Source organism: Streptococcus mitis, assembly GCA_001560895.1.
Taxonomy (GTDB): Bacteria; Bacillota; Bacilli; order Lactobacillales; family Streptococcaceae; genus Streptococcus; species Streptococcus mitis_Q.
Map to the genome: position 1 here is coordinate 490,687 of CP014326.1, position 115,343 is coordinate 606,029.

Annotated in this window: 112 protein-coding genes, 1 tRNA gene and 1 pseudogene (2 of these 114 only partly in view); 87 read left to right on the forward strand and 27 right to left on the reverse strand. The window is 40.9% G+C overall.

What is annotated here, in order from left to right:
* Together AXK38_02675 and AXK38_02680 are read right to left on the reverse strand one after the other, a co-directional pair.
* Positions 1–128, reverse strand: partial view of a DUF4649 domain-containing protein gene (locus tag AXK38_02675; protein AMH88222.1) — the 5' portion only. It extends 94 nt beyond the left edge of the window; only the first 128 of its 222 coding nucleotides appear in the window; the start codon lies at positions 126–128; its stop codon lies beyond the left edge, outside the window.
* 98 nt (positions 129–226) lie between these two features.
* A complete protein-coding gene (locus AXK38_02680) occupies positions 227–607 on the reverse strand; it encodes a MarR family transcriptional regulator (GenBank protein AMH88223.1) in 381 nt (126 codons plus the stop codon).
* Between the two features lie 283 nt (positions 608–890).
* On the opposite strand from AXK38_02680, the gene AXK38_02685 reads away from it, so the two are divergent.
* Together AXK38_02685 and AXK38_02690 are read left to right on the forward strand one after the other, a co-directional pair.
* Positions 891–1,265 (forward strand): murein hydrolase regulator LrgA, encoded by a 375-nt coding sequence (locus tag AXK38_02685; GenBank protein ID AMH89608.1) that lies wholly within the window; start codon positions 891–893, stop codon positions 1,263–1,265.
* Positions 1,262–1,957, forward strand: coding sequence for a hypothetical protein (locus tag AXK38_02690; GenBank protein AMH88224.1), 696 nt, complete (start codon positions 1,262–1,264; stop codon positions 1,955–1,957). The genes AXK38_02685 and AXK38_02690 overlap by 4 nt, the downstream gene beginning before the upstream one ends.
* Before the next feature lie 31 nt (positions 1,958–1,988).
* Here the strand turns inward: AXK38_02690 and AXK38_02695 are convergent, their stop codons facing one another.
* The 3 genes from AXK38_02695 to AXK38_02705 are packed head-to-tail and all read right to left on the reverse strand — an operon-like array spanning position 1,989 to position 3,834.
* Entirely contained in the window at positions 1,989–2,753 is a 765-nt protein-coding gene (locus AXK38_02695; GenBank protein ID AMH88225.1) for a hypothetical protein, read from the reverse strand.
* Between the two features lie 15 nt (positions 2,754–2,768).
* The gene (locus AXK38_02700) at positions 2,769–3,464 is read right to left on the reverse strand and encodes a multidrug ABC transporter ATP-binding protein (GenBank protein AMH88226.1); all 696 of its coding nucleotides are present in this window, start codon (positions 3,462–3,464) and stop codon (positions 2,769–2,771) included.
* Positions 3,465–3,468: 4 nt separating this feature from the next.
* Complete coding sequence (locus AXK38_02705) at positions 3,469–3,834, reverse strand: GntR family transcriptional regulator (GenBank protein ID AMH88227.1); 366 nt, start codon at positions 3,832–3,834, stop codon at positions 3,469–3,471.
* A 139-nt stretch (positions 3,835–3,973) separates the two neighbouring features.
* Between AXK38_02705 and AXK38_02710 the strand changes: the two genes are divergently transcribed.
* The 26 genes from AXK38_02710 (at position 3,974) to AXK38_02835 (ending at position 32,718) form a co-directional block, all read left to right on the forward strand.
* A complete protein-coding gene (locus AXK38_02710) occupies positions 3,974–4,447 on the forward strand; it encodes an NrdR family transcriptional regulator (GenBank protein AMH88228.1) in 474 nt (157 codons plus the stop codon).
* Positions 4,448–5,617 carry a DNA helicase gene (locus AXK38_02715; protein ID AMH88229.1) on the forward strand — a complete coding sequence of 390 codons (1,170 nt, stop codon included), beginning with the start codon at positions 4,448–4,450 and terminating at the stop codon, positions 5,615–5,617. It begins immediately after the preceding gene.
* On the forward strand, positions 5,618–6,514 hold the full coding sequence (locus AXK38_02720; protein AMH88230.1) for a primosomal protein DnaI: 897 nt from the start codon (positions 5,618–5,620) through the stop codon (positions 6,512–6,514).
* Entirely contained in the window at positions 6,511–7,224 is a 714-nt protein-coding gene (locus AXK38_02725; GenBank protein AMH88231.1) for an NADPH-dependent oxidoreductase, read from the forward strand. Before AXK38_02720 ends, AXK38_02725 begins: the two co-directional genes overlap by 4 nt.
* Before the next feature lie 13 nt (positions 7,225–7,237).
* On the forward strand, positions 7,238–8,548 hold the full coding sequence (gene engA, locus AXK38_02730) for a ribosome biogenesis GTPase Der (GenBank protein AMH88232.1): 1,311 nt from the start codon (positions 7,238–7,240) through the stop codon (positions 8,546–8,548).
* A gap of 83 nt (positions 8,549–8,631) precedes the next feature.
* Complete coding sequence (locus AXK38_02735; protein AMH89609.1) at positions 8,632–8,967, forward strand: preprotein translocase subunit SecA; 336 nt, start codon at positions 8,632–8,634, stop codon at positions 8,965–8,967.
* Between the two features lie 32 nt (positions 8,968–8,999).
* Complete coding sequence (locus AXK38_02740) at positions 9,000–9,287, forward strand: hypothetical protein (protein AMH88233.1); 288 nt, start codon at positions 9,000–9,002, stop codon at positions 9,285–9,287.
* 145 nt (positions 9,288–9,432) lie between these two features.
* Positions 9,433–11,946 (forward strand): preprotein translocase subunit SecA, encoded by a 2,514-nt coding sequence (locus AXK38_02745; protein AMH88234.1) that lies wholly within the window; start codon positions 9,433–9,435, stop codon positions 11,944–11,946.
* Positions 11,947–12,026: 80 nt separating this feature from the next.
* Positions 12,027–13,058: a phospho-2-dehydro-3-deoxyheptonate aldolase gene (locus tag AXK38_02750; protein ID AMH88235.1), complete on the forward strand. Its 1,032-nt coding sequence runs from the start codon at positions 12,027–12,029 to the stop codon at positions 13,056–13,058.
* 1 nt (position 13,059) lies between these two features.
* Positions 13,060–14,091 carry a phospho-2-dehydro-3-deoxyheptonate aldolase gene (locus AXK38_02755; GenBank protein AMH88236.1) on the forward strand — a complete coding sequence of 344 codons (1,032 nt, stop codon included), beginning with the start codon at positions 13,060–13,062 and terminating at the stop codon, positions 14,089–14,091.
* Positions 14,092–14,135: 44 nt separating this feature from the next.
* The gene (locus AXK38_02760) at positions 14,136–14,498 is read left to right on the forward strand and encodes a 4'-phosphopantetheinyl transferase (GenBank protein ID AMH88237.1); all 363 of its coding nucleotides are present in this window, start codon (positions 14,136–14,138) and stop codon (positions 14,496–14,498) included.
* Positions 14,488–15,591: an alanine racemase gene (locus tag AXK38_02765; protein ID AMH88238.1), complete on the forward strand. Its 1,104-nt coding sequence runs from the start codon at positions 14,488–14,490 to the stop codon at positions 15,589–15,591. The genes AXK38_02760 and AXK38_02765 overlap by 11 nt, the downstream gene beginning before the upstream one ends.
* An 18-nt stretch (positions 15,592–15,609) precedes the next feature.
* Entirely contained in the window at positions 15,610–17,625 is a 2,016-nt protein-coding gene (locus tag AXK38_02770) for an ATP-dependent DNA helicase RecG (GenBank protein ID AMH88239.1), read from the forward strand.
* Positions 17,626–18,041: 416 nt separating this feature from the next.
* A complete protein-coding gene (locus tag AXK38_02775; protein AMH88240.1) occupies positions 18,042–18,524 on the forward strand; it encodes a thioesterase in 483 nt (160 codons plus the stop codon).
* 296 nt (positions 18,525–18,820) lie between these two features.
* Positions 18,821–19,801 carry an acetylxylan esterase gene (locus AXK38_02780; protein ID AMH88241.1) on the forward strand — a complete coding sequence of 327 codons (981 nt, stop codon included), beginning with the start codon at positions 18,821–18,823 and terminating at the stop codon, positions 19,799–19,801.
* Positions 19,802–20,365: 564 nt separating this feature from the next.
* A complete protein-coding gene (locus tag AXK38_02785) occupies positions 20,366–24,187 on the forward strand; it encodes a neuraminidase (GenBank protein AMH88242.1) in 3,822 nt (1,273 codons plus the stop codon).
* A gap of 290 nt (positions 24,188–24,477) precedes the next feature.
* Positions 24,478–25,176: an N-acetylmannosamine-6-phosphate 2-epimerase gene (locus tag AXK38_02790; protein AMH88243.1), complete on the forward strand. Its 699-nt coding sequence runs from the start codon at positions 24,478–24,480 to the stop codon at positions 25,174–25,176.
* 113 nt (positions 25,177–25,289) lie between these two features.
* On the forward strand, positions 25,290–26,618 hold the full coding sequence (locus AXK38_02795; protein ID AMH88244.1) for a sugar ABC transporter substrate-binding protein: 1,329 nt from the start codon (positions 25,290–25,292) through the stop codon (positions 26,616–26,618).
* Between the two features lie 135 nt (positions 26,619–26,753).
* Entirely contained in the window at positions 26,754–27,641 is an 888-nt protein-coding gene (locus AXK38_02800; protein ID AMH89610.1) for an acetylneuraminate ABC transporter permease, read from the forward strand.
* A gap of 15 nt (positions 27,642–27,656) precedes the next feature.
* Positions 27,657–28,496, forward strand: a complete 840-nt coding sequence (locus AXK38_02805; GenBank protein AMH88245.1) for a sugar ABC transporter permease — start codon at positions 27,657–27,659, stop codon at positions 28,494–28,496.
* 125 nt (positions 28,497–28,621) lie between these two features.
* A complete protein-coding gene (locus AXK38_02810; protein ID AMH88246.1) occupies positions 28,622–29,074 on the forward strand; it encodes a beta-galactosidase in 453 nt (150 codons plus the stop codon).
* Between the two features lie 282 nt (positions 29,075–29,356).
* A complete protein-coding gene (locus AXK38_02815; protein AMH88247.1) occupies positions 29,357–30,001 on the forward strand; it encodes a hypothetical protein in 645 nt (214 codons plus the stop codon).
* 173 nt (positions 30,002–30,174) lie between these two features.
* The gene (locus AXK38_02820) at positions 30,175–31,092 is read left to right on the forward strand and encodes an N-acetylneuraminate lyase (GenBank protein ID AMH88248.1); all 918 of its coding nucleotides are present in this window, start codon (positions 30,175–30,177) and stop codon (positions 31,090–31,092) included.
* A 17-nt stretch (positions 31,093–31,109) separates the two neighbouring features.
* Positions 31,110–31,994: a hypothetical protein gene (locus AXK38_02825; GenBank protein ID AMH88249.1), complete on the forward strand. Its 885-nt coding sequence runs from the start codon at positions 31,110–31,112 to the stop codon at positions 31,992–31,994.
* A gap of 96 nt (positions 31,995–32,090) precedes the next feature.
* A complete protein-coding gene (locus tag AXK38_02830; protein ID AMH88250.1) occupies positions 32,091–32,378 on the forward strand; it encodes an XRE family transcriptional regulator in 288 nt (95 codons plus the stop codon).
* On the forward strand, positions 32,368–32,718 hold the full coding sequence (locus AXK38_02835) for an addiction module toxin RelE (protein ID AMH88251.1): 351 nt from the start codon (positions 32,368–32,370) through the stop codon (positions 32,716–32,718). The genes AXK38_02830 and AXK38_02835 overlap by 11 nt, the downstream gene beginning before the upstream one ends.
* A 61-nt stretch (positions 32,719–32,779) precedes the next feature.
* On the opposite strand, the gene AXK38_02840 is transcribed toward AXK38_02835, so the two are convergent.
* Positions 32,780–33,631: an RpiR family transcriptional regulator gene (locus tag AXK38_02840; GenBank protein ID AMH88252.1), complete on the reverse strand. Its 852-nt coding sequence runs from the start codon at positions 33,629–33,631 to the stop codon at positions 32,780–32,782.
* A gap of 208 nt (positions 33,632–33,839) precedes the next feature.
* On the opposite strand from AXK38_02840, the gene AXK38_02845 reads away from it, so the two are divergent.
* From AXK38_02845 to ileS, 15 genes are all read left to right on the forward strand, one after another.
* Positions 33,840–35,882 (forward strand): penicillin-binding protein, encoded by a 2,043-nt coding sequence (locus AXK38_02845; protein AMH88253.1) that lies wholly within the window; start codon positions 33,840–33,842, stop codon positions 35,880–35,882.
* Positions 35,883–35,892: 10 nt separating this feature from the next.
* Entirely contained in the window at positions 35,893–36,489 is a 597-nt protein-coding gene (locus tag AXK38_02850) for a recombination protein RecR (GenBank protein ID AMH88254.1), read from the forward strand.
* A 175-nt stretch (positions 36,490–36,664) separates the two neighbouring features.
* Positions 36,665–37,708: a D-alanine--D-alanine ligase gene (locus AXK38_02855; GenBank protein ID AMH88255.1), complete on the forward strand. Its 1,044-nt coding sequence runs from the start codon at positions 36,665–36,667 to the stop codon at positions 37,706–37,708.
* Positions 37,709–37,792: 84 nt separating this feature from the next.
* A complete protein-coding gene (locus tag AXK38_02860; GenBank protein AMH88256.1) occupies positions 37,793–39,166 on the forward strand; it encodes a UDP-N-acetylmuramoyl-tripeptide--D-alanyl-D-alanine ligase in 1,374 nt (457 codons plus the stop codon).
* Positions 39,153–39,764: an NUDIX hydrolase gene (locus tag AXK38_02865; protein AMH88257.1), complete on the forward strand. Its 612-nt coding sequence runs from the start codon at positions 39,153–39,155 to the stop codon at positions 39,762–39,764. The genes AXK38_02860 and AXK38_02865 overlap by 14 nt, the downstream gene beginning before the upstream one ends.
* A gap of 90 nt (positions 39,765–39,854) precedes the next feature.
* Positions 39,855–40,559, forward strand: coding sequence for a hypothetical protein (locus tag AXK38_02870; GenBank protein ID AMH88258.1), 705 nt, complete (start codon positions 39,855–39,857; stop codon positions 40,557–40,559).
* A gap of 219 nt (positions 40,560–40,778) precedes the next feature.
* Entirely contained in the window at positions 40,779–42,152 is a 1,374-nt protein-coding gene (locus tag AXK38_02875; protein AMH88259.1) for a cell division protein FtsA, read from the forward strand.
* Positions 42,153–42,168: 16 nt separating this feature from the next.
* Positions 42,169–43,428: a cell division protein FtsZ gene (locus AXK38_02880; GenBank protein ID AMH88260.1), complete on the forward strand. Its 1,260-nt coding sequence runs from the start codon at positions 42,169–42,171 to the stop codon at positions 43,426–43,428.
* 4 nt (positions 43,429–43,432) lie between these two features.
* A complete protein-coding gene (locus AXK38_02885) occupies positions 43,433–44,104 on the forward strand; it encodes a cell division protein (GenBank protein ID AMH88261.1) in 672 nt (223 codons plus the stop codon).
* A gap of 9 nt (positions 44,105–44,113) precedes the next feature.
* Positions 44,114–44,653, forward strand: a complete 540-nt coding sequence (locus AXK38_02890; GenBank protein ID AMH88262.1) for a cell division protein SepF — start codon at positions 44,114–44,116, stop codon at positions 44,651–44,653.
* Entirely contained in the window at positions 44,653–44,916 is a 264-nt protein-coding gene (locus tag AXK38_02895; protein AMH88263.1) for a hypothetical protein, read from the forward strand. The genes AXK38_02890 and AXK38_02895 overlap by 1 nt, the downstream gene beginning before the upstream one ends.
* On the forward strand, positions 44,913–45,698 hold the full coding sequence (locus AXK38_02900) for an RNA-binding protein (protein AMH88264.1): 786 nt from the start codon (positions 44,913–44,915) through the stop codon (positions 45,696–45,698). Before AXK38_02895 ends, AXK38_02900 begins: the two co-directional genes overlap by 4 nt.
* Before the next feature lie 8 nt (positions 45,699–45,706).
* Positions 45,707–46,576, forward strand: a complete 870-nt coding sequence (locus tag AXK38_02905; protein ID AMH88265.1) for a cell division protein DivIVA — start codon at positions 45,707–45,709, stop codon at positions 46,574–46,576.
* Positions 46,524–46,685 carry a hypothetical protein gene (locus AXK38_02910; GenBank protein ID AMH88266.1) on the forward strand — a complete coding sequence of 54 codons (162 nt, stop codon included), beginning with the start codon at positions 46,524–46,526 and terminating at the stop codon, positions 46,683–46,685. The genes AXK38_02905 and AXK38_02910 overlap by 53 nt, the downstream gene beginning before the upstream one ends.
* 142 nt (positions 46,686–46,827) lie before the next feature.
* On the forward strand, positions 46,828–49,620 hold the full coding sequence (ileS, locus tag AXK38_02915; GenBank protein ID AMH88267.1) for an isoleucine--tRNA ligase: 2,793 nt from the start codon (positions 46,828–46,830) through the stop codon (positions 49,618–49,620).
* A 235-nt stretch (positions 49,621–49,855) separates the two neighbouring features.
* Here ileS and AXK38_02920 read toward each other — a convergent pair whose 3' ends face one another.
* The gene (locus tag AXK38_02920) at positions 49,856–50,647 is read right to left on the reverse strand and encodes a nucleotidyltransferase (GenBank protein AMH88268.1); all 792 of its coding nucleotides are present in this window, start codon (positions 50,645–50,647) and stop codon (positions 49,856–49,858) included.
* A 229-nt stretch (positions 50,648–50,876) separates the two neighbouring features.
* On the opposite strand from AXK38_02920, the gene AXK38_02925 reads away from it, so the two are divergent.
* The 4 genes from AXK38_02925 to AXK38_02940 all read left to right on the forward strand — a co-directional run bounded on the left by AXK38_02925 (position 50,877) and on the right by AXK38_02940 (position 55,185).
* The gene (locus AXK38_02925) at positions 50,877–51,569 is read left to right on the forward strand and encodes a phosphoglycerate mutase (GenBank protein AMH88269.1); all 693 of its coding nucleotides are present in this window, start codon (positions 50,877–50,879) and stop codon (positions 51,567–51,569) included.
* Positions 51,570–51,687: 118 nt separating this feature from the next.
* Positions 51,688–52,389, forward strand: a complete 702-nt coding sequence (locus tag AXK38_02930) for a macrolide ABC transporter ATP-binding protein (GenBank protein AMH88270.1) — start codon at positions 51,688–51,690, stop codon at positions 52,387–52,389.
* Between the two features lies 1 nt (position 52,390).
* A complete protein-coding gene (locus AXK38_02935) occupies positions 52,391–55,099 on the forward strand; it encodes a peptide ABC transporter permease (GenBank protein ID AMH88271.1) in 2,709 nt (902 codons plus the stop codon).
* Positions 55,087–55,185, forward strand: coding sequence for a DNA alkylation repair protein (locus tag AXK38_02940; protein AMH89611.1), 99 nt, complete (start codon positions 55,087–55,089; stop codon positions 55,183–55,185). Before AXK38_02935 ends, AXK38_02940 begins: the two co-directional genes overlap by 13 nt.
* Before the next feature lie 123 nt (positions 55,186–55,308).
* Here the strand turns inward: AXK38_02940 and AXK38_02945 are convergent, their stop codons facing one another.
* The 4 genes from AXK38_02945 to AXK38_02960 form a co-directional block, all read right to left on the reverse strand.
* Complete coding sequence (locus tag AXK38_02945; protein AMH88272.1) at positions 55,309–55,800, reverse strand: lipid hydroperoxide peroxidase; 492 nt, start codon at positions 55,798–55,800, stop codon at positions 55,309–55,311.
* Positions 55,801–55,921: 121 nt separating this feature from the next.
* Positions 55,922–56,851: a manganese ABC transporter substrate-binding protein gene (locus AXK38_02950; protein AMH88273.1), complete on the reverse strand. Its 930-nt coding sequence runs from the start codon at positions 56,849–56,851 to the stop codon at positions 55,922–55,924.
* Between the two features lie 31 nt (positions 56,852–56,882).
* On the reverse strand, positions 56,883–57,731 hold the full coding sequence (locus AXK38_02955; GenBank protein ID AMH88274.1) for a manganese ABC transporter substrate-binding protein: 849 nt from the start codon (positions 57,729–57,731) through the stop codon (positions 56,883–56,885).
* Positions 57,728–58,450 (reverse strand): manganese ABC transporter ATP-binding protein, encoded by a 723-nt coding sequence (locus tag AXK38_02960; protein ID AMH88275.1) that lies wholly within the window; start codon positions 58,448–58,450, stop codon positions 57,728–57,730. The genes AXK38_02955 and AXK38_02960 overlap by 4 nt, the downstream gene beginning before the upstream one ends.
* A 185-nt stretch (positions 58,451–58,635) precedes the next feature.
* On the opposite strand from AXK38_02960, the gene AXK38_02965 reads away from it, so the two are divergent.
* Positions 58,636–60,528 (forward strand): endopeptidase, encoded by a 1,893-nt coding sequence (locus AXK38_02965; GenBank protein AMH88276.1) that lies wholly within the window; start codon positions 58,636–58,638, stop codon positions 60,526–60,528.
* A gap of 126 nt (positions 60,529–60,654) precedes the next feature.
* Here the strand turns inward: AXK38_02965 and AXK38_02970 are convergent, their stop codons facing one another.
* Positions 60,655–61,284, reverse strand: coding sequence for a hydrolase (locus tag AXK38_02970; GenBank protein ID AMH88277.1), 630 nt, complete (start codon positions 61,282–61,284; stop codon positions 60,655–60,657).
* 157 nt (positions 61,285–61,441) lie between these two features.
* A complete protein-coding gene (locus AXK38_02975) occupies positions 61,442–62,875 on the reverse strand; it encodes an N-acetylmuramoyl-L-alanine amidase (protein ID AMH88278.1) in 1,434 nt (477 codons plus the stop codon).
* Positions 62,876–63,201: 326 nt separating this feature from the next.
* Between AXK38_02975 and AXK38_02980 the strand changes: the two genes are divergently transcribed.
* Together AXK38_02980 and AXK38_02985 are read left to right on the forward strand one after the other, a co-directional pair.
* On the forward strand, positions 63,202–65,424 hold the full coding sequence (locus AXK38_02980) for a GTP pyrophosphokinase (GenBank protein ID AMH88279.1): 2,223 nt from the start codon (positions 63,202–63,204) through the stop codon (positions 65,422–65,424).
* A 29-nt stretch (positions 65,425–65,453) separates the two neighbouring features.
* Entirely contained in the window at positions 65,454–65,897 is a 444-nt protein-coding gene (locus AXK38_02985) for a D-tyrosyl-tRNA(Tyr) deacylase (protein AMH88280.1), read from the forward strand.
* A gap of 269 nt (positions 65,898–66,166) precedes the next feature.
* Here AXK38_02985 and AXK38_02990 read toward each other — a convergent pair.
* From AXK38_02990 to AXK38_03010, 5 genes and pseudogenes are all read right to left on the reverse strand, one after another.
* A pseudogene (locus AXK38_02990) lies at positions 66,167–66,349 on the reverse strand (hypothetical protein).
* A gap of 18 nt (positions 66,350–66,367) precedes the next feature.
* The gene (locus AXK38_02995) at positions 66,368–66,781 is read right to left on the reverse strand and encodes a hypothetical protein (protein AMH88281.1); all 414 of its coding nucleotides are present in this window, start codon (positions 66,779–66,781) and stop codon (positions 66,368–66,370) included.
* 119 nt (positions 66,782–66,900) lie between these two features.
* On the reverse strand, positions 66,901–67,551 hold the full coding sequence (locus AXK38_03000) for a hypothetical protein (GenBank protein ID AMH89612.1): 651 nt from the start codon (positions 67,549–67,551) through the stop codon (positions 66,901–66,903).
* Between the two features lie 16 nt (positions 67,552–67,567).
* A complete protein-coding gene (locus tag AXK38_03005; protein ID AMH88282.1) occupies positions 67,568–67,765 on the reverse strand; it encodes a hypothetical protein in 198 nt (65 codons plus the stop codon).
* The gene (locus tag AXK38_03010; GenBank protein AMH88283.1) at positions 67,731–68,381 is read right to left on the reverse strand and encodes a MarR family transcriptional regulator; all 651 of its coding nucleotides are present in this window, start codon (positions 68,379–68,381) and stop codon (positions 67,731–67,733) included. The genes AXK38_03005 and AXK38_03010 overlap by 35 nt, the downstream gene beginning before the upstream one ends.
* A gap of 111 nt (positions 68,382–68,492) precedes the next feature.
* On the opposite strand from AXK38_03010, the gene AXK38_03015 reads away from it, so the two are divergent.
* The 3 genes from AXK38_03015 (at position 68,493) to AXK38_03025 (ending at position 70,936) form a co-directional block, all read left to right on the forward strand.
* Complete coding sequence (locus AXK38_03015; protein ID AMH88284.1) at positions 68,493–69,335, forward strand: serine/threonine protein phosphatase; 843 nt, start codon at positions 68,493–68,495, stop codon at positions 69,333–69,335.
* A gap of 75 nt (positions 69,336–69,410) precedes the next feature.
* Positions 69,411–69,848, forward strand: a complete 438-nt coding sequence (locus tag AXK38_03020; protein AMH88285.1) for an Rrf2 family transcriptional regulator — start codon at positions 69,411–69,413, stop codon at positions 69,846–69,848.
* A gap of 68 nt (positions 69,849–69,916) precedes the next feature.
* Positions 69,917–70,936, forward strand: coding sequence for a hypothetical protein (locus tag AXK38_03025; GenBank protein ID AMH88286.1), 1,020 nt, complete (start codon positions 69,917–69,919; stop codon positions 70,934–70,936).
* Between the two features lie 202 nt (positions 70,937–71,138).
* Here AXK38_03025 and AXK38_03030 read toward each other — a convergent pair whose 3' ends face one another.
* The 3 genes from AXK38_03030 to AXK38_03040 all read right to left on the reverse strand — a co-directional run bounded on the left by AXK38_03030 (position 71,139) and on the right by AXK38_03040 (position 73,764).
* A complete protein-coding gene (locus tag AXK38_03030; GenBank protein AMH88287.1) occupies positions 71,139–72,212 on the reverse strand; it encodes an alpha/beta hydrolase in 1,074 nt (357 codons plus the stop codon).
* Positions 72,213–72,335: 123 nt separating this feature from the next.
* Positions 72,336–73,112 carry a ferredoxin reductase gene (locus tag AXK38_03035; GenBank protein AMH88288.1) on the reverse strand — a complete coding sequence of 259 codons (777 nt, stop codon included), beginning with the start codon at positions 73,110–73,112 and terminating at the stop codon, positions 72,336–72,338.
* A gap of 88 nt (positions 73,113–73,200) precedes the next feature.
* Positions 73,201–73,764: a TetR family transcriptional regulator gene (locus AXK38_03040; protein AMH88289.1), complete on the reverse strand. Its 564-nt coding sequence runs from the start codon at positions 73,762–73,764 to the stop codon at positions 73,201–73,203.
* A 414-nt stretch (positions 73,765–74,178) separates the two neighbouring features.
* On the opposite strand from AXK38_03040, the gene AXK38_03045 reads away from it, so the two are divergent.
* From AXK38_03045 to AXK38_03075, 7 genes are all read left to right on the forward strand, one after another.
* Positions 74,179–74,856, forward strand: a complete 678-nt coding sequence (locus tag AXK38_03045) for a two-component system response regulator (GenBank protein AMH88290.1) — start codon at positions 74,179–74,181, stop codon at positions 74,854–74,856.
* Positions 74,849–75,823 carry a histidine kinase gene (locus tag AXK38_03050; GenBank protein AMH88291.1) on the forward strand — a complete coding sequence of 325 codons (975 nt, stop codon included), beginning with the start codon at positions 74,849–74,851 and terminating at the stop codon, positions 75,821–75,823. The genes AXK38_03045 and AXK38_03050 overlap by 8 nt, the downstream gene beginning before the upstream one ends.
* Positions 75,824–76,260: 437 nt before the next feature.
* Complete coding sequence (locus AXK38_03055; protein ID AMH88292.1) at positions 76,261–77,772, forward strand: multidrug ABC transporter; 1,512 nt, start codon at positions 76,261–76,263, stop codon at positions 77,770–77,772.
* Between the two features lie 290 nt (positions 77,773–78,062).
* Positions 78,063–79,112: a hypothetical protein gene (locus AXK38_03060; GenBank protein ID AMH88293.1), complete on the forward strand. Its 1,050-nt coding sequence runs from the start codon at positions 78,063–78,065 to the stop codon at positions 79,110–79,112.
* Between the two features lie 540 nt (positions 79,113–79,652).
* Entirely contained in the window at positions 79,653–79,994 is a 342-nt protein-coding gene (locus AXK38_03065; protein AMH88294.1) for a hypothetical protein, read from the forward strand.
* A gap of 13 nt (positions 79,995–80,007) precedes the next feature.
* Positions 80,008–80,331, forward strand: coding sequence for an Ion channel (locus tag AXK38_03070; protein AMH88295.1), 324 nt, complete (start codon positions 80,008–80,010; stop codon positions 80,329–80,331).
* A complete protein-coding gene (locus tag AXK38_03075; GenBank protein AMH88296.1) occupies positions 80,328–81,386 on the forward strand; it encodes a hypothetical protein in 1,059 nt (352 codons plus the stop codon). Before AXK38_03070 ends, AXK38_03075 begins: the two co-directional genes overlap by 4 nt.
* Positions 81,387–81,537: 151 nt before the next feature.
* Here AXK38_03075 and AXK38_03080 read toward each other — a convergent pair whose 3' ends face one another.
* Positions 81,538–83,481, reverse strand: a complete 1,944-nt coding sequence (locus tag AXK38_03080; protein ID AMH88297.1) for a threonine--tRNA ligase — start codon at positions 83,479–83,481, stop codon at positions 81,538–81,540.
* A gap of 562 nt (positions 83,482–84,043) precedes the next feature.
* Here AXK38_03080 and AXK38_03085 point away from each other — a divergent pair.
* The 6 genes from AXK38_03085 to AXK38_03110 all read left to right on the forward strand — a co-directional run bounded on the left by AXK38_03085 (position 84,044) and on the right by AXK38_03110 (position 89,730).
* The gene (locus tag AXK38_03085; protein ID AMH88298.1) at positions 84,044–84,313 is read left to right on the forward strand and encodes a 30S ribosomal protein S15; all 270 of its coding nucleotides are present in this window, start codon (positions 84,044–84,046) and stop codon (positions 84,311–84,313) included.
* Positions 84,314–85,372: 1,059 nt separating this feature from the next.
* Entirely contained in the window at positions 85,373–85,987 is a 615-nt protein-coding gene (locus AXK38_03090; GenBank protein AMH88299.1) for a cadmium resistance protein CadD, read from the forward strand.
* 236 nt (positions 85,988–86,223) lie between these two features.
* Positions 86,224–87,270: a Fe3+-siderophore ABC transporter permease gene (locus AXK38_03095; GenBank protein ID AMH88300.1), complete on the forward strand. Its 1,047-nt coding sequence runs from the start codon at positions 86,224–86,226 to the stop codon at positions 87,268–87,270.
* Between the two features lies 1 nt (position 87,271).
* Positions 87,272–88,027, forward strand: coding sequence for an ABC transporter (locus tag AXK38_03100; protein ID AMH88301.1), 756 nt, complete (start codon positions 87,272–87,274; stop codon positions 88,025–88,027).
* A gap of 19 nt (positions 88,028–88,046) precedes the next feature.
* Positions 88,047–89,057 carry a metal ABC transporter substrate-binding protein gene (locus tag AXK38_03105; protein AMH88302.1) on the forward strand — a complete coding sequence of 337 codons (1,011 nt, stop codon included), beginning with the start codon at positions 88,047–88,049 and terminating at the stop codon, positions 89,055–89,057.
* Positions 89,038–89,730, forward strand: coding sequence for an alpha/beta hydrolase (locus AXK38_03110; GenBank protein AMH88303.1), 693 nt, complete (start codon positions 89,038–89,040; stop codon positions 89,728–89,730). The genes AXK38_03105 and AXK38_03110 overlap by 20 nt, the downstream gene beginning before the upstream one ends.
* A 43-nt stretch (positions 89,731–89,773) precedes the next feature.
* On the opposite strand, the gene AXK38_03115 is transcribed toward AXK38_03110, so the two are convergent.
* Positions 89,774–90,523, reverse strand: coding sequence for an acyl-phosphate glycerol 3-phosphate acyltransferase (locus tag AXK38_03115; GenBank protein AMH88304.1), 750 nt, complete (start codon positions 90,521–90,523; stop codon positions 89,774–89,776).
* Between the two features lie 132 nt (positions 90,524–90,655).
* Between AXK38_03115 and AXK38_03120 the strand changes: the two genes are divergently transcribed.
* The 14 genes from AXK38_03120 to AXK38_03185 all read left to right on the forward strand — a co-directional run bounded on the left by AXK38_03120 (position 90,656) and on the right by AXK38_03185 (position 103,652).
* Complete coding sequence (locus AXK38_03120) at positions 90,656–92,992, forward strand: ATPase (GenBank protein AMH89613.1); 2,337 nt, start codon at positions 90,656–90,658, stop codon at positions 92,990–92,992.
* Between the two features lie 100 nt (positions 92,993–93,092).
* The gene (locus tag AXK38_03125) at positions 93,093–93,770 is read left to right on the forward strand and encodes an SAM-dependent methyltransferase (protein AMH88305.1); all 678 of its coding nucleotides are present in this window, start codon (positions 93,093–93,095) and stop codon (positions 93,768–93,770) included.
* Positions 93,757–94,554, forward strand: a complete 798-nt coding sequence (locus AXK38_03130) for a Nif3-like dinuclear metal center hexameric protein (GenBank protein ID AMH88306.1) — start codon at positions 93,757–93,759, stop codon at positions 94,552–94,554. The genes AXK38_03125 and AXK38_03130 overlap by 14 nt, the downstream gene beginning before the upstream one ends.
* 16 nt (positions 94,555–94,570) lie before the next feature.
* Positions 94,571–95,674 carry an FAD-dependent oxidoreductase gene (locus AXK38_03135; protein ID AMH88307.1) on the forward strand — a complete coding sequence of 368 codons (1,104 nt, stop codon included), beginning with the start codon at positions 94,571–94,573 and terminating at the stop codon, positions 95,672–95,674.
* Positions 95,675–95,775: 101 nt separating this feature from the next.
* Positions 95,776–96,795 carry a UDP-glucose 4-epimerase gene (locus AXK38_03140; protein AMH88308.1) on the forward strand — a complete coding sequence of 340 codons (1,020 nt, stop codon included), beginning with the start codon at positions 95,776–95,778 and terminating at the stop codon, positions 96,793–96,795.
* Between the two features lies 1 nt (position 96,796).
* Positions 96,797–97,762: a bactoprenol glucosyl transferase gene (locus tag AXK38_03145; GenBank protein AMH89614.1), complete on the forward strand. Its 966-nt coding sequence runs from the start codon at positions 96,797–96,799 to the stop codon at positions 97,760–97,762.
* 302 nt (positions 97,763–98,064) lie between these two features.
* The gene (locus AXK38_03150) at positions 98,065–98,550 is read left to right on the forward strand and encodes a 30S ribosomal protein S15 (GenBank protein ID AMH88309.1); all 486 of its coding nucleotides are present in this window, start codon (positions 98,065–98,067) and stop codon (positions 98,548–98,550) included.
* 8 nt (positions 98,551–98,558) lie between these two features.
* Positions 98,559–99,230 (forward strand): cytidylate kinase, encoded by a 672-nt coding sequence (locus AXK38_03155; protein AMH88310.1) that lies wholly within the window; start codon positions 98,559–98,561, stop codon positions 99,228–99,230.
* Positions 99,231–99,360: 130 nt separating this feature from the next.
* On the forward strand, positions 99,361–99,699 hold the full coding sequence (locus tag AXK38_03160) for a protein PhnA (protein AMH88311.1): 339 nt from the start codon (positions 99,361–99,363) through the stop codon (positions 99,697–99,699).
* A 2-nt stretch (positions 99,700–99,701) separates the two neighbouring features.
* Complete coding sequence (locus AXK38_03165; GenBank protein ID AMH88312.1) at positions 99,702–100,331, forward strand: hypothetical protein; 630 nt, start codon at positions 99,702–99,704, stop codon at positions 100,329–100,331.
* A gap of 118 nt (positions 100,332–100,449) precedes the next feature.
* The gene (locus AXK38_03170; protein AMH89615.1) at positions 100,450–101,601 is read left to right on the forward strand and encodes an MFS transporter; all 1,152 of its coding nucleotides are present in this window, start codon (positions 100,450–100,452) and stop codon (positions 101,599–101,601) included.
* A 99-nt stretch (positions 101,602–101,700) separates the two neighbouring features.
* A complete protein-coding gene (locus tag AXK38_03175; GenBank protein AMH89616.1) occupies positions 101,701–102,450 on the forward strand; it encodes a pseudouridine synthase in 750 nt (249 codons plus the stop codon).
* Entirely contained in the window at positions 102,440–103,213 is a 774-nt protein-coding gene (locus tag AXK38_03180; protein ID AMH88313.1) for a hydroxymethylpyrimidine/phosphomethylpyrimidine kinase, read from the forward strand. Before AXK38_03175 ends, AXK38_03180 begins: the two co-directional genes overlap by 11 nt.
* Positions 103,191–103,652 (forward strand): hypothetical protein, encoded by a 462-nt coding sequence (locus tag AXK38_03185; protein ID AMH88314.1) that lies wholly within the window; start codon positions 103,191–103,193, stop codon positions 103,650–103,652. Before AXK38_03180 ends, AXK38_03185 begins: the two co-directional genes overlap by 23 nt.
* A 246-nt stretch (positions 103,653–103,898) precedes the next feature.
* Here the strand turns inward: AXK38_03185 and AXK38_03190 are convergent, their stop codons facing one another.
* From AXK38_03190 to AXK38_03205, 4 genes are all read right to left on the reverse strand, one after another.
* Positions 103,899–104,981, reverse strand: coding sequence for a dipeptidase (locus AXK38_03190; protein AMH88315.1), 1,083 nt, complete (start codon positions 104,979–104,981; stop codon positions 103,899–103,901).
* A 127-nt stretch (positions 104,982–105,108) separates the two neighbouring features.
* Complete coding sequence (locus AXK38_03195) at positions 105,109–105,891, reverse strand: glutamine amidotransferase (protein ID AMH88316.1); 783 nt, start codon at positions 105,889–105,891, stop codon at positions 105,109–105,111.
* Positions 105,891–107,234 (reverse strand): UDP-N-acetylmuramyl peptide synthase, encoded by a 1,344-nt coding sequence (locus tag AXK38_03200; protein ID AMH88317.1) that lies wholly within the window; start codon positions 107,232–107,234, stop codon positions 105,891–105,893. The genes AXK38_03195 and AXK38_03200 overlap by 1 nt, the downstream gene beginning before the upstream one ends.
* A 98-nt stretch (positions 107,235–107,332) precedes the next feature.
* Entirely contained in the window at positions 107,333–108,649 is a 1,317-nt protein-coding gene (locus tag AXK38_03205; GenBank protein AMH88318.1) for a pyridine nucleotide-disulfide oxidoreductase, read from the reverse strand.
* A 329-nt stretch (positions 108,650–108,978) separates the two neighbouring features.
* Here AXK38_03205 and AXK38_03210 point away from each other — a divergent pair, with 329 nt between their 5' ends.
* The 7 genes from AXK38_03210 to AXK38_03240 form a co-directional block, all read left to right on the forward strand.
* Entirely contained in the window at positions 108,979–110,544 is a 1,566-nt protein-coding gene (locus tag AXK38_03210) for an RNA helicase (protein ID AMH88319.1), read from the forward strand.
* Between the two features lie 278 nt (positions 110,545–110,822).
* On the forward strand, positions 110,823–111,611 hold the full coding sequence (locus AXK38_03215; GenBank protein AMH88320.1) for a transcriptional repressor CodY: 789 nt from the start codon (positions 110,823–110,825) through the stop codon (positions 111,609–111,611).
* Positions 111,611–112,186, forward strand: coding sequence for an isochorismatase (locus tag AXK38_03220; protein AMH88321.1), 576 nt, complete (start codon positions 111,611–111,613; stop codon positions 112,184–112,186). Before AXK38_03215 ends, AXK38_03220 begins: the two co-directional genes overlap by 1 nt.
* A gap of 80 nt (positions 112,187–112,266) precedes the next feature.
* A tRNA-Leu gene (locus AXK38_03225) sits at positions 112,267–112,352 on the forward strand.
* A gap of 141 nt (positions 112,353–112,493) precedes the next feature.
* On the forward strand, positions 112,494–113,771 hold the full coding sequence (locus AXK38_03230) for a peptide ABC transporter permease (protein AMH88322.1): 1,278 nt from the start codon (positions 112,494–112,496) through the stop codon (positions 113,769–113,771).
* Between the two features lie 118 nt (positions 113,772–113,889).
* Positions 113,890–114,537 carry a multidrug ABC transporter ATP-binding protein gene (locus AXK38_03235; GenBank protein AMH88323.1) on the forward strand — a complete coding sequence of 216 codons (648 nt, stop codon included), beginning with the start codon at positions 113,890–113,892 and terminating at the stop codon, positions 114,535–114,537.
* 55 nt (positions 114,538–114,592) lie between these two features.
* Positions 114,593–115,343, forward strand: partial view of a peptide ABC transporter permease gene (locus AXK38_03240; protein ID AMH88324.1) — the 5' portion only. 629 nt of this gene lie beyond the right edge of the window; the window shows 751 of its 1,380 coding nt (coding positions 1–751); it begins with the start codon at positions 114,593–114,595; its stop codon lies off the right edge, out of view.

The window sequence follows — 115,343 nt, forward strand, 5'->3', positions numbered from 1 at the left end:
TTTTGGACTGGGTAGTAGTCTGCGACGCCGATAAGGCAAGCTTGTTGTGAACGATCAAAATCTTCATAAGACTCGAAAGTCACAGTTCTTTCGTTCTTGCTGGCATCTAGATAGGTAATTTCAATCATTTTTAAAACTCCTTTGTTTAATGATGACTTTATTTTACTCCTTGTAAAAGAGAATGTCAAGAAAAATGATTGCGCACGCAACTTTTTCTAAAATCATCTTAAATCAAGAAATCCAAACCAGTTTCCAAGCTTTCTTCGACAGCCTTTTGTAGAGAGGCCAGTGTATTTTGTCCATCACTTGTCAGGCAGATAAAGCTAGAGCGTCTATCTTGATCACAACACATGCGACTAAGCAGACCGCAATTTTTAGCTTCTAAGCGAGCTACCATCCGAGAAACAGCGCTCGGGCTCAGATGAAGCTTATCTGGCAGGTCAATCTGTCGTAGAGATTTTTCTTGAGCCAAGTCCAGATAGTAGAGCAGGTAAAACTCTTTCAAGGTCAGACTTTGGTCACTCTGTTGGGCAATGGTCTCTTCCAAGAGACCTTCAATTTCTTTTTGCCGACGATTGAAGTCAAACCATTTTTCCAAATAAGTCATAGTATCTCCTTTCTTTTTAGAGTCATAAATAGAAGAAAGTCCATTTACGGACAATCTCTGTATCACAAGATGATTGCGCATGCAATAATTATACTACTTTTCAAGAAGGCTGGCAAGAAGGACGCTAGAATCTTTTTATCTTAAATTACGCCTGTTTTCACTAGTCTATAATTGTCTGTATCCCCTTTCTTCTCAAACTTTCATCAACTCTTGTGTATTTCCTTGAAATTTTCTGAAAAAAGAGTAAACTGGTATGCAAGAAGTCTATTTCGTGGAGTTTAGAATGAAATTATATGTTCAATTAATGATTCTCTTTGTGATTTCTCTAATCGGAGAGGGGATTTCCAGTTTCTTTCATTTGCCCATCCCAGGCAGTATTATCGGTCTGATTATTCTCTTTCTAGCCCTACAGTTCAAGTGGCTGAGAACCAGACATGTCAACATGGTGGGAAATTTCTTGCTGGCCAATATGACCATTCTCTTTTTGCCGCCAGCAGTGGGAATCATGGAAAAGTTTGATGTGATTGCTCCCTACCTTTTGCCCATCGTTTTGATTGTCTTTTTTGCAGCTGTTATCAATATTATTCTTATTGCCTTGGTGGTTCAGTTTATCAAACGACGGTTTGAGGGAGATTATGAGAAAGGAGATGCCAAATGAGTGAATTTGTTTCCAATCCCCTGTTTGGGCTGGCCCTGTCTATCCTAGCCTATCTAGTGGGAATGCTGATTTACAGACGTTTTCCCCATCCATTGACAACGCCCTTGCTTTTGTCAGCTGTTTTCATTATTATTTTTCTAAAGGCGACGGGTATTTCTTACCAAGATTACTACCAAGGTGGGGTTTATCTGAATAACTTGATTGTCCCATCGACAGTGGCTTTAGGGATTCCGCTTTATAAGAGTTTTCACCTGATGAAGCACCATGCTCGCAGTATTCTCTTTGGTAGTCTGCTAGCGGTAGTGGTCAATACCTCTTTCACAGCCCTTGTGGCCAAAATCTTTGGCATGGACTTTTTCCTAGCCATTTCTCTCTTTCCCAAGTCAGTGACAACCGCAATGGCAGTGGGAATCACAGAAAAATTGCAAGGCTTGACCACCGTGACCTTGGTTGTCGTAGTGGCGACTGGGATTTTAACCAGTGTGATCGGCCCAACACTTTTGAAGTGGTTGAAAATTGATGATCAAGTAGCGGTCGGTCTTTCCCTCGGAGGAACAGGGCATGCAGTCGGAACAGGAACAGCCTTTCGATACGGCTCTGTAGCAGGAGCTATGGGTGGCTTGGCTATCGGTGTCACTGGTATTCTCTACGTATTTGTCAGCCCTATTGTAGCCAGTTTGATATTGAGTTAAATCAAAACCCAGCTTTTTAGCTGGGCATTTTTTATTGCAAATTAACCTTGTTTCTCAAGATGTGATAAGTTCCTAGATAGTAGATGGCTATAAGAATAACTTCTTCCAGAATAGTCATGATAATGCCCATCTGGAATTGATCAGCTCCTCCAGAGGTTGATGGGAAGTAGAAACCAGGGTTAGAACGATAGAAGAGTTCAATAAAGCCAACGACGATTTGGATACCAATGTAGGCTACAATTGACAGTGCAGTACGGTATTCATTGAAAAGCTGTCCAATGGAAATAGCCAAGTAGATGCAGAGGATTCCAGAAATGGTATTTAGTAGGAAGGATACCCCCATAAGAGAGAGTTGAGGAAGGTGTGTTTCTATAAATGGAATCAAGTCAGAAGTTGCAAACCAATCGGGAGCTGTTAGAGTCAGAACAATAAAAGCACTTAGAGCTAGTACAGCAGTGCTAATCACAGACCAGATAAAGGCACCAACTAGTTTGGCTGTGATGATATGGTGTTCAGAAACTGGCAAGGTTAAAGTCAGATAGCCTTGTCGGTCATAGACACTTCCTTTGAATCGTTTAATAATCAAGAAGATAGTTGAAATCGCAAGTGTAATCATCAAACCACCAAAGACAGTAGCTAGAAAAACAAGTAGAACAGATAGATTTTTTTCAGGTAGTTTGATTAAGGATTGTGCTTGTATCCCGATAAGGGCAGAAAGGATGAGCACGGCAGCGTAAAGGGCTAAATACCACTTGTTAACATTTTTAAATTCGTAGCGAACTAAATTCCAAAACATAATAATCTCCTTTGCTTAGGCCTTAAATTCCTGACGGAAGAGTTGGTCAATGGATTCACCTGACTCATAGCGAATGTCATCTACATTTCCTTGACGAACTACTTTTCCATCTTTGAGGAAGACAATTTCATCCAAGATTGGCTCGATATCAGAAATCAAGTGGGTAGAAATCAAAACGGTAGAAGTTGGTGAGTAGTTATTGATAATGGTATTGAGGATATAATCACGGGCTGCTGGATCCACCCCACCAATGGGTTCGTCTAGAACGTAGAGACGAGCATCACGGCTCATAACCAAAATCAATTGAACCTTTTCTTTGTTTCCTTTTGATAATTTCTTGAGACGACTATTTTCATCAATGCCAAGGTCTGCAAGCAGATGATGGGCACGTTCCAGATTGAAATCTTTATAGAAGGTCTTGAAGTAGGTTAGGGCTTCTTTGACCTTCATTTGTTCATTGAGATAGGTCGTATCCGGCAAATAAGCTACGATAGCCTTGGTTGCTGGGCTTGGGTCCATGTCGTTGATAAGGACGCGTCCTTGATCTGGTTGTAAGAGGCCATTGATTAGTTTAATCAGGGTTGTTTTTCCTGAGCCGTTTGGGCCAAGGAGACCAACAATTTTTCCAGCTGGGATGTCAAGAGAAACATTTTCAAGGGCTGGGGTTGCTCCATAAGATTTGGATACATTTTCAAATGCTAGTAATGACATAGGCTTAAACTCCTTTAATATAATCGCCGACTACGCCTGGTAGTTCTTCTTTTTCATAACCAAAATGGGTCATGGAGGAAACGAAGTGTTCCAATTCTTCTTCTGATAGTTGTTTGCGTGATTGGGCGATCAGCTCCTTATCCTCAGTCACAAATCGTCCAGTTGTGCGCTTGCTGTAGACAAATCCTTCTCGTTCAAGGTCTGACAGGGCTCTTTGGATGGTGTTTGGATTGACACCAGCCTCGCTCGCCAGCTCTCTTACTGTTGGAAGTTGTTGATTGGGTTCCAGTGTATGGGAAACAATCTGAAGCTTGATTTTCTCCATAATCTGTAAATAGATGGGTTTTTTGTTGTCAAATGTCCAGGACATCTTGGTCTCCTTTCTTTTATCCTTTTGTCTTAATTAAATAATACAACAAAACAAAAAACTTGTCAAGCAAAAAGAAGAATTGTTTTGGGAATCGTTTAAAAAATGGTATAATGAAAAGAAAACGATAAGGAGGGAAAGGATGCGTTGTCCAAAATGTGGGGCTACCAAGTCAAGTGTTATTGATAGTCGCCAAGCAGAAGAAGGGAACACTATTCGTAGAAGACGTGAGTGCGACGAATGCCAACACCGTTTTACAACCTACGAACGGGTAGAAGAAAGAACCTTAGTGGTTGTTAAAAAAGATGGCACACGGGAACAATTCTCTAGAGATAAAATCTTTAATGGGATTATCCGCTCAGCCCAGAAACGTCCTGTGTCAAGTGATGAAATCAACATGGTAGTCAATCGTATCGAACAGAAACTCCGTGGTCGAAATGAAAATGAAATTCAAAGTGAGGACATTGGTTCACTCGTCATGGAGGAGTTGGCTGAATTGGATGAGATTACCTACGTACGTTTTGCTAGTGTCTATCGTAGTTTTAAGGATGTGAGTGAGTTAGAGAGCCTGCTCCAACAAATTACCCAGTCCTCTAAAAAGAAAAAGGAAAGATAAATGAAGCCAATTGACCGTTTTTCTTATCTAAAGAATAATCGGGTGTCGCAAGATACCTCATCTCTGGTACAGTGCTACCTCCCGATTATCGGTCAGGAGGCACTGAGCCTTTATCTTTATACGATTAGTTTTTGGGATAATGGTAGAAAGGAATATCTTTTTTCAAGCATTCTTAACCATCTCAACTTTGGGATGGATAGACTGATAAAATCCCTAAAAATCCTATCTGCTTTCAATCTCTTGACCCTCTATCAAAAGGGTGATGTTTATCAGCTAGCTCTCCATGCTCCTCTTTCGAGTCAGAACTTCTTGGAACATCCTGTTTATCGCAGACTTTTAGAGAAAAAGATTGGCGATGCAGCTGTGGAGGATTTGAAAGTTGAGAGTGCTGAGGGAGAAGAAATACCTGTCTCACTCAATCAAGTCTTTCCAGACTTGGCAGAACTGGGAAGTCAAGAAGACCTTGGTCTCAAGAAGAAAGTGGCCAACGATTTTGACTTGGACCATTTTCGTCAGCTTATGTCTCGAGATGGGCTTCGTTTTGCGGATGAGCAGTCCGATGTCTTAAACCTCTTTGCCATTGCCGAGGAGAAGAAATGGACTTGGTTTGAAACTTATCAATTGGCCAAGTCAACAGCTGTTTCCCAGGTTATTTCAACCAAACGCATGCGGGAAAAAATCGCTCAAAAACCTGTTTCCTCTGACTTTAGTCCTAAGGAAGCAACCATTATCAAAGAGGCCAAAAGTAAAACTACCCTGCAGTTCTTGGCAGAAATCAAGCAAACACGCAAGGGGACCATTACCCAGACAGAAAGAGACCTCTTGCAACAGATGGCTGGCTTGGGCTTGCTGGACGAAGTCATTAATATCATTCTCTTATTGACCTTTAATAAGGTGGATTCTGCAAATATCAATGAGAAATATGCCATGAAGGTAGCCAATGACTATGCCTATCAAAAGATTCATTCGGCAGAAGAGGCAGTTCTACGTATTCGTGAGCGAGGACAGAAGAGTCAGGCTCAAAAAAGCAGTAAACCCAGTCCTACCAAGTCCAATGTACCCAAGTGGAGCAATCCAGATTATAAGAATGAAACCAGCGAGGAAACTCGTCTGGAACTAGAACGTAAGAAACAAGAACTATTAGCTCGGTTAGAAAAAGGAGGAGATTAGATGGAAAGTGTCGGAGACGTACTCAAGCGTCAACCCAGCCGTTTTCATTATCAAGATTTGGTCCAGAAAATCATGAAGGACCCTGATGTTGCGGCCTTTATCCAGCAAGAATCCCTCAGCCCAGAGGAATTGAATCGCAGTATCTCCAAGTTTAATCAATATATCACTGAGCGCGACAAGTTTCTTCGTGGGGATATGGATTATATTGCTAAAGGCTACAAGCCTATTTTGGTTATGAATCATGGCTATGCGGATGTTTCTTATGAAGAAACTCCGGAATTAATCGCAGCGGAAAAAGAAGCGGCTATTAAGAATCGTCTCAAGTTAATTAATCTGCCAGCCAGTCTCAAGAAAGCTAGTTTGGCTCAAGTTGACATGGATGATTTGGGGCGCTTGCCAGTTTTTGAAAAGCTGTTAGCCTTCGTGGAGCAATATCCAGCTATTCGAAAAGGTCTTTACTTATATGGAGACTTTGGTGTGGGTAAAAGTTTCATGGTGGCTGCCTTAGCCCATGATTTATCAGAAAAACGTGGTGTTTCATCAACCCTTCTCCACTATCCTAGCTTTGTCATTGATGCCAAAAATGCCATTAGTGATGGCAATGTCAAGACCTTGGTGGATGAGATTAAGCTTTCTGAAGTCCTGATTTTAGATGATATTGGTGCCGAGCAATCAACAGCTTGGGTGCGGGATGAAATCCTACAAGTCATTCTCCAATATCGGATGCAGGAAAATTTACCGACCTTTTTCACTTCCAACTTCAACTTTGAAGAATTGGAGCTGCATTTCGCTAAAGGGAAGCATGGAAATGACGAAACCTGGGAAGCCAGACGCGTCATGGAACGCATCCGTTATTTGGCTGAGGAGACTCGTTTAGAAGGAGTGAACCGTCGATGACAGAAACGATTAAACTGATGAAAGCTCATAAGTCTGTTCGAAGATTTAAGGAGCAAGCCCTTCCTCAGGAAGACTTGACTGAAATCCTGACAGCAGCCCAAATGGCCTCGTCTTGGAAGAATTTTCAATCCTACTCTGTGATTGTAGTGCGAAGTCAAGAAAAGAAAGATGCTTTGTATGAATTGGTGCCTCAAGAAGCCATTCGCCAGTCAGCTGTTTTCCTTCTCTTTGTCGGAGATTTGAACCGAGCGGAAAAGGGAGCCCAGCTTCATACTGATACATTCCAACCCCAAGGTGTGGAAGGCCTCTTGATTAGTTCGGTCGATGCGGCTCTTGCTGGACAAAATGCCCTGCTGGCAGCTGAAAGTTTGGGCTATGGAGGTGTCATCATTGGCTTGGTTCGTTACAAGTCAGAAGAAGTGGCAGAGCTTTTTAACCTGCCTGACTACACCTATCCTGTTTTTGGGATGGCATTGGGTCTTCCAAATGAAGAACATGAAGTCAAACCTCGTTTGCCATTGAATCAAGTGGTATTTGAGGAAGAATACCGAGAACAGTCAACTGAGATAATCGAAGCTTATGACCGTATACAGGCTGACTATGCTGGGGCGCGTGCAACTACAAGCTGGAGTCAGCGCCTAGCAGAACAGTTTGGTCAAGCTGAACCAAGTTCAACTAGAAAAAATCTTGAACAGAAAAAGTTATTGTAGAAAGTGAGAAATTATGGCCCTACCAACTATTGCCATTGTAGGACGTCCCAATGTTGGGAAATCAACCCTATTTAATCGGATCGCTGGTGAGCGAATCTCCATTGTAGAAGATGTCGAAGGAGTGACACGTGACCGTATCTATGCAACGGGTGAGTGGCTTAATCGCTCTTTTAGCATGATTGATACAGGAGGAATCGATGATGTCGATGCTCCTTTCATGGAACAAATCAAGCACCAGGCAGAAATTGCTATGGAAGAAGCAGATGTTATCGTTTTTGTCGTGTCTGGTAAGGAAGGGATTACCGATGCGGACGAATACGTAGCCCGTAAGCTTTATAAGACCCACAAACCAGTTATCCTTGCAGTTAACAAGGTGGACAACCCTGAGATGCGAAATGATATCTATGATTTCTATGCTCTCGGTTTGGGTGAACCACTGCCAATTTCATCTGTCCATGGTATCGGTACAGGGGATGTGCTAGATGCTATTGTAGAAAACCTTCCAAATGAATACGAAGAAGAAAATCCAGATGTCATTAAGTTTAGCCTGATCGGTCGTCCTAACGTCGGAAAATCAAGCTTGATTAATGCTATCTTGGGAGAAGACCGTGTCATTGCCAGTCCAGTTGCTGGAACAACGCGTGACGCCATTGATACCCACTTTACAGATACAGATGGTCAAGAATTTACCATGATTGATACGGCTGGTATGCGTAAATCTGGTAAGGTCTATGAAAATACTGAGAAATACTCTGTCATGCGTGCTATGCGTGCGATTGACCGCTCAGATGTGGTCTTGATGGTTATCAATGCAGAAGAAGGCATCCGTGAATACGACAAGCGTATCGCAGGATTTGCCCATGAAGCTGGTAAAGGGATGATTATCGTGGTCAACAAGTGGGATACGCTTGAAAAAGACAATCACACCATGAAAAACTGGGAAGAAGATATCCGTGAGCAGTTCCAATACTTGCCTTACGCACCTATTATCTTTGTATCAGCCTTGACCAAGCAACGTCTCCACAAACTGCCTGAGATGATCAAGCAAATCAGTGAAAGTCAAAACACACGTATTCCATCAGCTGTCTTGAACGATGTGATTATGGATGCTATTGCCATCAATCCAACGCCGACAGACAAAGGAAAACGCCTCAAGATTTTCTATGCGACTCAAGTGGCAACCAAACCACCAACCTTTGTTATCTTTGTGAATGAAGAAGAACTCATGCACTTCTCTTACTTGCGTTTCTTGGAAAATCAAATCCGCAAGGCCTTTGTCTTTGAAGGAACACCAATCCATCTCATCGCAAGAAAACGTAAATAACAAAGCAGAATCTGGAATGACATTTCCAGATTTTTTTGATAGAATGAAAGTGAAGAAAACGCTATCAAAGAGAGGTGTCGATGATGGAACATTTGTTTAAATTCTTACTTTTAGCACCTTACTTTTATTTTGATAACTGGATTGAAAAGGCCAACAGAAATAGTAAATTTTTCCCAATTTTTTACTATTTTTACTGGGTTTACATCCCCCTCTATTCTCTTTTTAGCCTTGCTTGGACAGTTGTTTCAGTTCTGTTTTTCAATATTGTCTTGAGAAATGTGACAGATATCAAGTTTTGGGGCATTTGGTTTCTTTTTATTCTGCTAGCTATTAGTATGAATTGGTTAACTTATTCCTATTTCAAAAAAATGTTTCGCTTGAGACGGGAACTAGGGAAGTCTAAAGCAGGGAGACATTGATTTATATGGCTTTTATTGATAGGAGGTAGCTTATGGAACATCTAAAATCATTTATTACACGCTATTCTAAGGTCTATATTGGTTTAGTTCTGTTGATCTGGCTGGCTTTCTTCTTTGTTCCTTGGGATAAACCAGTTCTGGGAATATCTATCAATCTCTTAATAATGCAGAAAGTTTTACTAGTTTTTGGAATTCTGTCCATTTTGATGGCCTTGCTATCCAAGAAAGTTAGTCTCTTTGTTTTTGGACTTATCTGCTGTCTTTCTCTTTGGATTAACCTATTTATCCTATTTGCTCTTTTGCCGATTTTTGGCAATTAAAGTATCATAAAAGTCAGAGAGGTTAGCTTGGAAACTAGCCTCTTTTTCCTTTTCAAAATGGGGATTCTTCCTTGAAAATAATCAGTAATTGTGCTAAAATTAAAAGAACATTCTAAAATATTCGGAATTTAAAGTAAGGAAAAACATGGCTAATATTTTAAAAACAATTATCGAAAATGATAAAGGAGAAATCCGTCGTCTGGAAAAGATGGCCGATAAGGTTTTCAAATACGAAGACCAAATGGCTGCTTTGACAGATGACCAACTAAAAGCAAAAACAGTTGAATTTAAAGAACGTTATCAAAATGGAGAATCACTGGATTCATTGCTTTATGAAGCGTTTGCGGTTGTCCGTGAGGGTGCCAAACGTGTCCTAGGTCTCTTCCCATATAAGGTTCAGGTTATGGGGGGAATCGTTCTTCACCATGGTGACGTGCCAGAGATGCGTACAGGGGAAGGGAAAACCTTGACTGCGACTATGCCGGTATACCTCAATGCCCTTTCAGGCAAAGGGGTTCACGTAGTTACGGTCAATGAATATCTATCAGAACGTGACGCGACTGAGATGGGTGAATTGTACTCATGGCTTGGTTTATCAGTAGGAATTAACTTGGCTGCTAAATCTCCAATGGAGAAAAAAGAAGCCTATGAGTGTGATATTACCTACTCAACCAACTCAGAAATCGGATTTGACTACCTTCGTGACAACATGGTCGTCCGTGCTGAAAACATGGTACAACGTCCGCTTAACTATGCCTTGGTCGATGAGGTTGACTCTATCTTGATTGACGAAGCCCGTACACCATTGATTGTATCAGGTGCTAATGCAGTTGAAACCAGTCAGCTCTATCACATGGCAGACCACTACGTAAAATCTTTGGACAAAGACGACTACATCATCGATGTGCAGTCTAAGACTATCGGTTTGTCTGATTCAGGGATTGACAAGGCTGAAAGCTACTTCAAGCTTGAAAACCTCTATGATATCGAAAACGTGGCTTTGACTCACTTTATCGATAATGCCCTTCGGGCCAACTACATCATGCTTCTCGATATTGACTATGTGGTCAGCGAAGAGCAAGAAATCTTGATTGTCGACCAATTTACAGGTCGTACCATGGAAGGTCGTCGTTATTCTGATGGATTGCACCAAGCCATTGAAGCAAAAGAAGGTGTGCCAATCCAGGATGAAACCAAGACTTCTGCCTCAATCACTTACCAAAACCTTTTCCGTATGTACAAGAAATTGTCTGGTATGACGGGTACAGGTAAGACTGAGGAAGAAGAATTCCGTGAAATTTACAACATTCGTGTTATTCCAATCCCAACAAACCGTCCTGTTCAACGTATTGACCATCCAGACCTACTTTTTGCAAGCATTGAAGCTAAGTTTAAAGCAGTTGTCGAAGACGTTAAGGCTCGTTACCAAAAAGGTCAGCCTGTCTTGGTTGGTACAGTAGCTGTTGAAACTAGTGATTACATTTCTAAGAAATTGGTCGCAGCTGGTGTTCCTCACGAAGTCTTGAATGCTAAGAACCACTATAAAGAAGCCCAAATCATCATGAATGCTGGTCAACGTGGTGCCGTTACCATCGCAACCAACATGGCCGGTCGTGGTACCGACATCAAGCTTGGTGAAGGTGTTCGCGAACTTGGAGGACTTTGTGTTATTGGTACAGAACGTCATGAAAGCCGTCGTATCGATAACCAGCTTCGTGGACGTTCAGGTCGTCAAGGAGACCCAGGTGAGTCACAATTCTACCTATCTCTTGAAGATGATTTGATGAAACGTTTTGGTTCTGAACGCTTGAAGGGAATCTTTGAACGCTTGAATATGTCTGAAGAGGCCATTGAGTCTCGTATGTTGACACGTCAGGTCGAAGCAGCGCAAAAACGTGTCGAAGGAAATAACTACGATACTCGTAAACAAGTCCTTCAATACGATGATGTCATGCGTGAACAACGTGAGATTATCTACGCTCAACGTTACGACGTTATCACTGCAGATCGTGACTTGGCACCTGAAATTCACTCTATGATCAAACGCACGATTGGTCGTGTCGTTGATGGTCATGCGCGTTCAAAACAAGATGAAAAACTAGAGGCAATTTTGAACTTTGCTAAGTATAACTTGCTTCCTGAAGATTCTATTTCTGTTGAAGACTTGTCAGGCTTGTCTGATAAGGCTATTAAGGAAGAACTCTTCCAACGTGCCTTGAAGGTTTACGATAGTCAAGTTTCAAAACTACGCGATGAAGAAGCAGTCAAAGAATTCCAAAAAGTCTTGATTCTACGAGTTGTAGATAACAAGTGGACAGATCATATCGATGCCCTTGATCAATTGCGTAACGCGGTTGGACTTCGTGGTTATGCTCAGAACAACCCAGTTGTTGAGTATCAGGCAGAAGGTTTCCGTATGTTTAATGACATGATTGGTTCGATTGAGTTTGATGTGACACGCTTGATGATGAAAGCACAAATTCATGAACAAGAAAGACCACAAGCAGAACACCATATCAGTACAACAGCGACTCGCAATATCGCTGCCCACCAAGCAAATATGCCAGAAGATTTGGATTTGAGCCAGATTGGACGGAATGAACTTTGCCCATGTGGTTCTGGTAAGAAGTTTAAAAACTGTCACGGTAAAAGACAATAAAATGAGATAGTTTAGAGGCGGATACCTTGTGAAAAGTAAATTTTTACTTGGTATCCGTTTGCTTTATAAGGAGATGAGTTATGGTATTTACAGCAAGAAGTCCTAAAATTAATATTGAAGAAGTTCGTGCCTTATCAAAATTAGAAGGCCAAGCTTTGGAGAGAAAATCACAGCGCGATCAAGAGCTAGAATCCATTATACGTGGAGAAGACCAGCGAATTCTCTTGGTAATCGGGCCATGCTCATCTGACAATGAAGAATCTGTCCTTGAGTACGCTAAGCGTTTGGCAGCTTTGCAAGAAGAAGTCGCAGACCGTATCTTTATGGTTATGCGTGTTTATACTGCCAAACCCCGTACTAACGGAGATGGCTATAAGGGCTTGATTCACCAGCCTAACGCGACAGAAGCGCCTAGCCTCATCAACGGCATCAAAGCTGTTCGCCATCTTCACTATCGTGTCATTACAGAAACAGGCATGACAACAGCTGATGAAATGCTTTATCCTGAAAATCTTCCACTTGTGGATGATTTGATTTCTTATATGGCAGTTGGTGCTCGTTCAGTTGAAGACCAGCAACACCGCTTTGTGGCAAGTGGAGCAGATTTTGCGACTGGTTTTAAAAATCCAACCTCTGGAAATCTCAATGTTATGTTTAATGGGATTTATGCTGCTCAAAACAAACAAAGTTTCCTTTTCCTAGGAAAAGAAGTGGAAACAACTGGGAATCCGCTTTCGCACGCCATTCTTCGTGGAGCAATCAATGAGTATGGTAAGAATATTCCCAACTACTACTATGATAATTTGATGGATACCATTGCCCAGTATGAGAAAATGGGCTTGGAAAATCCCTTTATCATTGTGGATACCAATCATGACAACTCTGGTAAGCAATACATGGATCAGATTCGAATTGTCCGCCAGACCTTGATTAACCGTGATTGGAATGAAAAAATCAAGCAGTACGTTCGTGGCTTTATGATTGAGTCTTATCTAGAAGACGGCCGTCAAAACGAACCAGAAGTATTTGGCAAGTCGATCACAGACCCTTGCCTTGGCTGGGAAAATACGGAAGCCCTCGTCAGAGAAATCTACCAAACGCTAGGAGAATAAGATGGCATTTATTGAAAAAGGTCAAGAAATCGATATTGAAGCAATCAAGGCAGAAACTCAATTGTCTGCGGAAGCCTTGAGACTAAAGGAGCGTCGTGATAGAGAATTGGCAGACATTATTTCAGGGGAAGATGACCGTATCCTTTTGGTGATTGGCCCTTGCTCTTCTGATAATGAAGAAGCTGTCTTGGAATATGCCCGCCGTTTATCCGCTTTGCAGAAGAAGGTGGCGGACAAGATTTTCATGGTTATGCGTGTTTATACTGCTAAACCTCGCACCAACGGAGACGGCTATAAAGGTTTGGTTCACCAACCAGATACCTCTAAGGCTCCAAGCCTGATCAACGGTTTGCAGGCTGTGCGCCAGTTGCACTACCGCGTAATTACAGAGACTGGTTTGACAACGGCAGATGAGATGCTTTATCCGTCAAATCTGGTCTTGGTGGATGATTTGGTCAGCTACCATGCTGTTGGGGCTCGTTCTGTGGAAGACCAAGAGCACCGTTTTGTGGCCTCAGGGATTGATGCACCAGTCGGAATGAAAAATCCAACCTCTGGAAATTTGAGTGTCATGTTTAATGGCATCTATGCCGCTCAAAATAAACAGACCTTCCTTTTCCATGGGCAAGAAGTTGAGACTTCAGGAAATCCCTTGGCCCATGTCATCCTTCGTGGCGCAGTTAATGAATATGGGAAAAATGAGCCTAACTTTTACTATGAAACTTTGCTAAATGCCATTGAACGCTATGAAGCCATGGGACTTGAAAATCCTTTTATCCTCATTGACACCAACCATGATAATTCAGGCAAGCAATATATGGAGCAGATTCGAATTGTTCGCCAGACCTTGCAAAATCGTGATTGGAATGAGAAGATTAAAAAGATAGTTCGAGGCTTTATGATTGAATCTTACCTAGCAGATGGTCGTCAAAACCAACCAGAGGTCTTTGGTTGCTCCATTACCGATCCTTGTCTAGGTTGGGAAAATACAGAGGCCTTGGTAGAAGAAATCTATGCTACCTTGACAAAATAAGTGAAAAGGATGGAGTTGGGGAATCTCAACTCCTTTTGATGAGAATGATAGTTGGACACGGAATTGACATCGAAGAATTAGCTTCGATAGAAAGAGCAGTTACACGGCATGAAGGATTTGCTAAGCGCGTGCTGACCACTAAGGAAATGGAGCGATTTGCCAGTCTCAAAGGGCGCAGGCAAATAGAATATTTAGCTGGTCGCTGGTCGGCTAAGGAGGCTTTTTCCAAGGCTATGGGAACTGGTATTGGAAAGCTCAGTTTTCAGGATTTAGAAGTTTTGAACAATGAACGCGGGGCACCTTATTTTAGTCAGGCACCATTTTCAGGAAAAATTTGGCTGTCTATCAGCCATACAGATCAACTTGTGACAGCCAGTGTCATTTTGGAGGAAAATCATGAAAGCTAGTCCGCATAGACCAACCAAGGCTCTGATTCATCTGGGAGCTATTCGACACAATATTCAGCAAATGGGGGCTCATATCCCTCAAGGAACGCTCAAGTGGGCTGTGGTCAAGGCCAATGCTTATGGACATGGAGCTGTTGCCGTTGCCAAGGCGATTCAAGATGATGTTGATGGCTTTTGCGTTTCCAATATTGATGAAGCCATTGAACTCAGACAAGCTGGACTCAGCAAGAAAATCCTTATTTTAGGAGTTTCTGAAATCGAAGCTGTTGCTCTTGCTAAAGAATATGACATCACCTTGACAGTGGCTGGGCTGGAGTGGATTCAAGCACTCTTAGTTAAGGAAGCTGATTTAGCTGGTTTGACAGTCCACCTCAAGATTGATTCAGGAATGGGAAGGATTGGCTTTAGAGAGGCTAGTGAGGCTAATCAGGCTCAAGACTTACTCAGACAACACGGTGCTCGTGTTGAAGGGATTTTTACCCACTTTGCTACTGCAGATGAAGCATCAGATACCTATTTTAATGAGCAATTAGAACGGTTTAAAACTATTTTGGAAAGTATGAAAGGTCTTCCAGAGCTGGTTCATGCTAGTAATTCTGCAACGACTCTTTGGCATGCAGAGACTATTTTCAATGCGGTCCGTATGGGAGATGCCATGTATGGCCTGAATCCTAGTGGAGAGGTCTTGGACTTACCCTATGACTTGAAACCAGCCTTGACCTTGGAATCTGCCCTGGTTCATGTCAAGACAGTTCCAGCTGGAGCTTGTATGGGCTACGGAGCAACTTATCAAGCGGATAGCGAGCAAGTCATCGCGACCGTGCCAATCGGCTATGCGGACGGCTGGACACGAGACATGCAAAATTTCTCTGTCTTGGTAGATGGCCAAGCTTGCCCAATCGTTGGACGAGTATCTATGGACCAAATCACCATTCGGTTGCCTAAGCTTTATCCCTTAGGGACCAAAGTAACTTTGATTGGTTCCAACGGGGACAAGGAGATCACAGCTACTCAGGTAGCGACCTACCGTGGAACTATTAACTATGAAGTGGTTTGCCTTCTCAGCGACCGCATTCCGAGAGAATATTATTAGAAAAGAAAGGAGTGGAGCATGAATCTACATCAACCCTTGCATGTCTTACCTGGTGTGGGACCAAAGTCAGCAGAAAAATACGCCAAACTAGGAATTGAAAATTTGCAAGAGCTCTTGCTCTACTTTCCTTTCCGTTATGAAGATTTCAAGACCAAGCAAGTATTGGAACTAGAAGACGGTGAAAAGGCAGTCCTATCTGGCCAGGTAGTGACTCCTGCCAGTGTCCAGTATTATGGTTTCAAGCGCAATCGTCTGCGATTTAGCCTCAAGCAGGGAGAAGTTGTTTTTGCGGTAAATTTCTTTAATCAGCCCTATCTGGCTGATAAGATAGAGTTGGGAGCACCCCTTGCTGTCTTTGGAAAATGGGACCGCGCCAAGGCTAGTCTGACAGGGATGAAGGTCCTGGCTCAGGTGGAAGATGACCTCCAACCTGTTTATCGCTTGGCTCAGGGAATCAGTCAGACCAGTTTGGTTAAGGTCATTAAAACGGCCTTTGATCAGGGACTGGACCTCTTAATAGAAGAAAATCTTCCTCAGTCCTTGCTGGATAAATACAAACTCATGTCCCGTTGTCAGGCCGTTCGTGCTATGCATTTCCCCAAGGATTTGGCAGAATACAAGCAGGCCCTTCGCCGTATCAAGTTTGAGGAACTCTTTTACTTCCAAATGCAATTGCAGACGCTCAAGTCTGAAAACAGAGTTCAGGGAAGTGGTCTGGTTCTGGATTGGTCTCAGGAAAAAGTGACAGCAGTCAAGGAAAGCCTTCCTTTTGCCCTGACCACAGCTCAGGAAAAGAGTTTGCAGGAAATTTTGACAGACATGAAGTTCGACCATCACATGAATCGTCTCTTGCAAGGAGATGTGGGGAGTGGAAAAACAGTCGTCGCTGGCTTGGTCATGTTTGCGGCGGTGACAGCTGGCTATCAGGCAGCCCTCATGGTGCCAACAGAAATACTTGCTGAGCAACACTTTGAGAGTTTGAAGAGTCTCTTCCCAGACCTAAAACTTGCTCTCTTGACAGGTTCCTTGAAGGTTGCAGAAAAGAGAGAAGTCTTGGAGACTATTGCCAAGGGTGAGGCTGATTTGATTATCGGAACCCACGCTCTGATTCAGGATGGAGTGGATTATGCTCGTCTGGGATTGATTATCATCGATGAGCAGCACCGTTTTGGTGTGGGGCAAAGGCGTATTTTACGGGAAAAAGGGGATAATCCAGATGTACTCATGATGACAGCAACTCCCATACCACGAACCTTGGCTATCACAGCCTTTGGAGATATGGATGTTTCCATTATCGACCAGATGCCAGCAGGACGAAAGCCTATTGTGACTCGCTGGATCAAACATGAGCAATTGCCTCAGGTCTTGACTTGGTTAGAGGGGGAAATCCAAAAAGGTTCTCAAGCCTATGTCATCTCTCCCTTGATTGAAGAATCAGAAGCTCTGGATTTGAAAAATGCCATTGCCTTATCAGAAGAGTTGACGGCTCATTTTGCAGGTAAGGCAGAGGTGGCTCTTTTACATGGTAAGATGAAGAGTGACGAAAAAGACCAGATTATGCAGAATTTTAAAGAGAGAAAAACAGATATTCTGGTTTCGACAACGGTTATTGAGGTTGGGGTCAATGTTCCCAATGCGACCGTCATGATTATCATGGATGCCGATCGCTTCGGTCTCAGCCAGCTGCACCAGCTCAGAGGTCGTGTCGGTCGGGGAGACAAGCAGTCCTATGCTGTTCTCGTTGCCAATCCTAAGACGGATTCTGGGAAAGACCGCATGCGCATCATGACAGAAACCACTAATGGATTTGTCCTTGCGGAGGAAGATTTGAAAATGCGTGGTTCGGGTGAGATTTTTGGAACCAGACAGTCAGGTCTCCCAGAGTTTCAAGTGGCTGATATTATCGAAGATTTTCCGATTTTAGAAGAAGCCAGAAAGGTTGCTAGTTACATTAGTTCGATAGAAGGTTGGCAAGAGGATCCGGAATGGCGCATGATTGCCCTTCATATGGAAAAGAAAGAACATTTAGATTAATACTCTTCGAAAATCAAATTTAAACCACGTCAACGTCGCCTTGCCGTACTCAAGTACAGCCTGCGGCTAGTTTCCTAGTTTGCTCTTTGATTTTCATTGAGTATAAGCTTTCTCTAAGGAAAACTTAAGCTAGCTTTCAGGTTTGCCCCTTATACTAGAGTCATCAAAAAGAAACGAGGACTCTCACATGACAGTAACGATTAAAGTAAATTACCAAACCACTTTCCAAAAGAAAGAAGCAACAAAATAAGATTGAACAGAGAAGAAGGGCAGAAATGCTCTTTTTATTTTTATAAAATAATCGGCTATAAATCAAACTTAGTCAAGTGATAAAAAGATATTAGTCTTCCAGTCTATTTACTCTTTGACGGAAGCTTGATATAATGACCCCATCTGAATAAGGAGGAGTGAAAAGAATGTTAGAAACAAGAACGATTGCTATCCAGGATAAGTATGGAGAACGCTTCCAGCACTGTTGGGGTTGCGGCCCAAAGAATGATTTGGGATTGCATTTGAAAACTTATCCAAGTGTAGAGGGTACAAGCTGTATTAGCCGTATTAAGGTAGACCAGCAGTATACTGGCGGAGTTCCATCAAATGTCTTTGGAGGAATGATAGCGACTATTTTTGATTGTCATGGAACAGCGTCCGCTGCATGGTTTGCTCACCATCAAAAAGGGTTGGAATTGACGGACGAAACAGTTATCGGTCGCTTCATCACAGCTCATTTAGAAGTTGATTATCTTAGCCCAACCCCAATTAACGATGAAATTGTCGTCATTTCTACTCTGGAGGAATTAGGGGAAAGGAAGGCAATTATTTCTATGGAAATGTCAGTGGCGGGTAAAGTGCGTGCAAGAGCTAAAATGGTTGCTGTAGCTGTGAAGGATCATATGTAAAACTGGTACTAGAAGTTTAAGATTACCTTCAGATGATAGGTTTGAAGGAGGAGAAGCTAAATTCACTTTCTATTTATACTTAATGAAAATCAAAGAGTAAATTAGGAAATTAGCCGTAGGTTGCTCAAAGCACTACTTTGAGGTTGTAGATAAGACTGACCAAGTCAGTTACATATATAATCCAAGGCGACGTTGACGTGGGTTGAAGAGATTTTCGAAGAGTATTACCCTTCTTTCTTGAATTGCTTTTCTAGATATGCTACAGTTATGGTAGCGATTACAAAAAGGAGCATGTTATGAAAAATCTAGCTTTGTTAAAAGAAATCAAGACTTATAGAGGGCGAGATGAGGTTCCAGAAGACTTTGATGCTTTCTGGGATGGGGAAGTGAAAAAAGTTTCAACTCTTCCAGCCTACCAGTTGGAGGAAAGAGATTTCTGCATTCCTCAAGTCAAGTGCTATGAGTTAACATTTGAAGGAACCAATGAAGGTAAGGTCTATGCGCGCGTCGTTCTTCCAAAGAGTGAGGAGAAGGTTCCGATAATCTTCCATTTCCATGGTTATATGGGACGTGGCTGGGACTGGGCTGACATGCTGGCCTATACCGTGTCTGGTTACGGTGTTGTCTCCATGGATGTGCGGGGCCAGTCAGGTTACTCGCAAGACGGTTTGCGTTCTCTTCTTGGAAATACCGTTAAGGGGCATATCATCCGTGGTGCTGTGGAAGGTCGGGAGCATCTCTTTTATAAGGATGTTTATCTGGATATTTACCAGTTGATTGAGATTATTGCCAGTCTGCCACAGGTAGATGAGAAGCGTCTTTCTAGCTATGGTGCCTCACAAGGTGGCGCTCTAGCCTTGGTTGCAGCAGCGCTTAATCCTCGAATTCAGAAAACAGTTGCCATCTATCCCTTCTTGTCAGACTTTAGACGAGTGCTTGAGATTGGTAATACTAGCGAGGCTTACGACGAACTGTTCCGTTATTTCAAGTTCCATGATCCCTTCCATGAAACTGAGGAGGAAATCATGGCTACCCTTGCCTATATCGATGTGAAAAATCTTGCTCATCGTATCAAGGGTAAGGTCAAGATGATTACGGGCTTGGACGACGATGTTTGCTATCCTATTACCCAGTTTGCGATATACAACCGTCTCACCTGCGATAAGGCCTATCGCATTATGCCTGAGTATGCCCACGAAGCCATGAATGTCTTTGTCAATGACCAAGTCTACAACTGGCTATGTGGTAGTGAGATTCCTTTTAAATATGTGAAGTGATGAATGAGAGAGCCTAGTAGCTCTCTTTTTGTACAGAGTCTAGTCAGCAAATATTCTAGTTCACATATACTTTGAAATTCATACTCTTCGAAAATCTCTTCAAACCACGTCAGCTTTATCTGCAAGCTCAAAACAGTGTCTTGAGCAGCCTTCGTCTAGCTTCCTAGTTTGCTTTTTGATTTTTATTTAGTATGAATTTTTTTCTTGACCTTGGTGTAAAACAATTCATTTTGCTATCTAGTTTGGTATAAGTTCTTTCAAGACATTGGAAAGCGTCTGTAAAATGTGTTATAATTTATAAGAAAATATACAGTTTGGCTACAAATGAACATTTATATATAAGTTTATGTATAAGATGGTTTTCTCATTAGGATAATATCTTGTAAAAACGATATTCCTGTAGATACAGTACTTAAATAGCATTTGTAAAGTAGCAAAATAGTCCATGTCTATTTTTATTGTAAGAATCAAAGTAGAGAGTGTTATGCTAATGAAAACTGTAATATTTTATTTTTTAGAATTTACTTGGATAAATTAACTTTGAAAGTTAAAGTGAGGTAATGTATGTTTGTATGTTTAAAGGGTTTAGGGAAATTTCGTAAATCCAAAGCTTATGGTTTGGTTGGTTGTTTGACACTATCAGCGGTGATTGGCTTAGCTGCACCAGAGTTACCAGTTATTGGTGGTGGGGTTGTTTCTGCTGATGTCATTCAAGGCGGTAGCGATATTCACGATGTGGACGTTCATAGCAAGTCTGCGGAAGGTGTTGCTATGACTTATACCACTTATGATAGCGGAACAAGTGGAAAACAAACTGCATCAGGTAGCGGTGTCTTTGTAGCGCCGAATGTGATGGTAACAGTGGCGCATAACTACTATGATAAAAACCAAGAGGATAAGTCTGCAGTATTGCGTGGTGGGGAGTCTGCTCGTAGTTATGTCGTGATGAACTCAGAAACAGAGAAGAGTAATAAAGTACCTACTTCAGGGGTATCAGAAGCTCTTGAAAAAGACTCTATTCACTTGTATAACGGCAAAGACTTTGGTAAAGACTATAGCAACGACTTAGCAGTAGTGGTAACTAAAAAGCCTGTAGAAGCTATGACAGGGGGAGAAGACTCCCCAAGAGAGTTGAGTGATAAAGAGGTTTCTACTGGTGATAAAATCACTATGGTCGGATATCCCAATGATTTTTCTACTCCAAATTTAAGTAAAGAAAATAAAGCTCGCTTGAAAGACGGTAAGGCTTATTCAGTCTCAACAACTGTGAGCAGTGTCAATAAAGAGAGTGGTGCAGTCACTTATCACTCCTCAGCTTTAGGAGGTTTTTCGGGTGCTCCTTTGTTTAATGATAAGGGAGAGGTAGTCGGTATCCACCAGCACGGAACAAATACTTCAAACGCTCCTGAGAGTGAGCGTATTGGGGGTGGTACGATTTTTACGGACAAGCACAGAACTTGGATTCGTTCTATGATTGATAAATATGGTATAAAGGGTTGGTATATAGATGGTGCAAACCGTTACTACTATGATGAAAATCATATAGCTTTAAAAGATGTAGAGTCTGAGATTGATGGTGCTTTGTATAGTTTTGATGAAAAAGGTCGAGCTACTTTAGTAAAAGGTGAAGAAAAAGGTCGTGTTCTACTTCGAGTGGAAGATACTAAAGGAACTCGTTTGATTTCAGATAAGGTTGTTCAGGAAGGTTCTGTTGGAAGTGGCTTGAATTTTCATTTAAGACAAAATCCAGACTTCAAACAGTTAATAGCAACTTCCCCAACAGCTAAAGTGGTATCCTATAACGGAGTGCCAATTAACAAACTAGCAAGTGATACTACTTGGTCTGATGACTATGTCAGTAAGTTAGCTTTAGGAGATACAATTATAAGAGCGGTAGTAGATTCGGTAACTCCTCCATCAACGTCTTCTTCGGATTTTGCAAGAACTGAAGTTGGTAAAGTCGATTTGAGTGGTAAATCGAACTTACCTGTACCTAGTAAAGAGGTGTTACAAGCTCCGAATGGCTCAGAAAATTTCTATGCTACAACGCACATTCAAACGCCAGATGGGTCGGGGTCAGGTACTTTAATTGCACCCAATTTGGTGTTAACAGTCGCTCATAATTTCTTAACAGTTAAAGGTTCTGAAGTAATTACTAAATCTGGTCGTACCAATACAGTGTATAAAGCAACTTTACCGAATGGGTTGTCTGTGAATTTTTCAGATGATGATATTGTTTATTGGAATAAGAAAGATTCAGTATTTGGATTTAAAAATGACTTAGCTTTGGTTCGGTTAAAAGAAGCAGTAAAAGGAGTAACTCCTGTAGAGGTTGTAAAACAATCTTCGAAAGTTGCAGAGGGGGATTCAGTTTCGGTCTATGGTTTTCCAGATAACAAGCTAAGTCCAGTTTTAGATAGCAAAGTAGTAGGAACTACAGACTTCGGTTCTGGAATAGAGGGAATTAGCTATGGAGGTACGAAACCTGGAGCGTCTGGTGGTGGTCTTTATAATGATAAAGGTGCTTTAATTGGAGTTCACCAAAATGGTGTTGTAGGAAGCCGTAGTGGTGGTTTGGTTTTATCAAAAGAGCAGCTGGATTGGGTTCGTTCTTATATTGAGGGTCAACCAAAAGATCCTGTCTATGTGGAAGATAAAGAAGTGGAACCTTCTAAGAAGGATTCGGATAAGGATTTAGCTGGGAAATTAGATCCAAAAAAAGATAGTGGAAAAGAAGATTCTGGTATTTTAGGTACATCTGGTGACTTTGCAGCTCCGACAGTCGCTAAGCCAGAGTTTAAAGGTGGAGTTCCTTTCACTGAATCTCCTATACTGGAAATCCCAGAGTATATGGGTGTATTATCAACCTCAGGAGAAGAATCGGCCCCAACAGTTGAACAGCATGACTTTACAGGAGGAGTTAACGGAGGCGACTCACTTGTTACAGAAGTTCCAGAGTATAGTGGTATTATATCCACATTAGGTGATTCTCCAGCTCCGACAGTCGCTAAGCCAGAGTTTAAAGGTGGCGTGAATGGGGGCGACTCACTTGTTACAGAAGTTCCAGAGTATAGCGGTATTATATCCACATTAGGTGATTCTCCAGCTCCTACAGTCGCTAAGCCAGAGTTTAAAGGCGGAGTGAATGGAGGCGACTCACTTGTTACAGAAGTTCCAGAGTATAGTGGTATTATATCCACATTAGGTGATTCTCCAGCTCCTACAGTCGCTAAGCCAGAGTTTAAAGGTGGCGTGAATGGGGGCGACTCACTTGTTACAGAAGTTCCAGAGTATAGCGGTATTATATCCACATTAGGTGATTCTCCAGCTCCTACAGTCGTTAAGCCAGAGTTTACAGGTGGCGTGAATGGAGGCGACTCACTTGTTACAGAAGTTCCAGAGTATAGTGGTATTATATCCACATTAGGAGATTCTCCAGCTCCGACAGTCGCTAAGCCAGAGTTTACAGGTGGCGTGAATGGAGGCGACTCACTTGTTGCAGAAGTTCCAGAGTACAGAGGCTTCCTATCCACATTAGGTAATTCTCCAGCTCCTACAGTCGCTAAGCCAGAGTTTACAGGTGGCGTGAATGGTGCGGATGCTGAGATTCATCACCTTCCAGACTTCACAGGCGGAGTGAATGCAGTAACTAGTGTTGTGTATGATGTAGAAAATTATACAGAAGTATTATCTACAGCAGGAGAAGGAAGCTCAGTAGTGAAATCTACTGATAAACAAGTAAATAATAAAGACAGTAAGGATGAAGCAGAAACTAAGCACGTTATCACAGGAATTGCTAGTTCACAACGTATTTTAAAAAATGAAACAGGAAGTATTCAAATTCAAGCTTCAGAAGAAGTATTGAAAAATGTGATAGGTATTCAAATTCAAGAAATTCAAGTTAGTGATTTAAGTTCATTAAACTACAAAGCATTTGATATCAAATTGAAGGATGTAAATGGCAGATATGTTAAACCTGAAGGAAAAGTCCTTGTTACTTTTGCTACAGATCAGTCCGTTGAGAATGTTTATGCTGTAGATCCAGAAGGAAAACTACACACTATTGAATTCGAACAAAAAGATGGAAAGATTATTTTTGAGACTAATAATTCTAGTATTTATGCGATGACTTTCCGACACTCCATTGACAATCCACTATTTAAAAATCCTACAGAAGATAACAAGGCTGAGGAAGTTTCACTGTCGCCTAAATTGTTATCAACAAATGAAAACTCTGAATCTAATCGATTAGAGAATAAAGTAAGTAATAACGAACAGTCTATGTTACCAAATACAGGTGAGTCTGCCTCATCACTAACAATCTTATTTGGTTTTGTAGGAGTGTTCCTTGGAGCAATGATTTCTTATAAACGAAAAGACAGTTAATTTGTCTTCAGTTGTTCTTTGAACTTTTATGTTAATCTAAAATAAACCAGTCTGGAGTCCTGTAAAAAGATGGGAATTCTAGACTGGTTTTATTGGTATAGAAGTTTATAATAAGATTCGTAATTTTGAGTAATAGGTACGGATATTTATGTTATCTGAAACTACTTTCAGAAACAGCTGTTCTATAAAATACTTTTGAAACTGAAATCTATTCTATGACAAAGTATTGAAAGCGCTTTAAAAATAGTATATAATTGTCTCATAAGAAAAAAGGAAAAGGAGGAAAAAGGATGCCACAGATTACTAAAGAAGCCTTGATTGCACAAATCAAAGATGGAATCATTGTTTCTTGTCAGGCCCTTCCTCACGAACCGCTTTATACAGAAGCGGGAGGAGTCATCCCCTTGCTGGTCAAAGCGGCTGAGCAAGGTGGAGCAGTCGGTATTCGAGCCAATAGTGTTCGTGATATCAAGGAAATTAAAGAGGTTACAAAACTTCCGATTATAGGGATTATCAAACGAGATTATCCACCTCAAGAACCCTTCATCACTGCTACTATGAAAGAAGTTGATGAATTAGCAGAACTAGATATTGAAGTGATTGCTCTAGACTGTACTAAACGCGAACGCTACGATGGTTTGGAGATTCAGGAGTTTATCCGTCAGGTTAAGGAAAAATATCCTAACCAGCTCTTGATGGCTGATACTAGTACCTTCGAAGAAGGGTTAGCAGCCGTAGAAGCAGGAATTGACTTCGTTGGAACAACCTTATCAGGTTACACATCTTACAGTCCAAAGGTAGACGGTCCAGATTTTGAACTAATCAAGAAGTTCTGTGATGCGGGTGTAGATGTTATCGCTGAAGGGAAAATTCATACACCAGAACAAGCCAAACAAATCCTAGGATATGGAGTGCGAGGTATTGTTGTTGGTGGCGCTATTACTAGACCAAAAGAGATTACAGAACGCTTTGTTGCTGGTCTTAAATAACACAATCTCAAAATAGAGGAGAGTGGTGGAAGCGTCGGATAAAATGAAAACGTATACAGATGCAAACTTGCTCATTATCCAATATGGATACGCTTATAAATAGGAGAATACAAATGAAATTTAGAAAACTAGCTTGTACAGTGCTTGCGGGTGCTGCGATTCTTGGCCTTGCTGCATGTGGTAATTCTGGTGGAAGTAAAGATGCTGGAAAATCTGGTAGCGATAGTGGAAAAACAGAAATCACTTGGTGGGCATTCCCAGTCTTCACTCAAGAAAAAACTGGTGACGGTGTTGGAACATATGAAAAATCAATCATCGAAGCTTTTGAAAAAGCAAATCCAGATGTAAAAGTGAAATTGGAAACCATCGACTTCAAGTCTGGTCCTGAAAAAATCACAACAGCTATCGAAGCAGGGACAGCTCCAGACGTACTTTTTGACGCACCAGGACGTATCATCCAATACGGTAAAAATGGAAAATTGGCTGACTTGAACGACCTCTTTACAGACGACTTTGTTAAAGATGTTAACAATGAAAATATTGTAAAAGCAAGTAAAGCTGGCGATAAAGCTTATATGTATCCAATCAGTTCAGCACCATTCTACATGGCTATGAACAAGAAAATGTTGGAAGAAGCTGGAGTTGCGAATCTTGTAAAAGAAGGCTGGACAACAGACGACTTTGAAAAAGTATTGAAAGCACTCAAAGCTAAAGGCTATACACCAGGTTCATTGTTCAGTTCAGGTCAAGGGGGAGACCAAGGAACACGTGCCTTCATTTCAAACCTTTATGGTGCTTCTGTAACTGATAAAGATGTTACTAAGTATACAACTGATGATCCTAAATTCGTTAAAGGTCTTGAAAAAGCAACTAGCTGGATTAAAGATGGTTTGTTGAACAATGGTTCACAATTTGATGGTGGAGCAGACATCCAAAACTTTGCTAACGGTCAAACATCTTACACAATCCTTTGGGCACCAGCTCAAAATGGTATCCAAGCTAAACTCTTGGAAGCAAGTAAAGTAGAAGTAGTAGAAGTACCATTCCCATCTGATTCTGGTAAACCAGCTCTTGAGTACCTTGTAAATGGATTTGCAGTATTCAACAACAAGGATGACAAGAAAGTTGCTGCCTCTAAGAAATTTGTTCAATTCATCGCGGATGATAAAGAATGGGGTCCAAAAGATGTTGTTCGTACAGGAGCATTCCCAGTTCGTACATCATTTGGTAAACTCTATGATGACAAACGTATGGAAACAATCGGTGCTTGGACTAAGTACTATTCTCCATACTACAATACAATTGATGGTTTTGCAGAAATGAGAACTCTATGGTTCCCAATGTTGCAATCAGTTTCAAATGGTGATCAAAAACCAGCTGATGCATTGAAAGCATTTACTGAAAAAGCAAACGAAACTATCAAAAAAGCTACTAAACAATAAACCCTAAACTAGATGTTGTAGCCCCTTTTCCCTTTGCACGCTTGTGTAAGAAAAGGGGGCTTTTATTTAAAAGGTAAATCATCATTCTCTTAGGAGATTATCAATAAAAAAGAAAAGGAAAGAGAGGTGCCTACAGTGAAAGTTAATAAAATTCGTATGAGAGAAACCGTTATTTCTTATGCTTTCCTAGCGCCAGTTTTATTCTTCTTTGTTGTCTTTGTTTTAGCACCAATGATTATGGGCTTCATCACAAGTTTCTTTAACTATTCTATGACTAGTTTCCAATTTGTGGGCTTAGATAACTATATCCGTATGTTTAAAGATCCTGTCTTTACAAAATCTCTGATTAACACAGTTATTTTGGTTATTGGATCAGTTCCTGTAGTTGTTCTCTTCTCGCTCTTTGTAGCGTCACAGACCTACCATCAAAATGCTATCGCTAGATCATTCTATCGCTTTGTATTCTTCCTTCCAGTTGTTACAGGTAGTGTTGCCGTAACAGTTGTATGGAAATGGATCTATGATCCACTATCAGGTATCTTGAACTTTGTGCTTAAATCAAGTCATATCATTACTCAAAACATTTCATGGCTTGGTGATAAGCACTGGGCATTGATGGCGATTATGATTATCCTCTTGACAACTTCAGTTGGTCAACCGATTATCCTCTATATCGCTGCTATGGGTAATATTGACAATTCATTGGTTGAAGCTGCCCGCGTTGATGGTGCAACTGAGTTTCAAGTTTTCTGGAAGATTAAATGGCCAAGCCTTCTTCCAACAACTCTTTATATCGCAATCATCACAACAATTAACTCATTCCAATGTTTCGCCTTGATTCAGCTTTTGACATCTGGTGGTCCAAACTACTCAACAAGTACCTTGATGTACTACCTATACGAAAAAGCCTTCCAATTGACAGAGTATGGCTATGCCAATACAATTGGTGTCTTCTTGGCAGTTATGATTGCTATCGTAAGTTTTGTTCAATTTAAAGTACTCGGAAACGACGTAGAATACTAAAGAAAGGAGACAGCTATGCAATCTACAGAAAAAAAACCATTAACAGCCTTTACTGTTATTTCAACAATCATTTTGCTCTTGTTGACTGTGCTGTTCATCTTTCCATTCTACTGGATTTTGACAGGTGCCTTCAAGTCACAGCCTGATACGATCGTTATTCCACCACAATGGTTCCCTAAAATGCCAACCATGGAAAACTTCCAACAACTCATGGTGCAAAACCCTGCTATGCAATGGATGTGGAACTCAGTATTTATCTCATTGGTAACTATGTTCTTAGTCTGTGCAACTTCATCTCTAGCAGGTTATGTATTGGCTAAAAAACGTTTCTATGGTCAACGTATCCTCTTTGCAATCTTTATTGCTGCTATGGCTCTTCCAAAACAAGTTGTCCTTGTACCATTGGTACGTATCGTCAACTTCATGGGAATCCACGATACTCTCTGGGCAGTTATCTTGCCTTTGATTGGATGGCCATTTGGGGTTTTCCTTATGAAACAATTTAGTGAAAATATTCCAACAGAGTTGCTTGAATCAGCTAAAATTGATGGTTGTGGTGAGATTCGTACTTTCTGGAGCGTAGCTTTCCCAATTGTAAAACCAGGGTTTGCGGCTCTTGCAATCTTTACCTTCATCAATACTTGGAACGACTACTTCATGCAGTTGGTTATGTTGACTTCACGTAACAATTTGACTATTTCACTCGGTGTTGCGACCATGCAAGCCGAAATGGCAACCAACTATGGTTTAATCATGGCAGGTGCAGCTCTTGCTGCAGTGCCAATCGTAACAGTCTTCCTAGTCTTCCAAAAATCCTTCACACAAGGTATTACTATGGGAGCTGTTAAAGGATAAGAAACGATTTCTTTTACAGTATCAATTGGCTATTGCTAGCACTATCTAAAAGCCTCCGACAGTAAATGACACTGTTGGAGGTGTTAGTTTTAATCGCTTAATGACGATTTTTAAAGGAGAAAATAATGATTTTTGACGATTTGAAAAATATTAGCTTCTATAAAGGGATTCATCCCAATCTTGACAAGGCAATTGATTATCTTTATGAACATCGTAAAGATTCATTCGAGTTAGGAAAATATGATATTGATGGTGACAAGGTTTTTCTAGTTGTTCAAGAAAATGTCCTAAATAAAGCTGAAAATGACCAGTTTGAACATCACAAGAACTATGCAGACTTGCATTTATTGGTAGAAGGGCATGAATATTCGAGCTACGGTTCACGTATCAAAGATGAAGCAGTAGCATTTGACGAAACAAGTGATATTGGTTTTGTCCATTGTCATGAACACTACCCACTCTTGTTGGGGTATCACAATTTTGCGATTTTCTTCCCAGGAGAGCCACATCAACCAAATGGTTATGCAGGTATGGAAGATCAAGTTCGCAAGTATTTGTTTAAAATTTTAATTGATTAGAATGATAGATCGAGATAGCTGATGACTATCTTATATTCTTCGAAAATCAAATTCAAACCGCGTCAGCTTCGCCTTGGAATATATATGTGACTGATCTCGTCAGTCTTATCTACAACCTCAAAGCAGTGCTTTGAGCAACCTACGGCTAGCTTCCTAGTTTGCTCTTTGATTTTCATTGAGTATTATTGAACACTTTTGAAAATTGAGTTTAAGAGTTGAATCTTATCAATTGATAAATCGGAATGATTTAGCAAGTGATATAAATTATAGGGGGAGTAAAAGATGTCACAAAAAGGAAGAAGTCTCATCAAGGCTGCATTTGATACAGATAATTTTCTAATGCGAATTAGTGAGAAGGTTTTAGATATTGTAACAGTCAATCTTCTCTTTGTAGTAACTTGTTTGCCAATCGTAACGATTGGAGTAGCCAAAATTAGTCTCTATCAGACAATGTTTGAAATCAAGCAAAGTAGACGTGTTCCAGTTTTTAGAACCTATCTAAGAGTTTTTAGGCAAAACCTGAAACTAGGTTTTCAGTTGGGGATGTTAGAATTAGGAATTGTATTTCTAACTCTTTCAGATCTCTATCTTTTCTGGGGTCAAACAGCTCTGCCCTTCCAATTGGTGAAAGCTATTTGTCTAGGTATTCTTATCTTCCTCACCATTGTGATGTTGGCTAGTTACCCTATCGCGGCACGTTATGACCTATCTTGGAAAGAAATTCTTCAAAAAGGACTGATGTTGGCTAGTTTTAACGCTCCTTGGTTTATCTTGATGATCGCAACTATCTTTTTGATTTTGATGATTCTATATCTATCAGCCTTTACCCTTCTATTGGGAGGATCAGCTTTTATTCTCTTTGGTTTTGGACTTCTTGCTTTTTTACAAGTAGGAGTGATGGAAAAGCTATTTGCTAAGTATGAGTAAGGGTTGCAATTATTTCTGAAACTACTTTCAAACGCTCCAAACGCTATTCTATAAGCAAGAAACTAAAATCTAAGTGTCTACAAAATATTGAAAGCCTTTTCGGTAAAGTGTATACTAAAGAAGTAAAGAAAGAATCTGCTTTAGCAGAAAATAAAAATAATAGGAGAAAATCTATGTCAGATTTGAAAAAATACGAAGGTATCATTCCAGCCTTCTACGCATGTTATGATGAACAAGGAGAAGTAAGTCCAGAACGTACGCGTTCCTTGGTTCAATACTTTATTGATAAAGGTGTTCAAGGTCTTTATGTCAATGGTTCTTCTGGTGAATGTATCTACCAAAGTGTTGAAGACCGCAAGTTGATTTTGGAAGAAGTCATGGCAGTTGCCAAAGGTAAATTAACTATTATTGCCCATGTTGCTTGCAATAATACTAAAGATAGTATGGAACTAGCTCGCCATGCTGAAAGCTTGGGAGTAGATGCCATTGCAACGATTCCACCAATTTACTTCCGCTTGCCAGAATACTCAGTTGCCAAATACTGGAACGATATTAGTTCTGCAGCTCCAAATACAGACTATGTTATCTACAACATTCCTCAATTGGCAGGTGTTGCTTTGACTCCAAGTCTTTATACTGAAATGTTGAAGAATCCTCGTGTTATCGGTGTGAAGAACTCTTCTATGCCAGTTCAAGATATCCAAACTTTTGTTAGCCTTGGTGGAGAAGACCATATCGTCTTTAATGGTCCAGATGAGCAGTTCCTAGGAGGACGCCTCATGGGTGCTAAGGCTGGTATCGGTGGTACTTACGGTGCTATGCCAGAACTCTTCTTGAAACTTAACCAATTGATTGCGGATAAAGACTTGGAAACAGCGCGTGAATTACAATACGCTATCAACGCTATCATTGGTAAACTCACTTCTGCACATGGAAATATGTATGGTGTCATTAAAGAAGTCTTGAAGATCAATGAAGGACTTAATATTGGATCTGTTCGTTCACCTTTGACACCAGTGACTGAAGAAGATCGTCCAGTTGTGGAAGCAGCTGCAGCCTTGATTCGTGAAACCAAGGAGCGCTTCCTCTAATCTATAAGGAGGTATTTATGACACACTACGTTGCAATTGATATCGGTGGAACCAACATCAAATATGGCTTGATCGACCAAGAAGGCCAACTTGTTGAATCGCATGAAATGCCAACAGAAGCGCATCAGGGTGGACCTCATATCTTACAAAAGACCAAAGATATTGTAGCCAGCTATTTAGAAAAAGGCCCAGTAGCAGGTGTTGCCATTTCTTCTGCTGGGATGGTGGATCCAGACAAGGGTGAAATCTTCTATGCTGGTCCTCAAATCCCTAACTATGCAGGTACCCAGTTCAAAAAGGAAATCGAGACTAGCTTTACTATTCCTTGTGAGATTGAAAATGATGTCAACTGTGCAGGTCTAGCTGAGGCAGTATCTGGTTCAGGTAAGGGAGCGAGTGTCACTCTTTGCTTGACTATTGGAACCGGTATCGGTGGTTGTTTGATTATGGATGGGAAAGTTTTCCATGGATTTAGCAATTCAGCCTGTGAAGTTGGTTATATGCATATGCAGGATGGAGCGTTCCAAGATTTGGCTTCTACAACAGCCTTGGTTGAGTATGTAGCAGCAGGTCATGGAGATCCAGTTGACCAGTGGAATGGTCGACGTATTTTTAAGGAAGCTACTGAAGGAAACAAAATCTGCATGGAAGGCATTGACCGCATGGTAGATTACCTTGGGAAAGGTCTGGCAAATATTTGCTACGTTGCCAATCCAGAAGTGGTCATTCTCGGTGGTGGTATCATGGGGCAAGAGGCTATCCTCAAACCTAAGATCCGTACAGCCTTGAAAGAGGCTTTGGTACCAAGTTTAGCAGAAAAAACACGATTAGAATTTGCTCATCATCAAAATACGGCAGGTATGTTGGGTGCTTATTATCACTTTAAAACAAAACAATCCTAGTTTGGTTTAACCAAACTAGGATTTTCTAATCAAGTTCCCTTGACTTTCTTTATAATTGTGAGATAATAAAAAAAATATATAAAGGAATTATATAAAATGGCTATAGCGAATTCAAGTAAAATGGTAACCTTCCAAGCTAATAGAGAATTGGTAAACGATGCTATGGAAGTGTTAAAAGAACAAAATCTCTCTCTTTCATCAGCACTCAGATTATTTTTAAAGAATGTTGTCGTAACAAATGGAGTAGATTTACTGAGTGAAGAGGAATTAGAGAAGGAGTATTTGTTTAGACAATTACAAGCAGAAGTTCAAGAAAGTTATGCCAAGATTGAGGCTGGAAATTACTTGACAGATGAGGATGTCGTGACACGCTATGGATTATAAAAAATATAGGATTTTGTATTCTCCTAGAGTGATTGATAGTCTGGATAAAATATATCAGTATATAGCGGAGGAAATCGGTTTTGTAGAGGCTGCGAGAAGAAAAGTGGCGAGTATCAGAAAAGATATTAATCGTCTAGAAATTTTCCCCCAAGCTGGATTTGATGCCGATGAAAAATTTGGTAAGAAATTAGACCCTCGCTACCAAACGCGAGGATTGACCTTGAGTAAGGATTACATCGTATTATATACAATTGTTGAGGATACCGTCAGACTTGCTTATTTACTCCCTTCAAAAAGTGATTACATGAAATTATTCAAGACTAAGTCAAGATACGACTGATTCATAATCTTGAAGAGGTATGTTTGGTGATGAATAAAAATCCTAGTTTGGCTGAGCTAAACTAGGATTTTCTTATACGTTTTTGTCTACGATAGCCGTTGAGTTTCTTATTTTCCCAGTAGCTATTAAAGATTTTTTCCTTGCTTTCTCGATTGATTTCCAAAAAATAGGCATAAATCAAATCGATAAAGAAGAGCATAGGAAGTTGAGCGGATATCCGTTGAATGTAGGAAGGTTGGCTGTGAGTGGCAACAAGAACGGTCTCTGTGTAGGGCTGACTATCCTTATTGGGCACACTTGTAAAGAGAACAGTTTTTGCGCCCATCTCTTTAGCGTCTAATAAACTGTCTAAAATAGAAGGAGTTGAGCCAGAAAGTGAGAAACCCAGTACCAGACAATTCTCATCCATAATACTAGTTGTCCAAGCAAAGCCGTCTTGGTCTGTCAAAGCTTCGCAGACCACACCTAGACGCATGAAGCGCAATTTCATTTCACGGGCTACAAGGCCAGAACTCCCTGTTCCGAAGAAGTATATACGCTCAGCATCTTCGATTAACTGGGCAATTCGTTCTAGTTGGATTTCGTCAATCAAATCTTGTGTTTGTTCCCTCATGTTGCTATAACTTCTGAGGACTCGTTTGGTCAGTGGACTGTGCTTGGAGACTTGATTGGCTTGATTTTCTGCCTCATGTTGGTATTGGAAAATAAATTCTCGGTAGCCAGTAAAGCCACACTTTTTAGCAAAGCGGGTCAGAGCAGCCTGAGAGATATGTAATTTTTGAGTAACCTGTTGGGAGGAAAGGTCATCTTGAATCGTTTCTGCTTGTAAAAAATAGCGAGCGATTTCTTGCTCTAGGTCTGTCATTTCTTCAAAATGTGAATCAATGACAGTTGCGATATCTGGTTTGTCCATAGGGAAGGCTCCTTTAAATGAGTCGTGTTGGAAAAAGACTAGATTATTGAACTTTTACATTCATTATAACATATAATATAGGGATGGATAAATAAAAACGTATCTTACTGTAAAAACGAAAAAAAGCTTCTTTCTTTTCCATAATTTTCTGCTCAAATTGTGGTACAATTAAGAGTAAGATTTTAAGTTAGAAATGAGACTGATTTGTATGAGAAAATTTAACAGCCATTCGATTCCGATTCGGCTTAATTTATTGTTTTCAATCGTCATTTTACTCTTTATGACCATTATTGGTCGCCTGCTTTATATGCAGGTTTTGAACAAGGATTTTTATGAAAAAAAGCTAGCCTCAGCTAGTCAGACCAAGGTCACAACCAGTTCTGCTCGTGGGGAAATCTATGATGCTAGTGGAAAACCTTTGGTAGAAAATACATTAAAGCAGGTTGTTTCCTTTACGCGTAGTAATAAAATGACTGCTAAAGATCTGAAAGAAATCGCTAGTCAGTTGCTGGGATATGTGAGCATCAGTTCGCCAAATTTGACAGAACGCCAGCTGGCTGATTACTATTTGGCTGATCCTGAAATCTATAAAAAAACAGTGGAAGCTCTCCCGAGTGAGAAACGATTGGATTCAGATGGCAATCGCCTATCCGAATCAGAACTGTATAACAATGCGGTCGATAGTGTCCCAACAAGTCAACTAAACTATACAGAGGATGAAAAGAAAGAAATCTATCTTTTTAGTCAGTTAAATGCTGTTGGAAACTTTGCGACAGGAACCATTGCGACAGATCCTCTAAATGATTCTCAGGTGGCTGTTATTGCCTCTATTTCAAAGGAGATGCCTGGCATTAGTATTTCTACTTCTTGGGATCGAAAGATTTTGGAAACTTCCCTTTCTTCTATAGTAGGGAGTGTATCCAGTGAAAAAGCTGGTCTCCCAGCGGAAGAAGCAGAATCCTATCTTAAAAAAGGCTATTCTCTAAATGACCGTGTTGGAACCTCCTATTTGGAAAAGCAATATGAAGAGACCTTACAAGGAAAACGCTCGGTAAAAGAAATCCATCTGGATAAATATGGCAATATGGAAAGCGTGGACACAATTGAGGAAGGTAGTAAGGGAAACAATATCAAACTGACCATTGATTTGGCCTTCCAAGATAGCGTGGATGCTTTGCTGAAAAGTTATTTCAATTCCGAGCTAGGAAATGGTGGAGCCAAGTATTCTGAGGGTGTGTATGCAGTCGCCCTTAACCCCAAAACAGGTGCTGTTTTGTCTATGTCAGGACTCAAACATGACCTGAAAACGGGAGACTTGACGCCTGATTCCTTGGGAACGGTAACCAATGTCTTTGTCCCAGGGTCAGTAGTTAAGGCCGCTACCATCAGCTCAGGTTGGGAAAATGGTGTTTTATCAGGAAACCAAACCTTAACAGATCAGCCTATTGTTTTCCAAGGTTCAGCTCCAATTTATTCTTGGTATAAATTGGCATATGGATCTTTTCCTATTACAGCTGTGGAAGCCTTGGAGTATTCATCTAATGCTTACATGGTTCAAACCGCTCTTGGAATCATGGGCCAGACCTATCAACCAAATATGTTTGTTGGAACCAGCAATTTGGAAACAGCTATGGGAAAACTTCGTGCGACCTTTGGCGAATATGGCTTGGGGGCTGCGACCGGAATTGACCTACCAGATGAATCTACTGGATTTGTTCCCAAAGAGTATAGCTTTGCTAATTACATCACCAATGCCTTTGGGCAGTTTGATAACTATACGCCCATGCAGTTGGCTCAGTATGTAGCAACTATTGCAAATGATGGTGTTCGTGTGGCTCCTCGTATTGTTGAAGGTATTTATGGAAATAATGATAAGGGTGGCCTTGGGGAATTAATCCAAGCAATAGATACCAAGGAAATCAACAAGGTCAATATTTCTGAATCAGATATGGCAATCTTGCACCAAGGATTTTATCAGGTTGCTCATGGGACTAGTGGGTTGACAACTGGCCGTGCCTTTTCAAATGGTGCCTTGGTATCCATTAGCGGAAAAACGGGTACAGCCGAAAGCTATGTGGCAGATGGTCAGGAAGCAACCAATACCAATGCGGTGGCCTATGCTCCATCTGATAATCCTCAAATCGCTGTTGCAGTGGTCTTTCCTCATAATACCAATCTAACAAATGGTGTAGGACCTTCCATTGCGCGTGATATTATCAATCTGTATCAAAAATACCATCCAATGAACTAGAAAGGAATTTATGCTTTATCCAACACCTATTGCTAAGCTGATTGACAGTTATTCTAAGTTACCAGGTATCGGGATTAAGACGGCTACGCGTCTGGCCTTTTATACGATTGGGATGTCTGATGATGATGTCAATGAATTTGCAAAAAATCTCCTTTCTGCTAAGAGAGAGCTGACCTATTGCTCCATCTGTGGTCGTTTGACTGATGACGATCCTTGCTCTATCTGTACCGATCCAAGTCGTGACCAGACAACGATTTTGGTGCTAGAGGATAGTCGTGATGTGGCGGCCATGGAAAATATCCAAGAATATCATGGACTTTATCATGTTTTGCATGGCCTGATTTCCCCCATGAATGGCATCAGCCCAGATGATATCAATCTCAAGAGCCTCATGACTCGTCTCATGGATAGTGAGGTTTCAGAAGTCATCGTAGCAACCAATGCCACGGCAGATGGGGAAGCGACTTCCATGTATCTTTCACGCTTACTCAAGCCAGCTGGTATTAAGGTTACGCGTCTGGCACGAGGTCTTGCTGTGGGGGCAGATATCGAGTATGCGGACGAAGTTACACTCTTACGAGCCATTGAAAATCGGACAGAGCTGTAAGTCTAGATAAATTAATAAACTAAATTCATTTATACAAAAAATCAAGGAGATCGATATTTGTTTTATCGGTCTCTTTTTAGATTACTTTAAGACCAGTATCGGGTTCAAGTTTCAAAAAAGAAGCAAATATGATATACTAAAGAGCGAGTATTCTAGTAGAATTAGGACAAGTAATATGAAACAAACGATTATTCTTTTATACGGTGGACGGAGTGCAGAGCGTGAAGTCTCTGTCCTTTCAGCAGAAAGTGTCATGCGTGCGGTTAACTATGATCGTTTCGCAGTCAAGACTTTCTTTATCAGTCAGTCAGGTGACTTTATCAAAACGCAGGAATTTAGCCAGACTCCTGGGCAAGAGGATCGTCTTATGACCAATGAAACCATTGATTGGGATAAGAAAGTTGCACCAAGTGCTATCTACGAAGAAGGGGCAGTTGTCTTTCCAGTTCTTCATGGTCCGATGGGAGAAGATGGCTCTGTTCAAGGCTTCCTCGAAGTTTTGAAAATGCCTTATGTTGGTTGCAATATTTTGTCATCCAGTCTTGCCATGGACAAAATCACGACCAAGCGTGTGTTAGAATCTGCTGGCATTGCTCAAGTTCCTTATGTGGCTATCGTTGAAGGTGATGATATGACTTCTAAAATCGCTGAAGTGGAAGAAAAATTGACTTATCCAGTCTTCACTAAGCCGTCAAACATGGGTTCAAGTGTCGGTATTTCTAAATCTGAAAATCAAGAAGAACTCCGTCAGGCTTTGGAACTTGCCTTTCAATATGACAGTCGTGTTTTGGTAGAGCAAGGGGTCAATGCCCGTGAAATCGAGGTTGGACTCTTGGGAAACTACGATGTCAAAAGTACGCTACCAGGAGAAGTAGTCAAGGATGTTGCCTTTTATGACTACGATGCCAAGTATATTGACAACAAGATTACCATGGATATCCCAGCTAAAATCAGTGATGATGTGATAGCTGTCATGCGTCAAAATGCAGAAACGGCCTTCCGTGCCATTGGTGGTTTAGGCTTATCTCGTTGTGATTTCTTTTATACAGATAAGGGAGAAATCTTCCTAAATGAGCTCAATACCATGCCAGGTTTCACCCAGTGGTCAATGTATCCATTACTTTGGGACAATATGGGAATCAGCTACCCAGACCTAATCGAGCGTTTGGTTGACCTTGCCAAGGAAAGTTTTGACAAGCGCGAAGCGCATTTGCTATAAAAATGAAAGAAGGGGTAGGAGCCAGAACCATCACTACAAGGTGACTAGAGTTCTCGGGCTCCGACCCTTTTTAAAGGAGTAGAAATGAAATTAACTATCCACGAAGTTGCCCAAGCTGTTGGGGTGAAAAATGATGTCAGCATCTTTGAGGACATCCAGTTGGAAAAGGCTGAGTTTGACAGTCGTTTGATTGAGGAAGGGGACTTGTTTGTGCCCCTCAAAGGTGCGCGTGATGGCCATGACTTTATCGAAACAGCCTTTGAAAATGGTGCTGCTGTAACCCTGTCTGAGAAAGAAATCGCAAATCACCCCTACATTCTAGTAGACGACGTTTTGGCTGCCTTTCAATCACTAGCTGCCTACTATCTTGAGAAAACAGCTGTTGATGTCTTTGCTGTAACGGGTTCAAATGGTAAGACGACGACCAAGGATATGTTGGCGCATTTGCTATCAACAACCTACAAAACCTACAAAACACAAGGCAATTACAATAACGAGATTGGCCTTCCTTATACAGTTCTCCATATGCCTGAAGGAACAGAAAAGTTGGTCTTGGAGATGGGTCAGGATCACTTGGGAGATATCCATCTCTTGTCAGAACTGGCCCATCCAAAGACAGCCATTGTGACCTTGGTTGGAGAGGCTCATTTAGCCTTTTTCAAAGACCGTTCGGAAATTGCCAAGGGAAAAATGCAAATTGCAGATGGTATGGCTTCGGGTTCTTTGCTTTTGGCACCAGCTGACTCCATTGTAGAGGACTACTTGCCAGCTGATAAAAAGGTGGTTCGTTTTGGGCAAGGAGCAGAGCTGGAAATAACAGACTTGATTGAGCGCAAGGATAGTCTGACCTTTAAGACTAATTTCTTGGACCAAGCCCTTGATTTGCCAGTGACTGGCAAGTACAATGCCACTAATGCTATGATTGCGTCCTATGTTGCCCTGCAAGAAGGAGTTTCAGAGGAGAAAATTCGTCAGGCCTTCCAAAATCTTGAATTGACGCGTAACCGTACCGAGTGGAAGAAAGCAGCCAATGGAGCAGATATTCTGTCTGACGTATATAATGCTAATCCAACTGCTATGAAGTTAATTTTGGAGACATTCTTTGCCATCCCAGCCAATGAAGGGGGCAAGAAAATTGCAGTCTTGGCGGATATGAAGGAACTCGGTGACCAGTCTGTTCAACTCCATAACCAGATGATTTTGAGTCTCTCGCCAGATGTGATTGATACCGTGATTTTCTATGGAGAAGATATCGCAGAATTGGCCCAATTGGCCAGTCAAATGTTCCCGATCGGCCATGTTTTCTACTTCAAAAAAACGGCCGACGAGGACCAATTTGAAGATCTAGTCAAGCAAGTCAAGGAAAGTCTTGGAGATAATGACCAAATCCTGCTCAAAGGCTCTAACTCTATGAATCTAGCCAAGCTGGTAGAAAGTTTAGAGCATGAAGACAAGTGATTTTGTCAAGTATTTGCAAAGAATGATTGCCATTACAGATACTGGATTAACCTTTACAAAAGATCCGTTTGACCGTGAGCGCTACGAAGACTTGCGAGGCCTTTTATCTGAAATGTTGAATCAAGCATCAGACCTTGATGCCGAAGAAGTGGCAGAAGTCTTGAAGCCAACTTCTGCTTACGCGACTCCGTTAATGGACGTCCGTGCTTGGATTGTTGAGGACGAAAAGATTTGTCTGGTTAGGGGACAAGGAGAGGATAGTTGGGCTTTGCCAGGTGGCTTTGGTGAGGTTGGCTATTCTCCAACAGAAAATATTCTCAAGGAAATTGAAGAAGAAACCGGTTTTAAAGCCAAAGTTGAAAGACTGCTAGCTGTTTTTGATACCAATCGTTTCCAACTACAGAGCAAACAATATGCAAAGTTTGTTTTTGAATGTAAGCTTCTTGATGGACAATTCCAAGAAAATCAAGAAATTGCTGACCTTCAATTTTTTGCCATTGACCAACTACCAACCTTATCTGAAAAACGCATTACCAAGGAGCAAATAGAGCTTCTTTGGCAGGTTTATCAAGGTCAGAGGGAACAATATCTTGACTAAAAAGATGATTATCGTATTTCTAAATTCATTTTTCTCAAGTAGCATGGTATAATAAAATGCAGGAAAATTTTGAATCATGAGGAAGACTAGATGAATTTATGGGATATTTTCTTTACGACCCAAGCAACAGAACCACCCAAATTTGACCTTTTTTGGTATGTCAGTATATTTACACTCTTGGCCTTGACCTTTTATACAGCCTATCGTTATCGTGAGAAGAAGGTTTACCAACGATTTTTCCAGATTTTACAGGCAGTTCAGTTAATCCTTCTCTATGGTTGGTACTGGGTCAATCATATGCCACTGTCAGAAAGCTTACCCTTTTACCATTGTCGTATGGCCATGTTTGTGGTACTCTTGCTTCCTGGTCAGTCCAAATATCGGCAGTATTTTGCATTGCTAGGGACATTCGGAACATTAGCAGCCTTTGTTTATCCAGTGCCAGACGCCTATCCTTTCCCCCATATTGCCATCTTGTCCTTTATCTTTGGGCACTTAGCACTCTTGGGGAACTCTCTAGTTTATCTCTTGAGACAGTATAATGCGCGATTGCTGGATGTGAAGGGAATTTTTCTCATGACCTTTACCCTAAATGCCTTGATTTTTGTGGTCAATTTGGTAACAGGTGGTGATTACGGATTCTTGACAAAACCGCCATTGGTTGGGGATCACGGCTTAGTGGCTAATTATTTAATCGTTTCCCTAGCCTTGTCGGCAGCGATTACCTTGACCAAGAAAATTTTGGAACTATTTTTAGAACAAGAAGCAGAAAAAATGATTGCAAAGAAAGCTTAGAAATGAGCTTTCTTTTTTGTACAATAGACAGATTGTTGACAAAGTTTACAGTGAATGAATTTCTGAACAGAAAAACAAAAAAATTGGCTAGTAAATTTAGGAAAAAACTGAGCACGATGAGATTTTTTGTGTTATAATATTCTGTGAATAGCTATGCCCACGTTTAGCTATTGAATATTACGAAGTTAGAAACTTGGAAGATAGAGAGGATGCGATGTAATGGCTAGAGAAGGCTTTTTTACAGGTCTAGATATTGGAACAAGCTCTGTCAAGGTGCTTGTAGCCGAGCAGAGAAATGGTGAATTAAATGTAATTGGTGTGAGTAATGCCAAAAGTAAAGGTGTAAAGGATGGAATTATTGTTGATATTGATGCAGCAGCAACTGCTATCAAATCGGCAATTTCCCAAGCTGAAGAAAAAGCAGGCATTTCAATTAAATCGGTGAATGTTGGTTTGCCAGCTAATCTTTTACAGGTAGAACCAACTCAAGGAATGATTCCAGTAACATCTGATACCAAGGAAATTATGGATCAAGATGTCGAAAATGTTGTCAAATCAGCCTTGACTAAGAGTATGACACCTGATCGTGAGGTTATCACATTCATCCCTGAGGAATTTATTGTTGATGGCTTTCAAGGGATTCGTGATCCACGTGGTATGATGGGGGTTCGCCTGGAAATGCGTGGTTTGCTTTATACAGGCCCTCGTACTATCTTGCACAATTTGCGTAAGACGGTTGAGCGTGCAGGTGTTCAGGTTGAAAATGTTATCATTTCACCACTAGCAATGGTTCAATCAGTTTTGAACGAAGGTGAGCGTGAATTTGGTGCTACAGTGATTGATATGGGGGCAGGTCAAACGACTGTCGCTACAATCCGTAACCAAGAACTCCAGTTTACCAATATTCTCCAAGAAGGCGGAGATTATGTAACTAAGGATATCTCTAAAGTCTTGAAGACATCACAGAAACTAGCCGAAGGTTTAAAATTAAACTATGGAGAGGCTTATCCTCCTATTGCAAGTAAAGAAACCTTCCAAGTAGAGGTTATTGGGGAAGTAGAACCTGTTGAAGTGACAGAAAATTACTTGTCAGAAATTATTTCTGCACGTATTAAGCATATTTTTGAACAAATCAAACAAGACTTAGACAGAAGACATTTATTGGATCTTCCTGGTGGCATTGTTTTGATTGGTGGAACGGCTATTTTACCTGGTATTGTGGAGCTTGCTCAAGAAGTTTTTGGTGTTCGTGTCAAGCTTTATGTTCCTAATCAAGTTGGGATTCGTAATCCAGCCTTTGCTCATGTGATTAGCTTGTCAGAATTTGCGGGACAATTGACAGAAGTACATCTCTTGGCTCAGCGAGCAGTCAAGGGTGATGAAGGACTATTCCAACAACCGCTTGGTTTTGGGGGTATGATTCAGAAAACAGCTCAGTTTGTCCAATCAACTACTGTTCAACCAACCCCTGCTCCAGAAGTAGAACCTGTAGCTCCTGCAGAACAAATTGCAGATTTCCAACAGACTTCACAAAATAAACCGAAATTAGCAGATCGTTTCCGTGGCTTGATCGGAAGCATGTTTGACGAATAAAGAGGAAAAATAAATTATGACATTTTCATTTGATACAGCTGCTGCCCAAGGCGCAGTGATTAAAGTAATTGGTGTCGGTGGAGGTGGTGGCAATGCCATCAACCGTATGGTCGACGAAGGTGTTACAGGCGTAGAATTTATCGCAGCAAATACCGATGTGCAAGCCTTGAGTAGTACAAAAGCTGAGACTGTTATTCAGTTGGGACCTAAATTGACTCGTGGTTTAGGTGCTGGGGGTCAACCTGAGGTTGGTCGTAAGGCTGCTGAAGAAAGCGAAGAAACACTGACTGAAGCTATCAGTGGTGCAGATATGGTCTTCATCACTGCTGGTATGGGAGGAGGATCTGGAACTGGAGCTGCTCCTGTTATTGCCCGTATCGCCAAAGATTTAGGTGCTCTTACAGTTGGTGTTGTAACACGTCCGTTTGGTTTTGAAGGAAGCAAGCGTGGACAATTTGCTGTAGAAGGAATCAATCAACTTCGTGAGCATGTAGATACTCTATTGATTATCTCAAACAACAACTTGCTTGAAATTGTTGATAAGAAAACACCGCTTTTGGAAGCTCTTAGCGAAGCGGATAATGTTCTTCGTCAAGGTGTGCAAGGAATTACCGATTTGATTACCAATCCAGGATTGATTAACCTTGACTTTGCCGATGTGAAAACGGTAATGGCAAACAAAGGCAATGCCCTCATGGGTATTGGTATCGGTAGTGGAGAAGAGCGTGTTGTTGAAGCAGCTCGTAAGGCAATCTACTCACCACTTCTTGAAACAACAATTGATGGAGCAGAAGATGTTATCGTCAACGTTACTGGTGGTCTTGATTTAACCTTGATTGAGGCAGAAGAGGCTTCACAAATTGTGAACCAGGCAGCAGGTCAAGGAGTGAACATCTGGCTCGGTACTTCAATTGATGAAAGTATGCGTGATGAAATTCGTGTAACAGTTGTCGCAACGGGTGTTCGTCAAGAACGTGTAGAGAAGGTTGTGGCTCCACAAGCTAGACCTACTGCCAACTACCGTGAGACAGTGAGACCAGCTCATTCACATGGATTTGATCGTCATTTTGATATGGCAGAAACGGCTGAATTGCCAAAACAAAATCAACGTCGCTCGGAACAAGCTCAAGGATCCGCTTTTGGTGATTGGGATTTACGTCGCGAGACAATTGTTCGTCCGACTGATTCAGTAGTGTCACCGGTAGAACGTTTTGAAATTCCAAATTCACAAGATGAAGATGAGTTGGATACACCTCCATTTTTCAAAAATCGTTAAGTAAATGAATGTAAAAGAAAATACAGAACGTGTTTTTCGAGAAGTTGCAGAAGCAAGTTTGAGTGCTCATCGCGAGAGTGGCTCAGTCTCTGTCATTGCAGTTACCAAGTATGTAGATGTACCGACAGCGGAAGCTTTGCTTCCGCTAGGGGTTCATCATATCGGTGAAAATCGTGTAGATAAGTTTCTAGAGAAATATCAAGCTTTAAAAGATCGAGATGTGACTTGGCATTTGATTGGTACCTTGCAAAGACGTAAGGTGAAAGATGTCATTCAATACGTTGATTATTTCCATGCATTGGACTCAGTAAAGCTAGCAGAGGAAATTCAAAAAAGAAGTGACCGAGTCATCAAGTGTTTCCTTCAGGTAAATATTTCTAAAGAAGAAAGTAAACACGGCTTTTCGAGAGAGGAACTGCTGGAAATCTTGCCAGAGTTAGCCAAACTAGATAAGATTGAATATGTTGGTTTAATGACCATGGCACCTTTTGAGGCTAGCAGTGAGCAGTTGAAAGAAATTTTCAAGGCGACCCAAGATTTACAAAAAGAAATCCAAGAAAAACAAATTCCAAATATGCCTATGACAGAGTTAAGTATGGGAATGAGTCGTGATTATAAAGAAGCGATTCAATTCGGTTCCACCTTTGTTCGTATAGGTACAGCATTTTTTAAGTAGGAGAGAACCATGTCTTTAAAAGATAGATTCGATAGATTTATAGATTATTTTACGGAGGATGAGGATTTAAGTCTCCCTAATGAAAAACGAGATGAGCCTATTTTAACTCCAGTAAATTCTACACAGGACACGGCTCTTTCAACAAATCAAACACCACGCACAAATAGTACAAAAGAAAATAATATTACTAGACTGCATGCACGTCAACAAGAGTTAGCCAAGCAAAGTCAGCATTCTACTGAAAAAGTAACAATCGATGTTCGTTATCCTAGAAAATATGAAGATGCGATAGAAATTGTTGATTTATTAGCAGGAAATGAAAGTATTTTGATTGATTTTCAATATATGACTGAAGTGCAAGCTCGTCGTTGTTTAGATTATCTGGATGGAGCTTGCCATGTTCTAGCTGGAAATTTGAAAAAGGTAGCTTCTACCATGTATTTGTTGACACCAGTGAATGTTATTGTGAATATTGAAGATATTCGTTTACCGGATGAAGATCAACAAGGTGAGTTTGATTTTGATATGAGACGAAATAGAGTACGATAATGATTTTTTTAATTCGTATGATTTATAACGCAGTAGATATTTACTCCCTGATTTTGGTAGCCTTTGCTGTCATGTCTTGGTTTCCAGGTGCCTATGAATCAAGTTTAGGTCGTTGGATTGTAGCATTGGTAAAGCCAGTGCTTTCTCCCTTGCAACGCTTGCCTTTACAGATAGCGGGTCTTGATTTATCTGTTTGGGTTGCGATTGTTTTGGTTCGATTTTTAGGGGAAAATTTAGTGCGTTTTCTTGCAATGATAATATGAATAGAGGTATTTACCAGCATTTTTCTATAGAAGATCGTCCATTTCTTGACAAGGGAATGGAATGGATCAAGAAGGTGGAAGATAGCTACGCGCCTTTTTTAACTCCTTTTATCAATCCTCATCAAGAGAAGATATTAAAAATTTTAGCCAAAACCTATGGCCTTTCTTGTAGTAGTAGTGGGGAATTTGTATTGAGTGAGTATGTTCGGGTCTTACTATATCCAGACTATTTCCAACCTGAGTTTTCAGATTTTGAAATGTCTCTCCAGGAAATTGTGTATTCCAATAAATTTGAAAATTTAACGCATGCTAAAATTTTAGGAACAGTCATCAATCAATTAGGGATTGAACGGAAACTTTTTGGAGATATCCTAGTAGATGATGAACGGGCGCAGATTATGATTAATCAGCAATTTATTCTTCTCTTCCAAGATGGATTAAAGAAAATTGGTCGTATACCCGTTTCGCTGGAGGAACGTCCTTTCACCGATAAAATAGATAAGTTAGAACAGTATCGAGAGATAGATTTATGCGTGTCTAGCTTTAGATTAGATGTCCTTTTATCAAGCGTTTTAAAACTATCTAGAAGTCAAGCAAACCAGTTGGTTGAAAAGAAACTTGTCCAAGTAAATTATCATATAGTAGATAAATTAGATTATACCGTTCAAGTTGGAGACTTGATTAGTGTGAGAAAATTTGGACGCTTGAGGTTGCTTCAAGATAAGGGACAAACTAAAAAAGAGAAGAAAAAAATAACAGTCCAGTTATTATTAAGTAAGTGAGGAAAAATATGCCAATTACATCGTTAGAAATCAAAGATAAAACCTTTAGCACACGCTTCAGAGGTTTTGATCCAGAAGAAGTAGATGAATTTTTAGATATTGTAGTTCGTGATTATGAAGATTTGGTTCGTTCTAATCATGATAAGGATTTACATATTAAAAGTTTGGAAGAGCGTTTGTCTTACTTTGATGAGATGAAAGATTCATTGAGCCAGTCGGTATTGATTGCTCAAGATACAGCTGAGAGAGTAAAACAGACAGCACACGATCGTTCAAATAATATTATTCATCAAGCTGAACAGGATGCACATCGATTATTGGAAGAAGCTAAATATAAGGCAAACGAGATTCTTCGTCAAGCAACAGATAATGCTAAGAAAGTTGCTGTTGAAACTGAAGAATTGAAGAACAAGAGTCGTGTCTTCCATCAACGTCTTAAATCAACAATTGAGAGTCAGTTGGCTATTGTTGAATCTTCAGATTGGGAAGATATTCTTCGTCCAACAGCTACTTATCTTCAAACCAGTGATGAAGCCTTTAAAGAAGTTGTTAGTGAAGTACTTGGGGAACCGATTCCTACTCTAAGTGAGGAAGAACCCATTGATATGACACGTCAATTTTCACAAGAAGAAATAATGGAATTGCAAGCACGTATCGAGGCAGGTAATAGAGAATTGGCTGAATTTGAAGCTCAGTCTAAACAGGAAGTGGAAGATCCGACTCCTCAGATGGAAGAAGATTCTGCTCATCCAGTTGGTCCGATGTATGAAGAGCCAGAAGTAGCCCCAAGTCATTACTCAGGCCCAACACCAGCTACAGAAACTGTTGGTTCAGCACCAGGATTTGAGGCACCGCAAGAATCCGTTACAATTTTATAAGAAACGATGTGAGAACAATATTTTATCCTTATATTTCCAGCGAGCAGGAGATGGTGTGAGTCCTGTAATCCCTATTGATAAGATTATCCTCTCAAAAACTCAAGTCTGAAGCTAGTAAGATTTGACGTTCCCCACGTTACGGGAGAAGAGGAAAAAAGCTGAGTCTTTTTTCGAATAAAGGTGGTACCACGATTTTCGTCCTTTTTGGCAGTCGTGGTTTTTAATTTGTTATTATTTATAAAGGAGATACCATGAAACTCAAAGATACCCTTAATCTTGGGAAAACAACTTTCCCAATGCGTGCAGGCCTTCCTACCAAAGAGCCAGTTTGGCAAAAGGAATGGGAAGATGCAAAACTTTATCAACGTCGTCAAGAATTGAACCAAGGAAAACCTCATTTCACCTTGCATGATGGCCCTCCATACGCTAACGGAAATATCCACGTTGGACACGCTATGAACAAGATTTCAAAAGATATCATTGTTCGTTCAAAATCAATGTCAGGTTTTTACGCACCATTTATCCCGGGTTGGGACACTCATGGTCTGCCAATCGAGCAAGTTTTGGCAAAACAAGGTGTCAAACGTAAAGAAATGGACTTGGTTGAGTACTTGAAACTTTGCCGTGAATATGCTCTTTCTCAAGTAGATAAACAACGTGAAGACTTCAAACGTTTGGGTGTTTCTGGTGACTGGGAAAATCCATATGTGACTTTGACTCCTGACTATGAAGCGGCCCAAATCCGTGTCTTCGGTGAGATGGCTAACAAGGGTTATATCTATCGTGGTGCCAAGCCAGTTTACTGGTCATGGTCATCTGAGTCTGCCCTTGCGGAAGCGGAGATTGAATACCATGACTTGCTTTCAACTTCCCTTTACTATGCCAATAAGGTAAAAGATGGCAAAGGTGTCCTAGACACTGATACTTACATCGTTGTTTGGACAACAACTCCATTTACTATCACTGCTTCTCGTGGTTTGACTGTTGGTGCGGATATTGACTACGTTTTGGTTCAACCTGCTGGTGAAACTCGTAAGTTTGTGGTTGCTGCTGAATTGTTGAACAGCTTGTCTGAGAAGTTTGGTTGGGCTGATGTTCAAGTATTGGCAACTTATCGTGGTCAAGAATTGAACCACATCGTAACAGAACACCCATGGGATACAGCTGTAGATGAGCTCGTTATCCTTGGTGACCATGTTACAACTGACTCTGGTACAGGTATTGTCCATACAGCCCCTGGTTTTGGTGAGGACGACTACAATGTTGGTATTGCTAATGGTCTTGAAGTCGCAGTCACTGTTGACGAACGTGGTATCATGATGGTTAATGCTGGTGCTGAGTTTGAAGGCCAATTCTACGACAAGGTTGTTCCAACTGTTATCGAAAAACTTGGTAACCTCCTTCTTGCCCAAGAAGAAATCTCTCACTCATACCCATTTGACTGGCGTACGAAGAAACCAATCATCTGGCGTGCGGTTCCACAATGGTTTGCCTCAGTTTCTAAATTCCGTCAAGAAATCTTGAACGAAATTGAAAAAGTGAAATTCCACTCAGAATGGGGTAAAGTTCGTCTTTACAATATGATCCGTGACCGTGGCGACTGGGTTATCTCTCGTCAACGTGCTTGGGGTGTTCCGCTTCCTATCTTCTATGCTGAAGACGGTACAGCTATCATGACAGCTGAAACGATTGAACATGTGGCTCAACTTTTTGAGGAACATGGTTCAAGTATTTGGTGGGAACGTGATGCTAAGGACCTCTTGCCAGAAGGATTTAGCCACCCAGGTTCACCAAATGGCGAGTTCAAGAAAGAAACAGACATCATGGACGTTTGGTTTGACTCAGGTTCATCATGGAATGGAGTTGTAGTAAACCGTCCTGAGTTGACTTACCCAGCAGACCTTTACCTAGAAGGTTCTGACCAGTATCGTGGATGGTTCAACTCATCACTTATCACATCTGTTGCCAACCATGGTGTAGCACCTTACAAACAAATCTTGTCACAAGGTTTTGCCCTTGACGGTAAAGGTGAGAAGATGTCTAAATCTCTTGGAAATACCATTGCTCCAAGCGATGTTGAAAAACAATTTGGTGCAGAAATCTTGCGTCTATGGGTAACTAGTGTGGACTCAAGCAACGATGTGCGTATCTCTATGGATATCTTGAGCCAAGTCTCTGAAACTTACCGTAAGATCCGTAACACTCTTCGTTTCTTGATTGCTAACACATCTGACTTTAACCCAGCTGAGGATGCGGTAGCTTACGAAGAACTACGTTCAGTTGATAAGTACATGACGATTCGCTTTAACCAGCTTGTGAAAACGATTCGTGATGCTTACGCAAACTTTGAATTCTTGACAATTTACAAGGCCTTGGTGAACTTTATCAACGTTGACTTGTCAGCCTTTTACCTTGATTTTGCTAAGGACGTTGTTTATATCGAAGGTGCTAAATCACTGGAACGTCGTCAAATGCAGACTGTTTTCTATGATATTCTTGTGAAAATCACCAAACTCTTGACACCAATCCTTCCTCACACTGCGGAAGAAATCTGGTCATATCTTGAGTTTGAAACTGAAGACTTCGTTCAATTGTCAGAATTGCCAGAAGCAGAAACTTTTGCTAACCAAGAAGAAATCTTGGATACATGGGCAGCCTTCATGGACTTCCGTGGACAAGCTCAAAAAGCCTTGGAAGAAGCTCGTAATGCAAAAGTAATCGGTAAATCACTTGAAGCTCACTTGACAGTTTATCCAAATGAAGTGGTGAAAACTCTACTCGAAGCAGTAAACAGCAATGTAGCTCAACTTTTGATCGTGTCTGAATTGACTATCGCAGAAGGACCAGCTCCAGAATCTGCCGTTAGTTTCGAAGATGTAGCCTTTACAGTTGAACGTGCTGCAGGCCAAGTATGTGACCGTTGCCGTCGTATCGACCCAACAACAGCAGAACGTAGCTACCACGCAGTCATCTGTGACCACTGTGCAAGCATCGTAGAAGAAAACTTTGCGGATGCAGTCGCAGAAGGATTTGAAGAGAAGTAAGGTTGAAAAGTCCAGGGAAAACTCAATCTGAGAAGAAAAGATAACTAATCTTATAGACTATCAAACGCATTGTATCACGTTTTTGAACACCTGATATGATGCGTTTTTATAATGTTAGAAGTTTATTGACGTTTTCTTGTTTCAATTAACTCTACATCGCTATATATTGTTGAATTTCAAAAAGCTCATGAATCATCTGAAAAGTAGATTTCATGAGCTTTTATCTGTTGGCAGTCTAAAGGGATTCATCAATCAAGTGTTTAAGATTTGATAGGAGATGCTCCAAAGTTAGGACTGTTTTCTGCTGGTGAGCTAGTTGGTAGAGATTTTGAAAGTAGTCTTGAATATCGTTTTCAAAATTTTGAGGTAGATGAGAGCAATTATTTTTTGCGAACTGGAGCATGCGTTTTTCTCCTGGATGGAGTTGCTCATTGAAGGCGAAGAGCAAATCAAAATAAGAGGCAAAAAACTCACTAGTGCGGTGATTGATGCTGAGTAAATCTTGGCGTTTGAGGGCTTTTTTGATTTGTCTTGAAAAAGCTGGCATAGCTTGGTCGAGGAGCAGGAACTGTTTGTTTATGATATTCTTTTTCAGTTCAGCTGGATAAGGAAGATTGTATTTTTTCTGGAGAGCAGCATAGTGACCATATCGATCGTAGATAATCCTACTGTTGAGTAGATTGTACCACATACAAGTAGTGTAAGAATTCTGGGCTTGGTGCTCTAAAACTACGGCTTGTAAATCTTTGTCAAATTCGTCCAAAGAGCGGTAAATCAGCTCGATTTCGATACCATTATTGAGAACACAATCATCCTCCAATTCCCAAAATTGATTACCGATTTCCATATAGGAGCAGTGTTTACTGAGGATTTCTTTTCGTATGTCTGGCGAGAGAGGGGCACTGAGGTAGACATATACATCATAATCAGAGTCTTTATCAAAATGTTGTCCGGCCCGTGAACCTCCTAGAGCTAGAGCCTCTACTTGCTCTAGTTGAGCCAATTCTTTAAAGAGATGTTGTGGCATAATGTTAACCTTCTTTATTTTTTGACATCATTCTAACAAAAAGTAAAGAGACTAGCAAGGGTGAAATGGAAATTTCTTTTTAAACATTTGCTGATATTTGATTAAAGCAATTCAAGTCTCAAACAGTCCTTTCCTTTTTGGTTTTGACTAGCTTTTTTGTGAAAAATTGTGTAAAATAGAATAGATAAACGAGGGAAAACCTCGGAAAATTTAAAGGAGAATCCATCTAATGGTAAAATTGGTTTTTGCTCGCCACGGTGAGTCTGAATGGAACAAAGCTAACCTTTTCACTGGTTGGGCTGATGTTGATTTGTCTGAAAAAGGTACACAACAAGCGATTGACGCTGGTAAATTGATCAAAGAAGCTGGTATCGAATTTGACCAAGCTTACACTTCAGTATTGAAACGTGCGATTAAAACAACTAACTTGGCTCTTGAAGCTTCTGATCAATTGTGGGTTCCAGTTGAAAAATCATGGCGCTTGAATGAACGTCACTACGGTGGTTTGACTGGTAAAAACAAAGCTGAAGCTGCTGAACAATTTGGTGATGAGCAAGTTCACATCTGGCGTCGTTCATACGATGTATTGCCTCCAAACATGGATCGTGATGATGAGCACTCAGCTCACACAGACCGTCGTTACGCTTCACTTGACGACTCAGTTATTCCAGATGCTGAAAACTTGAAAGTGACTTTGGAACGTGCCCTTCCTTTCTGGGAAGATAAAATCGCTCCAGCTCTTAAAGATGGTAAAAACGTATTCGTAGGAGCTCACGGTAACTCAATCCGTGCCCTTGTAAAACACATCAAAGGTTTGTCAGATGACGAAATCATGGACGTGGAAATCCCTAACTTCCCACCATTGGTATTCGAATTCGACGAAAAATTGAACGTAGTTTCTGAATACTACCTTGGAAAATAAAAAATTGTAAGTCTAGAATTGATTTCTAGGCTTTTTGGTTTTGTTCCCAGTTTCCAACTATTTGAAAAAGCGTTATAATGGTAGTAGGAAGTAATTTGTTTGAGAGAGGGTGGGTCTAATGGCTTATATTGAGATGAAACGCTGTTACAAGCGTTATCAGGTTGGAGATATGGAGATTGTGGCCAATCGCGATGTGAATTTTGAGATTGAAAAGGGTGAATTGGTGATTATTCTAGGTGCGTCTGGTGCAGGCAAGTCAACGGTTCTTAACCTTCTTGGGGGAATGGATACCAATGATGAAGGGGAAATCTGGATTGATGGTGCCAATATTGCAGACTATAGTTCCTACCAGCGCACCAATTACCGCCGCAATGATGTAGGCTTTGTTTTTCAGTTTTATAATCTAGTTTCCAATCTAACCGCTAAGGAAAATGTGGAGTTGGCTTCAGAAATCGTGACAGATGCCTTGAATCCTGAACAGGTCTTGACAGATGTAGGTCTGGCTCATCGTCTCAATAACTTTCCAGCCCAGCTGTCTGGAGGGGAGCAACAGCGAGTCTCCATTGCACGCGCGGTAGCCAAAAATCCTAAAATCCTCCTTTGTGATGAACCGACTGGAGCCTTGGATTATCAGACGGGCAAGCAGGTTTTGAAAATTCTCCAAGATATGTCTCGTCAAAAGGGAGCGACGGTGATCATCGTGACTCATAATGGAGCTTTGGCGCCCATTGCTGATCGCGTGATTCATATGCATGATGCTAGTGTCAAGGATGTGGTGATCAACCAGCATCCTCAGGATATCGACAGTTTGGAGTACTAGCATGATCAAGCGAAAAACCTATTGGAAGGACTTGATTCAGTCCTTCACCGGCTCCAAGGGGCGTTTTTTATCCATCTTGACCTTGATGATGTTGGGGTCTCTAGCCCTAGTAGGCCTCAAAGTGACTAGCCCCAACATGGAGGCGACAGCTAATGCTTATTTAAGAACTGCTCAAACCTTGGATTTTGCAGTCATGTCTAACTATGGCTTGGATCAAGCAGATCAAGAAGAACTAGGACAGACGCAGGGCGCAGAGGTTGAGTTTGGCTATTTGACAGATGTGACTATGGAAAATGGGCAGGATGCCATTCGTCTGTACTCCAAACCAGAGCAAATTTCAACCTTTCAGCTAAGAGAGGGACGACTTCCTCAGTCAGACAAGGAAATCGCTTTGGCCACTCATTTACAAGGACAATATCGTGTGGGACAGGAGATTAGTTTTAAAGAAAAAGAAGACAGTCATTCCTCTTTAAAAGACCATACTTATACCATTACTGGTTTTGTGGATTCAGCTGAAATCCTCTCTCAGAGAGATATGGGCTACGCAGGAAGTGGAAGTGGGACTCTGACTTCCTATGGGGTGATTTTATCTAGTCAGTTTGATCAGAAAGTCTACAATATAGCTCGTTTGAAATATCAAGATTTGTCAGGATTAAATGCTTTTTCAGCAGCTTATGAAGAGAAATCCAAACAGCATCAGGAAGAGGTTGAACAAGCTTTGTCAGATAATGGCAAGACACGTCTTCAACTCTTGAAAAAAGAAGGACAAGAGTCTCTAGACAAAAGTAAAGAGACCCTTGACAAGGCTGAAACCAATTTACAGGAAGGCAAGCGTCGTTTAGCAGCTGCTCAAGCTCGCTTACAGGCTCAGGAAAGTCAACTAGCCTTGCTGCCTCAAGCTCAGAGAGAGCAAGCCAGTGCTCAATTTACCCAAGCCAAGCAGGAATTGAGCAAGGAAGAGGATAAACTAAAGCAGGCTGAACAAAATCTAGCCCAAGAAAAGGAAAAATTAGAAAAACATCAGCAAGTTTTGGATGATTTGGCTGAGCCCAAGTATCAAGTATATAATCGTCAGACCATGCCTGGCGGTCAAGGCTACCTCATGTATAGAAATGCTTCATCCAGTATTCGAGCAGTGGGTAATATCTTTCCTGTGGTTCTTTATGCCGTAGCAGCCATGGTGACCTTTACAACCATGACTCGCTTTGTGGATGAAGAGCGAACACATGCTGGGATTTTTAAGGCCTTGGGCTATCGTAGTAAGGATATTATTGCTAAATTTCTCCTCTACGGTCTAGTAGCTGGGACTGTCGGAACAGCTTTAGGTAGCATACTTGGCCATTATTTACTAGCTAGTGTGATTTCAAGTGTCATTACAAAAGGAATGGTAGTGGGAGAAACCCAGATTCAGTTTTATTGGACCTATAGTTTGCTGGCTCTTGGCTTGAGTTGGGTGGCGAGTGTGTTACCAGCCTATCTGGTGGCTCGTAGGGAACTGCATGACGAAGCAGCCCAGCTTTTACTGCCTAAACCACCTGTCAAAGGAGCTAAAATCTTACTGGAGCGCATCGGCTTTATCTGGCACCGTCTCAGTTTTACTCATAAGGTAACAGCTCGCAATATCTTTCGTTATAAGCAGCGGATGTTGATGACGATCTTTGGTGTGGCAGGTTCAGTCGCTCTGCTCTTTGCAGGTTTGGGAATCCAATCCTCTGTAGCAGGAGTTCCGTCTAGACAGTTTCAACAAATCCAACAGTATCAGATGATTGTCTCTGAAAATCCTAGTGCGACCAATCAGGACAAGGCAGAGCTAGAAGAAGTATTGAAAGGGCAGGACATCAAAGCCTACCAGAAGATCTATTCTAAAACGCTAGACAAGGATTTCAAAGGTAAGGCTGGTCTTCAAACTATTACTCTTATGATGACAGATAAGGAAGATTTGACTCCTTTTATCCATCTGCAAAATCATCAGCAGGAGCTGACATTAAAAGATGGCGTTGTTATTACAGCTAAACTCGCCCAGCTGGCAGATGTCAAGGTTTGGCAGACTTTAGAAATTGAAGGTAAGGAACTAAAGGTCGCTGCCATTGCTGAGAACTACGTTGGTCACTTTATTTATATGAGTCAGGCTAGCTATGAGCAAATTTACGGACAGCTACCCCAAGCCAACACTTATCTGGTTACGTTAAAGGATTCTAGTGCGACTAGCATCGAAAGGCAGGCAGGTTTACTTATGAATCAATCTGCGGTGTCAAGTGTTGTCCAGAATGCTTCAGCTATTCGGCTCTTTGACTCCGTCGCTAGCTCACTCAATCAGACCATGACCATCTTGGTCATCGTATCGGTTCTATTGGCTATTGTTATCCTCTACAATTTGACCAATATCAACGTAGCTGAGAGAATCCGTGAACTCTCCACTATCAAGGTTCTCGGCTTTCATAATAAAGAAGTCACTCTCTACATTTACCGTGAGACGATTGTGCTGTCCCTTGTGGGAATCGTATTTGGTCTGGTATCTGGTTTCTACTTACACCAATTTTTGATTCAAATGATTTCGCCTGCGACTATTCTCTTTTATCCGCAGGTAGGCTGGGAAGTCTATGTAATCCCAGTGGCAGCAGTAAGCATCATTTTGACCTTGCTTGGTTTCTTCGTCAATCATCATCTGAGAAAGGTCGATATGCTTGAAGCCTTGAAATCTGTAGAGTAATACTCTTCGAAAATCTCTTCAAATCACGTCAGCTATATCTACAACCTCAAAACAGTGTCTTGAGTAGCCTGAGGCTAGAGTCTTAGTTTACTCTTTGATTTTCATTGAGTATAAGGTAGTTGTTTTTAGCTGATTGAACTTATATTTACTCGTAAACAAAAATCCTCCGTTTCAAAGAGCAGGAAACTCTTTGTGACAGAGGATTTTTTCTATAGGGCTTTAGCAGCTGCAACTGCGGCTTCGAAGTTTGGTTCAGAGTTGATATTGTCCACGTATTCAACGTAGCGAATAGTATTGTCAGTATCGAGGACAAAGACTGCGCGTGCCAATAGGTGCCACTCATTGATTAAAAGTGCATAGTCACGCCCAAAGGAATGGTCGAAATAGTCTGAGAGCATGATGGCATTTTCAATACCTTCAGCACCACACCAACGTTTTTGAGCAAAAGGTAGGTCCATGGAAACAGTCAATACGACCGTGTTGTCCAGTCCAGCAAGTTCTTCATTAAAGCGACGCGTTTGAGTTGAGCAGATACCTGTATCGATAGAAGGAACGACACTCAAGACTTTTTTCTTGCCATCAAAATCAGCCAGAGATTTTTTAGAAAGGTCTGTTGTAGTAAGAGAAAAATCGAGCGCCTTGTCGCCGACTTGTAGTTGTTTACCTGTAAAGCTCACAGGATTTCCGAGGAAAGTTACCATAAGATACTCCAATCTTTTTTCTTCCATTTTAGCTGAAACGGTCAGAATTTTCCAATGATTTGACTGGAAATATGGGCAGAAAAAAACGTCAGCTCATGTGAGAATGACGTTTTTCAGAGTATTATTTTGCCAATCCTTCAGCAATCTTGTCAAGGTTGTATTTCATCATGCTGTAGTAGCTGTCGCCTTCTTTACCTTGTTCTGCGATAGAGTCAGTAAAGATTTGTGCGTAGATTGGGATGTTTGTGTCTTGTGAAACAGTCTTCATTGGACGGTCATCCACACTAGATTCTACAAAGAGTGAAGGAACTTTTGTTTGGCGAAGTTTTTCAACCAAGGTCTTGATTTGTTCAGGTGTTCCTTCTTCTTCAGTGTTGATTTCCCAGATGTAAGCACTTGGGACACCATAGGCTTTAGAGAAGTATTTGAATGCTCCTTCGCTGGTTACAATGAGTTTCTTTTCAGCAGGGATGTTATTAAATTTATCCTTACTTTCTTTATCAAGTTTGTCTAACTTATCAGTATATTCTTTGAGATTTTTTTCATAGAATTCCTTGTTGTTAGGATCTTTAGCGCTCAATTGTTTGGCGATATTTTTAGCAAAGATAATTCCATTTTCAAGGTTAAGCCAAGCGTGTGGGTCTTCTTTTCCTTTTTCATTTTTTCCTTCAAGGTAGATAACATCAACGCCTTCGCTGACTGCAAAGTAGTCTTTGTTTTCAGTTTTCTTAGCATTTTCTACCAATTTGCTAAACCAAGCATTGCCACCTGTTTCAAGGTTGATACCGTTATAGAAAATGAGGTTAGCCTCAGAAGTTTTCTTAACATCTTCAGGGAGTGGTTCGTATTCGTGTGGGTCTTGTCCAATCGGAACGATACTGTGAAGATCAATCTTGTCACCAGCAATATTTTTAGTAATATCAGCGATGATTGAATTTGTAGCAACAACTTTTAGTTTTTGACCAGAAGCTGTATCTTTTTTTCCGCTAGCACATGCTACAAGAACAATAACGGAAAGAAAGAGAACGAATAATGTACCTAATTTTTTCATTAGATCCTCCAATTTATTGGGGCTTTTCCCCTTATTTTAACAAATGTTTATTTTTCAGTTTCAAATATCGTTGTTTTGGAGCGATAAAGAAGCTAATGAGAAAGAAACTAGCAGCTGTAAGCACGATACTAGAACCTGCTGCAATGTTAAAGCTATAGCCGATAAAGAGTCCCAAAACTGAAGCTGTCGCTCCAAAGGTTGAGGAAAGGAAAATCATACTTTTCAGGCTATTAGCATACAGATAAGCAGTTGCAGCTGGGGTAATCAGCATGGCTACAATCAGGATAGTTCCGACACTTTGCATGGCTGTCACAGACACGAGAGTCAGGAGTACCATGAGAAGGTAGTGATAGAAATTGACAGGCATTCCCATGGCTTTAGCTAAGAGTTCATCAAAGGAAGTGATCAAGAGTTGCTTGAAGAAAATCCAGATTAACAAGAGAATGGCTGCCCCTACACCCATGGTAATAAACATATCCGTATCTTGGACGGCTAGGATATTACCAAAAAGGATATGGAAAAGGTCAGTTGAACTTTTAGCGACACTAATCAAGATGATACCGAGGGCTAAGAAAGAAGAAAAGGTAATGCCGATGGCGGTATCGCTTTTGATAATCGAGTTCCCCTTGATGTAGGTAATGATGATGGCAGCTAGCAATCCAAAGACAATGGCTCCGATAAAGAAGTCAAGGCCCAAGATGAAGGAGAGGGCTACACCTGGCAAGACAGCATGTGAAATAGCATCTCCCATGAGTGACATCCCGCGTAGAATGATGAAACATCCCACAGCTCCAGCTACGACCCCGACGACAATAGCTGTTATCAAGGCATTTTGTAGGAAATGGAATTTTTGCAATCCATCGATAAATTCTGCAATCATAGGTCACCTCCATTGAAAAAGAGTCGATTACCGTAAGCTTCTTTGAGATTGGCTTCGGTAAAGGTTTCTTTGGTTGGACCAAAGGCAATCACTTCTCGATTGACAAGTAAGACTTGATCGAAGTAGTGGGAAACCTTGCTGAGGTCGTGGTGAACGATGAGAACCGTCTTACCAGCTTTTTTCAAATCTCTCAGCGTATTCATGATGATTTCCTCACTGACAGAGTCAATCCCAACAAAGGGTTCATCCAAGAGGATATAATCGGCTTCCTGCACCAAACATCTGGCAATCAAGACCCGCTGGAATTGACCTCCAGACAGTTGACTGATTTGACGTTCAGCGTAGTCAGCTAGGCCGACGATTTCAAGGGCTTCCTCTACTTTTTTCCAATGTTTAACATTTAAACTGCGAAAGAGAGGAATAGAGGGAAAGAGTCCTAGTGAGACACATTCCTTGACCTTGATGGGAAAGTTGTAGTCGATATTGATTTTTTGTTCGACATAGGCAATTCGGTGTAAGGATTTTTTAACTTCCTTGTCATCGAGAAATGCCTGACCTTGATGAGGGATAATTCCCAGCATACCTTTTAATAATGTTGATTTTCCAGCACCGTTTGGACCAATGATTCCGGTAATTGTTGGTCCTTGGAGCACTAGTGAAATATCCTTAAGTGCCAACGTTTCTTTGTAGGAGACACTGAGGTTTTCGATACGTATCATAAACTTATATTCCTCCTGACTCTTAATATACCTTAAAAAAAAAATTAAGTCAAGTTAATTTTTCAAAAAATTAAAATATTAACTGAAAAACAATAGGAAACATCCGTTTATTTTTAATTGCATTCCCAGGTAATTTTTGTTAAGCTAAAAACAAATAAACAAATACAAATGAAAGCGAGAACAAGATGACACGTTATCAAGACGATTTTTATGATGCAATCAATGGAGAATGGCAGAAGACAGCTGAAATTCCAGCAGATAAGTCTCAAACGGGAGGTTTTGTTGATTTAGACCAGGAAATTGAAGACCTGATGCTGGCGACAACAGACAAGTGGTTGACAGGTCAAGAGGTGCCTGAGGATGCTATCTTGGCAAACTTTGTCAAATACCACCGCCTAGTTCGTGATTTTGACAAGAGAGAAGCTGACGGTATCACACCTGTCTTACCACTTCTTAAAGAATTCCAAGAATTGGAGACTTTTGCGGATTTTACAGCTAAACTAGCAGAGTTTGAGCTTGCTGGCAAACCAAACTTTCTTCCTTTTGGTGTATCGCCAGACTTTATGGATGCTAGAATCAATGTTCTATGGGCTAGCGCTCCAAGCACAATCTTGCCAGATACGACCTACTATGCAGAAGACCATCCTCAGCGCGAAGAACTCTTGACTCTTTGGAAAGAAACCAGCGTAAATCTTCTCAAGGCTTATGATTTCTCTGATGAAGAAATTGAAGACTTGCTAGAAAAAAGACTAGAATTGGACCGTCGAGTTGCGGCAGTGGTGCTCTCTAATGAAGAAAGTTCAGAATATGCTAAACTCTATCACCCATATTCTTATGAAGACTTCAAGAAATTCGCACCTGCCCTACCTTTGGATGACTTCTTCCAAGCCGTTCTTGGACAAGTACCAGACAAGGTTATCGTAGACGAGGAACGTTTCTGGCAAGCAGCAGATCAATTCTATAGTGAAGAGGCATGGCCTCTCCTAAAGGCAACCTTAATTTTAAGTGTTGTTAATCTCTCAGCCAGCTATTTAACAGAAGAAATCCGTGTCTTGTCAGGTGCCTATAGCCGTGCGCTTTCAGGAGTTCCAGAAGCCAAAGACAAGGTCAAGGCAGCCTACCAACTAGCACAAGGTCCATTCAAACAAGCCTTGGGTCTTTGGTATGCCCATGAAAAATTCTCTCCAGAAGCTAAGGCAGACGTAGAGAAAAAAGTGGCAACTATGATTGATGTCTATAAGGAACGCTTGGCTAAAAATGACTGGCTAACTCCTGAAACTCGTGACAAGGCCATTGTCAAACTCAATGTCATCAAGCCTTATATTGGTTACCCAGAAGAATTGCCAGAACGCTACAAGGACAAGGTGGTCGATGAAAATGCTAGCCTTTTTGACAATGCTCTTGCCTTTGCGCGTGTGGAAATCAAGCACAGTTGGAGCAAGTGGAACCAGCCTGTGGACTATAAGGAATGGGGTATGCCTGCTCATATGGTCAACGCCTACTACAATCCACAGAAGAACCTAATTGTCTTCCCAGCGGCTATTTTGCAGGCGCCTTTCTATGACTTGCATCAGTCATCTTCCGCTAACTACGGTGGGATTGGGGCGGTTATTGCCCATGAAATTTCCCACGCCTTTGATACCAACGGAGCTTCTTTTGATGAAAATGGTAGCCTAAAGGATTGGTGGACAGATAGTGATTATACTGCCTTCAAGGAGAAAACACAAAAAGTTATTGACCAGTTTGATGGACAGGATTCTTATGGTGCAACCATCAACGGTAAATTGACTGTGTCAGAAAACGTGGCGGATTTGGGAGGAATCGCTGCAGCTCTTGAAGCAGCTAAGAGAGAACCAGACTTCTCAGCAGAAGAATTCTTCTACAACTTTGGTCGTATCTGGCGCATGAAAGGTCGTCCAGAATTTATGAAACTTTTGGCTAGTGTCGATGTGCACGCACCAGCCAAACTCCGTGTCAATGTACAAGTACCAAACTTCGATGATTTCTTTACAACCTATGATGTCAAAGAAGGCGACGGTATGTGGCGTTCCCCAGAAGAGCGCGTCATTATTTGGTAATGCAGAAAATCTATTAATTAGAAAAAGGCATCCTGTCAGGTGTGAAAACCTTGATAGGATGCCTTTTATAGTGGAAAGACTTGCTAATAGTTTATTTAAACTGCGATAGTCATTATCATTATCTTTCTAGAAAAAGGGATTGAAGGTCTTTTCATGAGCAATAGTAGTAGCTGGACCATGCCCTGGATAGACATCGTAGTTTGGCAGGGTGAAGAGTTGGTTCTGGATACTGTGAAGGAGTTGCTCCATACTACCAGTTGGAAGGTCGGTCCGTCCGATGGTTTCACGGAATAGAGCATCTCCCGTCAATACTAGGTGAGCATCAGGAAAGACGATAGAAACACCTCCGATAGAGTGCCCTGGTGTTGGCAAGACAGTGAAACGAAATTCTTCCAGCTGATATTCTTCATGAAAGACAAAAGTGCGCTCAGCAGGTTTTGCGACCACATCTGCCATATCATCGTGGCGAGGGAGGCCAGAGAGATTGTCGACAGGAGTATAGAGCCAGCTGGCTTCGCTCTCTGCGATATAGACAGGAGGATTGCCAAAAGTTTCGCGCACCAAGTCCAGACTCATGATATGGTCATAATGGGCGTGGGTCAAGAGAATAGCGCAGATCGGTTTGTTGATCTTCTCGATTGTCTGACGAATAGCGTCCCAATGGCTACCAGGATCGACAACGATGAGGTGTTTTTCGCCTTCTAGGTAATAGGTATTTTCATAGGCAACAGGATTCACGGTTTTATGGATTTTCATATTAGCTCCAATCTCAAAGAATGTACTAAGAAATGTACTAAGATAAGTATAGCACAGTTGGGGAGAATAAGCTGAAAAAGGAAATAATTCTAGAAAGAAGAATACGGTTTGGATAAGAAAAAAACAAGCCCCGAATGAGATCGAGGCTTAGACTGTTTTAATTTCCTGCGTAATATTTTTGGATTCCCTTGACAATCCCTTCAACCAGTTTATCTTGGTAGTCACTACTGCGGATTTTTTGGTTTTCTTCTGGATTATCCATATATCCCATCTCTAGCAAAACAGCTGGTTTAGCTGTTTCACGTAGAACAGCAAAGGTTGCTTGTAAGAGGCCAGCATCTCTAGCTCCAGTTTCAGCTAACAGTGAAGAATGGATATCAGCTGCGAGACGGTTGCTTTCACTCATCCGTTCAGGATTATTATGCCAATCCTTGTTAATCTTGCTAGGGAAACCAGGTTCTTCCTTGTAAGAATAGGTCTGGATACCTAGATTAACGGTTGTATCATTCCCTTTTGCATTGAAATGAAGGCTGATGAAAAAGTCAGCATTGGTCTTATTGACCATACGAGAACGCTCGGTAATGAAATCAACGTCTATATCACTATCTCGAGAAGTGAGAACGGTGTAGCCAAGTCCTTCTAATCGTTTACGTAGCTTACGATAAACTTGTAGGTTTAAATCTTTTTCAGCTATGCCATAGTAATAAGCTCCGCGGTCTTTACCACCGTGTCCTGGATCTAGAAAGATTGTTTTGGAGTAATGTCCTTTTTGAAAACCTTGTATTAATTCACGAATCCATTTTCCATTTCCTTGGAAAAGTTGGTTTTTACCATCCACAGCATAGGTTCCTGTGACATAGACACCATCGTCTTTAAGGTAGTACCAAGCTTGATAGTCTTGGTCGTAGATCCATTCTTTGTGGGCCATGTAGCCACCAGATTTGAGATAGTAGGAACCAATCCATTGTTTTTGGGCGTAGCGTCCGCCAGATTTGAGGTAAAACCAACTAGAGTAGTTTTGATCATAGACCCATTCCTTATCTGCCATAGCACCGCTGGATTTGAGGTAGTAATCGCCTTTCCAGGCATTGGCCAGCATTCTACCGTAGTCATCAAAAGCATACCACTTGCCATTGATTTGGCTCCATTGATTGGATAAATATTTACCTGAGCCATTGATATAGTACCAATTATTTCCCATTTGATACCAGCTATTTTCAAGCAAATAGCCATGACTATCAAAGAGATAACCATCATAGAGAGTATCTGTAAATTTGACCCCAGTTTGACTATAAAAAGTCCACTTGCTTCCTTCTTTTACCCAGCCAGTCTGTATAGGTTGATTGGGTTTGGTTTCCTTAGAAAGAGATGGCTTGGTTTCTTGTTCGCTTGAACTAGCTGTGCTCGACGAAGTTTCTGTACTAGCTTGTGAACTGCTAGCAGAAGTATTTGTAGAATTACTTGTTGAGCTACTGGTTGAACTAGTCATAGGGTTAGTAGTAGAATGACTTGTGTCATCAGCTAACACGACTTGGTTTGTTAGTCCAAGAAAAGCCAAAGCTAAAAGTGTCAGTCTTTTGTGTGATTTCATGTGATTTGCCTTTCTAGAAAAATGAAAATTCAGTAATTATCGTAAAAAACTGTTCATATTACCATTATACACTAAAAAAGTTAGAAAATTATCAAAATATTAAACATTTCTTATTGAAAAAGGAAGAATATATTTTCATTTCACTAACTTTTAACGCAGTCAATATCAAAACAAAGTTAGATGAAGAGCTAGATAAATTTGTTGTTTTAGTGTGAATCTTATGTTATCCTCCTTTCTAACAAACTGAATAAGCTTTAGAATCCTCTTTTCTAGTTTTCATATTATTAAAAAAGTGATAAAATGGTAGGAAGAATTGGAGAGTAGAGATGCCAAAAGAAGTGAATTTAACAGGCGAAGAAGTTGTCGCTTTAACAAAAGAATATTTAACGGAAGAGGATGTTGCTTTTGTACATAAAGCCTTGGTCTATGCGGTGGATTGCCACAGTGGTCAATACCGCAAATCAGGCGAGCCTTATATCATTCACCCTATCCAAGTGGCAGGTATTTTAGCCAAACTCAAGCTAGATGCTGTAACGGTAGCTTGTGGTTTCTTGCATGATGTGGTGGAAGATACAGATGCTACCTTGGACGATTTGGAAAGAGAGTTTGGTCCTGATGTGCGCGTGATTGTCGATGGGGTTACTAAGCTTGGTAAGGTCGAGTACAAATCAATCGAGGAGCAGTTGGCTGAAAATCATCGTAAGATGCTTATGGCCATGTCTGAGGACATCCGTGTTATCTTGGTCAAACTGTCAGACCGCTTGCACAATATGCGGACCCTAAAACATCTTCGAAAAGACAAGCAGGAGCGCATTTCCAAAGAAACCATGGAAATCTATGCTCCACTTGCCCATCGTTTGGGGATTTCTAGCGTCAAATGGGAATTGGAAGACCTATCTTTCCGTTATCTAAATCCAACGGAGTTTTACAAGATTACCCATATGATGAAGGAAAAGCGCAGAGAGCGTGAAGCCTTGGTGGATGAGGTGGTCACAAAATTAGAAAACTATACAACGGATCGTCACTTGAAAGGGAAGATTTATGGTCGTCCCAAGCATATTTACTCGATTTTCCGCAAAATGCAGGATAAGAGAAAACGCTTTGAGGAAATCTATGACTTGATTGCCATTCGTTGTATTTTAGATACCCAAAGTGATGTTTATGCCATGCTTGGTTATGTGCATGAGCTTTGGAAACCCATGCCTGGTCGTTTCAAAGACTATATCGCCAACCGCAAGGCCAATGGTTACCAGTCTATCCATACGACTGTTTATGGGCCAAAAGGGCCGATTGAATTCCAGATTCGAACCAAGGCCATGCATGAGGTGGCTGAGTACGGGGTTGCGGCTCACTGGGCTTATAAGAAAGGCATTAAGGGGCAGGTTAACAGCAAGGAATCAGCCATTGGAATGAACTGGATTAAGGAGATGATGGAGCTCCAAGACCAGGCTGATGATGCCAAGGAATTTGTGGACTCTGTGAAGGAAAACTATCTGGCAGAGGAAATTTACGTTTTTACTCCAGATGGTGCTGTCCGTTCTCTTCCAAAAGATTCAGGACCGATTGATTTTGCCTACGAAATCCATACCAAGGTCGGTGAAAAAGCAACTGGTGCCAAGGTCAATGGTCGCATGGTTCCACTGACAACCAAGCTCAAGACAGGGGATCAGGTTGAAATTGTCACCAACCCCAACTCCTTTGGACCTAGCCGTGACTGGCTCAATATAGTTAAGACCAGCAAGGCTCGTAACAAGATTCGTCAGTTCTTTAAAAACCAAGACAAGGAATTGTCTGTCAACAAGGGTCGTGAAATGCTGATGGCCCAGTTCCAAGAAAATGGCTATGTGGCCAATAAATTCATGGACAAGCGCCATATGGACCAAGTTCTGCAAAAGACCAGCTACAAGACAGAAGAATCCCTCTTTGCGGCTATTGGTTTTGGAGAAATCGGTGCGATTACTGTCTTTAACCGTCTGACTGAAAAGGAACGTCGTGAAGAAGAACGTGCAAAAGCCAAGGCTGAAGCAGAAGAACTTGTCAAAGGTGGAGAGGTCAAGGTTGAAAACAAAGAAACCCTCAAGGTTAAGCATGAGGGGGGTGTGGTCATTGAAGGTGCTTCAGGTCTCCTAGTGCGGATTGCTAAGTGCTGTAATCCCGTGCCTGGTGATGACATTGTTGGCTATATTACCAAGGGTCGTGGTGTGGCTATTCACCGTGTGGACTGTATGAACCTGCGTGCCCAAGAAAACTACGAGCAACGTCTCCTTGATGTGGAGTGGGAAGACCAGTATTCAAACTCAAATAAGGAGTATATGGCCCATATCGATATTTACGGCCTCAACCGTACAGGACTGTTGAACGATGTACTGCAAGTTCTTTCAAATACAACCAAGAATATTTCAACGGTCAATGCCCAACCAACCAAGGATATGAAATTTGCTAATATCCATGTATCCTTTGGCATTGCCAACCTCTCTACACTGACCACGGTTGTCGATAAGATTAAGAGTGTGCCAGAGGTCTATTCTGTCAAACGGACCAACGGCTAAGTGTCCGAGCTTCTACTAGAAAGGCTATTATGAAAATCATTATTCAACGGGTTACAAAAGCCCAAGTCAGTATTCAAGGTCAGGTTCATGGAAAAATAAATCAGGGGCTCTTATTGCTGGTTGGTGTTGGGCCAGAGGACCAAGAGGAAGATTTGGACTATGCTGTGAGAAAGCTTGTCAATATGCGGATTTTTTCAGACGCAGAAGGCAAGATGAACCTGTCTGTCAAAGATATTGAAGGAGAAATCCTTTCTATTTCTCAGTTTACCCTCTTTGCGGACACCAAGAAAGGCAATCGTCCAGCCTTCACAGGCGCAGCCAAGCCTGATATGGCATCAGACTTCTATGATGCTTTCAATCAAAAATTAGCGCAAGAAGTGCCCGTTCAGATAGGCATTTTTGGAGCGGATATGCAGGTTGAGCTGGTCAATGACGGACCAGTCACCATTATCCTTGATACTAAAAATAGATAAGAAAGACCAAGCCCGGACGGCTTGGTTTTTCTCATCTATCATAAAATACTCCAAAATGAAATCTGTTCCTGATAGGCCTTGGGGAAATCTTGTTTCAGGCTTTGGCTTATGCGATAGGAAGGGATGAAATGTCCTAGGATTAGGAGAGTGCCCTGAAGGAAAAGTGGGAAACCACTTAAACATATCAAGGAGAGAATCATCAGGCTATCCCATAGGAGAATTTGTAAGGTAAAACGCCAGAATTTCGGTCTAATCTGGGAATAGAGTTGGCTAAAGTGGTCACAAAGCTGGTTGGACAGATAGATCAATAGCACAGGATGAAAGAAAATAAGCCAACCGTTATAAATCAAAATCCAATCCCAAGTAAGCCCCTCTTTAAATGTCAAAAATGTCAGCATAATTCCATCAATGACAAGGAGTTGAATGGTTTTGATGAAGATGATTTTCTTCATGATAAAACCTCCTTTTCCTTAGAGACATTCCCACAAAGAGATATGTTTGTTGTAAAAATCTAGATAGTTTTCTCTTAGGTAGTCCGCCGTTCTATAATATAAAGTAGAATGACAAGCAGTGATGAATGGCATAAGAGAGGGAAAACGATGAGAACTAACGAAGGCTAAAAGGACAAAAAATAGAAAATCAATGGAGAGAACCCCTAAATAGTAGAAGCGAATCTTTTTATTGATTTGAGGATAAATCTCAATGAATTGATGTTTGAGTCGGACAACCAAGCGAAATAGCAGGAGTCCCTGAGCAAGGAAGAAAATTAAACCAGAGAGCAAGAGCCATTCTAAAGCTGTCTCGGGTCTAGTGCTAAAAAATGCAAATAGTAGCAAATCGATAACTGCAATTGCTATAAAATGGATTCTAAAGAGTTTTTTCATAAGATGACCTCCCTCTTTTATCTAGCTTCATTCTACTCCAAAAGAATGGGAGTTACAAGTAAAATGATAAAAAATTTTAGTAAGGAGATTCTGTTAGATTTCTTTATTTGATTTCCCTCTTATTGTTCCACCTCTTCATCATTCCAGACAAATAAAGCTCCGATTGCATTGAGGATATAAAAGATGTATTTTCCGATATTAGCGAAGTTTCCTTGAATGCCAGCCTTTGTCAGCTGCACAAAATTGTAAATTAACCAAAAGCCCCACTGAGTTGTTAGTTTCAATGCATTCAAAGCATTGGCAATGAGGGACAGTGCAAAGGCAATAGTTGTCACATAGGCAAGGAGATTCATCTTTCCTCCATAGCCGATATAGTTGGTCACAAAGGCAAAGAGGAAGGCGATGATGGAAATGATGATGGCCGCCAATTTTAGTTGTTTTTGGCTCATTTGGTTGGGTCTGCCTTCTTGCGAAGCTTCCCATTTCTTTATGGCAAAGGTATAGATAAGGAAGGTGACAGGATAGGTAATGATGGCCGCCTTATTTCCAAGGATATAATCAATAGCACCGGACAAAATGGTATTAACAATACCAAAGTAATTTCCCCATTTGCTTAATTTTCCCGTGAAACGAGTGGATAGCATGGAAATCCCAACGTTGGTTACGGAAATCAATCCAAAAGGAACAAGAGCAGTCCATGGTCCCCAGTCTACAAATTTGTCGAGGCGTGAGTTGAGGTAACCAGATGCAATCGCAATCCCAACGACCAAAGCAACCCCGAAGAGGTCAAACCATTTGGATGTCGCAAAAATTTTTAGTGATTTTTTCATAGTTTAAACTATCTTTCTTGTTTTTTACAAACATTCTACAACTAAATGAAAGCAAAATCAAATGATAGAAATAAAACCCTGAAAATTTGATTTTCAGGGTTGGTAGGGGACTTGAGAAATTAGTTGATTTTCTCGACGTAGAGTTGTTTGGCAATGTCCATACCTACTTGTAAATCTTCGTCTTTACTGAGGATAGTGAAAGTATTGCTGAAGCCATCAAACTGCTTGACTTGGAGCGAATCACCGATGGAAAGTGAGTGCTTGTCCAGATAATGGAGAATGTCAAAACTATCGTGCACCCGGGTCAGGCGGTAGGCGCCAGCTTCCTTGATATCAGCTAGTGGTAGGTTGTTGATTTCAACCAGGAGTTCTCCCTTGGCAGGAATAGTTCCTCCGTGAGGGCAGGTTTTGGGGAATCTAAGCAATTTTTCCAGTCTCTCCACGAATAGGTCAGAGACAGTGTGTTCCAATACCTCAGCTTCCTCGTGAATCTGGTCACTCGTATAGTCTAAATGATGAACTAGAAAAACTTCAATCAAGCGATGCTTACGGTAGAGCTCAGAGACCAGTTTGAGGCCGATGTCTGTCAGCAGATAACCACATTCCTTGTCCTTAATGATGAGATTTTCACTTTTCATCCGTTTAATCATTTCAGTTACGGCAGGGGGAGAGACTTGCATACGAGCCGCAATTTCCTTGTTGGTAATCTTATGCAAATCTATGCCAATTTCATAAATACATTTTAGATAGTCTTCTTTATTCGGGGTCATTCGCTTCCTCTTGTCTAATATCTCTATCTAGTATATCAAAAAAAGCTAGATTTCTCTAGCTGTGACTTTTTATGTTATACTTATTGCAAGAGAAAAAACGAGGAGATGGATATGACGAAAATAGCTCTTCTTTCAGATATTCATGGAAATACCACCGCCTTGGAGGCTGTTTTGGCAGATTCTCGGCAGCTAGGAGTGGATGAATACTGGCTTTTGGGAGACATTCTCATGCCAGGGACAGGGCGTAGAAGGATTTTGGACTTGTTGGCTCAACTACCGATTACGGCTAGAGTTTTGGGAAACTGGGAAGACAGTCTTTGGCATGGTGTCCGCAAGGAATTGGATAGTACTCGTCCCAGTCAACGCTATCTCTTGCGCCAGTGTCAGTATGTTTTAGAGGAAATTTCCCTAGAAGAAATTGAACTGCTCCACAATCAACCTCTCCAGCTTCATCGTCAGTTTGGGGATTTGACGGTAGGAATTAGCCACCATCTTCCTGATAAGAACTGGGGGAGAGAGTTGATTCATACTGGAGCGCAAGAGGATTTTGACCGCTTGGTGACCAATCCGCCTTGTGATATTGCTGTTTATGGTCATATTCACCAGCAGTTGCTTCGTTACGGGACTGGTGGGCAATTAATTGTCAATCCAGGTTCGATTGGGCAACCTTTCTTTCTAGATGCCCAGTTGCGGAAGGACTTGCGGGCCCAGTATATGATTTTAGAGTTTGATGGCAAGGGCTTGGTAGATATGGACTTCCGACGGGTAGACTACGATGTGGCAGCTGAATTGCAGCTGGCTAAAGACCTCAAACTTCCCTATTTTGAGGTTTACTATGAAAGTCTGGTCAATGGTATCCACCATACTCATCATCAGGAATTTCTGAGAGAATTAGCCCAGAAAGAGGGCTATGATAGGGAATTAGATGCTTGGTTGAAAAGTGGTAATGATTGACATTACAACTAAAAAGGGTATAATAAAAGAAAAAGAAGAGTAGAGGCAGGGGAGCCTCGTAAAAAGGAGAAGAGGATGCAAATTCCAAGTAGATTTACCATTGCGACTCATATGCTGATAATCATTGCCCTCAAGGGGAAGGAAAGCAAGGTGACCAGTGATTTTCTGGCTGCTAGTGTCGGGGTCAATCCTGTCATTATCAGAAAGACCTTGTCCCAGTTGAAGAAGGCAGAGTTGATTTCAGTCGCGCGCGGAACAGGGGGAACAGAGATTGTTAAGGATCTAAAAGACATTAGTCTTTTAGATGTTTATCAAGCGGTTGAGTGTCTTGGTAAGACTGGTCAACTCTTCAGTTTCCATGACAATCCGAATCCAAATTGTCCAGTTGGAGCTCATATTCATGATGTTTTGGATCAAAAATTGGAGAGAATCCAGTTGGCAATGGAGACTGAACTTGGTCAGACCAGTCTAGAACAAGTCGTGGCAGATGCAGAGAGTCAGATGAAGGAGTAAGAGGGATAGATGCCCTCTTTTTCTCTTTAGATAATTATGATAAAATGTAGTTATTAAAGGAGGAAGAAATGTATCTCGTTATAGGAATTGTATTAGCATTTATAGTGTCATTTTGGAAGGATAATAGAAGTTTGTGGAATCCAGTATTATTCTTATTATCCCTCATTTCAAGTTATATTTCTCTATCCCACCTTTTTTATAAAAATGGGTATGAGAATATTCAGTTAGCTTTTTATGTAGTTACCTTTGTTTTACTCCCGTTTCTGATTTTTTTGAGTGGTATCTTTTTAATCTATAATGGCCTTATCCTGCTGAAGCGAGAGGGACGTTCAAAAGCCAATTATCTTTCAACGCTTTTTGGAATAGTCATTTTGGTATTTTTTCCCTTGATTTCATTTCGACTAGGAGATCGAAATGAATTATTTCATACACATCACTTTCTAAACATTTTATTTGTATTAATCGTTTATTCTTACTTTATTTTTGGTTTTGCGTTCGTGGGTTTTATGTTGTATTCTATTTTATATCTCTTTATTCCTAAGAAGAAGCATTATGATTTTATTATCATTCACGGTGCTGGTTTATTAGGCGGAGAAAAGGTAACACCTTTGCTAAAGAGGAGAATTGATAAGGCAGTAGAAGCTTACCACAAGTCTAAGAATTCTAACATAAAAATTATTGCCAGTGGTGGTCAAGGAGCAGATGAAAAGATTTCTGAAGCGCAGGCCATTTATAACTATATTTTAGAAGAGACAGATGTCAGCAAGGAATCTGTTCTTCTTGAAGATAAGTCCAGAACAACCTATGAAAATTTATTGTTTTCAAAAGAAATTGGAGAACAATTGGTTGAAAATCCGTGTTTCCTCTTTGTTACAAATGACTATCATGTCTTTCGCACTAGTACCTATGCTCGTAAGTTAAATATGAAGGGAGATGGACTCGGATGTAGGACAGCAGGCTACTACATACCATCTGCTTTTATTCGGGAGTACGTGGCTCTATGTGTCAAAATGAAATGGCTATTCCTCGCCTTTTATGTTCCTATATTAGCTATCATTTTGCTAGCCTATAAAGGGGTTATTTGGTAGTTAGATTTTATTAACACTCTTTTAAAATCTCTTCAAACCATGTCAACTTTATCTGCAACCTCAAAGCTGTGCTTTGAGCAACCTGCGGCTAGTCTCCTAGTTTACTCTTTGATTTTCATTGAGTATAAAAAAGACTTAGAATGCACATGAAAGTATGTATTCTAGGTCTTTTGTTTTGTATTCATTTGATTTTTGAAAGGTACTATCTATTTTTCCAGACTTGGTAACGGGTATCAATCAATAACTGAGTAAGGCGTCCCATGGTTTCCCTTTCTTCTGGAGTGAGGGATTGCGCTTGGACAAAGAGATGATGAATGTGTTCAAGCGCCTTTAAGGAAGACAAGTCATTGATGGAGCTAATGCCAGCATCAAGAATGGTGCCAAAGAAGAGGTCGAAGTAGAGCTGAAGTTCCTCATCAGGGACTGTGGACACCCATTCTTTGAAGGTCGTGTCGACTTGTTGGCTATCGCTATTGGTCTTATCCAGTTGGACAAAGTGTTTGTTCTCAATTTGCCAGCTAAAAGTATCGTGCTGGGCGATACCACCCAAGGCAGTACTGTGCACGATGATTTGGTAGGCAGGAATTTCTAGCATCATACCGATAATAGAACCTTGTGGGATGAAGACCTTGGTTCTATCCATTATTCTTTGATAGCCCTCACTTTGTGTCAGTTCTTTGTGGAGACCAGGCGAATCAAAGGTATAAACTGCTGTGATTTGATTTTGCAAGCTTTGCTCAATTTGACTAGCCGCATAGATAGCTAGATTTCCTCCCTTGGAATGCCCAGCCAGAATGACCTTCTGCTTAGGATGGTGGATAAAAAAGTTCTTTAAATAGCGGAGGGCGTGCTTTTGAGCAGGAATTTCCTTCATATAGGTCAGGTGGAAATCTTCCTTCCAGCCAATGATACTGTCATCAGTCCCACGAAAGACAATCAGATAGGTATCGAGAGTGAGGCGGTAGGTCATAGCCGAAAACTGTTTTTGCAGTTCAGGATCAATGTCGTTGATAAAATGAGAGAGTTTGCAATTTTTGAAGCGTTTGTGTTGAGCTAGTTCATCTAATAGCTGGAGGCGATTTTTATTGGTCAACATGTTAGATTCTCTTGGAACCTGAGGTGCCAGGTCTAAAAGACGCTGAGGAGTTGTGGAGACCAGATTATCAAAGGAGAGGTAGGTGGTTTCTGTTAAGGCTAGAATGTCTAATTCATTTAAAGGAAGGTCGTAATAAGAATCGTATGCGACATCTTCCAGATAATCAAAAATATTGGCCATGAGAGCTCCTTTCTTTTTATTTATCTTATCACAATCACATAGAATTTACTAGTTGGTTTGTACGAGCTCTCTACATACCGACCTATAATGGTATGATTCAGATACATAGAAGATAGTTTGCTTTTATTTCAAACCTCTAAACATACTTGTTTGCATCTGTTTGTCGTCAATCCCATTCTCTTTTAAGAAATTTTTCATCTCATTTATATCATCAGGTTGGCCGGTCAAGAGATAAATAGCTTGGTTGCCGTATTTCTCAACAGCATTTTTTAGAAATGCTTGGCTTTGAGAAAGGGTTTCGCTAGTTTTATAAGTTAGATTCGGATTGTTCTGACTAAGCTCTCTTAACTCATTATCAAAAATGTTTACTCCTTTGTCTAAATGATTAAGAATGATGGAGCGCTTACCAGCCCACTCTTTCACAACTGGACGTAGAGTAGAAATACCGACATCAGAGGCAAAACAAACCAGTGCTTGGTCATTGTCTTTAACAGATAAAGATGACTCCAGCCAACTCATCTCAATTTCACTACCAGCTGGTAAATGTGTTAAGGTTTCCTTGAACACGCTACCACTATTATGGGTTACAATAAGAATTTCGTCCTCATCAGGAGTGGAAGCAAGGGTTAGCCATCGGCTAGTCTGTTCCTCCTTTACTGGACTTTTGTTTGTACCAAACGAGCTATCAGGAAGCTTAAACTGAGCATAGGAGCCAGCTTTCCATATTTGATTTTTTGGTTTTGTGATGTGAACTAAATATAAATCTCCGCTGGGATTTTCAATGGATTGTATCGATAAAGTCTGACTTCGTCCAAGGTAGGCAATGATTCCCCAAGATATAAAGCCGAGCACTCCAAGTGTAGTTAGAATAATCATGAACATTTTTTTCCCTCGTTTCATTTTTAACTCCTATAGTGTAGTAATTTTCTATGAATGAATAATATTTTTTTTCATTCAATAATTTCCAAAAAATAAAGAAAAGATTTCTTTATTTCAGTATTCCTTTAATGAAGTTGGTTGCTAGTATTTCTACAGTTTTGCTAATATCTGGAAAATCATTTTCTGTGATATGCATATCCATGTAGTAAAATAGGTTGTAAACTTGTAAAATATCTTGAATTTTTTCTGGAGAATGGCCTTCAGCCTGCAAACGATGAGTAAAGGTTTTCACGAGAAATTGATGAAATGGATTCGTGACTTTCCCTTCTTCTGAGGAATAGTAGCTATGCAACTCATCTGCTATGGCAGGATTGTACCATTCTGCAAGGATTTTATTGGAAGAAACGAGTGCTCTGGATTGAGCAAAGAGTTGACTAATAAGATCAATCATATCAATTTCCCAATCCAGTTCTTCGATCATAGTTTGGCGAACACGGTTGTTTTCATCAATATAGATATCTAAAAAAATAGCTTCTTTACTTTCGTAATAGTTATAAAAAGATCCGACTGCCATATGAGCTTGTCTAGCAATTTCTGAAATTCCTGTCGCCTTGTATCCTTTTTTTGAAAAAACTTCATAAGCTGCGGATTTCAAAGCCTGTTTTTTGTTCAATTTGATTCACCTCTTTTCTGAATGAATATTAAATTTTGTTCATTCATATCTTAACAAATCTTTTTCAGATTGTCAATCTGAAAGCTAGAACTTTTTACGGATACCACTTGATAAGGAACTTTTCAATGTTAGAAGAGTATAGAGTGTCGTTTTAACTACACTCAAGATTTGGAAGAATAGATATAAATTTTGGTTAAGGGGATGTATAAAAGAACTGAAATGAGGGTTGAAAAAATTAAAAATAAATGGGTAGTGCTGGCACTATGTCTGAAAATAAGGTATGATATCAATGGGGTTATTCACTATCTGTTTTTGAGCTGTTGTGACAAGGAAATGTTAAAAAAGTATTAGATACTAAGCCCTCTATTTATACTAAAGGATTTAAGACTCCTAAAATTAGCAAAGGAGAATCAGATGCACAAGATTTTATTAGTAGAAGATGATCAGGTTATTCGTCAACAGGTCGGGAAAATGCTCTCTGAATGGGGCTTTGAAGTGGTGCTGGTAGAAGACTTTATGGAAGTTTTGAGTCTATTTGTTCAGTCGGAACCTCATCTGGTCCTCATGGATATTGGACTGCCTTTGTTTAATGGCTATCACTGGTGTCAGGAGATTCGCAAGATTTCCAAGGTACCCATCATGTTTCTGTCTTCGAGAGACCAGGCGATGGATATTGTCATGGCAATCAATATGGGCGCGGATGACTTTGTGACCAAGCCTTTTGACCAGCAGGTTCTTTTAGCCAAGGTTCAGGGCTTGTTGCGCCGTTCCTATGAGTTTGGGCGTGACGAGAGTTTACTGGAATATGCTGGTGTTATCCTCAATACCAAATCAATGGACTTACATTATCAAGGGCAAGTCTTGAATTTGACCAAGAATGAGTTTCAGATTTTACGCGTTTTGTTTGAGCATGCAGGCAATATTGTAGCTCGCGATGACCTGATGCGGGAACTTTGGAACAGTGACTTTTTCATTGATGATAATACCCTATCTGTCAATGTGGCTCGTTTGCGTAAAAAATTGGAAGAGCAGGGCTTGGTAGGATTTATCGAAACCAAGAAAGGGATAGGGTACGGACTGAAGCATGCTTGATTGGAAACAATTTTTTCTAGCCTATCTGCGTTCCCGTAGTCGTCTGTTTGTTTATCTGATTTCTTTGACGTTTCTGGTCTTACTCTTTCAGTTTTTATTTGCCAGTTTGGGAATTTACTTTCTCTACTTTTTCCTGCTATGTTGCTTTGTAACCATCTTATTTTTCACTTGGGACATATTGGTAGAAATGCAGGTCTATCGTCAGGAACTTCTCTATGGGGAGAGGGAAGCCAAATCTCCTTTGGAAAGAGCCTTGGCTGAAAAATTAGAAGCGCGTGAGATGGAACTCTATCAGCAGAGGTCAGATTCAGAAAGAAAACTGACGGATTTGCTGGATTACTATACCTTGTGGGTCCATCAGATTAAGACCCCCATTGCAGCTAGTCAACTCTTAGTTGCAGAAGTAGCCGACCGCCAACTGAAGCAGCAATTAGAACAGGAAACTTTCAAGATAGACTCCTATACCAATCTAGTTTTACAGTACCTGCGTTTAGAAAGTTTCCATGATGATTTGGTCTTAAAGCAGGTTCAAATTGAGGACTTGGTCAAGGAAATAATTCGTAAATATGCTCTTTTCTTTATTCAAAAAGGACTAAATGTCAATCTACATGACCTTGATAAAGAAATCGTTACGGATAAAAAGTGGCTATTAGTGGTCATTGAACAAATTATCTCAAACAGCCTCAAGTACACCAAGGAAGGTGGTCTGGAGATTTATATGGAAGGCCAGGAACTCTGTATCAAGGATACAGGAATCGGGATAAAAAATAGTGATGTCCTCCGAGTCTTTGAACGTGGCTTTTCAGGATATAATGGACGCCTAACTCAGCAGTCATCTGGCCTTGGACTTTACCTATCTAAGAAAATTTCTGAAGAACTGGGTCACCAGATTCGTATCGAGTCTGAGGTCGGAAAAGGAACGATAGTGCGGATTCAGTTTTCTCAAGTGAACTTAGTCCTTGAGTGAGAAGAGACAATGAGTTTTTACCCAATCTCTTTTTGCTATATTTCAGGATATTTGAAGACTGTTTTTTACAAAACCAATAATAGAATTTTTAATACGGAATATAGTATAAATACTGGTTCAAAGTGAAGTTTTGTATGCTTTATACTTTTGTTGAGTATAAAATCTATAAACTAAGGGTGAATTACAAAAATTAATTTAAGATGAAGTGAATTGTAGACTTGGGGGGAATGTCTCCTATTCGATTTCAGAATGAATCGTTGATACAGGATTAAAAGAACTGCAGCTTTCTTTTTATTTTGAATGATAGTAAAAACTGCAGTACTTGTGTGATTTACAATTATTGCACTCAATGTCCGAGTATCGCACTATCTGAAATAGGGAATAGTAGAGATTGTTCTGCGATATGTAAAAAAACGCATTAGTAAGGAGTATCGTATATGCTACCATATCTTAAAACTATTAGATGGTATCTCTTCTTTAATTTTCTTTTTGGTGTAGTATCGAATATCTGCACAGCTTTGTTACCGTATTTCACGCAGGCATTAATCAAAGGGGATTATCAAGTAGCTCTATATGGTTACTCTATGTCAGTGGCTGGCTATTTGAGTTGTAACTATATCCAAATGATACTTGATTGGAAGCAGGGGATTATCTTTTCGACTACTTTGAAAAATGAGTGGTTTCGTTCACTTCTGGGACTCAGTCACCACGATTTCAAGCAGAAAACAGTAGCAGAGTATATTTCCTATCAATCTAATGACCTAGATTCGTTGGAAAAGGATTACCTTCCTCCATTGATGAGTTTTATCAAACAAATTTTACGTATCATCATTTACGCTTTCATTATTAGCAGAACAATTAATCCTATTGTATCATTGATTTTAATCTTTTCCACTGGAATTAGTATTCAAATTCCTAAAATCGTTGGGAAGTTGACCGCTAATCGCAGACAGGTTTACTTGAAAAAACAAGGAGATTACTATCGAACTTTGGAGGATTTGCTCATGGGACATCATTTGGTAAATAAACTAACTATGTCGCATTTTTTGAATCAACAAAAGAGTTCTCTAAAGAATTTGCAGGATAAGTATTTTAAGTATGGTTTGACAAAAATTACTGGCATCTTATTGACAGGTGTTTCTTTTGAATTCATTAGTCTTGTTCTGTTTATTTATTTAGCCTACTCTCTATCTCACCAGCAACTCGGTATTCCTGAGGTGGTGGCGAGTTTCGGATATATTAATGCTTTTTCTGAACCAATACAGGAAATCCTTTATGATTTACAAATGTTAGAGTCCGTAAAGCCTGTAATCAAGAGTTTTCAAAACATTGTTGGGAGACCCGTTTCAGTTCAAGCACCTCAACATTCTTTTGATACGATTACTTTGAAAAACATTTCCAAACAAATGGGAGAATCAAAATTGATAATTACTTCCGCTACGATTCAAAAAGGGGATAAAATTGCGCTTATTGGTAAGAATGGGTCTGGAAAAAGTAGTCTTCTCAACATTTTAAATGGAACAGATGAAGATTTTGAAGGACAAATTGTGCTAGATGGGCTTGTTTTGGACCATCTTTGGGGAAGATTCGGTATGATTCTGCAACAAGAACATACATTTATTTCAAGTTATGAAAATAATGTAACGCTATTCAATAGTTTCAATGAAAAATTCAGAGAAGAAGATTTTGAAAAAATTCCACCACAATCCCTGTCAGGTGGTCAGCAACAACGAATGTATTTAAATCGTGAGAAAAATCGTAAAAATCCATTGCTTATCCTAGACGAACCTTTCTCTGCCTTGGATACTAATCAGTTTAAAATGGAATTGGAAAGAGTTCTGGAACTACCAAGTGCCGTCATTGTTACTTTACATCGCCAAAACGAATTATTAAGTAAGTTTGACCAAGTTTGGGAAATTAAGAATGGAGAACTTGTAATTTTGAAATAGCTAAATTATAAAGAATAAAACGCATAGTATCAAGGTTCAGGAGATATCGTTTTTCCTTCTTCGGATAAGGAAACAAAAATTTCTTGCTTCATCTATCTGTTAAATTGAGAGATTTCCTCAGAGAAAGACTGTAAAATTTTTGATATAATGTTAAGGATGGACTGACGGATATTTAAAAGATAATGTTCAAAAGAATAACAGGTGAGAAGAAAAATATGTAAGATTGGACAGAAGTATCTCTACCATCATCCATGCAGAAACAAGATTATATGAAATAAAAGGAGTAACTAATGACCGGAAACTATTCAACACGTGAATACCGTGAGAAATTATATGATGATCTTCATGTTCGATTAAGAGATACAGTGATTTTGATGTGTGCGATTTTTATTGCCTCTATCGGCCTAAATATGAATTCAACGGCTGTCATTATTGGAGCCATGCTGATTTCCCCTCTTATGACACCGATTGTTGGACTGGGGTTTGGTTTAGCTATTTTTGATACGCGTTTAATCAAGCAATCTCTAGAGGTTTTATTTACCCAAGTATTGGTTAGCTTGCTTGTCTCGGCTCTGTATTTCTGGATTTCTCCCTTATCTTATGAAAGTAGCGAATTGATTGCACGAACCTCTCCAACAATTTGGGATGTGCTCATTGCTATTGCTGGTGGGATAGCAGGTTTCATTGGTTCAAGGAAAAAAGAAGCAAACAATATCGTACCAGGAGTAGCCATTGCAACAGCTCTGATGCCACCTATCTGCACTGCAGGTTACGGTTTAGCTAATGGAAATGTACGATTTTTATTTGGAGCTCTTTATCTTTTCTTGATCAACTGTGTCTTTATCATGCTAATCAACATTGTTGGAACAAGAATTATGATGAGAAAATCTCCCTTAAGTTCATTTAAAGAGCTAAACATTAAAATGAGAATTGGGTTGATATCCTTGATTGTATTATTGATTCTTCCGGCTAGTTATTCAGCAATTACTTTGACGATAGATCAAGCGCGCAAAGAAGGGATCAAACAGTTTGTAGGAAAAGAGTTCGCCAATCACACGGTCATTAATCAAGTCTACAAATCAAGAAACAATGAGTTGGTCTTGACGGTTGTTGGAGATCCGATTTCAGAAGAAGAATTAGAAACGCTCCACCAAAAACAAGCCTCTTACGGTATTCAATCTGTTCAATTGAAAGTCAATCAAGTTCATAATTCGACAAAATTAGACAGTGATTCGACCAAGGAATTTTATGAAACCATTAACAAGTATATCGATCAAAAACTCTCTGAAAAGGATTCACAAAAAGATCTCGTAAAAGAAAATGAAGCAGACAAGGATTGAGGACAATGAACTGAATCGGTTTTTACGCCGTGTTTTTCTTGTATCTTCCTCTTTCTTACTTATAGCAGGTTGTTTTTGATAAATCTAAGCAACACTAAATGATGAAGTGAAAGGGGATGAATCTTTGATAGTATTCATTTATTGTGAAATATGATATATTTATTAATTAGATGGATGAATACTTCTAGAGTTAAATATAGCATAATAGGGACAGACTTTTTGGTTTATTTTTGTTTGTAGTCGGATTATGAAAGAATATCCAATATTATGCGATAAGATAGAATGTTACAAAAAAGAAAGGGGATGCAATCCGATGAAGAAAGACAGATTAATTGTATTGACAGATGCTGTTCTAGCAATTATTATGACCATCTTGATTTTAGAGTTAGAAAAACCAACAACACCAAGTCTTGAAGCTTTTTGGGATTTACGGCAAAATTTCTTTGCTTGTTTTCTTTCCTTTTTCTGGTTGGGATCGTTATGGATGGCACTAAACACATTATGGGAAAAGGTTGAGAAAATTTCCTCAGAAATTATTTGGTGGAATTTGTTTCTACTCTTGGAGCGGCAGGAGTTCTCTTTGGAGAATTTCATGCCATCCAAGATACCAGTCTGAATGATGTGGTGGACCGGATCTATATAAATGTCAAGGATTTACCGTTTCAGTCCTTGGGAGCTTTAGCTAATATCCTGTCTGATGTTAAGAAGGGACTGATTCAAGACAGTCATATCTGGTCTTTCTTCCAGTCATTTTTCAAACAATATCAGTTGATAATCAGCTTAAATCAGATCTATCAGTTTGTCTATCTTTCTCTGATGGAGATCATGTCCTATCTTCACTTTGATTATTGGAAAAAACGGCTCGGTCAGGAGCTAGTATGAATAAGGAGAACAAATGAGACGTTTAAAAATGTTATGGCATATTATACAGGTTACGGGTTTTACTCGGTTTGCTCTGAGTTTTGTGACCTTTGTTTTTGGGTCAGGAGGCGTGCTTTTCCTAGTTGAACCTGCTATCACAAATTACGGAGACGGTCTTTGGTATGCTTTTGTGACTTCGACGACTGTCGGCTACGGGGATCTCCTAGCTGTGACCTTGATTGGAAGGATTACCAGTGTCTTCTTGACGATTTATGGGCTCATATTTTTTGGCTGTTTATCAGCTGTTATTATTAATTATTATACCGATTTAAATAAGGAAAGAGGAGAGGACAAATGACTGCCAATTATTCAACACGGGAATACCGTGAGAAATTATACGATGACCTTCATGTTCGATTGAGAGATACAGCGATTTTGATGTGTGCAATTTTTATTGCCTCTATCGGTCTAAATATGAATTCAACAGCTGTTATTATTGGAGCCATGTTAATTTCACCTCTCATGACACCGATTGTTGGACTGGGATTCGGTTTAGCTATTTTTGATACGCGTTTAATCAAGCAATCTCTAGAGGTTTTATTGACTCAAGTGTTGGTCAGTTTGCTTGTCTCGACTCTGTATTTCTGGATTTCTCCCTTGTCTTATGCAAGTAGCGAGTTGATCGCACGAACCTCTCCAACCATTTGGGATGTTCTCATTGCTATTGCTGGTGGGATTGCTGGTGTGATCGGTTCAAGGAAAAAAGAAGCAAACAATATCGTGCCAGGAGTAGCCATTGCTACAGCTTTGATGCCGCCTATCTGTACTGCTGGCTATGGTTTAGCTAATGGGAATGTACGATTTTTATTGGGGGCTCTCTATCTTTTCTTGATCAACTGTGTCTTTATCATGCTAGCCAACATTGTTGGAACAAGAATTTTGATGAGAAAATCTCCTTTAACTTCATTTAAAGAGCTGAGCATTAAAATGAGAATTGGCTTGATTTCTTTGATTGTATTGTTGATTCTTCCAGCTAGCTATTCGGCAGTTACTCTGACAATAGAACAAGCGCGCAAAGAAGGGATCAAACAGTTTGTAGGAAAAGAGTTCGCCAATTATACGGTTATTAATCAAGTCTACAAGTCAAGTAACAATGAATTGGTCTTGACGGTTGTTGGAGATCCGATTTCAGAAGAAGAATTAGAAACGCTCCACCAAAAACAAGCCTCTTACGGTATTCAATCTGTTCAATTGAAAGTGAATCAAGTTCAGAACTCGCCAACATTAGATAGTGAAGCGACCAAGGAATTTTATGAAAACATTGACAAGTATATTGATCAAAAACTCTCTGAAAAAGATCCACAAAAAGATCTCGTAAAAGAAGTAAAAGAAAATGAAGCAGACAAGGAATGAGGATATTGACCTTATCCAACTCATGAAAGCAAATCTTGTGTGGTAGTTTGACCAATCACTACTAGCTCAGGTTAAATAAAATATAAAAAAGCAACAGCTGAAATAGTTGTTGCTTTTTAGCTAGCTAGGATTTTATCCCAGGTTTTGTCTCTTATTTCTCAACGCGTGATTTGTTAGCGATATCAGCAAGGATAGCTTGAACAAAATCATCAACTGAGACAGTTTGTGTTTCTTTTTGGCCATAGCGGCGAACGTTAACAGTTCCGTCTTCCATTTCCTTGTCCCCAACGATCAATTGGTAAGGAATCTTGCTGGTTTGTGAAGCACGGATTTTGAACTGCATTTTTTCATTGCGCTCATCGACATCTGCACGGACACCGCGGTCACGGAGTTTCTTAGCCACTTCCCAAGCGTAGTCCACATGTTTTTCGTTAGAAACTGGAATGAGGGTTACTTGGTGTGGTGCTAGCCATGTTGGGAAGGCACCCTTGTAGTTCTCAATCAAAATAGCTGTGAAGCGTTCCATAGTTGAGATAACCCCACGGTGGATCATAACTGGACGGTGCTCTTCGCCATCAGCTCCGATGTATTTAAGGTCGAAGCGTTCTGGAAGCAAGAAGTCAAGTTGGATAGTTGAAAGGGTTTCTTCTTTACCAAGGGCGGTCTTAACTTGGATATCCAATTTTGGTCCGTAGAAGGCTGCTTCACCTTCGGCTTCAAAGTAGTCAACGCCCATTTCATCAAGAGCTGCACGAAGCATGGTTTGGGCATTTTCCCACATCTCATCGTTGTCAAAGTACTTGTGAGTATCTTGAGGGTCGCGAAGAGAGAGACGGAAGCGGTATTCAGTCAAGTTGAAATCTTCATAAACATCGATAATCAACTGAAGGGCACGTTGGAATTCTTCTTGGATTTGTTCTGGAGTAACGAAAAGGTGACCGTCGTTGAGTGACATCTCACGCACACGTTGAAGACCAGTGAGGGCACCTGATTTTTCATAACGGTGCATCATACCGATTTCAGCGATACGGATTGGCAATTCACGGTAAGAGTGAACATGGTGTTTAAAGACTTGGATGTGGTGTGGGCAGTTCATTGGACGAAGGACAAATTCTTCCCCGTCACCCATGTCCATAGTTGGGAACATATCTTCTTGGTAATGATCCCAGTGACCGGAAGTTTTGTAAAGCTCAACAGAAGCAAGTGGTGGAGTGTAAACGTGTTGGTAGCCAGAAGCCAACTCCTTGTCGACAATGTAGCGTTCCAATTCACGACGGATAGTCGCACCATTTGGTAACCAGAATGGAAGCCCTTGACCAACCTCTTGAGAAATCATGAAGAGATCAAGTTCTTTACCAAGTTTGCGGTGATCACGTTCCTTAGCTTCTTCACGCATTTGGAGGTAGTTTTTCAAGTCTTTCTTGTCAAACCAAGCTGTACCGTAGATACGTTGCATCATAGCGTTGTCGCTATTTCCACGCCAGTAAGCACCGGCTACATGGAGAAGGTGGAAGATTTGGATGCGGCCTGTTGATGGGACGTGAGGGCCACGGCAAAGGTCTACATATTCACCCTGACGATAGATAGTCAAACCGCCTTCGTCTTCTGAGTGTTCTTCAATCAATTCCAACTTGTAAGGGTCGTTCTTGAAGATTTCACGTGCCTCGTCTTTAGTAACTTCTTCACGGATTGATGGGAAGTTTTCTTTGACGATTTTGTGCATTTCTTCTTCGATACGAGGAAGGTCTTCGTTAGAGATTTGACCAGCAGTATTGTCAGTATCGTAGTAGAAACCATCTTCGATGGCTGGACCAACTCCCAAGTGAATGTCTGGGAACAGACGACGAGCTGCTTGGGCGAACAAGTGAGCAGCTGAGTGACGCAAGATTGGAAGGGCATCTTCGTGATCAGGTGTCACGATTTCGATGCTTCCATCTTCAGTGATAGCACGAGTAGTGTCGATGAGTTTGCCGTTGAATTTACCAGCCAAGGCTTTTTTAGCTAGGGAATTGCTGATAGATTGGGCAATTTCAAAAGTTGTAACGCCAGATTCGAATTCACGAACAGCGCCATCTGGGAAAGTAATGTTAATCATGATGTTCTCCTTACTTATATTATTGACGAATGTGTTAACCCTATTTTGAAAACAGGGACAGAGGATAGTGAAAGCTAGAAAAACAAAAAGCGACATCCTCGAAAGGACGTCGCAACGTGGTTCCACCTTCATTTATGTTCCTCAAAAAAGAGGGACACCTCTGATTGGCTCTAACGTGGCCACCGTTTTATGTTTTCATAAAAATTCAAGAGTAGTATCAGTTTAGGCCTCCTATGCGTTTCCAGCAACCACGCACTCTCTAGTAGAAAGGGACTAAGTGACTTGTCTCTATGGATTATTATAGCATGATTGTGAAAATTTTCAAGATATTTGTAGATTTTTTTGAATTTCCTTGTTGAGGGGGAGAATTAGGAATGGTAGTCTTTAGAAGAAGCTGAGTATCTCCATTATGTTGGTGAAGTAAGGTGAAAGAAGTAAATCTGTTGACAAAGAAGTTAGTTATTGGTAGAATAGGGATTGTCGTAAAGACAAATAACTTCTTCTTGGTTACAGGCATGCCAACCTGTCACTCGGATGAAGCCAAATAAAAAGGAGAAACATCATGGCAATCTCAAAAGAGAAAAAAAATGAAATCATCGCACAATATGCACGTCACGAAGGTGATACAGGTTCAGTAGAGGTTCAAGTTGCTGTCCTTACTTGGGAAATCAACCACCTTAACGAACACATCAAACAACACAAAAAAGACCACGCTACTTACCGTGGATTGATGAAGAAAATCGGTCGCCGTCGTAACTTGCTTGCATACTTGCGTAAAAACGACGTTAACCGTTACCGTGAGTTGATCAACTCTCTAGGACTTCGTCGCTAATTCAAGATACAAAGGCCGTCAAAAGCACAAAGCAAAAATAGGAAAATTGACGAAGAAACTTCAGTTTCTAGGAGGTTTTATCTTTTTTGCCAAGTGCTTAGGCCGTGTTCAATTGAGCATATCTTGATAATGAAGCTACTCTAAATTGGGTAGCTTTTTTGTATGGATTTTATCCCAATCTCAAATCAGCTCTTTATTTTCAGAGGGCTTTTTATATTGTCACCTTACCTCGATATACTCAAGTATAATCTTCGGTTACGGTTCCTAGCACTGTAAGGTAAAATAAACCAGATATTCTCCCTTCGGGGAGATTTTTTTGTTTCACTAAAAATTTTGTACAATCTTCGCCTCATCTCCTAGTCTATAAACGGTTTATCCAGCAAGAATCATGATGCTAAGGGCGCAAGAAATCTGTATGAAAATAGGGAAACGACACAGTGTTCGATGAACATAAGGAGTTTCATCTTTTTCACTAGGATTTTAGCCCGGGCTCAAATCAGCTCTCGGACTTCAGAGGACTTTTTTATTGAGGTTTTATCGGTCACAATTTTGGAGACTACAAAAACTGGTACATACATAGGCGGAATGCCTGCCATGTTTTATCGGTCACAATTTTGGAGACTACAAAAACTGGTACATACATAGGCGGAATGCCTGCCATGTTTTATCGGTCACAATTTTGGAGACTACAAAAACTTTAGTACCAGTCAAGATAGTCATACCTTTGTTTTATCGGCCACAATTTTGGAGACTACAAAAACCTCAAATGGTATCAGCTAATTACACCATAAGGGTGCGCAGCTACTCGGCTTGAAAAGCCTAGTAGCTGTCTGCAAGTCCCTCGAAGAGCCCACACTTTACGAAGTAAAGTATAGTATGTTATACTTTACATGGAAGTAGTCACCGAATTCCAGTTAGAAATTACTTTGTAACTACATTTTGAGGAGGAGTAAAATGCTTTCCTACGTTCGACATTACCCACTAGCGATAGCTAAATTAATGTGTCTGTGCTCTCCTAAAATCTGCTGATTTATTACTGACTAATACAGGAGGTTTTTTATGGGACAGACAATCATATCTGCTATTGGTGTTTATATTTCCACCAGTATCGATTATTTAATTATTTTAATTATTTTATTTGCACAGCTATCACAGAATAAACAAAAATGGCATATTTATGCGGGGCAATATCTAGGCACAGGCTTACTTGTAGGGGCGAGTTTAGTTGCTGCTTATGTCGTTAATTTCGTGCCTGAAGAATGGATGGTTGGATTGCTTGGTTTAATCCCTATCTATTTAGGGATTCGCTTTGCAATTGTTGGAGAAGGTGATGAAGAAGAAGAGGAAGAAATTATTGAAAGATTAGAACAAAGCAAGGCAAATCAACTGTTTTGGACAGTTACATTGCTGACAATTGCGTCTGGCGGAGATAATTTAGGTATCTATATACCTTATTTTGCTTCGTTAGATTGGTCACAGACCCTCGTGGCGTTGCTTGTGTTTGTAATCGGCATAATTATCTTATGCGAGATTAGTCGGGTGTTATCCTCTATTCCGTTAATATTCGAGACAATTGAAAAATACGAGCGAATCATTGTGCCCTTAGTATTCATTCTACTTGGACTATACATCATGTATGAAAATGGCACGATAGAGACTTTTCTGACCGTGTAGATTTTTTTGTTTCACTAGAATTTTAGCCCAAGCTCAAATCAGCTCTCTGATTTTCAGAGGGCTTTTTACGTTGTCACCTTACCTCGATATACTCAAGTATTATCTTTACTTACGGTTCCTAGCACTATAAAACCAACTATATTCATTTGTTCTCATCTTGTTACGCAGTTGAAAATATGGTATACTTTTTCATGAGAATTTTCTAAATTTTTAAGATTCTATCAAAGGAGGTTTGCATGCTTTCCAAATTTTCTGGAAGCCGACAAGACCAGCAATTTGTGTTACTTTTAGTTATTTTGCTAGGTATTTTAGGGATTTCTCTCTTTCTAGCAGTTTCAATGGGATCTGTTACGATTAATCTAGGAGATACCTATCGGATTATTTTGAGCAGGTTGGGATTTCCTCTTGAGATAGGAGAGGTTTCCAAGTCTACTCTTGCCATTGTATGGAACATGAGATTCCCTCGAGTATTGTTAGGTCTGATAGTAGGAGCAGGCCTTTCTATGTGTGGTAGTGTGATGCAGTCCACGGTAAACAATCCCATCGCTGAGCCCTATGTCTTAGGAATCTCTGCTGGTGCAACTCTAGGGGCAACCTTGAGCATCATTCTTGGTTTAAAAGTGATGATTAGCCTTGGAGCTTTTCTTGGAGCTATTTTGGCAACAATTGCTGTCCTTATCATTGCCTCTATGCAGGGAAGGATGACAACTTCTAGCCTGATTTTATCAGGAACGGTGGTCAATGCTCTCTTTCTGGCTTTTTCCAACTTTATTATCTCAGTTGGCGCTAATGCGGACAGTGTGATGACCATTAAGTTTTGGACCATGGGTTCGCTTGCCGGGACTTCCTGGGCAGACTTGGTCCTGCCAACTACAGTGGTAGGAATAGCCTTTCTATTTTTCTCTACTCAGTATCGTGTTTTCAATGCGATGATGATGGGAGATGAGACTGCTTTAACTTTGGGGATTCCCTTACGCTTTTATTGGTATCTTTATGTGACAATGGTGGCTGTACTGACAGCAGTCTTAGTGGCAACCTGTGGGATTATTGGATTTGTCGGTCTGATTACTCCACATTTAGCTCGAGGGTTAATAGGAACGAATTACAAGAGGCTTTTTCCCGTTGCAACCTTGCTGGGTGCCCTCTTTGTCATCTGGGCAGACGTACTCTCTCGTATCATCATTCCAAACGCAGAGCTTCCTATTGGTATTTTCACAGCCTTAGTAGGTGCTCCCTTCTTTATCTACATTGTTGGAGGTAGGCGAAGGGAGGTGAGGGTCTGATATGGACTTGATTTGTAAGGATATCCATTTTGGACTAGGAGAGAAAAAAATCCTCAATGGAGTTTCTCTTAAGGTTGAAGGGCATCAATTTCACACGATACTAGGGCCAAATGGAAGTGGAAAAACCAGCCTGCTTAAACTCCTCTATCGTCAGGAAAAGGCGGACAAAGGCTTGATAAGTCTAGATGGGAAACCTCTGGAACAATGGACAATCAAAGAAACAGCCAAGCAAATGGCAGTTGTGACCCAGTTTAACCAGCTGCAGTTTGATTGTACAGTTGAGGAAATCGTCTTGCTGGGAAGAACTCCCCACCTCTCTTTTTTACAGAAGGAAAGGGAAAGGGATTATGCCCTCGTTCAAGATGCCCTCGTTAAGGTGGATATGCTTGAGAAGAAAACTCGTCTCTATTCGTCTCTGTCAGGGGGAGAGAAACAGCGAGTCTTACTAGCCCGCGCCTTAGCGCAAGAACCGACTCTCTTACTCCTAGACGAACCAACTAATCACCTGGATATTAAGTATCAGTTAGACTTGTTGGCCATTGTGAAGGAGCTCAAGGTCAATGTTCTAGCTGTCCTGCATGATATTCAACTTGCTTGTCGCTATTCGGATTATCTCTATCTAATGAAAGAGGGAGAAATCCTTTACCAAGGGACTCCAAAGGAGACCATCACCCCTGAGTCATTGCAAACTGTATATGGAGTTCAAAGTCAGGTGACTTGGACCGAGGATCAGCAAGCTATGATTCACTATTTATAAGAATGAAAAGGAAAACAAGATGAAAAAAACACTAAGCATTTTACTCGTAACAGTAGCTACTCTAACCATGGTAGCTTGTGGCAATACTACTACAGAAAAAGCTACCACACAGTCTAGCACAGAAACAAGTCAAAAGGCTAACGCAGAGACGACTTATCCGTTAACGGTTAAGACCTATGATGCTAAAGGGAATGAAGTTGAACAAGTTTTTGACAAGGCACCTGAAAAAGTTATCACCAACAATCTTTCAACCACTGAAATCTTATTGGAGTTAGGCTTGAAGGATAAAATTGCTGGCATGCTCAACCCTGATAATGCTGTGACGGACAAATACAAGGACGCTATTGCAGCTATTCCTCAAATCGGGGATAAAAAAACAGTCTCACAAGAGACAGTACTTTCTTATGAGCCAGATGCAGTGATGGGTCGAAACATGATGTTTTCCGAAAAATCCTTGGGGGCAGTTAGCACTTGGAATGAAAATAAAATCCCAGTCTATACGCAAAAAGCTTCTCTCTCAACGATTCAGCAAGATTTGGGAAATATCGTAGAAGATGTTAAAAATCTTGGAATGATTTTTAATGTTCAGGACAAGGCTAATGAATACGCAGCCCAATTACAAGCTAAAATTGACGCTGTTAAAAAAGCAAATCCAGCAAGCCAAGGTGAAAAGAAAAAGGCTTTGATTATGGTTGCATATAATGATCAAACCTTTGGTGCTTACAAGTCTGCTTTGCAAGAAAGTTTGCTGAACCAACTTGGTTATACAAACGTTGCTACGGGGACATCAGGCTTGACCTTGGAAAATCTCGTGTCAATGGATCCTGAATTGATTATCTATGTAACCAGCGACCGCAATAAAAAATTGGATGAAAAAGCAGTAGAGTTGATGAAGGCAAATGCTGTTTTGGAAAGCGTTCCTGCTATTAAGAATCAAAAAATCATGACCATCTCTTACGATGAATTGATGGACTATGGTCCAGCAGTGATTGATTCCCTTGAAAAAATCAATGACTTTATCAATAAATAATGAGTTTGATTGGGAAGGGATTCAAGTCAAAATTAGCCTTCCTTCTACCTATGACCCCAATCAAACCTATCCGGCTATTTTATTGAATGATGGAAACTTGGATTTTCTATCCTCCCTTTCCGAATCTGTGATTTTAATGGGCTTGATCTCTAAAAATCGCTTAGACGACTACACTCCCTGGCAGGCATCGGCTCTGAGAGATGGGGCTCCAGATTTTGGAGGTCAGGCCAAGGTCTATCATGATCATTTATTTGGAGGTCTTTTGGACAAGTTGCAGTCGCTTTATCACCTGGATGAAACTCGCCTTGCTTATGGAGGCTACTCACTAGGTGGTTTGGCGGCAGTCTACAGTCTTTTCAGCTTTGACAAGGTTTCCTGTGTCTTTTCGATCTGCGGTTCCTTTTGGTACCCTGATTTTGTGGATTACTGCAAGGAAGAGACAGTAAAAAATCTAGACTGTTTGCTGTATCTACAGAATGGTCAAACAGAAGGAGTACACCATACTAATCGCTTGGCTCAAGCACCAGTCTATGCTGAGCAGATTCATACCAGTCTTCAGAAATGCTATCCGAACGGCCAGTTTGTTTTTGATCCTTATGGACACCATGAACAAGTAGCTGAGCGATTTCTAGCCTTTTCCAACTGGTTGGCCCAAAAATGGAAAATTGAATAAAAGAATTATCCCTTGGCAAAAGCCAAGGGATTGTTGTATTTATTTAACCAAGTTTTTCTCTTTTCTTATCTGGATTCCAGATAAAGCTTGCGATAAAGCTAAAGATGATGGTTAGGATAGCGAGGATAATGGCAAGGATGAGAGCAGGGATGCGGATAAACCACCAGAGTGGATTTGGTTTTTTATCATTGTGCCATTGTTTTGTTTCTTGGTCCAGACGTTGGAATTCTGCTTGAATGCGATTGGCGACTGTTTCAATGCCTTCATCATTCATTTTCTTGATATCTGAGATATCGATTGGATTTCCAAAGTTCATATCGACACGCTCGCGGCTAATCAAGCCTTTCAAGGTCATGGGACCTGTGTAGGTAACGGGCATGATACGAACCTTGGCCATCTTGGCAATCAGAGCAACTCCACCCTTGACATCGTTTGAGTGACGGCTCCCACTTGGAAACATGATGAGAGAGCGGTCACTTTTTTTAAGAACATTGATAGGATATTTGATGGCAGAAGCACTAGGATTTTCACGGTCGATAGGAAATGCACCACACATACGAATCCACCAGCCAAAGATACGGTTGGTAAAGAGCTCTTTTTTGGCCATAAAGATAAACTGTTTTGGCTTGGTCGCAAAAGCCATGTAAACTGGATCCCACCAAGTACGGTGAGGGGCAACCAGAATATAATTTTCATCTTGATTAGGAATTTTATCGGTATTATGATAGTGGGCATTGCCATTGATGGACCATAGGAGTAAGACAACTAATCCACGTAAATAAGTATAAAACATGCGATCTCCTTCGATTATTTTCTTGTTATTATTATACCTTATCAAAGGAGGGCTGGCAAACTTTTCCCTTGACCAGGTACATATTTAGGATGAAATTAGAATTCTTTTAGAAAAAATGATATGATAGAATTTATGGATAAAAATAAGATTATGGGATTAACCCAAAGAGAAGTCAAGGAAAGACAGGCTAAGGGTTTGGTCAATGATTTTACCGCATCGGCCAGTACCAGCACTTGGCAAATCATCAAACGAAATGTCTTTACCCTTTTTAACGCTTTGAACTTTGCCATTGCTTTGGCCCTAGCCTTTGTGCAGGCTTGGAGCAATTTGGTCTTCTTTGCTGTTATCTGCTTTAACGCTTTTTCTGGAATTGTGACCGAGCTACGGGCCAAACACATGGTGGACAAGCTCAATCTTATGACCAAGGAAAAAGTCAAGACTATTCGGGATGGCCAAGAAGTGGCTCTGAATCCTGAAGAATTGGTGCTAGGAGATGTCATTCGTCTGTCTGCTGGAGAGCAGATTCCCAGTGATGCCTTGGTTTTGGAAGGCTTTTCGGAAGTCAATGAAGCCATGTTAACGGGGGAAAGTGATTTGGTGCAAAAGGAAGTTGACGCCTTGCTTCTGTCTGGAAGTTTCCTAGCCAGTGGGTCAGTTTTAGCTCAAGTTCACCATGTCGGTGCAGACAACTATGCTGCCAAACTCATGCTGGAAGCCAAGACTGTTAAACCAATCAACTCTCGTATCATGAAATCGCTGGACAAGTTAGCAGGTTTTACTGGAAAGATTATCATTCCTTTTGGTCTGGCTCTCTTGCTAGAAGCCTTGCTTTTAAAAGGACTGCCTCTCAAGTCATCCGTTGTAAATTCATCGACAGCCCTACTGGGAATGTTACCCAAGGGAATCGCCCTTTTGACCATCACTTCGCTCTTGACAGCGGTGATTAAGTTGGGCTTGAAAAAGGTCTTGGTGCAGGAGATGTATTCTGTTGAGACCTTGGCGCGCGTGGATATGCTCTGTTTGGACAAGACGGGCACCATCACCCAAGGAAAGATGCAGGTGGAGGCTGTTCTTCCACTGACGGCAACTTATGGTGAAGAGACTATTGCCAGCATCCTGACCAGCTACATAGCCCATAGTGAGGATAAGAATCCAACTGCCCAAGCTATTCGCCAACGTTTCCAAGGTCAGGTAGTCTATCCTATGATTTTCAATCTTCCCTTCTCCAGCGACCGCAAGTGGGGAGCTATGGAGTTAGAAGGCTTGGGAACAGTTTTCTTAGGTGCACCTGAGATGTTGCTGGATTCTGAGGTCCCAGAAGCCAGAGAGGCCTTGGAGAGAGGGTCACGTGTCTTGGTCTTGGCTCTCAGTCAGGAAAAACTAGACCATCACAAGCCACAGAAACCATCTGATATTCATGCTCTAGCCTTGCTGGAAATTTTGGATCCTATTCGAGAAGGAGCAGCAGAGACGCTGGACTATCTCCGTTCTCAGGAAGTAGGACTGAAGATTATCTCTGGTGATAATCCAGTCACTGTATCCAGCATTGCCCAGAAGGCTGGTTTTGCGGACTATGACAGCTATGTAGATTGTTCAAAAATAACGGATGAGGAATTGATTGCTATGGCTGAGGAGACAGCTATTTTCGGACGTGTTTCCCCTCATCAAAAGAAACTCATCATCCAAACGCTGAAAAAAGCGGGTCATACAACAGCTATGACAGGGGACGGGGTCAATGATATCCTGGCCCTTCGTGAGGCGGATTGTTCTATCGTGATGGCCGAGGGAGATCCTGCGACACGTCAGATTGCCAATCTGGTTCTCTTGAACTCAGACTTTAATGATGTTCCTGAGATTCTCTTTGAAGGTCGTCGCGTGGTCAATAACATTGCCCATATCGCCCCGATTTTCTTGATAAAGACCATCTATTCTTTCTTGCTCGCAGTTATCTGTATCGCCAGTGCTTTACTAGGTCGGTCTGAGTGGATCTTGATTTTCCCTTTCATTCCAATCCAGATTACCATGATTGATCAGTTCGTGGAAGGTTTCCCACCATTCGTTCTGACTTTTGAGCGAAATATCAAATCTGTTGAGCCAAATTTCCTCAGAAGATCCATGCTTCGTGCTCTACCAAGTGCTCTCATGGTTGTGTTCAGCGTTCTTTTTGTGAAAATATTTGGAAGTAGCCAAGGTTGGTCTGAGTTAGAAATCTCAACTCTACTCTATTATCTCTTGGGGTCAATTGGTTTCTTATCCGTATTTAGAGCCTGCATGCCATTTACCCTATGGCGTGTCCTCTTGATTGTTTGGTCAGTAGGAGGCTTCCTAGCCACAGCTCTCTTCCCAAGAATTCAAAAACTGCTTGAAATTTCAACCTTAACAGGACAAACATTACCTGTTTATGGTGTCATGATGTTGGTCTTTACCGTGATTTTCATCCTGACTAGTCGCTATCAAGCTAGAAAATAAAGACAGACTGCAATCTGTGGATTGTGGTCTTTTTAGGTACAAGATTGCCAGACGAAATGTGGTATAATAAGGCTAATAGAGTTTTGGAAAGTGAGAGAGAATGATTTCAAAGAGATTAGAATTAGTGGCTTCCTTTGTGCCACAGGGAGCCATTTTGCTAGATGTGGGAAGTGACCATGCTTATCTGCCTATCGAGTTGGTCGAAAGAGGCCAAATCAAAAGTGCCATTGCGGGTGAGGTGGTGGAAGGCCCCTATCAGTCTGCGGTCAAAAATGTTGAGGCTCACGGCCTAAAGGAGAAAATCCAGGTTCGTTTAGCCAATGGCTTGGCAGCTTTTGAAGAGGCAGACCAGGTGTCAGTCATCACCATTGCAGGTATGGGCGGCCGTTTGATTGCTAGGATTTTAGAAGAAGGCTTGGACAAGTTAGCCAATGTAGAGCGGTTAATCCTCCAACCTAATAATCGTGAAGATGACTTGCGCATTTGGTTGCAAGACAATGGTTTTCAGATTGTGGCAGAAAGCATTCTAGAAGAAGCTGGTAAGTTTTACGAGATTTTGGTGGTGGAAGCAGGACAAATGAAGTTATCATCTAGTGATGTTCGCTTTGGACCTTTCTTGTCTAAAGAAGTCAGTCCAGTCTTTGTCCAAAAGTGGCAAAAAGAAGCTGTTAAGCTAGAGTTTGCCCTCGGACAAATCCCTGAAAAAAATTTGGAAGAACGTCAAGTTCTAGTAGATAAAATTCAAGCCATCAAGGAGGTGCTCCATGTTAGCAAGTGAAGTAATTAACGCATATGAAGCCTTTTGCCCTCAGGAATTTTCCATAGAGGGAGACAGTCGTGGTCTGCAAATTGGCACTTTGGACAAGGATATCCAAAGTGTCATGGTGACTCTCGATATTCGTGAAGAAACGGTGACTGAAGCTATTGAAAAGGGTGTGAATTTGATTATCGTCAAGCATGCGCCGATTTTCCGTCCCATCAAGGATTTGGTAGCCAGCCGTCCACAAAATCAGATTTACATTGATCTCATCAAGCATGATATCGCAGTTTATGTCAGCCATACCAATATTGATATCGTTGAAAATGGTCTCAATGACTGGTTCTGCCAGATGCTAGGAATCGAGGAGACGACTTATCTTCAGGAGACAGGTTCTGAACGTGGAATTGGGCGTATTGGGAATGTTCAGACTCAGACATTTGGGGAATTGGCCCAGAATGTCAAGCAAATATTTGATTTAGATAGTCTTCGAATGGTGCATTATCAAGAGAGTGATTTGCAGAAGCCTATTTCAAGAGTGGCCATCTGTGGTGGAAGCGGGCAGTCATTCTATAAGGAGGCTTTGGCTAAGGGAGCAGATGTCTATATTACTGGCGATATCTACTATCACACTGCCCAAGATATGCTGTCTGATGGCTTGCTGGCACTGGATCCAGGCCACTATATCGAAGTGCTTTTTGTGGAAAAAATCGCAGCACTCCTTACTCAATGGAAGGCAGAGAAGGGCTGGTCTATTGATATTTTGCCTAGTCAAGCATCGACCAATCCTTTCCACCATATCTAGTTAGAAGGTGAAGACAATGAAGAAAGTTGCTATTATAGGAGCAGGGATTGTGGGAGCAACAGCTGCATACTATCTCTCGAAAGAAAGTGACCTTGAGGTGACCGTTTTTGACCATGGAAAAGGTCAGGCTACCAAGGCAGCAGCGGGAATTATCAGTCCTTGGTTTTCCAAACGTCGCAATAAAGCTTGGTACAAGATGGCACGCTTGGGGGCTGACTTTTATGTGGATTTGTTAGCTGATTTAGAAAAGTCTGGTCAGAAAATCGACTTTTACCAGCGCTCGGGAGTCTTTCTCCTGAAAAGGGATGAATCTAAGTTGGAAGAACTCTATCAACTAGCCCTCCAGCGCAGGGAAGAATCTCCCTCGATAGGTCAGTTAGCTATTTTGGATCAAGCCTCAGCTAATGAATTATTCCCTGATTTGCAGGGATTTGACAGCTTGCTCTATGCTTCTGGTGGAGCGAGAGTGGATGGCCAACTCTTAGTGACTCGTTTGCTAGAAGCTAGTCAGGTCAAGCTGGTCAAAGAAAAAGTGAGTCTGACACCTTTAGCATCAGGACATCAGATTGGCACAGAGGTGTTTGATCAGGTTATTTTAGCGACGGGAGCTTGGTTGGGACACATATTAGAACCCTTAGGATATGAAGTGGATGTTCGTCCTCAAAAAGGACAACTCCGAGACTATCAACTTGCCCAAGACATGGAATCCTATCCTGTTGTTATGCCAGAAGGGGAGTGGGATTTGATTCCTTTTGCAGGTGGGAAATTATCCTTAGGCGCTACCCATGAAAATGATATGGGATTTGATTTGACGGTGGATGAAGCCTTGCTCCAGCAAATGGAGGATGCGGCCTTACCTCACTATCTAGGCTTGGTAGAAGCGACTTCCAGAGCTGAGCGTGTGGGAATCCGTGCCTACACCAGTGATTTCTCTCCTTTCTTTGGGCAGGTGCCAGAATTGGCAGGTGTCTATGCTGCTAGTGGACTAGGTTCATCAGGCCTCACAACTGGTCCTATCATTGGTTACCATCTAGCCCAACTTATCCAAGACAAGGAGTTGACCTTGTATCCAGTAAACTACCCAATTGAAAACTATATCAAACGACTAAAAAACGAATAAAATTTTACTGAAATTTTAGCTTCCCTTCTAGGATGGAAAATGACATTCCCTATCAAAAATGGTAAAATAAGAAAAAATAATCCGAGAATCGAGGAAAGAAGATGCAAGAAAAGATTTTAGTAACAGGTGGAGCTGGTTTTATCGGAACCCACACAGTTATTGAGTTAATCCAAGCAGGTCATCAGGTTGTTGTGGTGGATAACCTTGTCAACAGCAATCGCAAAAGTTTAGAAGTTGTTGAGAGAATTACAGGAGTTGAAGTACCTTTCTATGAGGCAGATATTCGTGACACAGATATCCTCAGAGATATTTTCAAGCAAGAAGAACCAACAGGTGTCATTCACTTTGCTGGTTTGAAGGCTGTTGGCGAATCAACACGTATCCCTCTTGCCTACTATGACAACAATATCGCAGGAACTGTCAGTCTTTTAAAAGCTATGGAGGAAAACAACTGTAAAAATATCATTTTCAGTTCTTCTGCGACAGTTTACGGAGATCCTCATACAGTGCCAATCTTGGAAGATTTCCCACTTTCAGTGACTAATCCATACGGTCGTACCAAACTTATGCTAGAGGAAATTTTGACCGATATCTACAAGGCAGACTCAGAATGGAATGTGGTCTTGCTTCGTTATTTCAACCCAATCGGAGCTCATGAAAGTGGAGACCTAGGAGAAAATCCAAACGGTATTCCAAACAACCTCTTGCCATATGTGACTCAAGTAGCCGTTGGGAAATTAGAGCAAGTGCAAGTATTTGGAGACGATTACGATACGGAAGACGGAACTGGTGTTCGTGACTATATCCACGTTGTCGATTTGGCTAAGGGTCATGTTGCAGCTCTGAAAAAAATTCAAAAAGGTTCAGGTCTAAACGTTTACAACCTTGGAACAGGTAAAGGTTACTCTGTTCTTGAAATTATCCAAAATATGGAAAAAGCAGTGGGGCGTCCGATTCCTTACCGCATTGTAGAACGTCGTCCAGGTGATATTGCAGCCTGCTACTCAGACCCAGCAAAAGCCAAAGCAGAACTTGGTTGGGAAGCAGAACTTGACATTACTCAAATGTGTGAAGACGCATGGCGTTGGCAAAGCAAGCATCCAAATGGATTTGAAGACTAAGATGGTGATTTCAATCATTGTCCCCTGTTTAAACGAAGAGGAAGTACTTCCTCTTTTTTATCAGGCTTTGGAAGATTTGATTCCTGACTTGGGAGCAGAAATCGAGTATATCTTTGTCGATGATGGATCAAGTGATGGAACCTTGGAACTCTTAAAGGCCTATCGGGAGCAAAATCCGGCAGTGCATTATCTTTCCTTCTCTCGAAATTTTGGCAAAGAAGCAGCTCTGTATGCAGGTTTGCAGTATGCGACAGGAGATCTGGTGGTGGTGATGGATGCAGACCTCCAAGATCCTCCTAGTATGCTACTTGAGATGAAAGCTTTACTGGATCAGAATGCAGACTTGGACTGTCTAGGGACACGCAGAACCAGTCGGGAGGGAGAACCCTTCTTTCGCAGTTTCTGCGCTGATCTCTTTTACCGCCTTATGAAAAAAATCAGTCCAGTAGCCCTGCCGTCAGGTGTTCGTGATTTTCGGATGATGAGAAGGTCTGTGGTCGATGCCATTTTAAGCTTGACTGAGTCCAATCGTTTTTCAAAGGGACTATTTGCCTGGGTCGGCTTTAAAACCTACTATCTGGACTATCCAAATGTCGAAAGGCAGGCTGGCAAGACAAGTTGGAGTTTTAGGCAGCTCTTTTTCTACTCCATGGAAGGGATTGTTAATTTTTCAGATTTTCCTTTGATTATAGCCTTTGTAGCAGGTCTTCTATCTTGTTTTATTTCTCTCCTCATGACCTTTTTTGTTGTGGTTCGGACCCTTATTTTGGGCAATCCGACATCGGGTTGGACCTCTCTGATGGCTGTCATTCTCTTTCTTGGAGGCATTCAACTTTTGACCATTGGAATTCTAGGCAAGTACATCAGTAAGATTTATCTAGAGACTAAAAAAAGACCACTTTATCTTATCAAAGAAAAAAGTGATCTTCCTATTTTAACCGAAAAAAATAGAGAGAAAAGACTATAATTTTACATGGAAATATGCTAAACTAGAAGGAGTGGATTACCGCCATTGATTTAGGATTCTTGGTTTCCAATTAGGGCGCGAGTTGGGCAGTTTTTAATAGCCTCTAAGACGTCTTGACTAGGAGAAATTTCTTTTTCCAGTTGATCAGGATCATCGTAAAAACGCACGATTCCATTATCGTGGTAATCAAATAAATCAGAATAAGTTTGGCAAAGCCCACAGGCAATGCAACGTTCAGGTATAAGTGTGATTTTCATATTTATATTGTAATAAGAAAGTAGAAAAAAAACAAGGAGTAAGGTATGGCAAAAGAACCGTGGCAAGAAGATATTTATGAAAATCAAGAGGAAACAAGAACACAACGTCATAATCGAGAACAAGGTGGAGGAGTCATTGCTAATCGTATCTTAACTATTTTAGCAAGTATTTTCTTTGTGATTGTAGTTGTGATGATTATTGTTCTGATCTATCTTTCATCGGGTGGGAGTAATCGCACAGCAGCCTTGAAAGATTTTCATGATTCTGATGCAAATGTAGTACAGATTTCATCTTCTAGTAGTTCAGAGCAGGCATCTTCTAGTTCAGAGGAAAAGGTAGAAGAGTCATCTAGTAGTTCAGAACATCCAACTGATCCAGAAGGAACGACAAAAGTGTTAGCAGGAGAAGGGGAAGCAGCCATTGCAGCTCGTGCAGGTATCTCGATTGCTCAGTTGGAAGCCTTAAATCCTAGTCATATGGCTACAGGCTCTTGGTTTGCTAATCCAGGTGATGTTATAAAAATAAAATAGGAGCCGATATGAAAACAATTCAAATTGCTATTGACGGTCCTGCTTCAAGTGGTAAGAGTACAGTCGCAAAGATTATTGCTAAGGATTTTGGTTATACCTACCTTGATACAGGTGCTATGTATCGTGCCGCGACTTATATGGCTCTCAGGAACCAATTAGGAGTTGAACAAGTTGAAGAACTCTTAGACTTATTGGACCAGCATCCAATCAGCTTTGGGCGTTCAGAAACTGGAGAACAGCTTGTCTTTGTAGGAGATGTGGATATTACTCATCCTATCCGTGAAAATGAAGTGACAAATCATGTCTCTGCTATTGCGGCAATTCCTGAAATTCGTGAGAAACTAGTTTCTCTCCAACAAGAAATCGCCCAGCAAGGTGGGATTGTTATGGACGGTCGCGATATTGGCACGGTTGTATTGCCACAAGCAGAATTGAAAATTTTCCTAGTAGCTTCTGTTGATGAAAGAGCAGAGCGCCGTTATAAGGAAAATATCTCTAAGGGAATTGAGACAGACCTTGAAACCCTAAAAGAGGAAATTGCTGCGCGTGACTACAAGGATAGTCATCGTGAGACTTCACCTCTCAAACAAGCAGAGGACGCAGTTTACCTTGATACAACTGGTTTAAACATTCAAGAAGTAGTTGAAAAAATCAAAGCAGAAGCTGAAAAAAGAATGTAAATGTTGAAAAGCCGATAGATTGATATCGGTTTTTTTCTAAATTTGTCAAAATACTAATTTTAAGGTATAATAGTTGCTGTTCGAGAAATTTTGATTTTCAAAGAATAGTGAATGATTATAAGGAGAAACCATGAACAACCTACCAAATTGCCCACAATGTAACTCAGAGTATGTCTACGAAGACGGTGCCCTACTGGTTTGCCCAGAGTGTGCTCATGAGTGGAATCCTGCTGAAGTTGCAGAAGTAGAAGAAGGTCTTGTCGCTATCGATGCCAACGGAAATAAATTGGCTGACGGTGATACAGTAACTCTCATCAAGGACTTGAAAGTAAAAGGTGCGCCAAAAGATTTGAAACAAGGGACGCGCGTGAAAAATATCCGCATCGTAGAAGGCGACCACAATATCGACTGTAAAATCGATGGCTTTGGCGCTATGAAACTTAAATCAGAGTTTGTGAAGAAAATTTAAGCATGTCAAAGCACTATAAAATAGTATTTTATAGCCGTATCTTCTTGTTTCTAGCGGCTTTTACGGGAGTTTATCTTGAAATCGCCAAGCATGGTGGATTTGGGATGCTTCTCTATTATACGGTTCTGTCAAATCTTTTAGTAGCGATTTTTACGCTCTATCTTCTAAAGGTTATGAGCCGTTTAGGTGAAAATTGGCAAAGGCCAAGTCTCCTGCGCTTAAAAGGTGGGGTCACCATGAGTATCATGATTACCTGTGTGATTTACCATTTCCTTTTAGCGCCCATTGCGACTAATTTCTATACTCTGGAAAATTTCCTTTGCCACTATATCGTTCCCCTCTGGTTTTTAGCAGATACCCTCTTTTTTGACAAACAGGGTCAATACAAAATCTGGGATCCAGTTGTGTGGACGATTTTACCCTTGCTGTATATGATTTTTGCTCTTTTTAATGGCTTGGTACTGAAACTAGATATTCCTAATTCTAAGGTCAGTCCTTTCCCTTACTTCTTTTTGAATGTGAACAAGGGTTGGGATGTTGTGTTTAAGTGGTGTCTGATTATCTTTGTTGCCTATATGGTGGCAGGATTTATCTTCTACTTTATTAAGCAAATCAAGAGAAAGTCATCCTAAGACACAAGGGATTCATTTTCGAGTTTAAGAAGGAGTCTACGAACCAATGAGACTTCTTCTTTTCTTGCTTGAAAACTATCTAAAAAAGAAGATTAAGAGAAATATAGAAAGAGATTTTATGAAACAATTTTTAGAACGGGCCAGTATTTTGGCTCTCTCCCTCGTTTTGATTACGTCCTTTTCGATTTCAAGTGCCCTACCAGCCATGTTTGACTATTATCAGGGTTATCCTAAGGAACAAATTGAGCTCTTGGCGAGCTTGCCTTCCTTTGGGATCATGATCATGTTACTACTAAATGGTTTCTTAGAAAAAATATTCCCTGAGCGCTTACAGATTAGTTTGGGCTTGCTGATTTTATCACTCAGCGGGACGGCTCCCTTCTGGTATCAAGTCTACCCCTTTGTTTTTGGAACACGGATTCTTTTTGGTTTAGGTGTTGGGATGATCAATGCCAAGGCCATTTCCATTATCAGTGAACGTTATCAAGGAAAAACGCGAATTCAGATGCTAGGGCTACGTGGTTCTGCAGAGGTTGTTGGAGCTTCTCTCATTACCTTGGCCGTCGGTCAGTTGTTGGGCTTTGGTTGGACAGCTACTTTCTTAGCCTATAGTGCTGGATTTTTGGTGCTGACCCTTTATCTGCTCTTTGTCCCTTATGGAAAGGAAAAGAAAGAAGTCAAGAAAAAAGAGAAGGAAGCAAGTCGCTTAACTCGGGAAATGAAAGGCTTGATTTTTATCCTAGCTATTGAAGCAGCAGTGGTAGTTTGTACTAATACAGCTATTACCATCCGTATTCCAAGTTTGATGGTGGAAAGAGGACTTGGAGATGCCCAGTTATCTAGTTTTGTCCTTAGTGTCATGCAGTTGATCGGGATTGTGGCTGGTGTGAGTTTCTCTTTCTTGATTTCTATCTTTAAAGAGAAACTGCTCCTCTGGTCTGGTATTACCTTCGGCTTAGGGCAAATCGTGATTGCCCTCTCTCCATCCTTGTGGGTGGTAGTGGTAGGAAGCATTCTTGCTGGTTTTGCCTACAGTGTAGCCTTGACGACAGTTTTTCAACTTGTCTCTGAAAGAATTCCAGCTAAACTCCTCAATCAAGCAACTTCATTTGCTGTATTAGGCTGTAGTTTCGGAGCCTTTACGACACCATTCGTTCTAAGTGCAATTGGCTTGCTAACACAAAATGGGATGTTGGTATTTAGTATCTTAGGATGTTGGTTGATTGTAACCTCTATCTTTGTCATGTACCTACTTCAAAAGAGAGCTTAGGATTGGTTTCCTAAGTTTTTCTTTTTGGAAACATTGTACCCGGACAGTTTTGAATTTTCTAGCTTGTTACTGGATTATTTTCTTGGTAAAATAGAAGTTATGACTAGATATAAAGCAACTATTTCCTATGATGGTTATGCCTTTGCTGGCTTTCAGCGCCAGCCTCATGCGCGTAGCGTTCAGGAGGAAATTGAAAAAACCTTGACTAGATTGAATAAGGGGCAAGCCATTACTGTTCACGGTGCTGGTAGGACAGATAGTGGGGTTCATGCCCTGGGACAGGTCATTCATTTTGACCTGCCCTATCAGATGGATGAGGAGAAGCTCCGTTTTGCTTTGGACACCCAGTCTCCTGAAGATATTGATGTGATTTCGATTGAGCTTGTGGCAGATGATTTTCATTGCCGTTATGCCAAGCACAGTAAGACCTATGAGTTTATCGTGGATAGGGGGCGTCCCAAGAATCCTATGCGCCGTCACTATGCGACTCACTTTCCCTATCCACTCGATGTGGAACGCATGCAAATTGCAATCAAAAAGCTAGAGGGAACCCATGATTTTACCGGTTTTACAGCCTCTGGAACTAGTGTAGAAGACAAGGTTCGCACCATTACAGAAGCTAGTTTAACAGTCGATGAGACAGGCCAATTTTTGACCTTTACCTTTTCAGGAAATGGTTTCTTGTATAAACAGATTCGCAATATGGTGGGGACGCTGCTCAAAATCGGAAATAATCGTATGCCAGTGGAGCAGATTGACCTGATCTTGGAGAAGAAGGACAGGCAACTTGCAGGTCCCACTGCAGCACCAAATGGTTTGTATTTAAAGGAGATTCGTTATGAAGAATAATCGTATTTTAGCACTTTCTGGGAATGATATTTTTAGTGGTGGTGGTTTGTCAGCTGATTTGGCTACCTATACCTTGAACGGCTTGCATGGCTTTGTAGCAGTGACTTGTTTGACAGCCTTGACAGAAAAAGGATTTGAAGTCTTTTCAACTGACGATACCATTTTTCAACATGAATTAGATAGTTTGAGAGATGTGGAGTTTGGGGGAATTAAAATCGGTCTTCTACCAACTGTCAGTGTGGCTGAGAAAGCATTAGACTTTATCAAGCAGCGCCCAGGTGTGCCTGTGGTATTGGATCCTGTCTTGGTCTGCAAGGAAACGCACGATGTAGCTGTAAGTGAACTCTGCCAAGAGTTGATTCGCTTTTTCCCTCATGTCAGTGTGATTACGCCTAATCTTCCTGAAGCAGAATTATTAGCTGGTCAGGAAATCAAAACCTTGGAAGACATGAAAGTTGCAGCGCAGAAATTGCATGAATTAGGATCGCCAGCAGTCATTATTAAGGGAGGCAATCGCCTTAGTCAGGACAAGGCTGTAGATGTCTTTTATGACGGACAAACCTTTACAGTCCTAGAAAATCCTGTCATCCAAGGCCAAAATGCTGGTGCAGGTTGTACCTTTGCCTCAAGCATTGCCAGTCACTTGGTTAAAGGTGATGAACTTTTACCAGCAGTAGAAAATTCAAAAGCTTTCGTTTATCGTGCCATTGCACAAGCAGATCAATATGGAGTAAGACAATATGAAGCAAACCAAAACAACTAAAATCGCCCTTGTATCCCTCTTAACCGCCCTTTCTGTGGTTCTAGGTTATTTCTTGAAAATCCCAACACCGACAGGTATTTTAACTCTTTTAGATGCGGGTGTCTTCTTTGCGGCCTTTTACTTTGGTAGTCGTGAAGGGGCTGTAGTCGGAGGACTAGCAGGTTTCTTGATTGACCTCTTATCAGGCTACCCTCAATGGATGTTCTTTAGCTTGATCAACCATGGCTTGCAAGGATTTTTCGCAGGATTTAAAGGCAAGACTCAGTGGCTAGGCCTTATTTTGGCAACTATTGCTATGGTAGGGGGCTACGCCTTGGGTTCTACTTTAATGAATGGCTGGGCAGCAGCTCTACCAGAAATCCTACCAAATTTCATGCAAAATATTGTAGGGATGATTGTAGGATTTATCCTTAGTCAAAGTATTAAGAAGATTAAGTAACACTCTTCGAAAATCTCTCCAAACCACGTCAGCTTCACCTTGCCGTAGATATGGTTACTGACTCCATCAGTCTTATCTACAACCTCAAAACAGTGTTTTGAGCAACCTGCGGCTAGCTTCCTAGTTTGCACTTTGAGTATAAAGAGGCTGAGTCAAAAGTCCTAAAAATAAGAAAAATGCATAGTATCAGGTGTTGAAAAAACTTGATACTATGCTTTTTTGTTGTGGGAAGATTTTGGAAGAATATTAATCAAAATAAAGCAAGTCTTTGCTGGTGCTTGTAAAGAGGTCGAAGCCATCCTTGGTAACAACACCGCAGTCTTCGATACGGACACCGACTTTACCAGGGATATAGATACCTGGTTCAACAGAGAAGCACATGCCTTCTTCGATGACCATGTTGTTTCCTTCCATGATAGATGGAAATTCGTGGACATCCATACCGATACCGTGACCGAGACGGTGGTTGAAGTACTCGCCGTAACCAGCTTTTTCGATGACCTCACGGGCAGCGCGGTCTACTTCATGGGCAGTCACACCTGGTTTGATAAATTCAAGAGCAGCTTGTTGGGCTTCAAGAGTCAAGTTGTAAATATCTTTCTTGAATTGGTCAGGTTTACCGACAGCGACTGTACGAGTCATATCTGACGCGTAGCCGTTTACTAGAACACCAAGGTCAAAGAGGAGAAGAGCATCATTTTCAACCTTATTCGCTGCTGGGATGCCGTGTGGATTTGCAGCATTATCACCAGTCAAGACCATAGTATCAAAGCTCATTTCATAACCTTCACGTTTCATGGCAAAGTCGATTTGAGCGATAATATCTGTCTCGGTCTTATCAAGAGAAATATTGTCAAAACCAACATGAACAGCCTTGTCCGCATAGAGACCTGCAACCATCATTTTTTGCACTTCATCAGCTGATTTGATGAGGCGCATGCGTTGGATACGAGGAGTGAGGTTTTCAAATTCAGCAGTTTCAAAGACTGTTTTCAAGCCATGGTATTTTGTCAAAATGAGATTGTCAAACTCAACAGCAACGCGTTTGAAGTCGTGCTGTGGAAGAGCATGTTTCATTTTTTGCCATGGATTTTCAGAATCCACATAGCCCACAACTGGGAAGGAAACAGTGCTGCTTGCACGCTCAACCTCAAGGGCTGGGACAAAGAGGAGGGGTTCCTGACCCGCTAGGACAAAAAGGAACATTTGGCGTTCATGGGGATCACTGTAAAAGCCAGTGAGGTAATTGATTGTGACGGGGTCAGATACGACAGCGACGTCTAGTTTTTCTGATTCAAGATATGTTACGATTTGTTGTAATTTAGACATATGCTACCTTCTTTCTACCCCTCTATTTTGGCAAAAAAAGAAAGAAAATGCAAGGGAGAAGGGTAAAAGAACAGGCAAAAAGAACTCCGAAACGATAGCGGAGTTCTTTGATATGGTTTTCCTTGGTTTAAGAAAAGTCAGCCTTGCTTTTGACGTCGCTGTATTCTTCAGCGATTTCTTGGCTGAGGATGTCCTCATAGGCAGGGAGTTGGATGTCCTGTCCGTACTTTTTCTTGAGAGCAGTAGTGACTAGGCGATAGGCCAGATTAGCATTACGAGAGAGGATAGGTCCGTGGAAGTAGGAGCCAAAGACATTCTTATAATGAACCCCTTCGCCGACCTTTTCTTCGTTGTTTCCATTTCCATAGACGACCTGACCGAGTGGTTTTTGGTCATCTGAGAGGAAGGTACGGCCTTGGTGGTTCTCAAAGCCAAAGTAGGTTTCATCGAAATCTTCGTTATGAATTTTAATATCACCGATAAAGCGGTTGTTAGTTTGATTGAGAGTGTAGTGTCCCATGACACCTAGACCTTCGATACGTCTTCCAGAAGCTTCGATATAGTATTGACCCAATAGTTGGAAACCTCCACAGATAGCAAGGACGACACCATTATTTTGGATGAAGTTGTCAATGCTTTCTTTTTTAGCAGGCAAATCACCAGCAATGATGCTTTGTTCAAAGTCTTGACCACCGCCGAAAAAGGCGATGTCGTAGTGATTTTCATCGAAATCATCGTGGAGAGAAACGATGTCAACTGTTACGTGAGCACTCAACTTTTCAGCTACATACTTGAGCATGAGGATATTCCCATTATCTCCGTATGTGTTCATGAGGTTACCATAGAGGTGGGCGATATTTAGCTGGTAAGGATAGTTGCCGTCTTTTGAGGAAAGTGAAGTATAAACCATTAGTTCATCTCCTTTCTAACAAGTTGACGATTGGCTAGTAATTCTCGGAATTCCAGCATAGCAGTGTAAGTCGCAAGGATATAGGCATGCTTACAATCTTGGGCTTCAATCGTTTTAAGAACTTGTTCCAAACTACTTGTTTCGGTAATCTTGTCAGCTGGATAGCCAGTCACTCGAAGACGGCGTGCAATTTCAGAATGACGAACACCGCCAGCGTTGATTTCAGGAATGTCCATGTCAGTGATTTGTTCAAAATCAGCATCCCAGATCCAGCTTGTATCAATTCCGTCTGCATAGTTAGCATTAAGGAGGACAGAAAGGCTAAATGGATAAGGTGCTAGTTTGATCATTTCGATAGCTTGAGTTGCACCGACTGGATTTTTAATCAAGATAAGGGTACATTCTTTATTACCGATATGGAAGATTTCTTGACGTCCAAAGACAGCACGGCTCTTGTCGAATCCCTGCTTGATTAGTTGTGAATCTGCACCAAGGAAACGGGCGATGGCAACCGCAGCTAGGGCGTTGTAGATATTATAGAGACCACCGATTTGAATACCGTATTCTTGTCCGTCAATGACAAAGCGAGAGCGATTGTTGGTTAACTCAACCAATTCTGTCAAGCCATAGTCGAGATCAGGACGTTTACATCCGCAGCCTTCACAGATATAGGCACCCAAGTTTGCATAGGTATTGTGCTCGTATTTGAGGATGCTTTGACAGTCAGGGCAGAGAATCCCTTCGGTATTGTAGTGAGCTAGCTGGGCTGGGCCTTTCTCCAAGTCAAAACCAAAATACTGTACAGGATTTGGAATAGCTGGCTTGTAGAAAAGTGGACTGTCTCCATTGAGGAGAACAGTGGCAGTAGGCACCTTACGAATAGCATCCAAAATCATCTTGTAAGTTGTATAAATCTCACCATAGCGGTCCATCTGGTCACGGAAGATATTCGTGATGACAAAAAGGCTTGGCTGGATATAGTCACAGATACGAGATAGGCTGGCTTCATCGATTTCTAGGACGGCAATATTTTTCCCAGTTTTAGAAGATTTGGCTGTTAAGAAGGTTGTCGCAATTCCTGTGATCATGTTGGCACCGCTTGGGTTGGTCAGAACTTGACCATAAACCTCTTTTAAAATGCCGACAGTGAGGGCAGTTGTCAAGGTTTTTCCGTTGGTTCCAGTGACCACGACAATCTCGTAGTTCTTAGCTAGATTTTGTAAAATATCTTTATCAAATTGAAGGGCAAGTTTTCCTGGGAGCGTACTTCCACGGCCAAGATGGCTTAAAACGAAGTGGGAAGAACGCCCAGCTAGGAGGCCCAAAGTAGTTTTTAATTTCATGTTTCTATTATATCATAAAAGAGGGAAAAGACAGATTTGAGATTTCGCAGAAGTAAAAACAGCCCAGAGAGGGCTGTTCGATACGATTAAATCTTAACTTAAATCGCAAACAAGTCATTCAAGTTCTCAGCCAAGGTTGGGTGAGTGAAGATTTGTTTTGTGAAGTAAGTGTAAGGAATCTTGTTGTCCATAGCAACAGTGATGATGTTGATGATTTCTTGAGAACCTTCTGAGAAGATGCTTGCTCCAAGAATTTCTTTTGTTTCAGTATTGACAACAGCTTTGAAGGCTCCGCGAAGGTCTCCATTTACGTGACCGCGAGGCATTGCTGCAACAGGGATTTCCTTCACTGCGTATGGAAGTTTCAAATCAGCAGCTTGGCTTTCAGTCAAACCGACTTGTGAAAGTGCAGGTGTGATGAACATAGTGTTTGGTACATTGAGACGGTCTTCAAGTGTGTAGCTACCATCTCCAGCAAGGTAGCTGTAAACAACACGGAAGTCATCAAGTGAAATGTAAGTAAATTGAAGGCCACCGTTGACATCTCCAACTGCAAAGACACCAGGAACGTTTGTTTGACAATGTTTGTCTACTTTAATAGCACCACGTTCAGTTAGTTCAATATCTGTATTTTCAAGTTGAAGTGGTTCTACATTTGGTTTGCGTCCAGTTGAGTAGAGAAGGGCGTCGAAACGGTAAGTTTCGTTTTCAGTTACAAGGAGTACTTGGTCACCATCGTTTTTGATTTCAGTAGTGCGGATATTTTGAAGTAATTCAATACCGTCTTCTTCCATGTATTGTTTAGCAAGAGCTGCGATGGAAGGTTCTGCACGAGGTAGGAAAGTATCCAAGGCATCTAGAACTGTAACCTTGCTTCCAAGTTTATTGTAAAGACCAGCAAATTCAAGACCGATATTTCCGCCACCAAGGACACCAAGTTTTTCAGGCAATTTGTCCAAGTTTTGGATACCTGTTGAGTCAAAGACATTTTTGCTTGTAGCAAGTCCTGGAATTGGCAAGACGTTTGAAACAGCACCAGTGTTGATGACGATTGTTTCAGCGGTCAGTTCTTTCTTTTCATCACCAGCTTGGATTTCGATGACTTTATTTGAAAGGAAGTGAGCTTCCGCATCAAAGATATCCACGCCTGTACCTGCGACAGTAGCATAGTTTTTACCATTGAGGCGACCAGTGATAGTGTTTTTGGTAGCAATCACTTCTTCAAAAGACAAGTCTTTCTCAGCAGCAACTAGCAAAGTTTTAGTTGGGATACAACCAATGTTGATACAAGTTCCACCGTACATAGCTTTGCTACGTTCAACGAGGGCAACTTTTTTGCCAGCTGAAGCCAATTTACCAGCTAGTGTTTTACCAGCTTTACCAAATCCGATAACGATTAAATCATAAGTTAACATTTAGAATTCCTCCTTTTCGACTTTCATTCTAGCACAAGAAAAAAACTTTTGCACAATTCTGCTACGCTTTAAAAAAGTTAATGAAATAGTGGAAATTTTATCTTCATTTTCTAAGGAAAATCGTTTACATGACTTTATCGACGGATTTAACTATCTTTTGCTCTGGTCTTGTGTTATACTAGATAGGTTGCAAAGAAAACAGTACTTTTCTTTTGTGGAAAAGAAGCAACACGATTTTGTATCCAGTATATGAAAATACGTCATAAAAAGAAAAGTATAAAATAAGCCCTATAGGGTGGCTTCGCACCACCTTTAGAAAGAAGAAAAACGTGAAATTTAATGAATTAAACTTGTCTGCTGATTTGCTAGCAGAGATTGAAAAAGCTGGTTTTGTAGAAGCTAGTCCGATCCAAGAACAAACTATTCCCTTGGCCCTTGAAGGTAAGGACGTTATCGGTCAAGCACAGACTGGTACAGGGAAAACTGCAGCCTTTGGCTTGCCAACCCTTGAAAAAATTCGTACAGAAGAAGCAACCATCCAAGCCTTGGTCATCGCTCCAACTCGTGAACTCGCTGTCCAAAGTCAAGAGGAACTCTTCCGCTTTGGTCGTAGCAAGGGAGTGAAAGTACGCTCAGTATATGGTGGATCAAGCATTGAAAAACAAATTAAGGCTCTTAAATCTGGTGCCCATATCGTGGTGGGAACACCTGGTCGCCTTTTGGACTTGATTAAACGCAAGGCCTTGAAATTACAAGATATTGAAACGCTCATCCTTGACGAAGCGGATGAAATGCTCAACATGGGCTTCCTTGAAGACATCGAAGCTATTATTTCTCGTGTCCCTGAAAGCCGTCAAACCTTACTTTTCTCAGCAACTATGCCAGATGCTATCAAACGTATTGGTGTTCAGTTTATGAAAGAACCTGAACATGTGAAGATTGCTGCCAAGGAATTGACAACAGAATTGGTTGACCAATACTACATCCGTGTTAAAGAACAAGAAAAATTTGATACCATGACACGTCTCATGGATGTGGAACAACCAGAACTTGCTATCGTATTTGGCCGTACCAAACGCCGTGTGGATGAATTGACTCGTGGTCTTAAAATTCGTGGCTTCCGTGCAGAAGGGATTCATGGAGACCTAGACCAAAACAAACGTCTTCGTGTCCTTCGTGACTTTAAAAACGGTAACCTTGATGTTTTGGTTGCGACAGACGTGGCAGCGCGTGGTTTGGATATTTCAGGTGTGACCCATGTCTATAACTACGATATTCCACAAGATCCTGAAAGTTATGTTCACCGTATCGGTCGTACAGGTCGTGCTGGTAAGTCAGGTCAATCGATTACCTTTGTTGCTCCAAATGAAATGGGCTACCTTCAAATTATTGAAAACTTGACTAAGAAACGTATGAAAGGTCTCAAACCTGCAAGTGCAGAAGAAGCCTTCCAAGCAAAAAAACATGTAGCTCTCAAGAAAATTGAACGTGATTTTGCAGATGAGACTATCCGTGCCAACTTTGAGAAATTTGGTAAGGATGCTCGTAAGCTAGCTGCCGAATTTACTCCAGAAGAATTGGCTATGTATATCTTGAGTCTGACTGTTCAAGATCCGGATAGCCTTCCAGAAGTGGAGATTGCACGTGAAAAACCACTGCCATTTAAACCATCAGGTAATGGCTTCGGTGGTAAAACTAAGGGAGGTCGTCGTGGAGATGACCGTCGTGATAATCGCCGTGGCAATGGTCGTCGTGATGATTTCAAAAAAGGAAGTCGTGGCAATGATCGTTTTGATAAAGACAGACGTTACCGTAATAAAGACAATAAAAAACCACGCAATACTTCAAGCGAAAAGCAAACAGGCTTTGTTATTCGTAACAAGGGCGACAAATAAGAAAAAGCGGTTCAAAATGAATCGCTTTTTTATATAAGGAGACCAAGGGTGAAAGAAGATGGTGATAGCAAAGGATAGGTGAAATGGAAAGGTATTATCCATCCAACTTCTTATGATAATATGATATCAAAAATAAATTAGTTTGTCAATGATAAAAATCTATTTTTCTAAAATATTTCAGCTAGTCTAAATTGCAATTAAATAAGCAATTTTCAGATAATAATTGAAAATTCAAGCTTTTTATGTTATAATGATAGCGATTAAATTCGAGGTGAAAAATGGCACATTTATTAGAAAAAACAAGAAAAATTACTTCTATCCTGAAGCGCTCGGAGGAGCAGTTGCAGGAAGAACTTCCCTACAATGCGATTACGCGTCAACTGGCAGATATTATTGATTGTAATGCTTGTATCGTAAATAGCAAGGGACGTCTCCTTGGCTATTTTATGCGTTATAAAACCAATACGGATCGTGTAGAGCAGTTCTTCCAAACTAAGATTTTCCCAGATGACTACATTCAAGGTGCGAACATGATTTACGATACAGAAGCAAATCTGACAGTTGATCATGATTTGAGTATTTTCCCTGTAGAGAGTCGTTCGGATTTTCCAGATGGCTTGACAACCATTGCACCGATTCATGTATCAGGGATTCGCCTTGGTTCTTTGATTATTTGGCGCAATGATAAAAAATTCGAAGATGAGGATTTGATCCTTGTTGAGATTGCCAGTACCGTTGTTGGGATTCAACTCCTCAACTTCCAGCGTGAAGAAGATGAGAAAAATATCCGTCGCCGTACTGCTGTCACCATGGCGGTTAACACCCTTTCTTATTCCGAACTTCGTGCTGTTTCAGCGATTTTAGGGGAATTAAATGGAAATGAAGGGCAGTTGACTGCGTCTGTGATTGCAGACCGTATCGGAATTACCCGTTCTGTGATTGTCAATGCTCTTCGTAAACTTGAGTCTGCAGGGATTATTGAAAGTCGCTCACTTGGAATGAAGGGAACCTATCTTAAGGTCTTGATTTCAGATATTTTTGAAGAAGTGAAGAAAAGAGATTACTAATGACTAAAGCTTTGATTTCGATTGATTATACAGAAGATTTTGTTGCCGACAGTGGTAAATTGACAGCAGGTGCTCCAGCTCAAGCTATTTCGGAAGCCATTAGTAAGGTGACTCGGTTAGCTTTTGAACGCGGAGATTACATCTTCTTTACTATCGATGCTCATGAAGAAAACGATTGTTTCCATCCAGAAAGCAAGCTATTTCCTCCTCACAATTTGATTGGGACTAGTGGACGCAATTTATACGGAGATTTGGGTACATTTTATCAAGAGCATGGTTCAGACAGTCGTGTCTTTTGGATGGATAAACGCCATTACTCAGCTTTTTCAGGGACTGACCTGGATATCCGCTTGAGAGAGCGTCGAATTTCTACAGTTATCTTAACAGGGGTTTTGACCGATATCTGTGTCCTACATACAGCTATAGATGCCTATAATCTAGGATATGATATCGAGATTGTTCAACCAGCCGTTGCTTCTATCTGGCCTGAAAATCATCAATTTGCTCTAGGCCATTTCAAAAATACACTTGGAGCTAAGTTAGTAGATGAGAAGCTAAATGAAATTTCAGAGTAATTTAGTTGGTGAAATGAAAAAAATTTGAAAAAAGTGTTGACAAGAGTCCTAAAAGTTGATATACTAGTAAAGTAATCGACGCGGGGATGGCGGAATTGGCAGACGCGCAGGACTAAGGATCCTGTGACCGCTTTAGGTCGTGAGGGTTCAAGTCCCTCTCTCCGCATAGGATAAGAGTTAGTTTAGGCTAGCTCTTTTGTTTTCATCTAATTCAAGTAGAGCAAAAAAATTTTTGCTCTTTTTTTTGTATTTCATAAACATTTCATATTTGGATTTTATAATAGTCTTACAAATATGGAGGTGACAAATGAATCCAATCCAAAGAGCTTGGGCTTATGTCAGCAGAAAACGACTGAGAAGTTTTATTTTATTTCTGATTTTATTGGTTCTCTTGGCCGGAATTTCAGCCTGTTTGACTCTGATGAAGTCCAACAAAACAGTTGAAACCAATCTTTACAAATCACTCAATACATCTTTTTCTATTAAGAAGATAGAAAATGGTCAGACCTTCAAGTTGTCAGACCTAGCATCTGTAAGCAAGATTAAGGGACTGGAAAATGTCTCTCCTGAACTGGAGACGGTCGCAAAATTAAAAGACAAGGAAGCGGTGAGTGGCGAGCAGAGCGTGGAGCGTGATGATTTATCAGCTGCAGACAAGAACTTGGTTAGCTTGACAGCTCTTGAGGATTCATCCAAGGATGTGACCTTTACCAGTTCGGCTTTCAATCTAAAAGAAGGGCGACACCTTCAAAAAGGGGATTCCAAGAAAATCTTGATCCACGAAGAGTTGGCCAAGAAGAACGGTCTTTCGCTTCATGACAAGCTTCGCTTGGATGCTGGACAGTCAGAATCTGGCAAAGGACAAACAGTAGAATTTGAGATTGTCGGCATCTTCTCTGGTAAAAAACAAGAGAAATTTACAGGCTTGTCTTCAGACTTCAGTGAAAACCAGATCTTTACAGACTATGAAAGTAGCCAAATCCTTTTGGGAAATAGTGAACCTCAAGTCAGTGCAGCTCACTTCTATGTAGAAAATCCTAAGGAAATGGATGGACTTATGAAGCAGGTGGAAAACTTGGCCTTGGAAAATCAAGGCTATCAAGTTGAAAAGGAAAACAAGGCTTTTGAACAAATCAAAGACTCAGTTGCAACCTTCCAAACTTTTCTGACCATCTTCCTTTATGGGATGTTGATAGCTGGAGCTGGGGCCTTAATTTTGGTTTTGTCTCTCTGGTTGAGAGAAAGGGTCTACGAAGTGGGAATTTTACTTGCACTTGGAAAAGGCAAGAGCTCGATTTTCCTACAATTCTGTTTAGAGGTAGTTTTGGTATCTCTCGGAGCTTTGCTTCCAGCATTTGTTGCAGGAAACGCCATTACATCCTATCTGCTCCAAACTCTACTAGCCAGTGGAGATCAGGCAAGCTTACAAGATACACTAGCCAAAGCAAGTAGTCTATCAACCAGCACCCTATCTTTTGCAGAATCCTATGTTTTTCTAGTTCTGCTTAGTTGCTTATCTGTAGCCCTTTGTTTCCTATTCTTATTTAGAAAATCACCTAAGGAAATTTTATCATCTATTAGTTAATACTCTTCGAAAATCAAATTTAAACCGTGTCAGCTTCGCCTTGCCGTACTCAAGTACAGCCTGCGGCTAGCTTCCTAGTTTAATCTTTGATTTTCATTGAGTATAAGAAGGAGAAATCATGACTTTATTACAATTACAAGATGTTACCTACCGTTATAAGAACACTGCTGAAGCAGTCCTATATCAGATCAATTATAATTTTGAACCCGGGAAATTTTACAGTATTATTGGTGAGTCAGGAGCAGGAAAATCTACACTCTTGTCCCTACTTGCTGGTCTAGATAGTCCTGTTGAAGGTTCTATCCTTTTCCAAGGAGAGGACATTCGTAAGAAGGGCTATTCTTACCATCGCATGCACCATATTTCCCTGGTCTTTCAAAATTATAACTTGATAGATTATCTTTCTCCACTGGAAAATATCCGCTTGGTCAATAAAAAGGCAAGCAAGGATACACTGCTTGAGCTTGGTTTGGATGAAAGTCAGATTAAGCGGAATGTTCTCCAGTTATCAGGTGGTCAACAACAACGTGTTGCCATTGCTCGTAGTTTGGTCTCAGAAGCTCCAGTTATTCTAGCAGATGAGCCAACAGGAAATCTGGACCCTAAAACTGCTGGAGATATTGTCGAACTGCTCAAATCACTTGCCCAGAAAACAGGTAAATGTGTCATCGTCGTAACTCACAGCAAAGAAGTGGCGCAAGCGTCAGATATTACACTTGAGTTGAAGGACAAGAAACTGACTGAAACTCGCAATACGACGAAATAATATGAGCTTTTTCTATTAGAATTATAAAATAGAACAACATCTAGAAAGGGAACCTATGTTACACAACGCATTTGCCTATGTTACAAGGAAGTTTTTCAAATCGATTGTTATCTTCCTGATTATTCTCCTCATGGCGAGCTTGAGTTTGGTCGGCTTGTCGATCAAGGGAGCTACTGCCAAGGCTTCTCAGGAGACCTTTAAAAATATCACCAACAGCTTCTCCATGCAAATCAATCGTCGCGTCAATCAAGGAACGCCACGTGGTGCTGGGAATATTAAAGGTGAAGATATCAAAAAAATCACCGAAAACAAGGCCATCGAGTCTTATGTTAAGCGCATCAACGCTATCGGAGATTTGACTGGATATGAACTTATCGAAACTCCAGAAACCAAGAAAAATCTGACACCTGATCGTGCTAAACATTTTGGAAGTAGCTTGATGATTACAGGTGTCAATGACTCTTCTAAAGAAGACAAGTTTGTCTCTGGTTCTTATAAGCTGGTCGAAGGAGAGCACCTAACAAACGACGACAAGGACAAGATCCTCCTGCACAAGGACTTGGCAGCCAAACACGGCTGGAAAGTAGGGGACAAGGTCAAACTAGACTCTAATATCTACGATGCAGACAATGAAAAAGGAGCCAAGGAAACAGTCGAAGTGACAATCAAGGGACTCTTTGATGGTCATAATAAGTCAGCAGTAACCTACTCACAAGAACTATACGAGAACACAGCTATCACAGACATCCATACAGCTGCTAAACTTTATGGATACACAGAAGACACAGCTATTTATGGGGACGCAA

Coding starts and splice junctions, on each gene's coding strand:
- AXK38_03220 (AMH88321.1), top strand. CDS start 111,611: ATGACTAAAGCTTTGATTTCGATTGATTATACAGAAGATTTTGTTGCC.
- AXK38_03120 (AMH89613.1), top strand. CDS start 90,656: ATGGATAAAAATAAGATTATGGGATTAACCCAAAGAGAAGTCAAGGAA.
- AXK38_02905 (AMH88265.1), top strand. CDS start 45,707: ATGCCAATTACATCGTTAGAAATCAAAGATAAAACCTTTAGCACACGC.
- AXK38_02770 (AMH88239.1), top strand. CDS start 15,610: ATGAATCTACATCAACCCTTGCATGTCTTACCTGGTGTGGGACCAAAG.
- AXK38_02835 (AMH88251.1), top strand. CDS start 32,368: ATGGATTATAAAAAATATAGGATTTTGTATTCTCCTAGAGTGATTGAT.
- AXK38_03085 (AMH88298.1), top strand. CDS start 84,044: ATGGCAATCTCAAAAGAGAAAAAAAATGAAATCATCGCACAATATGCA.
- AXK38_02855 (AMH88255.1), top strand. CDS start 36,665: ATGAAACAAACGATTATTCTTTTATACGGTGGACGGAGTGCAGAGCGT.
- AXK38_02860 (AMH88256.1), top strand. CDS start 37,793: ATGAAATTAACTATCCACGAAGTTGCCCAAGCTGTTGGGGTGAAAAAT.
- AXK38_02945 (AMH88272.1), bottom strand. CDS start 55,800: ATGGTAACTTTCCTCGGAAATCCTGTGAGCTTTACAGGTAAACAACTA.
- AXK38_02930 (AMH88270.1), top strand. CDS start 51,688: ATGGCTTATATTGAGATGAAACGCTGTTACAAGCGTTATCAGGTTGGA.
- AXK38_02700 (AMH88226.1), bottom strand. CDS start 3,464: ATGTCATTACTAGCATTTGAAAATGTATCCAAATCTTATGGAGCAACC.
- AXK38_02975 (AMH88278.1), bottom strand. CDS start 62,875: ATGAAATCACACAAAAGACTGACACTTTTAGCTTTGGCTTTTCTTGGA.
- AXK38_03180 (AMH88313.1), top strand. CDS start 102,440: ATGAAGAATAATCGTATTTTAGCACTTTCTGGGAATGATATTTTTAGT.
- AXK38_02935 (AMH88271.1), top strand. CDS start 52,391: ATGATCAAGCGAAAAACCTATTGGAAGGACTTGATTCAGTCCTTCACC.
- AXK38_03155 (AMH88310.1), top strand. CDS start 98,559: ATGAAAACAATTCAAATTGCTATTGACGGTCCTGCTTCAAGTGGTAAG.
- AXK38_02820 (AMH88248.1), top strand. CDS start 30,175: ATGTCAGATTTGAAAAAATACGAAGGTATCATTCCAGCCTTCTACGCA.
- AXK38_03140 (AMH88308.1), top strand. CDS start 95,776: ATGCAAGAAAAGATTTTAGTAACAGGTGGAGCTGGTTTTATCGGAACC.
- AXK38_03045 (AMH88290.1), top strand. CDS start 74,179: ATGCACAAGATTTTATTAGTAGAAGATGATCAGGTTATTCGTCAACAG.
- AXK38_02870 (AMH88258.1), top strand. CDS start 39,855: ATGAATTTATGGGATATTTTCTTTACGACCCAAGCAACAGAACCACCC.
- AXK38_02875 (AMH88259.1), top strand. CDS start 40,779: ATGGCTAGAGAAGGCTTTTTTACAGGTCTAGATATTGGAACAAGCTCT.
- AXK38_03055 (AMH88292.1), top strand. CDS start 76,261: ATGCTACCATATCTTAAAACTATTAGATGGTATCTCTTCTTTAATTTT.
- AXK38_02795 (AMH88244.1), top strand. CDS start 25,290: ATGAAATTTAGAAAACTAGCTTGTACAGTGCTTGCGGGTGCTGCGATT.
- AXK38_02775 (AMH88240.1), top strand. CDS start 18,042: ATGTTAGAAACAAGAACGATTGCTATCCAGGATAAGTATGGAGAACGC.
- AXK38_02725 (AMH88231.1), top strand. CDS start 6,511: ATGACAGAAACGATTAAACTGATGAAAGCTCATAAGTCTGTTCGAAGA.
- AXK38_02765 (AMH88238.1), top strand. CDS start 14,488: ATGAAAGCTAGTCCGCATAGACCAACCAAGGCTCTGATTCATCTGGGA.
- AXK38_03205 (AMH88318.1), bottom strand. CDS start 108,649: ATGTTAACTTATGATTTAATCGTTATCGGATTTGGTAAAGCTGGTAAA.
- AXK38_02690 (AMH88224.1), top strand. CDS start 1,262: ATGAGTGAATTTGTTTCCAATCCCCTGTTTGGGCTGGCCCTGTCTATC.
- AXK38_02805 (AMH88245.1), top strand. CDS start 27,657: ATGCAATCTACAGAAAAAAAACCATTAACAGCCTTTACTGTTATTTCA.
- AXK38_02825 (AMH88249.1), top strand. CDS start 31,110: ATGACACACTACGTTGCAATTGATATCGGTGGAACCAACATCAAATAT.
- AXK38_03060 (AMH88293.1), top strand. CDS start 78,063: ATGACCGGAAACTATTCAACACGTGAATACCGTGAGAAATTATATGAT.
- AXK38_02845 (AMH88253.1), top strand. CDS start 33,840: ATGAGAAAATTTAACAGCCATTCGATTCCGATTCGGCTTAATTTATTG.
- AXK38_02890 (AMH88262.1), top strand. CDS start 44,114: ATGTCTTTAAAAGATAGATTCGATAGATTTATAGATTATTTTACGGAG.
- AXK38_03020 (AMH88285.1), top strand. CDS start 69,411: ATGCAAATTCCAAGTAGATTTACCATTGCGACTCATATGCTGATAATC.
- AXK38_02685 (AMH89608.1), top strand. CDS start 891: ATGAAATTATATGTTCAATTAATGATTCTCTTTGTGATTTCTCTAATC.
- AXK38_02850 (AMH88254.1), top strand. CDS start 35,893: ATGCTTTATCCAACACCTATTGCTAAGCTGATTGACAGTTATTCTAAG.
- AXK38_03025 (AMH88286.1), top strand. CDS start 69,917: ATGTATCTCGTTATAGGAATTGTATTAGCATTTATAGTGTCATTTTGG.
- AXK38_03175 (AMH89616.1), top strand. CDS start 101,701: ATGACTAGATATAAAGCAACTATTTCCTATGATGGTTATGCCTTTGCT.
- AXK38_02960 (AMH88275.1), bottom strand. CDS start 58,450: ATGATACGTATCGAAAACCTCAGTGTCTCCTACAAAGAAACGTTGGCA.
- AXK38_02865 (AMH88257.1), top strand. CDS start 39,153: ATGAAGACAAGTGATTTTGTCAAGTATTTGCAAAGAATGATTGCCATT.
- AXK38_03105 (AMH88302.1), top strand. CDS start 88,047: ATGAAAAAAACACTAAGCATTTTACTCGTAACAGTAGCTACTCTAACC.
- AXK38_02885 (AMH88261.1), top strand. CDS start 43,433: ATGAATGTAAAAGAAAATACAGAACGTGTTTTTCGAGAAGTTGCAGAA.
- AXK38_02965 (AMH88276.1), top strand. CDS start 58,636: ATGACACGTTATCAAGACGATTTTTATGATGCAATCAATGGAGAATGG.
- AXK38_03050 (AMH88291.1), top strand. CDS start 74,849: ATGCTTGATTGGAAACAATTTTTTCTAGCCTATCTGCGTTCCCGTAGT.
- AXK38_03215 (AMH88320.1), top strand. CDS start 110,823: ATGGCACATTTATTAGAAAAAACAAGAAAAATTACTTCTATCCTGAAG.
- AXK38_03095 (AMH88300.1), top strand. CDS start 86,224: ATGCTTTCCAAATTTTCTGGAAGCCGACAAGACCAGCAATTTGTGTTA.
- AXK38_02955 (AMH88274.1), bottom strand. CDS start 57,731: ATGATTGCAGAATTTATCGATGGATTGCAAAAATTCCATTTCCTACAA.
- AXK38_02980 (AMH88279.1), top strand. CDS start 63,202: ATGCCAAAAGAAGTGAATTTAACAGGCGAAGAAGTTGTCGCTTTAACA.
- AXK38_03015 (AMH88284.1), top strand. CDS start 68,493: ATGACGAAAATAGCTCTTCTTTCAGATATTCATGGAAATACCACCGCC.
- AXK38_03115 (AMH88304.1), bottom strand. CDS start 90,523: ATGTTTTATACTTATTTACGTGGATTAGTTGTCTTACTCCTATGGTCC.
- AXK38_03230 (AMH88322.1), top strand. CDS start 112,494: ATGAATCCAATCCAAAGAGCTTGGGCTTATGTCAGCAGAAAACGACTG.
- AXK38_03125 (AMH88305.1), top strand. CDS start 93,093: ATGATTTCAAAGAGATTAGAATTAGTGGCTTCCTTTGTGCCACAGGGA.
- ileS (AMH88267.1), top strand. CDS start 46,828: ATGAAACTCAAAGATACCCTTAATCTTGGGAAAACAACTTTCCCAATG.
- AXK38_03070 (AMH88295.1), top strand. CDS start 80,008: ATGAGACGTTTAAAAATGTTATGGCATATTATACAGGTTACGGGTTTT.
- AXK38_02740 (AMH88233.1), top strand. CDS start 9,000: ATGGAACATCTAAAATCATTTATTACACGCTATTCTAAGGTCTATATT.
- AXK38_03110 (AMH88303.1), top strand. CDS start 89,038: ATGACTTTATCAATAAATAATGAGTTTGATTGGGAAGGGATTCAAGTC.
- AXK38_02790 (AMH88243.1), top strand. CDS start 24,478: ATGCCACAGATTACTAAAGAAGCCTTGATTGCACAAATCAAAGATGGA.
- AXK38_03090 (AMH88299.1), top strand. CDS start 85,373: ATGGGACAGACAATCATATCTGCTATTGGTGTTTATATTTCCACCAGT.
- AXK38_02900 (AMH88264.1), top strand. CDS start 44,913: ATGAATAGAGGTATTTACCAGCATTTTTCTATAGAAGATCGTCCATTT.
- AXK38_03075 (AMH88296.1), top strand. CDS start 80,328: ATGACTGCCAATTATTCAACACGGGAATACCGTGAGAAATTATACGAT.
- AXK38_02745 (AMH88234.1), top strand. CDS start 9,433: ATGGCTAATATTTTAAAAACAATTATCGAAAATGATAAAGGAGAAATC.
- AXK38_02995 (AMH88281.1), bottom strand. CDS start 66,781: ATGAAAAAACTCTTTAGAATCCATTTTATAGCAATTGCAGTTATCGAT.
- AXK38_02785 (AMH88242.1), top strand. CDS start 20,366: ATGTTTGTATGTTTAAAGGGTTTAGGGAAATTTCGTAAATCCAAAGCT.
- AXK38_03235 (AMH88323.1), top strand. CDS start 113,890: ATGACTTTATTACAATTACAAGATGTTACCTACCGTTATAAGAACACT.
- AXK38_02810 (AMH88246.1), top strand. CDS start 28,622: ATGATTTTTGACGATTTGAAAAATATTAGCTTCTATAAAGGGATTCAT.
- AXK38_02830 (AMH88250.1), top strand. CDS start 32,091: ATGGCTATAGCGAATTCAAGTAAAATGGTAACCTTCCAAGCTAATAGA.
- AXK38_02815 (AMH88247.1), top strand. CDS start 29,357: ATGTCACAAAAAGGAAGAAGTCTCATCAAGGCTGCATTTGATACAGAT.
- AXK38_03160 (AMH88311.1), top strand. CDS start 99,361: ATGAACAACCTACCAAATTGCCCACAATGTAACTCAGAGTATGTCTAC.
- AXK38_03150 (AMH88309.1), top strand. CDS start 98,065: ATGGCAAAAGAACCGTGGCAAGAAGATATTTATGAAAATCAAGAGGAA.
- AXK38_03130 (AMH88306.1), top strand. CDS start 93,757: ATGTTAGCAAGTGAAGTAATTAACGCATATGAAGCCTTTTGCCCTCAG.
- AXK38_02715 (AMH88229.1), top strand. CDS start 4,448: ATGAAGCCAATTGACCGTTTTTCTTATCTAAAGAATAATCGGGTGTCG.
- AXK38_03165 (AMH88312.1), top strand. CDS start 99,702: ATGTCAAAGCACTATAAAATAGTATTTTATAGCCGTATCTTCTTGTTT.
- AXK38_03145 (AMH89614.1), top strand. CDS start 96,797: ATGGTGATTTCAATCATTGTCCCCTGTTTAAACGAAGAGGAAGTACTT.
- AXK38_02680 (AMH88223.1), bottom strand. CDS start 607: ATGACTTATTTGGAAAAATGGTTTGACTTCAATCGTCGGCAAAAAGAA.
- AXK38_02895 (AMH88263.1), top strand. CDS start 44,653: ATGATTTTTTTAATTCGTATGATTTATAACGCAGTAGATATTTACTCC.
- AXK38_02755 (AMH88236.1), top strand. CDS start 13,060: ATGGCATTTATTGAAAAAGGTCAAGAAATCGATATTGAAGCAATCAAG.
- AXK38_03030 (AMH88287.1), bottom strand. CDS start 72,212: ATGGCCAATATTTTTGATTATCTGGAAGATGTCGCATACGATTCTTAT.
- AXK38_03010 (AMH88283.1), bottom strand. CDS start 68,381: ATGACCCCGAATAAAGAAGACTATCTAAAATGTATTTATGAAATTGGC.
- AXK38_02950 (AMH88273.1), bottom strand. CDS start 56,851: ATGAAAAAATTAGGTACATTATTCGTTCTCTTTCTTTCCGTTATTGTT.
- AXK38_02920 (AMH88268.1), bottom strand. CDS start 50,647: ATGCCACAACATCTCTTTAAAGAATTGGCTCAACTAGAGCAAGTAGAG.
- AXK38_02705 (AMH88227.1), bottom strand. CDS start 3,834: ATGTCCTGGACATTTGACAACAAAAAACCCATCTATTTACAGATTATG.
- AXK38_03200 (AMH88317.1), bottom strand. CDS start 107,234: ATGAAATTAAAAACTACTTTGGGCCTCCTAGCTGGGCGTTCTTCCCAC.
- AXK38_03170 (AMH89615.1), top strand. CDS start 100,450: ATGAAACAATTTTTAGAACGGGCCAGTATTTTGGCTCTCTCCCTCGTT.
- AXK38_02880 (AMH88260.1), top strand. CDS start 42,169: ATGACATTTTCATTTGATACAGCTGCTGCCCAAGGCGCAGTGATTAAA.
- AXK38_02720 (AMH88230.1), top strand. CDS start 5,618: ATGGAAAGTGTCGGAGACGTACTCAAGCGTCAACCCAGCCGTTTTCAT.
- AXK38_02750 (AMH88235.1), top strand. CDS start 12,027: ATGGTATTTACAGCAAGAAGTCCTAAAATTAATATTGAAGAAGTTCGT.
- AXK38_02695 (AMH88225.1), bottom strand. CDS start 2,753: ATGTTTTGGAATTTAGTTCGCTACGAATTTAAAAATGTTAACAAGTGG.
- AXK38_03190 (AMH88315.1), bottom strand. CDS start 104,981: ATGTCTAAATTACAACAAATCGTAACATATCTTGAATCAGAAAAACTA.
- AXK38_03135 (AMH88307.1), top strand. CDS start 94,571: ATGAAGAAAGTTGCTATTATAGGAGCAGGGATTGTGGGAGCAACAGCT.
- AXK38_03100 (AMH88301.1), top strand. CDS start 87,272: ATGGACTTGATTTGTAAGGATATCCATTTTGGACTAGGAGAGAAAAAA.
- AXK38_03185 (AMH88314.1), top strand. CDS start 103,191: ATGAAGCAAACCAAAACAACTAAAATCGCCCTTGTATCCCTCTTAACC.
- AXK38_02760 (AMH88237.1), top strand. CDS start 14,136: ATGATAGTTGGACACGGAATTGACATCGAAGAATTAGCTTCGATAGAA.
- engA (AMH88232.1), top strand. CDS start 7,238: ATGGCCCTACCAACTATTGCCATTGTAGGACGTCCCAATGTTGGGAAA.
- AXK38_02925 (AMH88269.1), top strand. CDS start 50,877: ATGGTAAAATTGGTTTTTGCTCGCCACGGTGAGTCTGAATGGAACAAA.
- AXK38_03035 (AMH88288.1), bottom strand. CDS start 73,112: ATGAAACGAGGGAAAAAAATGTTCATGATTATTCTAACTACACTTGGA.
- AXK38_02710 (AMH88228.1), top strand. CDS start 3,974: ATGCGTTGTCCAAAATGTGGGGCTACCAAGTCAAGTGTTATTGATAGT.
- AXK38_03080 (AMH88297.1), bottom strand. CDS start 83,481: ATGATTAACATTACTTTCCCAGATGGCGCTGTTCGTGAATTCGAATCT.
- AXK38_03195 (AMH88316.1), bottom strand. CDS start 105,891: ATGGTTTATACTTCACTTTCCTCAAAAGACGGCAACTATCCTTACCAG.
- AXK38_02970 (AMH88277.1), bottom strand. CDS start 61,284: ATGAAAATCCATAAAACCGTGAATCCTGTTGCCTATGAAAATACCTAT.
- AXK38_02780 (AMH88241.1), top strand. CDS start 18,821: ATGAAAAATCTAGCTTTGTTAAAAGAAATCAAGACTTATAGAGGGCGA.
- AXK38_02840 (AMH88252.1), bottom strand. CDS start 33,631: ATGGACAAACCAGATATCGCAACTGTCATTGATTCACATTTTGAAGAA.
- AXK38_02735 (AMH89609.1), top strand. CDS start 8,632: ATGGAACATTTGTTTAAATTCTTACTTTTAGCACCTTACTTTTATTTT.
- AXK38_02985 (AMH88280.1), top strand. CDS start 65,454: ATGAAAATCATTATTCAACGGGTTACAAAAGCCCAAGTCAGTATTCAA.